This is a genomic window from Amycolatopsis sp. WQ 127309 (assembly GCF_023023025.1).
Lineage (GTDB): Bacteria > Actinomycetota > Actinomycetes > Mycobacteriales > Pseudonocardiaceae > Amycolatopsis.
Genome location: NZ_CP095481.1, coordinates 3,160,127 through 3,271,285, shown reverse-complemented (window position 1 = coordinate 3,271,285; position 111,159 = coordinate 3,160,127). Strand labels below are relative to the sequence as shown.

Annotated in this window: 120 protein-coding genes (2 of these 120 only partly in view); 35 read left to right on the top strand and 85 right to left on the bottom strand. The window is 70.8% G+C overall.

From position 1 onward, the window contains the following. From MUY22_RS15280 to ddaH, 6 genes are all read right to left on the bottom strand, one after another. Positions 1-1,064, bottom strand: partial view of a glycosyltransferase family 4 protein gene (locus tag MUY22_RS15280; RefSeq protein ID WP_247060385.1) — the 5' portion only. The gene continues 79 nt to the left of window position 1, outside the view; the window shows 1,064 of its 1,143 coding nt (coding positions 1-1,064); it begins with the start codon at positions 1,062-1,064; the stop codon falls past the left edge of the window. A 43-nt stretch (positions 1,065-1,107) separates the two neighbouring features. Beyond that, positions 1,108-2,424, bottom strand: coding sequence for a nucleotide sugar dehydrogenase (locus tag MUY22_RS15275; RefSeq protein WP_247060383.1), 1,317 nt, complete (start codon positions 2,422-2,424; stop codon positions 1,108-1,110). A gap of 197 nt (positions 2,425-2,621) precedes the next feature. Then, on the bottom strand, positions 2,622-2,894 hold the full coding sequence (locus tag MUY22_RS15270; RefSeq protein ID WP_247060382.1) for a helix-hairpin-helix domain-containing protein: 273 nt from the start codon (positions 2,892-2,894) through the stop codon (positions 2,622-2,624). Positions 2,895-2,969: 75 nt separating this feature from the next. Next, positions 2,970-3,689 carry a glycoside hydrolase family 75 protein gene (locus tag MUY22_RS15265; RefSeq protein WP_247060381.1) on the bottom strand — a complete coding sequence of 240 codons (720 nt, stop codon included), beginning with the start codon at positions 3,687-3,689 and terminating at the stop codon, positions 2,970-2,972. A 243-nt stretch (positions 3,690-3,932) separates the two neighbouring features. Next, the gene (locus MUY22_RS15260; protein ID WP_247063904.1) at positions 3,933-4,562 is read right to left on the bottom strand and encodes a polysaccharide deacetylase family protein; all 630 of its coding nucleotides are present in this window, start codon (positions 4,560-4,562) and stop codon (positions 3,933-3,935) included. A gap of 108 nt (positions 4,563-4,670) precedes the next feature. Continuing rightward, positions 4,671-5,522, bottom strand: a complete 852-nt coding sequence (ddaH, locus tag MUY22_RS15255) for a dimethylargininase (RefSeq protein WP_247060380.1) — start codon at positions 5,520-5,522, stop codon at positions 4,671-4,673. A gap of 74 nt (positions 5,523-5,596) precedes the next feature. Here ddaH and MUY22_RS15250 point away from each other — a divergent pair, with 74 nt between their 5' ends. Then, the gene (locus tag MUY22_RS15250; protein WP_026468878.1) at positions 5,597-6,043 is read left to right on the top strand and encodes an Lrp/AsnC family transcriptional regulator; all 447 of its coding nucleotides are present in this window, start codon (positions 5,597-5,599) and stop codon (positions 6,041-6,043) included. 203 nt (positions 6,044-6,246) lie between these two features. On the opposite strand, the gene MUY22_RS15245 is transcribed toward MUY22_RS15250, so the two are convergent. Continuing rightward, on the bottom strand, positions 6,247-6,630 hold the full coding sequence (locus tag MUY22_RS15245; protein WP_247060379.1) for a hypothetical protein: 384 nt from the start codon (positions 6,628-6,630) through the stop codon (positions 6,247-6,249). 54 nt (positions 6,631-6,684) lie between these two features. On the opposite strand from MUY22_RS15245, the gene MUY22_RS15240 reads away from it, so the two are divergent. From MUY22_RS15240 to MUY22_RS15225, 4 genes are all read left to right on the top strand, one after another. Beyond that, a complete protein-coding gene (locus tag MUY22_RS15240; protein ID WP_247060378.1) occupies positions 6,685-7,449 on the top strand; it encodes an enoyl-CoA hydratase in 765 nt (254 codons plus the stop codon). Between the two features lie 264 nt (positions 7,450-7,713). Further along, positions 7,714-9,636 (top strand): 2-oxoacid:acceptor oxidoreductase subunit alpha, encoded by a 1,923-nt coding sequence (locus MUY22_RS15235; RefSeq protein WP_247060377.1) that lies wholly within the window; start codon positions 7,714-7,716, stop codon positions 9,634-9,636. Then, on the top strand, positions 9,633-10,697 hold the full coding sequence (locus tag MUY22_RS15230; protein WP_247060376.1) for a 2-oxoacid:ferredoxin oxidoreductase subunit beta: 1,065 nt from the start codon (positions 9,633-9,635) through the stop codon (positions 10,695-10,697). The genes MUY22_RS15235 and MUY22_RS15230 overlap by 4 nt, the downstream gene beginning before the upstream one ends. Before the next feature lie 114 nt (positions 10,698-10,811). Further along, entirely contained in the window at positions 10,812-11,141 is a 330-nt protein-coding gene (locus MUY22_RS15225) for a VOC family protein (RefSeq protein ID WP_247060375.1), read from the top strand. A 55-nt stretch (positions 11,142-11,196) separates the two neighbouring features. On the opposite strand, the gene MUY22_RS15220 is transcribed toward MUY22_RS15225, so the two are convergent. The 3 genes from MUY22_RS15220 to MUY22_RS15210 form a co-directional block, all read right to left on the bottom strand. Next, complete coding sequence (locus tag MUY22_RS15220; RefSeq protein ID WP_247060373.1) at positions 11,197-12,522, bottom strand: hypothetical protein; 1,326 nt, start codon at positions 12,520-12,522, stop codon at positions 11,197-11,199. Between the two features lie 17 nt (positions 12,523-12,539). After that, on the bottom strand, positions 12,540-13,592 hold the full coding sequence (locus MUY22_RS15215; RefSeq protein WP_305879382.1) for a polyprenyl synthetase family protein: 1,053 nt from the start codon (positions 13,590-13,592) through the stop codon (positions 12,540-12,542). Between the two features lie 116 nt (positions 13,593-13,708). After that, positions 13,709-13,894 carry a hypothetical protein gene (locus tag MUY22_RS15210; protein WP_247060372.1) on the bottom strand — a complete coding sequence of 62 codons (186 nt, stop codon included), beginning with the start codon at positions 13,892-13,894 and terminating at the stop codon, positions 13,709-13,711. 35 nt (positions 13,895-13,929) lie between these two features. On the opposite strand from MUY22_RS15210, the gene MUY22_RS15205 reads away from it, so the two are divergent. Beyond that, entirely contained in the window at positions 13,930-14,274 is a 345-nt protein-coding gene (locus tag MUY22_RS15205; protein ID WP_247060370.1) for a hypothetical protein, read from the top strand. 294 nt (positions 14,275-14,568) lie between these two features. Here MUY22_RS15205 and MUY22_RS15200 read toward each other — a convergent pair whose 3' ends face one another. After that, positions 14,569-14,814: a DUF6204 family protein gene (locus MUY22_RS15200; protein WP_247063900.1), complete on the bottom strand. Its 246-nt coding sequence runs from the start codon at positions 14,812-14,814 to the stop codon at positions 14,569-14,571. 245 nt (positions 14,815-15,059) lie between these two features. On the opposite strand from MUY22_RS15200, the gene MUY22_RS15195 reads away from it, so the two are divergent. The 5 genes from MUY22_RS15195 to MUY22_RS15175 all read left to right on the top strand — a co-directional run bounded on the left by MUY22_RS15195 (position 15,060) and on the right by MUY22_RS15175 (position 19,001). Further along, positions 15,060-15,713, top strand: coding sequence for a hypothetical protein (locus tag MUY22_RS15195; RefSeq protein WP_247060368.1), 654 nt, complete (start codon positions 15,060-15,062; stop codon positions 15,711-15,713). Between the two features lie 143 nt (positions 15,714-15,856). After that, complete coding sequence (locus tag MUY22_RS15190) at positions 15,857-16,297, top strand: hypothetical protein (protein ID WP_247060367.1); 441 nt, start codon at positions 15,857-15,859, stop codon at positions 16,295-16,297. Next, a complete protein-coding gene (locus MUY22_RS15185; RefSeq protein ID WP_247060365.1) occupies positions 16,297-16,917 on the top strand; it encodes a DUF3558 domain-containing protein in 621 nt (206 codons plus the stop codon). The genes MUY22_RS15190 and MUY22_RS15185 overlap by 1 nt, the downstream gene beginning before the upstream one ends. Then, positions 16,917-18,254, top strand: a complete 1,338-nt coding sequence (locus MUY22_RS15180; protein WP_247060363.1) for a PPE domain-containing protein — start codon at positions 16,917-16,919, stop codon at positions 18,252-18,254. The genes MUY22_RS15185 and MUY22_RS15180 overlap by 1 nt, the downstream gene beginning before the upstream one ends. A gap of 21 nt (positions 18,255-18,275) precedes the next feature. Beyond that, positions 18,276-19,001, top strand: a complete 726-nt coding sequence (locus MUY22_RS15175) for an ESX secretion-associated protein EspG (protein WP_247060361.1) — start codon at positions 18,276-18,278, stop codon at positions 18,999-19,001. A 60-nt stretch (positions 19,002-19,061) separates the two neighbouring features. On the opposite strand, the gene nuoN is transcribed toward MUY22_RS15175, so the two are convergent. The 16 genes from nuoN to MUY22_RS15095 all read right to left on the bottom strand — a co-directional run bounded on the left by nuoN (position 19,062) and on the right by MUY22_RS15095 (position 37,368). Further along, positions 19,062-20,633 (bottom strand): NADH-quinone oxidoreductase subunit NuoN, encoded by a 1,572-nt coding sequence (gene nuoN, locus MUY22_RS15170; protein WP_247060359.1) that lies wholly within the window; start codon positions 20,631-20,633, stop codon positions 19,062-19,064. A gap of 3 nt (positions 20,634-20,636) precedes the next feature. Further along, the gene (locus MUY22_RS15165) at positions 20,637-22,226 is read right to left on the bottom strand and encodes an NADH-quinone oxidoreductase subunit M (protein WP_247060357.1); all 1,590 of its coding nucleotides are present in this window, start codon (positions 22,224-22,226) and stop codon (positions 20,637-20,639) included. Next, entirely contained in the window at positions 22,226-24,127 is a 1,902-nt protein-coding gene (gene nuoL, locus MUY22_RS15160) for an NADH-quinone oxidoreductase subunit L (protein ID WP_247060355.1), read from the bottom strand. The genes MUY22_RS15165 and nuoL overlap by 1 nt, the downstream gene beginning before the upstream one ends. Before the next feature lie 10 nt (positions 24,128-24,137). Then, the gene (gene nuoK, locus MUY22_RS15155) at positions 24,138-24,437 is read right to left on the bottom strand and encodes an NADH-quinone oxidoreductase subunit NuoK (protein WP_247060354.1); all 300 of its coding nucleotides are present in this window, start codon (positions 24,435-24,437) and stop codon (positions 24,138-24,140) included. Beyond that, positions 24,434-25,294, bottom strand: coding sequence for an NADH-quinone oxidoreductase subunit J (locus tag MUY22_RS15150; RefSeq protein ID WP_247060353.1), 861 nt, complete (start codon positions 25,292-25,294; stop codon positions 24,434-24,436). Before MUY22_RS15150 ends, nuoK begins: the two co-directional genes overlap by 4 nt. Beyond that, positions 25,291-25,815, bottom strand: coding sequence for an NADH-quinone oxidoreductase subunit NuoI (gene nuoI, locus MUY22_RS15145; protein WP_247060352.1), 525 nt, complete (start codon positions 25,813-25,815; stop codon positions 25,291-25,293). Before nuoI ends, MUY22_RS15150 begins: the two co-directional genes overlap by 4 nt. Next, positions 25,802-27,151: an NADH-quinone oxidoreductase subunit NuoH gene (nuoH, locus tag MUY22_RS15140; RefSeq protein WP_247060351.1), complete on the bottom strand. Its 1,350-nt coding sequence runs from the start codon at positions 27,149-27,151 to the stop codon at positions 25,802-25,804. The genes nuoI and nuoH overlap by 14 nt, the downstream gene beginning before the upstream one ends. Further along, the gene (locus MUY22_RS15135) at positions 27,148-29,625 is read right to left on the bottom strand and encodes an NADH-quinone oxidoreductase subunit G (RefSeq protein WP_247060350.1); all 2,478 of its coding nucleotides are present in this window, start codon (positions 29,623-29,625) and stop codon (positions 27,148-27,150) included. The genes nuoH and MUY22_RS15135 overlap by 4 nt, the downstream gene beginning before the upstream one ends. Next, a complete protein-coding gene (gene nuoF, locus MUY22_RS15130) occupies positions 29,622-30,920 on the bottom strand; it encodes an NADH-quinone oxidoreductase subunit NuoF (protein WP_247060348.1) in 1,299 nt (432 codons plus the stop codon). The genes MUY22_RS15135 and nuoF overlap by 4 nt, the downstream gene beginning before the upstream one ends. Beyond that, the gene (nuoE, locus tag MUY22_RS15125) at positions 30,920-31,783 is read right to left on the bottom strand and encodes an NADH-quinone oxidoreductase subunit NuoE (RefSeq protein ID WP_247060346.1); all 864 of its coding nucleotides are present in this window, start codon (positions 31,781-31,783) and stop codon (positions 30,920-30,922) included. The genes nuoF and nuoE overlap by 1 nt, the downstream gene beginning before the upstream one ends. Then, positions 31,780-33,111, bottom strand: a complete 1,332-nt coding sequence (locus MUY22_RS15120) for an NADH-quinone oxidoreductase subunit D (RefSeq protein WP_247060344.1) — start codon at positions 33,109-33,111, stop codon at positions 31,780-31,782. The genes nuoE and MUY22_RS15120 overlap by 4 nt, the downstream gene beginning before the upstream one ends. Beyond that, complete coding sequence (locus tag MUY22_RS15115; RefSeq protein ID WP_247060342.1) at positions 33,108-33,860, bottom strand: NADH-quinone oxidoreductase subunit C; 753 nt, start codon at positions 33,858-33,860, stop codon at positions 33,108-33,110. Before MUY22_RS15115 ends, MUY22_RS15120 begins: the two co-directional genes overlap by 4 nt. Before the next feature lie 4 nt (positions 33,861-33,864). After that, entirely contained in the window at positions 33,865-34,413 is a 549-nt protein-coding gene (locus MUY22_RS15110; protein WP_086863694.1) for an NADH-quinone oxidoreductase subunit B family protein, read from the bottom strand. A gap of 4 nt (positions 34,414-34,417) precedes the next feature. After that, the gene (locus MUY22_RS15105; RefSeq protein ID WP_247063898.1) at positions 34,418-34,837 is read right to left on the bottom strand and encodes an NADH-quinone oxidoreductase subunit A; all 420 of its coding nucleotides are present in this window, start codon (positions 34,835-34,837) and stop codon (positions 34,418-34,420) included. A 545-nt stretch (positions 34,838-35,382) separates the two neighbouring features. Beyond that, positions 35,383-36,669 carry a geranylgeranyl reductase family protein gene (locus MUY22_RS15100; RefSeq protein ID WP_247060340.1) on the bottom strand — a complete coding sequence of 429 codons (1,287 nt, stop codon included), beginning with the start codon at positions 36,667-36,669 and terminating at the stop codon, positions 35,383-35,385. Positions 36,670-36,678: 9 nt separating this feature from the next. Further along, the gene (locus tag MUY22_RS15095; protein ID WP_247060336.1) at positions 36,679-37,368 is read right to left on the bottom strand and encodes a demethylmenaquinone methyltransferase; all 690 of its coding nucleotides are present in this window, start codon (positions 37,366-37,368) and stop codon (positions 36,679-36,681) included. A 70-nt stretch (positions 37,369-37,438) separates the two neighbouring features. On the opposite strand from MUY22_RS15095, the gene MUY22_RS15090 reads away from it, so the two are divergent. Then, positions 37,439-37,909 carry a MarR family winged helix-turn-helix transcriptional regulator gene (locus tag MUY22_RS15090; RefSeq protein ID WP_247060335.1) on the top strand — a complete coding sequence of 157 codons (471 nt, stop codon included), beginning with the start codon at positions 37,439-37,441 and terminating at the stop codon, positions 37,907-37,909. On the opposite strand, the gene MUY22_RS15085 is transcribed toward MUY22_RS15090, so the two are convergent. Together MUY22_RS15085 and MUY22_RS15080 are read right to left on the bottom strand one after the other, a co-directional pair. Then, entirely contained in the window at positions 37,906-39,009 is a 1,104-nt protein-coding gene (locus MUY22_RS15085) for a glycosyltransferase family 1 protein (protein WP_247060333.1), read from the bottom strand. The genes MUY22_RS15090 and MUY22_RS15085 overlap by 4 nt on opposite strands. A 3-nt stretch (positions 39,010-39,012) precedes the next feature. Beyond that, complete coding sequence (locus MUY22_RS15080) at positions 39,013-40,083, bottom strand: glycosyltransferase family 1 protein (RefSeq protein ID WP_305879368.1); 1,071 nt, start codon at positions 40,081-40,083, stop codon at positions 39,013-39,015. A 177-nt stretch (positions 40,084-40,260) separates the two neighbouring features. Here MUY22_RS15080 and MUY22_RS15075 point away from each other — a divergent pair, with 177 nt between their 5' ends. Then, complete coding sequence (locus MUY22_RS15075) at positions 40,261-41,097, top strand: inositol monophosphatase (protein WP_247060331.1); 837 nt, start codon at positions 40,261-40,263, stop codon at positions 41,095-41,097. 31 nt (positions 41,098-41,128) lie between these two features. Further along, positions 41,129-41,686 (top strand): GNAT family N-acetyltransferase, encoded by a 558-nt coding sequence (locus MUY22_RS15070; protein WP_247060330.1) that lies wholly within the window; start codon positions 41,129-41,131, stop codon positions 41,684-41,686. On the opposite strand, the gene MUY22_RS15065 is transcribed toward MUY22_RS15070, so the two are convergent. From MUY22_RS15065 to menD, 4 genes are all read right to left on the bottom strand, one after another. Continuing rightward, positions 41,652-41,966 carry a hypothetical protein gene (locus MUY22_RS15065; RefSeq protein ID WP_247060329.1) on the bottom strand — a complete coding sequence of 105 codons (315 nt, stop codon included), beginning with the start codon at positions 41,964-41,966 and terminating at the stop codon, positions 41,652-41,654. The genes MUY22_RS15070 and MUY22_RS15065 overlap by 35 nt on opposite strands. A gap of 163 nt (positions 41,967-42,129) precedes the next feature. Then, on the bottom strand, positions 42,130-42,579 hold the full coding sequence (locus MUY22_RS15060; RefSeq protein ID WP_247060328.1) for a DUF3592 domain-containing protein: 450 nt from the start codon (positions 42,577-42,579) through the stop codon (positions 42,130-42,132). A 22-nt stretch (positions 42,580-42,601) separates the two neighbouring features. After that, positions 42,602-44,119 carry a M1 family metallopeptidase gene (locus MUY22_RS15055; RefSeq protein ID WP_247060327.1) on the bottom strand — a complete coding sequence of 506 codons (1,518 nt, stop codon included), beginning with the start codon at positions 44,117-44,119 and terminating at the stop codon, positions 42,602-42,604. Between the two features lie 125 nt (positions 44,120-44,244). Continuing rightward, positions 44,245-45,921: a 2-succinyl-5-enolpyruvyl-6-hydroxy-3-cyclohexene-1-carboxylic-acid synthase gene (gene menD / locus MUY22_RS15050; RefSeq protein ID WP_247060325.1), complete on the bottom strand. Its 1,677-nt coding sequence runs from the start codon at positions 45,919-45,921 to the stop codon at positions 44,245-44,247. Positions 45,922-45,972: 51 nt separating this feature from the next. On the opposite strand from menD, the gene MUY22_RS15045 reads away from it, so the two are divergent. From MUY22_RS15045 to MUY22_RS15030, 4 genes are read left to right on the top strand one after another with little or no spacing between them, the layout of a single operon-like run. After that, on the top strand, positions 45,973-46,896 hold the full coding sequence (locus MUY22_RS15045) for a 1,4-dihydroxy-2-naphthoyl-CoA synthase (RefSeq protein ID WP_247060324.1): 924 nt from the start codon (positions 45,973-45,975) through the stop codon (positions 46,894-46,896). Between the two features lies 1 nt (position 46,897). Further along, positions 46,898-48,031, top strand: coding sequence for an o-succinylbenzoate--CoA ligase (gene menE, locus MUY22_RS15040; protein ID WP_247063896.1), 1,134 nt, complete (start codon positions 46,898-46,900; stop codon positions 48,029-48,031). 51 nt (positions 48,032-48,082) lie between these two features. Then, entirely contained in the window at positions 48,083-48,229 is a 147-nt protein-coding gene (locus tag MUY22_RS15035; RefSeq protein ID WP_247060322.1) for a hypothetical protein, read from the top strand. 50 nt (positions 48,230-48,279) lie between these two features. Next, positions 48,280-49,152 (top strand): 1,4-dihydroxy-2-naphthoate polyprenyltransferase, encoded by an 873-nt coding sequence (locus MUY22_RS15030; protein WP_247060320.1) that lies wholly within the window; start codon positions 48,280-48,282, stop codon positions 49,150-49,152. Here the strand turns inward: MUY22_RS15030 and MUY22_RS15025 are convergent. From MUY22_RS15025 to MUY22_RS15015, 3 genes are read right to left on the bottom strand one after another with little or no spacing between them, the layout of a single operon-like run. Beyond that, the gene (locus MUY22_RS15025; protein ID WP_247060319.1) at positions 49,149-50,240 is read right to left on the bottom strand and encodes a PLP-dependent cysteine synthase family protein; all 1,092 of its coding nucleotides are present in this window, start codon (positions 50,238-50,240) and stop codon (positions 49,149-49,151) included. The genes MUY22_RS15030 and MUY22_RS15025 overlap by 4 nt on opposite strands. Next, on the bottom strand, positions 50,237-50,524 hold the full coding sequence (locus MUY22_RS15020) for a DUF4229 domain-containing protein (RefSeq protein ID WP_247060318.1): 288 nt from the start codon (positions 50,522-50,524) through the stop codon (positions 50,237-50,239). The genes MUY22_RS15025 and MUY22_RS15020 overlap by 4 nt, the downstream gene beginning before the upstream one ends. Positions 50,525-50,535: 11 nt before the next feature. Then, positions 50,536-51,018, bottom strand: a complete 483-nt coding sequence (locus MUY22_RS15015; protein ID WP_247060317.1) for an Lrp/AsnC family transcriptional regulator — start codon at positions 51,016-51,018, stop codon at positions 50,536-50,538. A gap of 282 nt (positions 51,019-51,300) precedes the next feature. On the opposite strand from MUY22_RS15015, the gene MUY22_RS15010 reads away from it, so the two are divergent. Continuing rightward, complete coding sequence (locus MUY22_RS15010) at positions 51,301-51,513, top strand: BldC family transcriptional regulator (RefSeq protein ID WP_072474890.1); 213 nt, start codon at positions 51,301-51,303, stop codon at positions 51,511-51,513. A gap of 161 nt (positions 51,514-51,674) precedes the next feature. Continuing rightward, entirely contained in the window at positions 51,675-51,860 is a 186-nt protein-coding gene (locus MUY22_RS15005) for a hypothetical protein (RefSeq protein ID WP_247060316.1), read from the top strand. A gap of 587 nt (positions 51,861-52,447) precedes the next feature. Here the strand turns inward: MUY22_RS15005 and MUY22_RS15000 are convergent. The 5 genes from MUY22_RS15000 to MUY22_RS14980 form a co-directional block, all read right to left on the bottom strand. Beyond that, positions 52,448-53,806, bottom strand: a complete 1,359-nt coding sequence (locus MUY22_RS15000) for a MinD/ParA family protein (RefSeq protein ID WP_247060315.1) — start codon at positions 53,804-53,806, stop codon at positions 52,448-52,450. Positions 53,807-53,894: 88 nt separating this feature from the next. Then, positions 53,895-54,863, bottom strand: a complete 969-nt coding sequence (gene ccsB / locus MUY22_RS14995) for a c-type cytochrome biogenesis protein CcsB (RefSeq protein WP_247060314.1) — start codon at positions 54,861-54,863, stop codon at positions 53,895-53,897. Between the two features lie 3 nt (positions 54,864-54,866). Continuing rightward, a complete protein-coding gene (locus MUY22_RS14990) occupies positions 54,867-56,462 on the bottom strand; it encodes a cytochrome c biogenesis protein ResB (RefSeq protein WP_247060313.1) in 1,596 nt (531 codons plus the stop codon). Then, the gene (locus MUY22_RS14985) at positions 56,459-57,232 is read right to left on the bottom strand and encodes a cytochrome c biogenesis CcdA family protein (RefSeq protein WP_247060311.1); all 774 of its coding nucleotides are present in this window, start codon (positions 57,230-57,232) and stop codon (positions 56,459-56,461) included. Before MUY22_RS14985 ends, MUY22_RS14990 begins: the two co-directional genes overlap by 4 nt. Positions 57,233-57,304: 72 nt before the next feature. Further along, entirely contained in the window at positions 57,305-58,366 is a 1,062-nt protein-coding gene (locus MUY22_RS14980; RefSeq protein WP_247060309.1) for an NAD(P)/FAD-dependent oxidoreductase, read from the bottom strand. Positions 58,367-58,446: 80 nt separating this feature from the next. Here MUY22_RS14980 and MUY22_RS14975 point away from each other — a divergent pair, with 80 nt between their 5' ends. Continuing rightward, positions 58,447-58,998: a TetR/AcrR family transcriptional regulator C-terminal domain-containing protein gene (locus MUY22_RS14975; RefSeq protein ID WP_247060308.1), complete on the top strand. Its 552-nt coding sequence runs from the start codon at positions 58,447-58,449 to the stop codon at positions 58,996-58,998. Between the two features lie 100 nt (positions 58,999-59,098). On the opposite strand, the gene MUY22_RS14970 is transcribed toward MUY22_RS14975, so the two are convergent. The 4 genes from MUY22_RS14970 to hemL form a co-directional block, all read right to left on the bottom strand. Further along, positions 59,099-59,488 carry a hypothetical protein gene (locus tag MUY22_RS14970; RefSeq protein WP_247060307.1) on the bottom strand — a complete coding sequence of 130 codons (390 nt, stop codon included), beginning with the start codon at positions 59,486-59,488 and terminating at the stop codon, positions 59,099-59,101. 88 nt (positions 59,489-59,576) lie between these two features. Further along, on the bottom strand, positions 59,577-60,149 hold the full coding sequence (locus MUY22_RS14965; RefSeq protein WP_247060306.1) for a TlpA disulfide reductase family protein: 573 nt from the start codon (positions 60,147-60,149) through the stop codon (positions 59,577-59,579). Further along, positions 60,146-60,772: a histidine phosphatase family protein gene (locus MUY22_RS14960; protein ID WP_247060305.1), complete on the bottom strand. Its 627-nt coding sequence runs from the start codon at positions 60,770-60,772 to the stop codon at positions 60,146-60,148. The genes MUY22_RS14965 and MUY22_RS14960 overlap by 4 nt, the downstream gene beginning before the upstream one ends. Then, positions 60,769-62,070 carry a glutamate-1-semialdehyde 2,1-aminomutase gene (gene hemL / locus MUY22_RS14955; RefSeq protein WP_247060304.1) on the bottom strand — a complete coding sequence of 434 codons (1,302 nt, stop codon included), beginning with the start codon at positions 62,068-62,070 and terminating at the stop codon, positions 60,769-60,771. The genes MUY22_RS14960 and hemL overlap by 4 nt, the downstream gene beginning before the upstream one ends. 118 nt (positions 62,071-62,188) lie before the next feature. Here hemL and MUY22_RS14950 point away from each other — a divergent pair, with 118 nt between their 5' ends. Next, on the top strand, positions 62,189-62,665 hold the full coding sequence (locus MUY22_RS14950) for a TspO/MBR family protein (RefSeq protein ID WP_247060303.1): 477 nt from the start codon (positions 62,189-62,191) through the stop codon (positions 62,663-62,665). Here the strand turns inward: MUY22_RS14950 and MUY22_RS14945 are convergent. The 15 genes from MUY22_RS14945 to MUY22_RS14875 all read right to left on the bottom strand — a co-directional run bounded on the left by MUY22_RS14945 (position 62,662) and on the right by MUY22_RS14875 (position 77,642). Continuing rightward, positions 62,662-63,294: a hypothetical protein gene (locus MUY22_RS14945; protein ID WP_247060302.1), complete on the bottom strand. Its 633-nt coding sequence runs from the start codon at positions 63,292-63,294 to the stop codon at positions 62,662-62,664. The genes MUY22_RS14950 and MUY22_RS14945 overlap by 4 nt on opposite strands. Positions 63,295-63,304: 10 nt before the next feature. Next, entirely contained in the window at positions 63,305-64,510 is a 1,206-nt protein-coding gene (locus MUY22_RS14940) for an ABC transporter permease (protein ID WP_247060301.1), read from the bottom strand. After that, positions 64,507-65,220, bottom strand: coding sequence for an ABC transporter ATP-binding protein (locus MUY22_RS14935; RefSeq protein ID WP_247060300.1), 714 nt, complete (start codon positions 65,218-65,220; stop codon positions 64,507-64,509). The genes MUY22_RS14940 and MUY22_RS14935 overlap by 4 nt, the downstream gene beginning before the upstream one ends. Beyond that, positions 65,217-66,506, bottom strand: coding sequence for an efflux RND transporter periplasmic adaptor subunit (locus MUY22_RS14930; RefSeq protein WP_247060298.1), 1,290 nt, complete (start codon positions 66,504-66,506; stop codon positions 65,217-65,219). Before MUY22_RS14930 ends, MUY22_RS14935 begins: the two co-directional genes overlap by 4 nt. 62 nt (positions 66,507-66,568) lie before the next feature. Beyond that, a complete protein-coding gene (locus tag MUY22_RS14925; RefSeq protein ID WP_247060296.1) occupies positions 66,569-66,907 on the bottom strand; it encodes a hypothetical protein in 339 nt (112 codons plus the stop codon). Positions 66,908-66,920: 13 nt separating this feature from the next. After that, positions 66,921-67,367 (bottom strand): hypothetical protein, encoded by a 447-nt coding sequence (locus tag MUY22_RS14920; RefSeq protein WP_247060294.1) that lies wholly within the window; start codon positions 67,365-67,367, stop codon positions 66,921-66,923. Next, on the bottom strand, positions 67,364-67,906 hold the full coding sequence (locus MUY22_RS14915; protein WP_247060292.1) for a hypothetical protein: 543 nt from the start codon (positions 67,904-67,906) through the stop codon (positions 67,364-67,366). The genes MUY22_RS14920 and MUY22_RS14915 overlap by 4 nt, the downstream gene beginning before the upstream one ends. A gap of 17 nt (positions 67,907-67,923) precedes the next feature. Further along, entirely contained in the window at positions 67,924-68,895 is a 972-nt protein-coding gene (gene hemB / locus MUY22_RS14910) for a porphobilinogen synthase (protein WP_247060290.1), read from the bottom strand. 148 nt (positions 68,896-69,043) lie between these two features. Beyond that, positions 69,044-70,576 (bottom strand): bifunctional uroporphyrinogen-III C-methyltransferase/uroporphyrinogen-III synthase, encoded by a 1,533-nt coding sequence (locus MUY22_RS14905; protein WP_247060288.1) that lies wholly within the window; start codon positions 70,574-70,576, stop codon positions 69,044-69,046. Between the two features lie 84 nt (positions 70,577-70,660). Next, positions 70,661-71,590 carry a hydroxymethylbilane synthase gene (gene hemC / locus MUY22_RS14900; RefSeq protein WP_247060286.1) on the bottom strand — a complete coding sequence of 310 codons (930 nt, stop codon included), beginning with the start codon at positions 71,588-71,590 and terminating at the stop codon, positions 70,661-70,663. A gap of 21 nt (positions 71,591-71,611) precedes the next feature. Further along, entirely contained in the window at positions 71,612-72,919 is a 1,308-nt protein-coding gene (locus tag MUY22_RS14895) for a glutamyl-tRNA reductase (protein WP_247060284.1), read from the bottom strand. A gap of 73 nt (positions 72,920-72,992) precedes the next feature. Then, entirely contained in the window at positions 72,993-73,922 is a 930-nt protein-coding gene (locus MUY22_RS14890; protein ID WP_247060282.1) for a redox-sensing transcriptional repressor Rex, read from the bottom strand. A gap of 262 nt (positions 73,923-74,184) precedes the next feature. After that, the gene (locus tag MUY22_RS14885) at positions 74,185-75,750 is read right to left on the bottom strand and encodes a molybdopterin-dependent oxidoreductase (protein WP_247060280.1); all 1,566 of its coding nucleotides are present in this window, start codon (positions 75,748-75,750) and stop codon (positions 74,185-74,187) included. Positions 75,751-75,832: 82 nt separating this feature from the next. Beyond that, a complete protein-coding gene (locus MUY22_RS14880; protein ID WP_247060279.1) occupies positions 75,833-76,072 on the bottom strand; it encodes a glutaredoxin family protein in 240 nt (79 codons plus the stop codon). A 10-nt stretch (positions 76,073-76,082) separates the two neighbouring features. Continuing rightward, positions 76,083-77,642 carry an AMP-binding protein gene (locus MUY22_RS14875; protein WP_371827672.1) on the bottom strand — a complete coding sequence of 520 codons (1,560 nt, stop codon included), beginning with the start codon at positions 77,640-77,642 and terminating at the stop codon, positions 76,083-76,085. A 266-nt stretch (positions 77,643-77,908) separates the two neighbouring features. Between MUY22_RS14875 and MUY22_RS14870 the strand changes: the two genes are divergently transcribed. The 3 genes from MUY22_RS14870 to MUY22_RS14860 all read left to right on the top strand — a co-directional run bounded on the left by MUY22_RS14870 (position 77,909) and on the right by MUY22_RS14860 (position 80,819). Further along, positions 77,909-78,616, top strand: a complete 708-nt coding sequence (locus MUY22_RS14870) for a sigma-70 family RNA polymerase sigma factor (protein ID WP_247060275.1) — start codon at positions 77,909-77,911, stop codon at positions 78,614-78,616. Between the two features lie 114 nt (positions 78,617-78,730). After that, a complete protein-coding gene (locus tag MUY22_RS14865; RefSeq protein ID WP_247060272.1) occupies positions 78,731-79,807 on the top strand; it encodes a DUF5667 domain-containing protein in 1,077 nt (358 codons plus the stop codon). Positions 79,808-79,916: 109 nt separating this feature from the next. Next, positions 79,917-80,819 carry an HAD family hydrolase gene (locus MUY22_RS14860; protein ID WP_371827617.1) on the top strand — a complete coding sequence of 301 codons (903 nt, stop codon included), beginning with the start codon at positions 79,917-79,919 and terminating at the stop codon, positions 80,817-80,819. Positions 80,820-80,899: 80 nt separating this feature from the next. Here MUY22_RS14860 and MUY22_RS14855 read toward each other — a convergent pair whose 3' ends face one another. From MUY22_RS14855 to MUY22_RS14800, 12 genes are all read right to left on the bottom strand, one after another. After that, positions 80,900-81,940 (bottom strand): lysophospholipid acyltransferase family protein, encoded by a 1,041-nt coding sequence (locus tag MUY22_RS14855; RefSeq protein ID WP_247060269.1) that lies wholly within the window; start codon positions 81,938-81,940, stop codon positions 80,900-80,902. A 23-nt stretch (positions 81,941-81,963) separates the two neighbouring features. Continuing rightward, positions 81,964-83,010, bottom strand: a complete 1,047-nt coding sequence (locus MUY22_RS14850) for an NAD-dependent epimerase/dehydratase family protein (protein ID WP_247060268.1) — start codon at positions 83,008-83,010, stop codon at positions 81,964-81,966. Positions 83,011-83,272: 262 nt separating this feature from the next. Beyond that, positions 83,273-83,374 (bottom strand): 30S ribosomal protein bS22, encoded by a 102-nt coding sequence (locus MUY22_RS14845; protein WP_007030867.1) that lies wholly within the window; start codon positions 83,372-83,374, stop codon positions 83,273-83,275. A gap of 166 nt (positions 83,375-83,540) precedes the next feature. Then, a complete protein-coding gene (locus MUY22_RS14840) occupies positions 83,541-83,756 on the bottom strand; it encodes a helix-turn-helix domain-containing protein (protein ID WP_247063893.1) in 216 nt (71 codons plus the stop codon). Positions 83,757-84,064: 308 nt separating this feature from the next. Beyond that, positions 84,065-84,874 (bottom strand): pyrroline-5-carboxylate reductase, encoded by an 810-nt coding sequence (gene proC, locus MUY22_RS14835; RefSeq protein WP_247060267.1) that lies wholly within the window; start codon positions 84,872-84,874, stop codon positions 84,065-84,067. 25 nt (positions 84,875-84,899) lie between these two features. Next, positions 84,900-85,670, bottom strand: a complete 771-nt coding sequence (locus MUY22_RS14830; protein ID WP_247063891.1) for a thioesterase family protein — start codon at positions 85,668-85,670, stop codon at positions 84,900-84,902. A gap of 221 nt (positions 85,671-85,891) precedes the next feature. Next, positions 85,892-86,704 (bottom strand): sugar phosphate isomerase/epimerase, encoded by an 813-nt coding sequence (locus MUY22_RS14825; protein WP_247060266.1) that lies wholly within the window; start codon positions 86,702-86,704, stop codon positions 85,892-85,894. Positions 86,705-86,850: 146 nt separating this feature from the next. Further along, positions 86,851-88,512 (bottom strand): hypothetical protein, encoded by a 1,662-nt coding sequence (locus MUY22_RS14820; RefSeq protein ID WP_247060265.1) that lies wholly within the window; start codon positions 88,510-88,512, stop codon positions 86,851-86,853. A gap of 169 nt (positions 88,513-88,681) precedes the next feature. Beyond that, positions 88,682-89,665 carry a Ppx/GppA phosphatase family protein gene (locus tag MUY22_RS14815; RefSeq protein WP_247060264.1) on the bottom strand — a complete coding sequence of 328 codons (984 nt, stop codon included), beginning with the start codon at positions 89,663-89,665 and terminating at the stop codon, positions 88,682-88,684. Positions 89,666-89,813: 148 nt separating this feature from the next. Then, complete coding sequence (locus tag MUY22_RS14810) at positions 89,814-90,503, bottom strand: response regulator transcription factor (RefSeq protein WP_247060263.1); 690 nt, start codon at positions 90,501-90,503, stop codon at positions 89,814-89,816. Then, complete coding sequence (locus MUY22_RS14805; protein WP_247060261.1) at positions 90,500-91,741, bottom strand: cell wall metabolism sensor histidine kinase WalK; 1,242 nt, start codon at positions 91,739-91,741, stop codon at positions 90,500-90,502. Before MUY22_RS14805 ends, MUY22_RS14810 begins: the two co-directional genes overlap by 4 nt. A 145-nt stretch (positions 91,742-91,886) precedes the next feature. Further along, a complete protein-coding gene (locus tag MUY22_RS14800) occupies positions 91,887-92,753 on the bottom strand; it encodes an oxidoreductase (RefSeq protein WP_247060260.1) in 867 nt (288 codons plus the stop codon). Positions 92,754-92,828: 75 nt separating this feature from the next. Here MUY22_RS14800 and MUY22_RS14795 point away from each other — a divergent pair, with 75 nt between their 5' ends. After that, entirely contained in the window at positions 92,829-93,467 is a 639-nt protein-coding gene (locus MUY22_RS14795) for a DNA-binding response regulator (protein WP_247060259.1), read from the top strand. Between the two features lie 91 nt (positions 93,468-93,558). Here the strand turns inward: MUY22_RS14795 and MUY22_RS14790 are convergent, their stop codons facing one another. The 7 genes from MUY22_RS14790 to MUY22_RS14760 form a co-directional block, all read right to left on the bottom strand. Beyond that, positions 93,559-94,308, bottom strand: a complete 750-nt coding sequence (locus MUY22_RS14790; protein ID WP_247060258.1) for a phosphoglyceromutase — start codon at positions 94,306-94,308, stop codon at positions 93,559-93,561. Positions 94,309-94,753: 445 nt separating this feature from the next. Continuing rightward, entirely contained in the window at positions 94,754-95,650 is an 897-nt protein-coding gene (locus tag MUY22_RS14785; protein WP_247060257.1) for a DUF4349 domain-containing protein, read from the bottom strand. A 70-nt stretch (positions 95,651-95,720) separates the two neighbouring features. Then, complete coding sequence (locus MUY22_RS14780) at positions 95,721-96,233, bottom strand: YbjN domain-containing protein (protein WP_247060256.1); 513 nt, start codon at positions 96,231-96,233, stop codon at positions 95,721-95,723. Next, entirely contained in the window at positions 96,230-97,534 is a 1,305-nt protein-coding gene (gene mshA / locus MUY22_RS14775; protein ID WP_247060255.1) for a D-inositol-3-phosphate glycosyltransferase, read from the bottom strand. Before mshA ends, MUY22_RS14780 begins: the two co-directional genes overlap by 4 nt. A 25-nt stretch (positions 97,535-97,559) precedes the next feature. Continuing rightward, complete coding sequence (locus MUY22_RS14770) at positions 97,560-98,375, bottom strand: alpha/beta fold hydrolase (RefSeq protein ID WP_247060254.1); 816 nt, start codon at positions 98,373-98,375, stop codon at positions 97,560-97,562. A 3-nt stretch (positions 98,376-98,378) separates the two neighbouring features. Continuing rightward, complete coding sequence (locus MUY22_RS14765) at positions 98,379-99,560, bottom strand: Ig-like domain-containing protein (protein WP_247060253.1); 1,182 nt, start codon at positions 99,558-99,560, stop codon at positions 98,379-98,381. A 159-nt stretch (positions 99,561-99,719) separates the two neighbouring features. Then, positions 99,720-100,775 carry a UDP-N-acetylmuramate dehydrogenase gene (locus MUY22_RS14760; RefSeq protein WP_247060252.1) on the bottom strand — a complete coding sequence of 352 codons (1,056 nt, stop codon included), beginning with the start codon at positions 100,773-100,775 and terminating at the stop codon, positions 99,720-99,722. A gap of 24 nt (positions 100,776-100,799) precedes the next feature. On the opposite strand from MUY22_RS14760, the gene MUY22_RS14755 reads away from it, so the two are divergent. The 5 genes from MUY22_RS14755 to purU all read left to right on the top strand — a co-directional run bounded on the left by MUY22_RS14755 (position 100,800) and on the right by purU (position 104,261). Beyond that, complete coding sequence (locus MUY22_RS14755) at positions 100,800-101,300, top strand: DUF2505 domain-containing protein (RefSeq protein WP_247060251.1); 501 nt, start codon at positions 100,800-100,802, stop codon at positions 101,298-101,300. Beyond that, positions 101,279-102,085 carry a class I SAM-dependent methyltransferase gene (locus MUY22_RS14750; protein ID WP_247060250.1) on the top strand — a complete coding sequence of 269 codons (807 nt, stop codon included), beginning with the start codon at positions 101,279-101,281 and terminating at the stop codon, positions 102,083-102,085. Before MUY22_RS14755 ends, MUY22_RS14750 begins: the two co-directional genes overlap by 22 nt. 68 nt (positions 102,086-102,153) lie before the next feature. After that, positions 102,154-102,855 carry a DedA family protein gene (locus MUY22_RS14745; protein WP_247060249.1) on the top strand — a complete coding sequence of 234 codons (702 nt, stop codon included), beginning with the start codon at positions 102,154-102,156 and terminating at the stop codon, positions 102,853-102,855. Continuing rightward, entirely contained in the window at positions 102,752-103,369 is a 618-nt protein-coding gene (locus tag MUY22_RS14740) for a maleylpyruvate isomerase family mycothiol-dependent enzyme (protein WP_247060248.1), read from the top strand. Before MUY22_RS14745 ends, MUY22_RS14740 begins: the two co-directional genes overlap by 104 nt. A 25-nt stretch (positions 103,370-103,394) precedes the next feature. Next, complete coding sequence (gene purU, locus MUY22_RS14735) at positions 103,395-104,261, top strand: formyltetrahydrofolate deformylase (protein WP_247060247.1); 867 nt, start codon at positions 103,395-103,397, stop codon at positions 104,259-104,261. A 21-nt stretch (positions 104,262-104,282) separates the two neighbouring features. On the opposite strand, the gene MUY22_RS14730 is transcribed toward purU, so the two are convergent. Continuing rightward, on the bottom strand, positions 104,283-105,332 hold the full coding sequence (locus MUY22_RS14730) for an NAD(P)-dependent alcohol dehydrogenase (protein WP_247060246.1): 1,050 nt from the start codon (positions 105,330-105,332) through the stop codon (positions 104,283-104,285). Between the two features lie 100 nt (positions 105,333-105,432). Between MUY22_RS14730 and MUY22_RS14725 the strand changes: the two genes are divergently transcribed. Genes MUY22_RS14725 through MUY22_RS14715 form a run of 3 tightly spaced genes read left to right on the top strand, consistent with a single transcriptional unit; the run spans position 105,433 to position 107,320 of the window. Continuing rightward, positions 105,433-106,035, top strand: coding sequence for a TetR/AcrR family transcriptional regulator (locus MUY22_RS14725; protein WP_247060244.1), 603 nt, complete (start codon positions 105,433-105,435; stop codon positions 106,033-106,035). A 9-nt stretch (positions 106,036-106,044) separates the two neighbouring features. Beyond that, complete coding sequence (locus MUY22_RS14720; RefSeq protein WP_247060242.1) at positions 106,045-106,674, top strand: pyridoxamine 5'-phosphate oxidase family protein; 630 nt, start codon at positions 106,045-106,047, stop codon at positions 106,672-106,674. A 4-nt stretch (positions 106,675-106,678) separates the two neighbouring features. Further along, the gene (locus tag MUY22_RS14715) at positions 106,679-107,320 is read left to right on the top strand and encodes a haloacid dehalogenase type II (protein WP_247060240.1); all 642 of its coding nucleotides are present in this window, start codon (positions 106,679-106,681) and stop codon (positions 107,318-107,320) included. A gap of 45 nt (positions 107,321-107,365) precedes the next feature. On the opposite strand, the gene MUY22_RS14710 is transcribed toward MUY22_RS14715, so the two are convergent. The 5 genes from MUY22_RS14710 to MUY22_RS14690 form a co-directional block, all read right to left on the bottom strand. Continuing rightward, positions 107,366-108,382: an NADP-dependent oxidoreductase gene (locus tag MUY22_RS14710; protein ID WP_247060239.1), complete on the bottom strand. Its 1,017-nt coding sequence runs from the start codon at positions 108,380-108,382 to the stop codon at positions 107,366-107,368. A 114-nt stretch (positions 108,383-108,496) separates the two neighbouring features. Beyond that, positions 108,497-108,931, bottom strand: coding sequence for an SRPBCC family protein (locus MUY22_RS14705; protein WP_247060238.1), 435 nt, complete (start codon positions 108,929-108,931; stop codon positions 108,497-108,499). Between the two features lie 51 nt (positions 108,932-108,982). Continuing rightward, a complete protein-coding gene (locus MUY22_RS14700) occupies positions 108,983-109,339 on the bottom strand; it encodes a DoxX family protein (RefSeq protein WP_247060237.1) in 357 nt (118 codons plus the stop codon). 22 nt (positions 109,340-109,361) lie between these two features. Beyond that, a complete protein-coding gene (locus MUY22_RS14695; protein WP_247060236.1) occupies positions 109,362-110,027 on the bottom strand; it encodes an NAD(P)-dependent oxidoreductase in 666 nt (221 codons plus the stop codon). Beyond that, on the bottom strand, positions 110,024-110,881 hold the full coding sequence (locus MUY22_RS14690) for an NAD(P)H-binding protein (protein WP_247060235.1): 858 nt from the start codon (positions 110,879-110,881) through the stop codon (positions 110,024-110,026). Before MUY22_RS14690 ends, MUY22_RS14695 begins: the two co-directional genes overlap by 4 nt. A 64-nt stretch (positions 110,882-110,945) precedes the next feature. On the opposite strand from MUY22_RS14690, the gene MUY22_RS14685 reads away from it, so the two are divergent. Next, on the top strand, positions 110,946-111,159 hold the beginning of the coding sequence (locus MUY22_RS14685; RefSeq protein ID WP_247060234.1) for a MarR family transcriptional regulator. The gene runs 284 nt beyond the window's last position; only the first 214 of its 498 coding nucleotides appear in the window; the start codon lies at positions 110,946-110,948; the stop codon falls past the right edge of the window.

Sequence of the window (111,159 nt, the reverse complement as noted above, 5' to 3'; positions counted from 1 at the left end):
GCCTGGCCGAGCTTACCCATCCTGACCCGCTCCTCGGGGTCGTCGAGCAGCCGCGAAACCAGGACCGCGAACTCCGCTTCGTCGTTCGCCGGGGCGTACACCGCGGCGTCGCCGGCCGATACGCGCGCTTCGCGCAGTTCGAACGAAACGATCGGCTTGCTCATCGCCATGTACTCCATGACCTTGTTCATCGTGGAGACGTCGTTGAGCGGGTTGAGCGGGTCCGGCGACAGGCAGACGTCGGCGGTGGACAGGTACCGGACCAGGTCCTCGTCCGAGATCCGGCCGGTGAACTCGACCTGGTTGGCCAGCCCGAGCTTCGCCGAGAGCGCGACCATGTCGTCGAAGGCGTCGCCAGAGCCGACGAACACCGCGTGCCAGTCGGTGCGGCCGACGTCGTCACGCAGCTTCGCGAGCGCACGCAGGGCGTAGTCGACCCCGTCCTGCGGGCCCATCACGCCGAGGTAGGCCAGCAGGTACGGCTTGCCCTGCTTGAGCTCGGGCTCGACGGGGACCTCGTGGAACCGCTCGACGACCGGGGCGCTGCGCACGACGTAGACGTCCTCGGGCCGCTTGCCGCCGCGGATCCGGGCGACCTGCTTGTAGCTCTCGTTCGTCGAGATGACGACGTCGGCGGCCCGGTAGGTGGCGCGTTCCAGCGCGCAGACCCCGCGGTAGAGGAGGTCCTGCCCGCGGTCGAAGCGCGACAGGTACAGCTCGGGGCACAGGTCGTGCTGGTCGAAGATGAACTTCGCGCCCTGCCGCTTGAGCACCTTCGCGACCAGGTACAGCAGGTCCGGCGGGTTGCAGGCGTGCACGACGTCGACCGGCCCGATCTTGCGGGCCAGCCGCAGCGTGTGCCACAGCGCGCTGCCGTACTCCTGCAGGTACCCGGCCGGGCCGCCGGTCGCGGCCTTCAGCGGGTAGCGGTGGATGTGGACGCCGTCGATGACGGCTTCGGCCTCGGTGTCGCGTTTCGTGCCCTGCGGGCAGATCACGTGCACCTCCCAGCCGGCGTCGCGCAGGGTCGTGGACTCCTGCCAGACGCGCCGGTCGAAGGGCACGGAAAGGTTTTCGACCAAGATGAGCGCTTTACCAGACTGTGTTTTACCAGGCAAGGCCGGCGTATCCCTCTTCAAGGCGACGCTTCTCGGCGTCGGGCAGGCGGACGAGGTCGATCAGCACCCGGTCGCCGCCGTGCGGCAGGGCCGCCAGCACGTCCGGGTCCTTGCAGCCGACGATCACGACGTCGGCGTGGTCCATGACTTCTTCGACGGACCCGGCGAGCAGCGACCCGAGGTGCGGCAGCCGGCCCTCGATGTACTCACGGTTGGCGCCCATCAGCCGCGAGAGGCTGACGTTCGCGTCGTAGATCTTCAGGTCGTAACCCTTGCCGAGCAGCTTCTCGGCCAGCTCGACCAGCGGCGACTCGCGCAGGTCGTCGGTGCCCGGCTTGAACGACAGCCCGTACAGCCCGACCTTGCGCTTGCCGGTGCGCGCGACCAGGTCGAACGCCCGCTGCAGGTGCTCTTCGTTGGAGCTGAGCACGTGCGACAGGATCGGCACCTTCACGTCGGCGCGGTGCGCGGCGTAGACCAGCCCGCGCAGGTCCTTCGGCAGGCACGAGCCGCCGAACGCGAAACCGGGCTTGAGGTAGGCCGGGCTGATGTTGAGCTTGGTGTCGGCCAGGAAGACGTCGATCACCTGGTGCGAGTCGAGGCCGAGCGCGCGGCAGATCGAGCCGAGCTCGTTCGCGAACCCGATCTTGAGTCCGTGGAAGGAGTTGTCGGCGTACTTCGTCATCTCCGCGACCGGGATCGGCACGCGGAAGACGGCGCCGGGCAGGCCTTCGTAGAGCGCCGCGACGGCGTCACCGCTGAGCGCGTCGAACTCGCCGATCACCGTCTTCGGCGGGTCGAAGAAGTCGCGGACGCTGCTGCCCTCGCGCAGGAACTCGGGGTTCACCGCGACACCGAAGTCGACGCCGGCCGTGCGGCCCGAGGCCTTCTCCAAGATCGGGACCAGCAGGTCCAGGCAGGTGCCGGGCAGCATCGTGCTGCGGAAGACGACCGTGTGCCGCTCGGTCTTCTTCGCGAGCGCCTCGCCGATCTCCTCGGCGACGCGCTCGAGGTAGACCGTCGAGAGGCTGCCGTTCGGCGCCGACGGCGTACCCACGCAGACCAGCGAAATCTCGCTGTCGGCGACAGCTTCCGCGACGTCGGTCGTGGCTCTCAGCGCCCCGCTCGCGACGACTTCGGCGGTCAGCTCGCCGATCCGCTCCTCGACCACCGGGGCGTTGCCCGCGGTGATGAGGTCGATCTTGACCGGGTTGACGTCCACGCCGACCACCCGGTGCCCCTGCCCCGCCAAGCACGCGGCGGAGACACACCCGACATAACCAAGCCCGAAGACACTGATCTTCACGCCAAAACCTCCGCTTTTCCCACGCGACCCATGAGTTGGTCGGCGAGCCCCCCTGGATCGTTACCGCGAGGGCCGCGAACGGGGTAATGCGTGAGACGGCCGTGAGGCGCAACAGTTTTCCGGTAAGAATCGCGTCTCGATTCGCCCCGGAATTGCATCTTGCAGGTGGACGGGCAACGCGTTCGGCGCAGTTCTCGTCAGCGGCCCCCGGACAGATCCCCGAGAAGCCGTTTCCGTTCCGGGGTGTACGTCCACCACGGCCGGGGCGGCGCGCCGTCGGCTTGGTCGACCGCCGACATGAAGGTGTCGAGCACGCAGGGGTCGTGCCGGCGGCCGTCGGTGGCGCAGAGGCGTTCGTACAGTTCAACCGGGTCGCGCCCGGCGAGCTGGGCGGGTTCGGTGATGCCGAGCCGGCTCAGGTCGCGGACCATCGCCGGGCCGATGTTGGCCAGCTTCAGCAGTTCGCTCATGGGCCCAGCACAGCAGCCGGGGCCGGCCCGCGTCTTGTACGGATCGGCCCCGGCTGTGTCGTGCGGTGCCGTGCGTCAGTTGTTGTTCACGAAAGTCGTGGCGAGGCTTTCGCCCTTGCTGATCGCATTGGCGTGGTTCTCGATCGGGGAGACGGTCGAGTTCTTGAAGCAGATGTACGTCACACCGGAGTCGGTGCCACCGTTGGACGGGTCCGGGTTGATGCCGAGATCCTTCGCCGTCGCGTAGGAGGCTTCGCCGATGATCTGGGTCGGGCCGGTGTCGCCGATGACCGCGTACTCGATCTTGCCGTTGTAGATCACCGCGCAGGACCCGCCGCCCTTCAGCTGCGACGAGGTGTACTTCCAGATGCTGCTCGAGCTCGGCACGACGATGTAGGGCAGCTTCGCGGCACTGAGCGGCTTGCCGTCGGACTGGTGGAACGCCGTGTCGTCCTGGTAGCAGCAGTCGGTGTCCTCGTTGCACTGCGTCGTGCGCTGGCCGTCGCAGTCGATGTCCATGTCGGCCTTCCAGAAGACCGCACCGTTGGCGTCACAGACGGCGACCGTCTTGGCCGAGACGTCCTCGTCCGTCTTGTACTTGCCGCTGGAGACCTGGGTGCAGCTGTTCGTCTTGGCCAGCAGCTGCGCCGCGGTCGGACCGGCTTCGACGGAGGCCGGCGCCGCGGCGGTCTGCGCCGAGGTGGCCGGAGCCGGAGCCGGGGCAGCCGACGCGAGAGCCGAGGGCATCACGGCCGCGGCCAGCGCCATGGTCGCGAGCAGGATCAGTTTCCGCATACCTGGTGCTCCCTTTAGTTAGGAAACTTTCCTTACGGCGGCGAGCACACAGGATGCACCCCGGACGGTGACGGGTTCAAGACCCAGAGGTACGAGAATTTCCCAGCATCCGGCGGGACTTGACGAAAACGCTGCTCACCGGACGCGGCCTCGTCGAACCGGCTCGGGACGTGTTCCGACCACCGGGAAGACGGACTGACCGGCAGACCGGCAGACCGGCAGACCGGCAGACGGTTATACCGACTAACTGTCAGCTCGTCGAAACAGCCGTCGCATCCACTGCCCTCGCCGGCGGCCGCCGGACAGCACGCCGTCCAGCCACTCCTGGTCGAGGTCGTGTCGCAGCTCCGTCCGCGGCTGCAGCCAGCCGTCGCGGCTGGTCTCGCCGCTGTCGCTCGCGTACACCCGTGTCGCGCCCGCCTCACGCAGCCGGTCCAGCACCCGGCGGTCGTAAGCGCCGAACGGCAGCGAGTACCGCCGCACCGGCCGGCCGCACAGGTCGCCCAGCAGCTTCGGGGCGTCCGTCAGCTCCCGGCGCGCGTGGCGGTCGTCGAGGCGGCGCCAGTCGCGCGGCTCCCAGCCGTGCGAGCCGATCTCCATGCCGGCGCGGGCCAGGTCGCGCAGGGCGTCGCGGTCCAGGTAGCCGCGCTGCCCGAGACGGCCGGCGAGCGGGAAGAACTCCGCCGTCAGCCCGCGCTCCACGAGCCGGGGCAGCGCGATCTCGACGTCGGACTCGTTGCCGTCGTCGAAGGTCAGGTGGACGTCCGCGCGTTCCTCGACCGCGTCGAGGATGCGGTCGAACTGCTCGACCGTCACCCAGCGTTCGTTCTCCCCCGGCTCGAGCTGGCGAGCCGGCCGGCCGATCCCGTGCATGGCGAAGTTCACCGCCACCGCTTCCACCCCCTGCCACCGCGAGTAGTCGAGCTGTTACCCCGATTAATCGCGGAAGCAAACGGGTGAGTTACACCCTTTTTCCGGCAATCAGCCTTTCCTGATTTCCAGGGTGCAGCACTTCGGCCCGCCGCCGGCTTTCCGCAGCTCAGAGATGTCGACGTAGACCGGCTCGTACCCACGCTCGGCGAGCAGTTCACCCAGTCGAGTGGCCTCGACGGGGAGGACGACGTTCCGGCCGTCGGACACCCCGTTCAACCCGAAGCACTCGGCGTCGGCGGCGGTCGCGAGGACGGCGTCCGGGAACAGCCGCTCGAGCACGCGGCGTGATCCCGCGGAGAACGCCGCCGGGTAGTAGACGATCTGCGCGCGCGTCGTGTCGGTCGCCTCGGCGAGCACGAACAACGCCGTGTCGAGGTGGTAGTAGCGCGGGTCGACCAGGTTCAGCGAGACGACCGGGACGCCGAGGACCTCCTGCGCCTCGGCGTGCGCGGCCGGGTCGGTGCGGAAACCGGTGCCGGCCAGCAGCAGGCCGCCGGTCCAGGCGAAGTCGCCCTCGGCCTCGTTGATCTTCTCCGGCATGGTGATGTCGCGGTAGCCGTGTTCGACGAACCAGCGGCGGAAGTGCTCGGCCTCCGCAGTGCGCTGCGGCGCGCGGAACCGCGAGCCGAGGACGCGGCCGTCGACGACCGTGCCGGAGTTCGCGGCGAAGACCATGTCGGGCAGCCCCGGCTGCGGGTCGATCTCCTCGACGGTGTGGCCGAGACGGCGGTAGGTGTCACGCAGCTCGGTCCACTGCGCGACGGCGACGTCGGCGCTGACCGGCTGGGTCGGGTCCATCCAGGGGTTGATCACGTAGTCCACCGCGAAGAACCGCGGCGGGCACATCAGGTATCGGCGGGTGGTCGGTACGCGAGCGGCCAAGGGCTGTGATCCCTGCATGAAAGCAGGGTAAGCGAGGCCGAAACTCGCAATCAATCGCTGTTCGCTGCGCGTATCTGTGCTAAGTGTTGCGTGTGAACACCATCGACCAGCGAATCGTTTCGTGCCTCGTGGCGAACGCCCGATCGAGCTACGCCGAGATCGGCAAGGTCGTCGGGCTGTCCGCGCCGGCGGTCAAACGACGGGTCGACCGGCTGCTCGAAACCGGCATCCTGCGCGGCTTCACGGCGGTCGTCGACCCGGAGGCGCTGGGCTGGGGCACGGAGGCGTTCGTCGAGGTCACGTGCCAGGGCAACATCACCCCGGCCCGCATCCGCGCGCGGCTGGAACCGCTGCCCGAGGTGGTCGCGGCGTACACGGTCTCGGGTGCGGCGGACGCGATCGTCCACCTGCGGGCCGCCGACATCCACCACCTGGAGACGGCGCTGGAGCGGCTGCGCGGGCTGGAGATCGTGGACCGGACGGTGTCGACGGTCGTGCTGTCCCGGCTGCTCGAACGCCCGCCGACGCCGGAGGAGTGACACGGCCGGTCGCCAGTGGCGCGAAGATCGCGGAAGCGTCTGCTGACCGGAATCCGCCGTTCGCCGGGCCCGGGATCCGGCGCTGGTCGCGCCTCCCGGCTGCGCGATGGCTGGTCGCGCGAAATTGCGCGGGGCGGCGCCCCCCGTCTTCCAGCGTAGCGGCGGGTACCGACAGTTTTGGCAGCTCAGCCGCCCAAGGCGTCTCAGCCGCCCAGGGCTCGGAGTACCGCCGGGGCTTCGTCCGGGTGCAGGCGCAGCTCTGTGCGGCCCGCGGTGAACGTGATCGCCTGCTCGTCCACCGCCTGCATCGTCAGCTCTCCCGGCTCGAACGGCGCCGGTGGCCGTCCCGGGGCCAGCCACTGGACGTGGCCCGACCCGACGAGGAGCCTGCCCTGCTGTTCTCGGCCGTCCGTCAGGGTCGGGTCCCGTAGGACGCACGGGATCTTCGCCTGCTCGCCTCGGCTCAACGCCTTCCGGCGCGCCGATCGGCGGCGGGCTCCGAAGAGCTCGGCCGTGTCGATCATCGTCAGGACGTTTCCCGCCAGCACGATGAACCCCCGGACCAGGGCTCCGACCAGTTCCCCCATCCCTCCAGTCATACCCGAGCAAGGCGACGACCGCCTCGTGCCACCCTTACTCCCATGACCGACAGCATCGTCAGCGAGCACGCGGGCGGCGTCGCCCTGCTGACCGTCGACGCGCCCGGCAGCCGCAACGCGCTGACGCTCACGCTGTCTTCGCAGCTCGCGGACGCCGTCGCGGCCGCGGAGCGGGACGAGTCGGTGCACGCCGTCGTGGTCACCGGGACCCCGCCGGCGTTCTGCGCCGGGGCCGACCTCTCCGCGCTGGGCGCGGCCGACGAGGCCGGCCTGCGCGCCATCTACGAAGGCTTCCTCTCCGTCGCGCGCTGCACGCTGCCGACGATCGCGGCGGTCGGCGGCGCGGCCGTCGGCGCCGGGCTGAACCTCGCCCTCGCCGCGGACGTCCGGCTGGCCGGGCCGCGCGCGAAGTTCGTCGCGCGGTTCCTGGAGCTGGGCCTGCACCCCGGTGGCGGGATGACGTGGATGACGCAGCGGCTGGCCGGCCCGCAGCAGGCCGCCGCCATGACGTTGTTCGGGCAGCCCCTGGACGCCGAGGCGGCGGTGCGCGCCGGGCTGGCGCTGCGCGTGGTCGACGGCGGGCACGACGACCTGCTCGCCGCCGCGCGGGAGCTCGCGGCTCCGTCCGTCGCCGCGCCGCGCGAGGCCCTGCTGGCCACCAAGCGCAGCCTGCGGGCGACCGCCTCGCTGGCCGCGCACGCCGACGCCGTGGACGTCGAGATCGAGCCGCAGCTGGCGTCGCTGGCGTCCCCGGAGTTCGCCGAGCGGCTGGCGGCGATGCGGGCCCGGATCCGGTCCGGCCCGTGAGTTCTCACCACGTGGACGTGACGCGGGAGATGCGCGTCACAACGCCTCGTGACAGTTAACCGTTACCATCGGTTACAGGTATTTGCCGGACCAGCAGAGAAGAACCACTAGCGCAGCGAAGAGGTCGTCCGGGACTCGGGACACTGGGAACATCGTGGTCAAGGGCGAGCTAACCTCGTGATAGGGCCTGGTGTCCCGACTGTCATGACACCGGGCAGAGGCGACCGAAGGCCGCAACGTCGGGAGAGAGGGAATCCCTGACCCATGAGCACGAGTGCGAACGGCAACGGCGCTGGTCACGGCTCGCTCGCCGCGACCAGGCCCACCGAGATCAGCAAGCTGGACCGGGTGGTCATCCGGTTCGCGGGCGACTCGGGTGACGGGATGCAGCTGACCGGCGACCGCTTCACGTCCGAAGCCGCCGCGTTCGGCAACGACCTGTCGACGATGCCGAACTTCCCCGCCGAGATCCGCGCCCCGCAGGGCACGATCCCCGGCGTCTCCTCGTTCCAGGTCCACTTCGCCGACTACGACATCCTCACGCCCGGCGACCGGCCGGACGTGCTGGTGGCGATGAACCCCGCCGCGCTCAAGGCGAACCTGGCCGACGTGCCGCGCGGCGGCACGATCATCCTCAACACCGACGACTTCATCAAGCGGAACCTGACGAAGGTCGGCTACGCCACCGACCCGCTGGACGACGACACGCTCGAGCCCTACCAGGTGCACCGGGTCGCCATGTCGACGCTGACCCAGGGCGCGCTCGCCGACACCGGCCTCGGCAAGAAGGACGCCGAGCGCTGCAAGAACATGTTCGCCCTCGGCCTGCTGTCGTGGATGTACCACCGGCCGACCGAAGGCACCGAGCGGTTCCTGCGCGAGAAGTTCGCCAAGAAGCCGGACATCGCCGAGGCCAACATCCTGGCCTTCCGCGCGGGCTGGAACTACGGCGAGACGACCGAGTCGTTCGCGACGACCTTCCAGGTTGCCCCGGCGAAGCTGGCGCTGGGCACCTACCGGCAGATCACCGGGAACACGGCGCTGGCGTACGGGCTCGTGGCCGCCGGACAGCAGTCCGGCCTGCCGATCCTGCTCGGCACCTACCCGATCACCCCGGCGTCGGACATCCTCCACGAGCTGTCCAAGCACAAGAACTTCGGCATCCTCACCTTCCAGGCCGAGGACGAGATCGCCGGCATCGGCGCCGCGCTCGGCGCGTCCTACGGCGGCGCGCTCGGCGTCACCTCGACGTCCGGCCCGGGTGTCGCGCTGAAGTCCGAGACCATCGGCCTCGGCGTGATGATGGAGCTGCCGCTGGTCGTCATCGACGTCCAGCGCGGTGGCCCGTCGACCGGGCTGCCGACCAAGACCGAGCAGGCCGACCTGCTGCAGGCGATGTTCGGCCGCAACGGCGAGTCGCCGGTGCCGATCGTCGCGCCGCTGTCGCCGGCGGACTGCTTCGACGCGGCCGTCGAGGCCACCCGGATCGCGCTGAAGTACCGCACGCCGGTGCTGCTGCTCTCGGACGGCGCGATCGCGAACGGCTCCGAGCCGTGGCTGATCCCGGACGTCGAGACGCTGCCCGACCTGCGTGTCGAGTTCGCGACCGAACCCAACTCGGACAACGACTCCGGCGAGTTCTGGCCCTACGTCCGCGACCCCGAGACGCTCGCCCGCGCGTGGGCGATCCCGGGCACGCCCGGCCTGCAGCACCGCATCGGCGGGCTGGAGAAGGCCGACCGGACCGGGCACATCTCCTACGACCCGGACAACCACGACAAGATGGTCCGGCTGCGGCAGGCGAAGATCGACGGCATCGACGTCCCCGACGTCGTGGTCGACGACCCGAGCGGCGGCAAGGCCCGGGTGCTCGCGCTCGGCTGGGGCTCCAGCTTCGGCCCGATCGGCGCCGCGTGCCGCCGGGTGCGCAAGCTCGGCATGCCGATCGCCCAGGCCCACCTGCGGCACCTGAACCCGCTGCCGGCCAACCTCGGCGACGTCCTGCGCGCCTACGACAAGGTCGTGGTGCCGGAGATGAACCTCGGTCAGCTCTCCCTGCTGCTGCGCGCGAAGTACCTGGTGGACGTCCATTCGCACACCAAGGTCGCCGGGATGGCGTTCAAGGCCGAAGAGCTGCAGAACCTGTTCTCGGAGATCATCACCGGCGTTACGGAGGCCGTGAAGTGACCGCGATAGACCTGGGACTGCCCACCACCGGCGGGCTGGATCTCGTCCCCACCACCGACGAACCGCAGAAGGCCAAGGACTACAAGTCGGACCAGGAGGTCCGCTGGTGCCCCGGCTGCGGCGACTACGTCGTGCTCAACGCGGTCCAGTCCTTCCTGCCGACGCTCGGCCTCAAGCGCGAGAACATCGTGTTCGTCTCGGGGATCGGCTGCTCGTCGCGGTTCCCGTACTACCTGAACACCTACGGCATGCACTCGATCCACGGCCGCGCGCCGGCGATCGCGACGGGCCTGGCCACCACGCGGCCGGACCTGTCCGTGTGGGTCGTCACCGGTGACGGCGACGCGCTGTCCATCGGCGGCAACCACCTGATCCACGCGCTGCGCCGCAACGTGAACATCAAGATCCTGCTGTTCAACAACCGGATCTACGGGCTGACCAAGGGCCAGTACTCCCCGACGTCGGGGCCGGGCATGGTCACCAAGTCGTCCCCGATGGGCTCGGTGGACACGCCGTTCAACCCGCTGTCGCTGGCGATCGGCGCCGAGGCGTCGTTCGTGGGCCGCGCGATGGACTCGGACCGCAAGGGCCTCACCGAGGTCCTGCAGGCCGCGGCGGAGCACCGCGGGTCGGCGCTGGTGGAGATCTACCAGAACTGCCCGATCTTCAACGACGGCGCGTTCGACGTCCTCAAGGACGCCGACGAGGCCGCCGCCCGGCTGATCCCGCTGCGCGCCGGCGAGCCGATCCGCTTCGGGCCGAACCAGGAGTTCGGCGTCAAGCGCAGCGACTGGGGCGGCTTGGACGTCGCGAAGGTCGCCGACATCGGCGAGGACGACATCGTCGTGCACGACCCGGCGATCACCGACACGTCGTACGCGTTCGCGCTCTCGCGGCTCGGTGACCAGAACCTGAACCACGTCCCGACGGGCATCCTCCGCCAGGTCGAACGCCCGACCTACGACGACGGCGCCCGCGCCCAGGTCGAGGAAGCTCGTGCGGCCCGCAAGCCGGACCTGCGGGGCCTGCTCCACGGCAAGGACACCTGGACGGTCGCGTAACCCGCTGCTGCAAGCTCCGTGAAGGCCCCCTTACCGGCTCAAGATGCCGGGAAGGGGGCCTTCACGGCTTTCCGGGGTTGCGCAAGTTAGGACATGTGTCCTAAGTTTTGGGTCATGCGACCTTTCGTGTTCTTCGACGTCCGGACGTCCGACGTGGACGGCACCAAGAAGTTCTTCGCCGACCTGCTGGGCTGGGAGTCCGGCGGACCGTTGTTCACCGCGGACGGAGTTCCGTGGGGCGGCCTCACCGAACTCGCGCCGGACGACGACCGCGCGCCGCAGTGGCTGCCCTACGCGCCGGTGTCCGATGTGGACGACGCCACGGCGAAGGCCGTGACGCTGGGCGGCCGGGTCGTGCGCGAGCGCACGGATCTGCCGTTCGGCTCGCTGGTCGTCGTCACCGATCCCGGCGGCGCCGCACTGGTCCTGTTCCAGGCGGCCTGAAACGCCGTGAAGGCCGCCTCACGGGTTCGCGAGACGGCCTTCACTGATCAGGAACTCAGGTGAGCGGGCGGAACCCGACGCGCTCGGCGTCCTCGGCGGTGCGGAACCAGACCTCGGCCACCATCCGCGGGAACTGCTCGGACTCGTCGGTGCAGTACCGCAAAGCCGTGACGCTCGCCTTCACCTCGAAGCCGTCGCTGGGCCGGCCGCCGCCGGGCCGCGGCATCGCCGAACCGGGGCCGAACGGGCCGGGCGGAACGGAGTCCTCGGCCGACTCGCGGGCGGGCGGGGGCGGCGGCGCGTCCGGCGCGACGCCGACGGCCGTCTGGTTCGGCTGCACCGACGGCTCGAACAGCGAGCCGCTGTGCGCGCCGGTCAGCTCGGGTTCGCGGCGCTCGACCGTGCGCATCGACGGCTGGATCGGCTGCGGCGAGTCGAACCCGCCCCGCACCGCGCCGCGCGGCTGGCGCTTCGGCAGCACCTGCGTCGCCTCGGCCGGCGTCTCCGGCGGCACGTCCAGGTCGCCACCGGCCGCTTCTTCGCCGGCGAAGGCGTACTGCGGCGTCTCGTCGTCCTGGAACTCGTCCTCGAAGTCGTCCGAGAGGTCGTCCTGGAGCTCTTCCTGCGGCTCGTGCCGGGGCTCTTCCTTGCGGACCGATCCCGGGTGCTCGCCGATGTAGCGGGTGCGCTCCATCGGCTCTTCGAACGCCGAGCGCTGCGACTGCGGCTCGCGGTCGAACCAGTCCGGGTCCGCCGCGTGCGCGGCAGGCGGCGGCTGGAACAGCGACCCACCGGTGTCCGGCTCGAGCTGGTGCTCCAGCTGCGAAAGCGCCGGCGCGGGCTCGTACTGCTCGTCGTCTTCCGGGCTGAGGTACTCCGACGCGGCCGCGCGGTACGGGTCGTCCTGCTCGGGCTCCGCGACCGGCGCCATGACCTGGGTCGCGGACGCCGGGTAGACGTCTTCCGGTTCCGGCTCCGGCCGGTAGTCGTCCACCGGCGGGGTCCGCGGCGGCACCTGCGAGTCCAGCTCCGCGAAGTCCGCGTCGATGTCGTCGTGGACGTCGTCGCGGTTCACCGGCGACGCGGCGACCAGCGTCCCCGGGTACGACGTCTCCTGCGGCCGGGCCTCTTCGTACGGACTCGCGTTGTACCGGCTCTCGTCGTAGGACGGCTCCGGTCGCGTGTAGACCTCAGTACCCGGCGTGGCCGGCCCGGTGGCGTTCGCGGGCGTGCGCGCGGCGTCGGCGTGGGCCTGGGCCAGCGCGCTCTCCAGCTTGCGGACGCTCTTGCGAAGCGGAAGCACCAGCACCAGCCAGGTGAGCAGTGCCCCGACGAAGAAAGCCGCCAGGCTCCACAGCCAAACCTGTCCGAAAATGGACATCTATCCCTGCCCCTAGTTCAGTGCGTGCGCGCTACCAGGTAAGCGGCAACCGACTCGCACGCGTCACGAGCGGGTGACGCGGGCAGCGCGGTGAGCTCGGCACGCGCGCGCTGAGCGTAGTCGGAAAGGGTGACGCGTGCGCGTTCGAGTCCACTACTGACCCGCAGCAGCGCCAGCGCCTCCTCGACCAGGTCGTCGTCGGCGATCGGGCCGGACAGCAGCTCGACCAGCCGGGGATCGGTCCCGGGGTCGGCCAGCGCGTAGAGCATCGGCAACGTGCGGACGCCTTCGCGCAGGTCCGTGCCCTGTGCCTTGCCGAGCTCGTCGGACGGCGACGCGATGTCGATGATGTCGTCGGAGATCTGGAACGCCGTGCCGATGATGTCGCCGAACCGGCGCAGCGCCTCGATGTACTCGTCCGGGGCGCCGGACATCATCCCGCCGAAGCGGCCGGACGTCGCGATCAGCGAGCCGGTCTTCTGGGCGATCACGGTCAGGTAGTGCGCCACCGCGTCGTCACCCGGTCCGGGGCCGACGGTCTCGCGCATCTGGCCGGTGACCAGCTCGCCGAAGGTCTCGGCGATGATCCGCGCCGCGTCCGTGCCGAGGTCGGCGACCAGCCGCGAGGCGTGGGCGAAGAGGAAGTCGCCGGTCAGGATGGCGATCGTGTTGTCCCAGCGCGCGTTGACGCTCTCGGCGCCGCGGCGCATGTCCGCCTCGTCCATGACGTCGTCGTGGTAGAGCGTGGCCAGGTGCACCAGCTCGACCGCGGCGGCGGCGATCACGACGTGGTCGTCCTGCTTCGGCCCGAACTGCGCGGACAGCAGCGTGAACAGCGGACGGAAGCGTTTGCCCCCGGCCTCGACCAGGTGCAGCGCCGCGTCGTGGACGGCCTGGACGTCACTGCTGACGACGTCGCGGAGCAGCTTCTCGACGTCGGCCAGCCCGGCGGCGATCGCGCGCAGCAGGGCTTCGTCGGCGATCTGCAGGCCGACCGACGCGCGCAGGTCCTCGAGGGCGCCACCCGGCGCAGCGGGGAGGGATCCCGCCCCGGGGGCTGGGGAAGGCACAGACACGTCGGCTCCGCTCTACTCGTGCACCGGTCGGGTTCTCCCCTGAGCGTAGTGGCTACCCCGCGCCACCGTTTACCCGCTGTCCAGCGGAAACGGTGACGAACATGACATCGTCAGCCGGTCGGGGCCGCGTCGCGCACCCGAGCGCGCAACCACCGGTGACCGGGGTCCTTCGCGAAGCGCGGGTGCCACGCCTGCGCCATCGGCCGGAGGGGCAGGTCCGCGGGGGCCGTCGGCGTCGGGACGACGGCCACGACGTCGCTTCGGTGCGGCTGCGCGGCGAGCCGTTCCAGTGTCACTTCGCCGATCGTTTCGCCATTGTGGAGCGGGCTCAGTGGGCCGGCGATCGCGGCTGTCCCCTCGCGCCACAGCGGTGCCGAGCGCGCTGCTGTTCACGGCCGGCGTGGTGGCGCTGCTGCTGGGCATCACGTCGGGGCCGTCGGCGGGCTGGGCGAGCGTGCCGGTGCTGGGCGTGTTCGCCGCGGCCGCGGCACGGCTCGGCGCGTGGTGCGCGGTCGAACTGCGGATCGCGCACCCGATGCTCGACCCGCGGCTGTTCGCGATCCCGGCGTTGCGCGCGCACTGCCTCGCGCTGGTCGCGACGTTCTACCTCAACGGCCAGTACCTGCAGCACAGCAAGAGTTTCTCGCCGTTCCTGGCGAGCCTGGCCCGCGCGTGACGGTGGCCTTGGCCGGCCCCGCCTGCTCACGGCGTCCGACTTGGTGATCGTCGCGCTCGGCCTGGCGGCAATGTCCACAGCGGACGGTGCGACGCCATATCCGTGGTACGCCTTGGCCACGGTGGTCCTCGCGGCGGGCACAGGCCTGATCCTGCCGCTCTCGTCGGCGTCATTGCGGCGCTGCCCCACGAACGCGCCGGCATCGGCTCGGGCCTGCAGGCATGACCCGCGAACTGGGCATCGTCCTGGCCGGCGTGATGGCACTGACCGGGGCCGTCGTGGTGACGACGCGGGTCAGCGGCGCCGGATCTTGACGTCGTCCAGGCAGGTCGAGCTGACGACCAGGTCACGGTACGGGTAGCCCGCGCGCTCAAACAGCTCCATGACCATCAGCTCGGCCTGGTCGTGGGCGTCGTCACCCGATGCGACGTCGACCTGGACGCGGAAGCTGAAGCCGCCGAGATGGTGACTGTAGGTGAGCGAGCCGTCTTCACTAAAAGCCGGCTCGGCGACGTCGTCTGAGGCCGGCCGGGCGAGCAGCTTTCGCGGACGGCCTGCGTCGGCCGGTCGAACTTGCCCCGGACGAGGACGCGGTAGGTCGGCATGGGCGTCAATATACAGAGTCGTATCTGGATACCGATGGGATTATCCACTGGGTGGTTCATGATCCACTAAGGGGTGATCAGCGGTTTCGGGCGCAACGGGCGGGTCTGACAGGCGGATATTCACGACGTGGAAGAGCTGCCGAACCCGACAGCTCTCCCGGTCAGCAAGGAGGCAGCGACATGCGCAGCACAATCGCGAGGCGGGCGGGGCTCGCCGGAACGCTGTTGGTGGCCGGACTCGCCGTGGGCGTCCCGGCGCAGGCCGCGCCGCAACCGGGCGTGGCCCAGATCGGCTCCGCCGAGTTCACGAAGGGTGACGCGACGATCAAGGTGCCGGCGCAGGGCCAGTGTTCGGTGAGCGGCCCGAAGACCACCACGGCCCAGACGGTGTCGAAGAACGGAATCACGTTCGGCGGCGGCACCTCGTCCTGCGCGACGACGGTGACGGACCCGAAGACGTCCGCCACGACAACGACGTCCACGGCGACGGGCAAGAACTTCGAGCTGTCGGCACTGGTGAGCGCGGGCGGCCCGCGGATCAAGCTGTCGACGTTCAAGGTGACCTGCACGGCAACGCACACCCAGACGAACGCCGGCTGGACGTACGGCGGCATGAGCGGCATCACGAACCCGCCGAACCCGGTCCCGGTGGGGTATGTGGTGCCGCTCAAGAAGTCGAACGGAACGGTGCTGGCGAACGCGGTGTTCAACATCCAGAACCTCCCGGGCGACGGCAGCATCGGCTTGACGATGCTGCGCATCAACTTCCTCCCGGCATCGGGCATGACGGGCCAGGTGATCCTGGGCCACACATCCTGCGCGCCGACGCCGTAGCCCCTCTCTGAGCTGGGGTTTCTTGCCTGGCTGTGCTGACGGGGAACCCTGGTAGGGTTCGAGCCGTCGGATACGCAGGGTGCTCGGGGTGAAGCACTGTGCAAGCTAGGGGAGAGCTGACGTGACTGACGTGGTGTTGGGCCGTGGGTGAGATCTACGACCCGAGCAAGGACTGGCAGCTACCGGGACCGAACGGAACCCCCCACGCGGGCTCGTACGGCTCCGGTCCCGGTTCTGGCTCGGGTTCCGGTTCCGGTTCCGGCGGAGGTGGGGCGGGGTTCCAGTACGACGTCGAGACCCTTCGGGAACTCGCGCGCGAGTGGAACGACCTGGCGAACGAGTTCGCAGACGATCGCCAACAGGCACGGACCCTGGCTTCGACTCGTGGTCCCGGACTCGAGTACGCGAGCAGTGGCAACGCGGACCAGATCCGGGCCTCCGGGCAGGCACTCGACACAGCACTTCAGGCTCGGGTTGAGCACTGCCGAGCGATGGCAGCGAAGTTCGTTGCGGCTCTCGGCAAATACGCAACCGCCGAGGACGCTCACACAGCCGAGATCAAGCAGATCGGAGGTACGCTCTGATGCGCCGTGTGCTCGTCGTGTTCAGCGCATCCCTGCTGGTTCTCGCAGCCTGCTCGAGCACGAAGTCGGGCACCGCCGCTCCGGTCGGTACTGCAGTTCAGACTCCGCCGACCTCAGCGGGTTCCGTGCCAGGCCCTGGCGTCCCTTCTGTCGACAGTCCGCTCGATACCGCACGCTTCAAAAAAGCTCCTTGCGAAGTGCTGACCACCGATGAAGTGACCACACTCTTGGGCTCGACGGCCATTCCGAAGGAAGAACCGGATGCGCCAGGAGGTCCGACTTGCAACTGGCACCCGTCCGGAGTGACTCAAGCCTCGGTAGGCGTGATCTTCAACAAAGTCAACGATACCGGCCTAACTGGTATCTACGAGAAAAAGGGCACTACATATTCGTTCTTCGAGCCACAAGATCCCATCGATAGCTACCCAGTTGTGGCATATGGTTTAAAGGACGAACGGTCCTCGAACGGCTTGTGCGCCCTCGCAGTAGGCACCAGCGACCACGAAATGATAGACGTATCGATCGCACAGTCCGAAGCGAATATCGGTAAGAAGGATCCCTGTGCGGCAGCACGTGACGTCGCCCACGACGTTCTGGAACAACTTCGAGGGAACCGATGATGGTTGCTGAGACCCCACTCACCGCCGCTCAGATCTACGATCTGATCACAGGCGGCGAAGGCATACAATCACTCTCCGATGCCCACACCGACGCAAACCACCTCACTAACCGGATGGTTGAGCGGGCTCAGCGGATCAGTGCTCTGCGGGCCAAGACCATGGGTGGGTGGCAAGGCGGCGCTGGGGACTCTGCTGCTGATGCCACGCTTCCCCTTGTTCAGGCTGCCGCTGATGATGCTGTTCATCTTGAGACTGCTCGGACTGCCGTTGGTGCTCAGATGGATGCTTTTGGGACTGCCAAGTATTCCGTCAAGCCCGTTGCGCCTCGGCCGCCTGAGATGACTTCTGGGGATCTCTACAATGTTCTCACTGGGGATGGGCAGTCCTACAATTCCAAGGTTTCCGGGTGGCAGGCTGATAGTCAGGGGAACATCGAAGCCTTTGGGGCCTATCACTCCGCCAGTGCCTCCAATGGTGGGCTGATGCCTTCCCAGTACGCGCAGATCAATGACTCCGGCGCCCCTATTTCCTTGGCTACTCCGGGGCAGAATACTCAGAGTAAGACCACCACCGCTACCGATGCTGGTGAGTGGGCTCGTAACCCTGGGCAGACCGAGGTTTTCGGGCAGGATCGGGACGTCTCGGCCGGGCGGAATCAGGACGTCTACGGCCAGGACGTCCAGTCTGGGCGTGATCAGGGGCAAGGGTCGTATCAGGTTCCGGGGCAGACCCCTCCTGGGAATGGTGCCTTCGACACCACTCATGCCAACAGCTACGTTCCGCCTGCTGCTGCTCAGGGTGGCGGGTACCAGTTCGGGCCTACCGGGCAGTCCCTTGGCAATCTCGGCGGCGGGTCGGGGAACCAGCTTTACGGCGGAGACAGCGGGGCTGGCGGCTTTGGGCCCGGCACCGGCGGGTTCGAGTCAGGGACCGGCACCGGCGCAGGTACCGGATCAAGGACCGGAAGCGGGCCAGGCAACGTCGGCGGATATCGCACCGGGACCGGCAGCGGGCCCGGCACCGGTGGCTACCGGAGCGGCGGCCCGAACACCAGCGGCCCGAACACCGGCGGGGTCACCCAACGTGGCCCTGGCTCCGGCGCCCGGATTCCCGAAGAACGCCTGCCCGGCCAACCCGCCGTCCGCGGTGCCGCCGGGGCTCGCGGTGCCAATGGCTTGCCGATGGGCGCTCCAGCCGGCGGGCGTGGGGCGAAAGATGACGACAAAGAGAAGAAGTCCGCTCCTTACCTCAAGAATCCCGATCCCGACGAGACCTTCGGTGGGTTCACCGAGAAGCCCATGCCGCCCGTGATCGGGGAAAGCCGGCCCAAGTCTTAGGCGCCTGGAGGAACGAAGCACGTGGTGCTCAAGGCCGAACTGTCTCTCGGCAACCTGCTCACGGCCATGCGCACCGCGGGCTGCGGGGATCCGCATCCGGTTTTCGCCGGTGGGTTGCGCTACATTCCGCCGTCCATCAGGGAACACACCGATCGCCGGGCCTTTGAAGAGCTCAGCGAATACGGCTTCACCGAGGGCGACGGCTTCACGCCCGAGTTCGACGATCTTCTGCACCTGCTCGACCGGCCCGCGGTCGAGTTCTTCGCCTACGCGCGGGACCAGAGGGAACAGATCGGGGTCCTTGTCGCCGTGCAAGGGCGGACTGCCGTCACCGCGCTCTGTCAGGGCGAGCGGGTCTGGCTCCGGGGGGTCTCGCCCGATACCCACCCCGTCGACGCGCTCATCGCGAACCTGCCGCCCTGCGCGGCCGCGGACATCAAGCCGTTTTCCCTGTCACAGCAAGACTTTCGAGAAGAACCCGGCAGCGAGGTCTTCGACGACGCCCCGAGCCGCAGCCGGGCCGCGCAGAAGCTCGATGAACTCGTGAAACAGAAGCACAGCGGGATGGGGCAGTTCTACGCCGCCAAGCGGGAAGAGGGGCTTCGCGTCGAAGCCGGCGGCTCTTTCGGCTACCTTGACGTCGATGCCGGGCGGGTCGGGATCGGGGTGGCCGATCAGTTCATCAGCGTCATGCCCGGGGATCCCGTGGTGCTGGGGCGGAAGGTCGCGGCGCTTCTCGGCAACTGAAAGGGCCGCCACCCCCTCAAAGAGAGAGTGACGGCCCTGGCAGAAAGCGGAAGAACAGACTCAGGAAGCGAAGCCGCCCGCGCCCGCCCATGACAAGGCGAATGCCGGGACCAGGCCCAGGACCAGCGTCACCGCCGTGCCCAGGAAGATCGCCGTTCCGGTGCCGAAGCCCGGGATCGTCACCGTGGGGCCGTCCGCGGCCGGCTCGGAGAAGTACATCAGGACGATCACGCGCAGGTAGAAGAACGCCGCCACCGCGCTGAACACCAGGGCGATGACCACCAGCGGGGCCATTCCGTCGGACAGGGCCGCCGAGAACACGACGAACTTGCCCACGAAGCCCGACGTCAACGGGATGCCCGCCAAGGCCAGCAACAGGAACGTGAACACCGCGGCCACCAAGGGCGACCGTTTCGCGAGGCCCGCCCACGCCGAGAGGTGCGTCGCCTCGCCAGAGGAGTCGCGGACCAGGCTGATCACGCCGAACGCCGCCAGCGTCGTGAAGCCGTACGACAGCAGGTAGAACAGCGTGCTCGACAGGCCGTTCTCGGTGATCGAGATCGCGCCGATGAGCAGGAAGCCCGCGTGCGCGATCGACGAGTACGCGATCATGCGCTTGACGTCGGTCTGGGTCAGGCCCAGCACCGCGCCGATCAGCATCGAGATGATCGCGACGCCCCAGAGCACGCCGCGCCACTCCCAGCTCGTGGAGCCGAACGCCACCGACAGCACGCGCAGGATCCCGCCGAACGCGGCGACCTTCGTGCACGCCGCCATGAACGCCGTGACCGGGGTCGGCGCGCCCTGGTAGACGTCCGGGGTCCAGGTGTGGAACGGGCCGACCGAGCCCTTGAACAGCAGGCCGACGACCAGCAGGCCGAGGCCGGCGAACAGCAGCGTGTCCGAGCGGTCCGAACCGGCCGCCGCGGCCGCGATGTCGCCCAGCTTCACGGAGTTCGCGTAGCCGTACAGCAGCGCGAGGCCGTAGAGGAAGAACGCCGAGGAGAACGCGCCGAGCAGGAAGTACTTGACCGCCGACTCCTGCGACAGCAACCGCCGGCGCCGGGCCAGGCCGCACATCAGGTACAGCGGCAGGGACAGCACTTCCAGCGCGATGAACATGGTGAGCAGGTCGTTCGACGCGGTGAACGCCATCATGCCGCCGAGCGCGAACAGCGTCAGCGGGAAGACCTCGGTCTGCATGACGGTCGCCGTCTGCGCGCGGTCCTGGACCGTGCCCGGGCGGATGCCGGCCTGCGCGACCAGCGCGCCGCCCGGCTCGACGACGCGGTCCGAGATCAGCAGCACCGCGCCGACCGCCAGGGCCAGCAGCGTGCCCCAGAGGAACAGCGCCGGCTTGTCGATCGAGATCGCGCCGCTGAACGTCTTCACGCCGCCCGCGGGGGCGTCGTTCAGTGCGTACTTGATCAGCCAGCCACCGGCCGCGAGGATCGCGACCAGGCTCAGCCCGACCTGCACGCCGAACCGCGAGCGCTTCGAGGCGAACGCTTCCACCAGCACGCTGAGGCAGGCCGCGCCGAAGATGATCAGCACCGGCAGCACGGCGTTGTAGTCGACCGACGGCGTCGCGATCGGTGGTTCCGGCGCCTGGGTCAGGAGGATGTCGAGCACGGGTTACTTGCCTCCCTGAACCGCGGACAGCGTCTGCTGCACCGTCGGGGTGACTGTGTCGAGCACCGGCTTCGGGTAGAAGCCGAGGACGATGATCAGCACGACCAGCGGCGCGAGGATCGCGATCTCGCGGCCGCCGAGGTCCTTGATCACCTTGGTCGCGCCCGGCTCGGTCACGGTCGCGGTGGCCACGGCGCCACCCGACTCGACGCCGGCCGGGGTGGCCCCGCCGCCCTTGGCGGGCGGCACCAGGGCCGCTCCGCGGAGCGGACCCTGCATGACGCGCTGGTAGAGCCAGAGGACGTAAGCCGCGGCCAGGACCATGCCGACCGTCGCGAGGATCGTGTACACCGGCTGGTCCACGAAGGCCCCGATGAGCACCAGGAACTCGGAGACGAACGAGTTGGTGCCCGGCAGCGAGAGCGTGGACAGCCCGGCGAGGAGGAACAGGCCCGCGAGCAGCGGGGTCACCTTCGCCATGCCGCCGTAGTCGGAGATCTTCGTCGAGCCGCCGCGTGCGACGACCAGGCCGATCACCACGATCAGCATGCCGGTCGCGAGGCTGTGGTTCAGCATGTACGTCGCCGAGCCGATCATCGCCTGCTCGTTGAACGCGAAGATGCCGAGCGAGATGAAGCCGAAGTGGGCGATCGAGACGTAGGCGATGAACCGCTTCATGTCCCGCTGCCCCGCGGCGAGGATCGAGCCGTACAGCACGCCGATCACCGACAGCACCAGCACCAGCGGCGCCAGGGTCCGGCTCGCGTCCGGGAACATCGGCAGGCAGTAGCGCAGGAAGCCGAACGTGCCGACCTTGTCCAGCACGCCGACCAGCAGGACGGCGACGCCGATCGGCGCCTCCCCCGCCGCGTCCGGCAGCCAGGTGTGGAACGGCACGAGCGGCGCCTTGATCGCGAACGCCAGGAAGAACCCGAGGAACAGCCAGATCTGCGTGCTCAGCGGGGCGTCCCGGACGACCGTGACGAGCGTGGCCCAGTCGAACGTGCCGTGGCCGAGCTTGTCCTCGGCGAGCGAGTACGCCCCGATCGCCGAGGCCAGCATGATCAGGCCGCCGAGGAACGAGTAGAGGAAGAACTTCACCGCCGCGTACTGCCGGTTCGCGCCGCCGTAACCGCCGATGAGGAAGTACATCGGGATCAGCATGATCTCGAACAGCACGTAGAACAGGAAGACGTCCGTCGCGGCGAAGACGCCGATGGTGAGCGCCTCCTGCAGCAGGATCAGCGACAGGAACCCGCCGGCGCTGCGGCCGGGCGGGAGCTTGTCCATCGTGCCGAGCCCGCCGACGACGATCGGCACCAGCAGCGCGATCACCGCGATCATGATCAGCGAGATGCCGTCGGTGCCGAACGCGATGTGCACCCCGAAGCTCGGGATCCAGTCGAAGCTCGACGTCATCTGCAGCCGCGCGCCGGACGGCGAGTAGCTGAGCCAGAACGGGATGATCAGCAGGAACTCGAGGATCGAGAAGGCGAGCGCGGCCAGCACCGCGGCGCGGTCGTTCCCCTTGAGGAACGCCAGCACCAGGGAGCCGACCAGCGGCACCAGGATGAGGATCAGCAACCAGGTCATCAGGAGAACCTCACCAGCAGGAGAGCCGCCAGAAGCAGGAACGTGCCGCCGAGCATCGACAGCGCGTAGGACCGGACGAACCCGGTCTGCAGCCGCCTCAGCCGGCCGGAGCCGCCGCCGAGAGCGGCGGCGAGGCCGTTGACCGCGCCGTCGACGCCGCGGTTGTCGACGAAGACCAGCGCGCGAGAGAGCCAGGTGCCCGGGCGGGCGACCAGCGTCTCGTTGAGGGTGTTGCCGTACAGGTCGTTGCGGGCGGCGCGGGTGACGAAGGAAACCCGCTCCGCCCGCTCGACCGGGACGGGACGGCGGAAGATCAGGTACGCGATCAGGACACCCAGCAGGGAGATCACGACCGCGGCCGTGGAGATCACCCACGCATCGAACGGCGCGTGGTGTGACTCCTCCAAGGGGCCCACGGTCGGCTTCAGCCACTCCACGAAGCGGTCGCCCCCGGCGAAGAACCAACCGGCGCCGACCGAGCCGACCGCCAAGACCGCCATCGGGACCCACATGATCGCCTTCGACTCATGCGGGTGGAAGTCGCGGCCGTCGGTGCTCTTGATGTCCTTCCAGCGTTCCTTGCCAAGGAAGGTCATCACCATCAGGCGGGTCATGTAGAACGCCGTGAGCCCGGCGCCCAGCAGTGCGGCGCCCCCCATCACCCAGCCGCGCCAGCCGCCCTGGCTGAACGCCGCTTCGATGATCGCGTCCTTCGTCCAGAAGCCGGAAAGGCCGGGGAACCCGATGAGGGCCAGGTAGCCGAGACCGAACGTCACGAAGGTGATCGGCATCTTCTTCCACAGGCCGCCGAACTTCCGCATGTCGACCTCGTCGTTCATGCCGTGCATGACCGAACCGGCGCCGAGGAACAGCCCGGCCTTGAAGAAGCCGTGCGCGACCAGGTGCATGATGCCCAGCGCGTACGCGATCGGCCCGAGGCCGACGGCCAGCATCATGTAGCCGATCTGGCTGACCGTCGAGTACGCGAGGACCTTCTTGATGTCGTCGTACGCGCAGCCGATGATGCACCCCAGCAGCAGGGTTACCGTGCCGACCAGCGTGACGATCAAGCGTCCGTCCGGCGTCGCGTTGAAGATGTCGTGCGAGCGGGCCACCAGGTAGACGCCGGCGGTGACCATCGTCGCCGCGTGGATCAGGGCCGAGACCGGGGTCGGGCCCTCCATCGCGTCCGGGAGCCAGGCCTGCAGCGGGAACTGGCCGGACTTACCGCACGCGCCCAGCAGCAGGAAGATCGCCATCGCGGTGATCGCGGCCGGCGGGAACTTGCCCGCGCCCACCGCGTCGAAGACCTGCGCGTAGCCGGTCGAACCGGCGTACTTGAACATGATGAAGATCGCCAGCGCGAGCCCGACGTCACCGACGCGGTTCATCAGGAACGCCTTCTTCGCCGCGGTCGCGGCGGACGGGCGGCCCTGGTACCAGCCGATGAGCAGGTAGGACGCGAGACCCACGCCCTCCCAGCCCAGGTAGAGCGTCACGAAGCTGTTGCCCAGCACCAGGATCAGCATCGAGGCGACGAAGAGGTTCAGATACGCGAAGAAGCGGTACCGGGCCTCGTCGTCGGCCATGTAGCCGATCGAGTAGAAGTGGATCAGCATGCCGACGCCGGTGATGAGCAGCACGAACGTCAGCGACAGGGCGTCGACCCGGAGCCCGAAGTCGATCTGCAGCGCGCCGGCCGGGATCCACGAGTAGAGCTTGGTGTCCGTGGTCTGGCCCGTGTCGGCGGTGAAGAACAGGATCAGGCCCCAGACGAAGGCCAGGGTGACGGTGGCCGTTCCGAGCAGATGCCCCCAGCCCTTCGCGCGCTTGCCCACGAGCAGCAGGACGAGCGCGCCGAAGGCAGGGAGGGCCACCAGCAGCCACGATGATGCGGTCACTCGGTGTCTCCTAGTACTTCAGCAGGTTGGTGTCGTCGACCGAGGCCGAGCGCCGGGTGCGGAAGATCGCCATGATGATCGCCAGCCCGACCACGACCTCGGCGGCGGCCACGACCATCACGAAGAAGGCCATGATCTGGCCGTCGAGGCTGCCGTTGATCCGGGCGAAAGTCACGAGCGAGAGGTTCACCGCGTTCAGCATCAGCTCGATGCACATGAACACGACGATCGCGTTGCGGCGCACCAGCACGCCGACCGCGCCGATCGAGAACAGCAGCGCCGAGAGCAGCAGGTAGTACGTGGGGGTCATTCCTTCTCCCCTTCCGAAGCACCTTCGGAGCCGACCAGCGCGTGCGCGTCCGGGTGCGGGCGGTCGTCCGCGACGAGCTTGCGTTCCTTCGCCAGCTCGATCGCCGAGGTGGACTCGATGATCGCCGACAGCGACTCCGGGGCGACCGAACCGTCCGGCAGCAGCGCCGGGGTGGACACCGAGTTCGCCGTGGCGAAGACACCCGGGCCGGGCAGCGGGGACGGCCGGTCGTGCTCGCCGCGGAAGCGCGCCACGACCAGTTCCTTCTGCGTCTTCTTGCCGTTCTTGGCGTGCCGGTCGGTGAAGGCCAGCACCATCGCGCCGACCGCGGCGGTGATGAGTAGCGCCGACGTCAGCTCGAACGGGAACAGGTAGTCGGTGAAGATCAGCCGGCCCAGGCCCTTTGGCCCGCCGCCGGCGGACGTCGCCGAGTCGAGCGGGACGGCCGGGGTGACGTTGTCCAGCGCCCGGTAGATGCCGGTGGCCAGCAGCGCGGCCAGGCCGATGCCCAGCACGGTCGCCGCGAGCCGCTGACCGCGCAGCACCTCGACGACCGAGTCGGAGCTCTCGCGGCCGACCAGCATCAGCACGAACAGGAACAGCATCATGATCGCGCCGGTGTAGACGATGATCTGCGTGAAGCCGAGGAACGGCGCCGACTGGATCATGTACAGCGCGCCCAGGCTCAGCATGGTCAGCACCAGCCACAGCGCCGAGTGCACGGCGTTGCGGGAGAAGATCATGCCGAGCGCGCCGAGCAGGCAGACCGGGCCGAGGATCCAGAACGCGATGGCCTCACCGGTCGTCACGCCCGCGGCGGCACCGGTGGGCGCCTGGGCCAGCAGTGCGGTGATCACTTCGCACCCTCCCCGCGCGCCAGCTCGGGGCCGTTCACGTAGTAGTCCTGCTCGTTCTCGCCGAGCCGCATCGGGTGCGGCGGCTGCTCCATGCCGGACAGCAGCGGCGCGAGGAGGTCTTCCTTCGTGTAGATCAGCCGCTGGCGGTCGTCGTCGGCCAGCTCGTAGAAGTTGATCATCGTCAGCGACCGCGTCGGGCACGCCTCGATGCAGAGGCCGCAACCGATGCAGCGCAGGTAGTTGATCTGGTAGTCGGCGCCGTACCGCTCGCCCGGGGAGTACCGGGCTTCCTCGGTGTTGTCACCGCCCTCGACGAAGATCGCGTCCGCCGGGCACGCCCACGCGCACAGCTCGCAGCCGACGCACTTCTCGAGGCCGTCCGGGTGGCGGTTCAGCTGGTGCCGGCCGTGGTAGCGCGGGGCGGCCGGCGCGCCGGCCTCCGGGTACTCCTCGGTGGCGACCTTCTTGAACATCATCCCGAAGGTGACGCCGAAGCCCTTGACGGGATCAAGAAACCCCATCTTGCGCTCCTTCCTTTGCGGTACCGACGGCTGCCGGCTTGCGCCGGGCCGCCTTCGCCTCGGCCTTGGCCAAAGCCTTCTGACGCGGAGTGGTCTGCGGGACCTTGAGGTCGAGCGGCGGCACCGGGAACCCGCCACCGGTCACCGGCACGACTTCGCTCTCCTCTTCGCGGCCCGACGCGCGGACGTAGAAGAACAGGGCGACGACGATGAAGATCGCGACCGCGGCGATGATGATCGACGCGGGGTTCCAGCTGATGACCTTCGCGAAGGTCACCATGACGATCCACACCAGGTTCAGCGGGACCAGGACCTTCCAGCCCAGGCGCATGAACTGGTCGTAGCGCAGGCGGGGCAGCGTGCCGCGCAGCCAGATGAACCCGAAGAGCAGGACGAACATCTTCGCGAAGAACCACAGCACCGGCCACCAGCCGGTGTTGAGCACGTTGTTCCCGATCAGCGACAGCGGCCACGGGGCCATCCAGCCGCCGAGGAACAGCGTGGTGGCGAACGCCGAGACGATCACCATGTTGACGTACTCGGCGAGGAAGAACATCGCGAACTTCATCGAGCTGTACTCGGTGTGGAAGCCGCCGACCAGCTCCGACTCGGCCTCCGGGAGGTCGAACGGGGCACGGTTGGTCTCACCGACCATCGAGATCAGGTAGATCACGAAGCTCGGGACCAGGTAGAGGAACCACACCGGCTGCTGCTTGGCGACGATGTCGGCCAGGTCCAGCGAACCGGCCTGCAGGATCACCGCGACGATCGAGAGACCCATCGCGATCTCGTACGAGATCACCTGGGCGGCCGAGCGCATGCCGCCGAGCAGCGGGTACGGCGAACCGGACGCCCAGCCCGCGAGCACGATGCCGTAGACGCCGATCGAGGAGCAGGCCAGCACGACCAGCAGGCTGACCGGCAGGTCGAGCAGCTGCAGGACGGTCCGCTCGCCGAAGATCGAGACCACCGGGCCGAACGGGATGGCCGCCAGCGCGATCAGCGGCGGCACCACGCAGATGACCGGGGCGAGGAAGTACACCTTGCGGTCGGCGGTGTCCGGGATGATCTGTTCCTTGAACGGCAGCTTGAGCGCGTCCGCCAGGGACTGCAGGTAACCGTTCGGGCCGACGCGGTTGGGGCCCGGCCGGTTCTGCATCCGGCCGACGGCCTTGCGCTCCCAGACGATCAGCAGGATCGTGAAGATCGGGCCGATCAGCAGGATGATCACGGACTTCAGCGCGATCATCCAGAACGGGTCGTCCGCCAGCAGCGCCGCGCGCGTCGCCGCGTCGGGCACACTCCCGACGGCGACTTCGGTCAGCAACGGTGTCACTGTTCACCCCCAGCGAGGTTCACCACGGCGCCGTGACCGGCACCGAGCGTCTTGGCCACGGCGGAGCCGTCGGAGTTGCCCGGCAGCCACACCACGCCGTCGGGCAGGTCGGCAACCTCGATCGGCAGCGTGATCGCGCCGCGTTCGGTGCTCACCTTGACGGACGCGCCCAGCCCTTCGGCGGTCGTCGCGGACAACCGCGCGACCGGCTTGCGCTGGGTGCCCTTGAGGTGCGGCTCGCCGTCCTGCAGGGACCCGTTGTCGATCAGCTGGCGCCAGGTCGACAGGACCGCCTGGCCGGCGCCCGGGGCAGCGGTGGCTCCCCCGGTCTCGGCGGCGGCGACGTAACCCCAGCGCAGCGCGGAGGCCGCGCCGAGCTTCTCGTAGTCGCCGCGCGCGGCGGCCGGCGTCTGCGTGAACAGGTCCGTGTCCATCTCGACGGCGAGGGTGTCGAGCACCCGGCAGTCCGGCAGCGAGCCGGTGCCCTCGATGGTGATGTCGAACGGGCGGGTGCGGCCCTCCCAGTTGAGGTAGCTGCCCGCCTTCTCGTCCGACGCGGCCACCGGGAGCACGACGTCCGCGCGCTCGGTCACGGCGCTGTGCCGCAGCTCGAGGCTGACGACGAAACCGGCGTTGTCCAGCGCGCGCAGCGCGAGGTCCGGGTCCGGCAGGTCGTACGGGTCGACGCCGCCGACGACCAGGCCGCCGAGCTCACGGCCCGCGGCGGCCTTCAGGATCTCCGTCGCGTCGCGGCCCGGAGCGGACGGAAGCGGGACGCCCCAGGCGTTTTCGACGGCGACGCGCGCGGCGTCCTCGCCGACGCGGCGGCCGCCCGGCAGCAGGCCCGGCACGCAGCCGGTCTCCAGCGCGCCCCGGTCACCGGCGCGGCGCGGGATCCACGCGAGCCGGACGCCGGTGCGCTCCACCAGGTCGTGCAGCGCCGAGAACAGGCCGGGGACCGAAGCGGCGCGCTCGCCGACGAGGACGACGGCGTTCTCGCCGCTCAGAGCCTCGTCGAGGTCCGGCGCGTGCTTGGCGATGCCTTCGATGGCCGCGGGCTCCTGGCCCGGGACGCAGGCGAGCAGCTCGCCGGACGTCTTGCGCACCGACGACGTCGTCCACTGTCCCAAGTGGACGACCCGGGTGCGGTTCTTGCGGGCCGCCTTGCGCAGCCGCAGGAACACGATCGGCGCCTCGTCCTCGGGCTCGAACGCCACGCACAGCACGGTGCGGGCCCGCTCGATCTCGGCGAAGGTGACGCCGGACTCCGGCGTCACGCCCACGACGTGCGAGGTGAGGAACGCGAGCTCCTCGGCCGAGTGCGCGCGGGCGCGGAAGTCGACGTCGTTGGTCTGCAGGGCGACGCGGGCGAACTTCGAGTACGCGTAGGCGTCCTCGACGGTCAGCCGGCCACCGGGCAGGACGCCGACGCCGCCGTTGCCGCGGGCCTCGGTGAGGCCGGCGGCGGCGATGCGCAGCGCGTCGGTCCAGGACGCCTCTTCCAGCTCACCGGTCTCGCGGTTGCGGACCAGCGGCCGCCGGATGCGGTCCTCGGCGCTGGTGTAGCGGAAGGCGAAGCGGCCCTTGTCGCAGATCCACTCCTCGTTGACCTCGGGGTCGTCGCCGGCCAGCTTGCGCTGGACCTTGCCGCGACGGAAGTCGGTCCGCTCGGCGCAGCCGGACGAGCAGTGCTCGCAGACGCTCGGCGCGGACACCAGGTCGAACGGGCGGGAGCGGAACCGGTAGGCCGCGCTCGTCAGAGCACCGACCGGGCAGATCTGGATTACGTTGCCGGAGAAGTAGCTTTGGAACGGCTGACCGGACGTCGTGCGCGACGCGAGGTCGAGGACGTCCGCTGTCTCCGCGGTGCCGATCTGCTGGTGAGCGCCGCGTTCGAGGAGCTCGATGAACGGGTCGCCGGCGATCTCGCGGGAGAACCGGGTGCAGCGCTGGCAGAGCACGCAGCGTTCCCGGTCCAGCAGCACCTGCGAAGAGATCGGCAGGGGCTTCTGGAACGTCCGCTTGGTGTCCACGAACCGGGACTCCGTGCGGCCGTGGGCCAGCGCCTGGTTCTGCAGCGGGCACTCGCCGCCCTTGTCGCAGATCGGGCAGTCCAGCGGGTGGTTGATGAGCAGCAGCTCCATCACACCCTGCTGGGCCTTGTCGGCGACCGCGGACGTCAGCTGCGTCTTGACGACCATGCCGTCGGCGACGGTCATCGTGCAGGACGCCTGCGGCTTCGGCATCGGCCGGCCGCCCATCTCGACCTCGACCAGGCACTGGCGGCAGGCGCCCGCCGGGTCGAGGAGCGGGTGGTCGCAGAACCGCGGGATGACCGTGCCGAGGCGTTCGGCCGTGCGGATCAGCAGCTCACCCTCGGGGGCGATGACCTCTTCGCCGTCGATGACCAGCTTCACGTGGCCTTCGGGGACCGGCGTCTCGGTCTTTTCGGTCTTGTCGGGGGCGATCGTCATGATGCCTGCGCTCCCACCAGCTCGGGCTTGGTCTCTTCGTGCCGGTTCTTCTCGCACAGAGCCAGGAATTCGTCGCGGAAGTACTTGATGCCGCTGGTGATCGGCGACACCGCGCCGTCACCGAGGGCGCAGAACGACCGGCCGAGGATGTTGTCGCAGACGTCGAGGAGGGTGTCGATGTCCTCTTCGGTGCCGTGGCCCTCGACCATCCGCTCGAGGATCTGCGCCAGCCAGTACGTGCCCTCGCGGCACGGCGTGCACTTGCCGCAGGACTCGTGCTCGTAGAACTGCGTCCACTTCATCACGGCCCAGGGCACCGACACCGTCTCGTTGAAGACCTGCACGGCGGTCGTGCCCAGCATCGACCCGGCTTCCGCCGCGCCTTCGAAGTCCAGGGGAACGTCGAGGTGCTCGGCGGTGAACATCGGGGTGGACGAGCCGCCCGGGGTCCAGAACTTGAGCGGGACGCCGTCCTTCATGCCGCCCGCCATGTCGAGCAGCTCGCGCAGCGTGGTGCCGAGCGGGCACTCGTACTGGCCGGGCTTCTCGACGTGGCCGGAGATCGAGTAGATCTTCGGGCCGGGCGACTTCTCGCGGCCCATCTCGCGGAACCAGCTCGACCCGCCGTTGACGATGAACGGCGCGCTCGCGATGGTCTCGACGTTGTTGACCGTGGTCGGCGCGGCGTACAGACCGGCCGCGGCCGGGAACGGCGGCTTGAGCCGCGGCTGGCCACGACGGCCTTCCAGCGAGTCGAGCAGCGCCGTCTCCTCACCGCAGATGTACGCGCCGGCGCCGGCGTGCACGGTGATCTTGAGGTCGAAGCCCGAGCCGAGGATGTTCTCGCCCAGGTAGCCCGCGGTTTCGGCTTCGCGCACGGCCGCGTTGAGCCGGCGGATGCAGTGCAGCGCCTCGCCGCGGACGTAGATGAAGCAGTGGTTCGAGCGCATCGCGTACGAGGCGATGATGCAGCCCTCGATCAGCGAGTGCGGGTCCGCCATCATCAGCGGAATGTCCTTGCAGGTACCCGGTTCGCCCTCGTCGGCGTTGATCACCAGGTAGTGCGGCTTGTCGAAGTTCGGCGGCATGAACGACCACTTGATGCCGGCCGGGAAGCCCGCGCCGCCGCGGCCGCGCAGGCCCGAGTCCTTGACCAGCTGGACGAGCTGCTCCGGCGTCCCGGCGAGCGCCTTGCGGACGGCGGTGTAGCCCTCCAGCGCCTCGTACGTGCCGATCTGCCAGGAGTTCGGCGACAGCCAGCGCTTCGTGAGGACCGGCGTAATGGGATCTGCCATTACTTCTTCTCCACTTCGGGGAGCGGGACGTCCTGGGCAACCGGGGCGACCCAGCCGCGCTCCTGCGCGATCTGCGCGCCCCGCAGGGTTTCGACGGCCTGTGAAGGACCGTCGACGTCCGTGCGGTACTGGCGCTCGTCCTCCGGGAAGAACCCGGCGAGCTGCAGCTCGGCGCCCTTGAAGCTGCTCAGCGGGGCACCGCGCGTCGGAGCCGGCTTCTTGCCCGCCTGCAGCGCGTCGACCAGCGCGACGGCCTTGTCCTCGGTCTGGTTGTCGAAGTACTCGTAATTGACCTGGATGACCGGCGCGAGGTCGCAGGCCGCGAGGCACTCGGCGTGCTCGAGGGTGATCGAGCCCGGCTCGTTCGGCGTGCCCGCGGTCTCGTTGTGCCCCAGCGGTTCCTGCTCGGAACCGAGGTGCGTCTGGAGCCGCTTGTAGATCGCGTCGCCGCCCATGGCCGCGCACAGCGTGTTCGTGCAGACGCTCACCAGGTGCTCGCCGCACGGCCGGCGCTTGTACATCGTGTAGAACGTCGCGACCGCGCTGACCTCGGCGTCGGACAGGTCGAGCTGCCGCGCGCAGAACGCGATGCCCTCCTGGCTGACGTACCCCTGCACCGACTGCACGAGGTGCAGCAGCGGCAGCAGCGCCGAGCGGGACATCGGGTAGCGCGCGATCAGCTCCTGCGCCCGGGAGTAGACGCCTTCGTCGAAGATGTCTTCGAGCGGCGTCTCGGCCAGGATCCCTTCGGCGACCGCGGGATCCGGCGCGATGGCGATCACGTCGACGTCGCCGCCGGCGGCCGCGTGCGTCCGGTCCGCCGGGTTCGGGCCCGGTTCCGGGACTGCGGTTGAAGAACTCATCGGTCCACTCCCCCCATGACGGGGTCGATCGAGGCGACCGCGGCGATCACGTCCGCCACCAGCCCGCCTTCGGACATCGCGGGCATCGCCTGCAGGTTCACGAAGCTCGGTTCGCGCACGTGGACCCGCAGCGGCCGCGTGCCGCCGTCGGACACCAGGTGCGCGCTCAGCTCGCCGCGCGGCGACTCGACGGAGGTGTACACCTGCCCGGCCGGCACCTTGAAGCCCTCGGTGACCAGCTTGAAGTGGTGGATCAGGGACTCCATCGACTGGCCCATGATCTTCTTGACGTGCTCGAGCGAGTTGCCCATGCCGTCGCTGCCGATGGACAGCTGCGCGGGCCAGGCGACCTTCTTGTCCTCGACCATGACCGGGCCCGGCTCGAGCTTCTCCAGGCACTGCTCGATGATCTTGAGGCTCTCGTGCATCTCGTGCACCCGGATCAGGTACCGCGACCAGCAGTCCGCGCCGTTGTCGACCGGCACGTCGAAGTCGAACTCCTCGTAGCAGGAGTACGGCTCGGTCTTGCGCAGGTCCCACGGCAGGCCGGCAGACCGCAGCACCGGCCCGGTGACGCCGAGCGCGAGGCACGCGTCGACCGGCAGGTACCCGACGCCCTTGAGCCGGTTGCGCCAGATCGGCTGCCCGGTGAAGAGCTTGTCGTACAGCGGAAGGCGTTCCTTCATCGTCTTGACGAATTCGGTGACCTTCTCGCGGTAGTCCGCGGGCATGTCCTGCGCGAGGCCGCCGGGGCGGATGAACGCGTGGTTCATCCGCAGGCCGGTGAGGTGCTCCAGCAGGTGCAGCACGATCTCGCGCTCGCGGAAGCCCAGCGTCATCGCGGTGGTGGCGCCGAGCTCCATGCCGCCGGTGGCGATGTAGACCAGGTGCGAGCCGATGCGGTTGATCTCCAGCAGCATCACGCGCAGCAGCTGCGCGCGGCGCGGGGCCTCGATCTGCAGCAGCTTCTCGACGCCGAGGCAGTACGCCATCTCCGTCGAGAGCGGGGCCAGGTAGTCCATGCGCGTCACGAAGGTGACGCCCTGGGTCCAGGTCCGGTACTCGCAGTTCTTCTCGATGCCGGTGTGGAGGTAGCCGATGACCGACCGCAGCTGCGTGACGGTCTCGCCCTCCATCTCCAGCACGAGCCGGAGCACGCCGTGCGTCGACGGGTGCTGCGGGCCCATGTTGATGACCATGCGCTCGTCGTGCTGGGCGTCGGCGACGACGTCGTCCCAGTCACCGCCGGACACCGAGTAGACGCGGCCCTCGGTGGTGTCGCGAGAATCCGCTTCCGGGACTTCGGTGGTTTCGTCGTTGATGGTCACGAGTACGACCTCCGCTGGTCCGGCGGCGGGATCTCCGCGCCCTTGTATTCGACCGGGATCCCGCCGAGCGGGTAGTCCTTGCGCTGGGGGTGGCCGTCCCAGTCGTCCGGCATGAGGATGCGGGTGAGCGCGGGGTGGCCGTCGTAGACGATGCCGAACATGTCCCAGGCCTCCCGCTCCTGCCAGTCGGCGGTCGGGTAGATCCCGACCAGCGACGGCACGTGCGCGTCGTCGACGTCGAGGGAGACCTCGAGCCGGATGCGGCGGCGGTAGGTCAGGGACGTGAAGTGGTACACCGAGTGCAGCCGCTGCGGGACGTCGACGCCGTAGTCCACGCCGGACACCGAGCTGAGCAGCTCGAAGCGCAGGCCGCCGTCGTCGCGCAGGACCTTCGCGATCGCGGGCAGCTGCTCGCGGGCGACGTAGAAGGTGATCTCGCCGCGGTCGACCGTCGTCTGCAGGATCGCCTCGGCCGGGACCTTGTTGTCCGACAGGGCCGCGTAGAACTCGTCGGCGAACTGGTCGAACCAGCCGCCGTACGGGCGCTCGGCCGGCGCCGGGTTGTAGGCCTGCACCCGGACGCCGCCGTAGCCGGAGGTGTCACCGGTGCCGTGGACGCCGAACATGCCCTGGCGTTCGCGACCGGTGACGACCGGTTCGGCGGGCCGGGTGCCGCGCGGCTCGAGGCCGTCTTCGGTGGGGCGATCGGCGCTGGACTGCTCGTCGCCGGGTCGGGGGTTCTCAGTCATCGCTCTACTTCTTCGCGTACTTGATCGAGGACGCGACGAGCTCGGTGCGGGCGCCGCTGGCGGCGCGGATCGCGGCCCGGCGGGCGTTGATCGGCTCGTCCTGGATCTTGGCGTGCAGCTTGAGGATCGCGTCCAGCAGCATCTCCGGCCGCGGCGGGCAGCCGGGCAGGTACATGTCGACCGGCACGATGTGGTCGACGCCTTGGACCACGGCGTAGTTGTTGAACATGCCGCCGGAGGAGGCGCAGACGCCCATGGCGAGGACCCACTTGGGCTCGGCCATCTGGTCGTAGATCTGGCGCAGGACCGGGGCCATCTTCTGGGTGACGCGGCCGGCGACGATCATCAGGTCGGCCTGGCGCGGCGTCGCGCTGAAGCGCTCCATGCCGAAGCGGGCGATGTCGTAGCGGGAACCGCCGACGGTCATCATCTCGATCGCGCAGCAGGCGAGCCCGAAGGTCGCGGGCCACATCGAGTTCTTCCGCGCCCAGTTGACGAGGCCTTCGAGGCTGGCCAGCAGGATGCCGTTGGGGAGTTTCTCTTCGAGGCCCATGGGTCTAGTTCCAATCCAGGCCGCCGCGCCGCCACACGTAGGCGTACGCGAAGCCGACCGTCGCGATGAACAGCAGGATCTCCACCAGGCCGAAGGTGCCCAGCGCGTCCGCCTGCACGGCGAACGGGTAGAGGAAGACCATCTCGATGTCGAACAGGATGAACAGCATCGCGGTGATGTAGTACGCCACCGGCATCCGGCCGCCGCCGACGAGCGGCTGCGGCGACGGTTCGATGCCGCACTCGTACGCCTCGAGCTTGGCCTTGTTGTAGCGGCTGGGGCCGACCAGCGGGCCCAGCAGCACCGACAGCACGGCGAACGCCAGCGCCAGCACGAACAGAAGGACCAGGGGCAGGTAGGGCTTCAGGCTCGGGGCCTGCTGCGCCAGGTTCACTGCGTCCGTTTGGGTCAGCACGGGCAACATCAGCACGGGGTCTTCGCCATCCTTTCCGCGCCGCTGCGGTTTTGCTTGTGGTGGGAACCGCTCAGCCTCGTCGGCACCCTAAGGGACCTGGGTCACACCGCCGAGGGTCAGGGTCTCCTTACGGCCCGTGGCTGCGCCGGGACCAGCTTGTGAAATAGTTCACAAGCCACTCGTCGTGGATGTGAAGCGATTCACAAAGCATGGGGGGAGTGTAGGACGCGACTCACATTCTTGTCCCTAGGCCCCCGTGTTATCAGGGTGCCCTAACTTCTGCCGCCATCGTTGTCACGGCCGGGCAACGACGCGCGTGCGACCTGCGCGAAGACGTTTCATGATCACGGCACGACCGGACAAACAGGGCGCTGACCTGTGATCTATCCCACTGACCGCACGGCCAACTTGTTACGCCGGTCGAGTGTCCGCGCGCGAACCCATCCGCCCGCCACCGTTCGCACTTGCACAGCAGTGCGTCACTTTCCCTAGGAAAGATGCGTCCAGGAGGCCTTCGGACGCATCTTTCCTAGGGAAAGTGACGCGTTCGGGGCTCAGCGCGGGGAGGGGGTGGCCTTCGCGAGGGCCGAGATGAGACGGTCGACGCCGTCGCCGCCCTTGGCGTCGTAGCAGCCCGACAGGCCCTTGTAGACCAGCGGGAGGATCTTGTCGATCCGCAGGCCGTACTTGGTCGCCGCGTGCATGATCTTCGGCTTGCCGATGATCTTCGCGAAGACGTTGCCCAGCTGGTAGTAGCCACCCATCAGCTCGCGCACCGCGCGCGGGTACGCCTCCAGCGCCCGCTCGCGCGACGGCCCTTCGCGCCGGGCCAGGGCCTGGACGACGACCTCCGCCGCGATCTGCGCGGACTCCATCGCCGCCGAGATGCCCTCGCCGTTGAACGGGCTGACCATGCCGCCCGCGTCGCCGAGCAGCAGCAGGCCGTCGCGGTAGTGCGGGGTGCGGTTGAAGCCCATCGGGAGGCCGGCGCCGCCGACCTTGCCGATCGCGTTCTCCTCGCGGTAGCCCCACTCCTCCGGCGTCCCGTCGAGCCACTGGCGCAGCAGCGCGCGGTAGTCGGTGTTCCGGAACGACGCCGACGTCGAGAGCATGCCGAGGCCGACGTTCACGGTGCCGTCGCCGAGCGGGAACGCCCAGCCGTAGCCCGGCAGCAGCTTCGGGTCGCGCGGGTCGGAGCGGTCCCACAGCTCGAGGTGCCCCTCGATGAACGGGTCGTCGTGGCGCGGGCTCTTGTAGTACTGGCGCACCGCGACGCCCATCGGGCGCTTCTCGTTCTTCTGGATGCCGACGCTCAGCGCGAGCCGCGCGGACACGCCGTCGCAGGCCAGGACCAGCGGCGCGCGGTAGTTCACCGGGGTGCGCTCCGGGCCGACCTTCGCCTCGACGCCGACCACGCGGCCGGTCGCGTCGGTGATGGCGCTGGTGACGGTGGTGCGCTCGTACAGCCGCGCGCCCGCCTTCACCGCGAGCTTCGCGAGGAGGTCGTCGAAGTCGTGGCGGGTGCGGGAAACGCCGTACGGCGGGTAGCTCGTGAGGTCCGGCCAGTCCAGCTCCAGCGTCAAGTCACCGGTGAGGATCCGCAGCCCGCGGCTCTGCACCCAGCCGGCCTCCTCGCTGGTGTCGATGCCGAGGTCGATGAGCTGCTTGACGCCGCGCGGGGTGAGGCCGTCGCCGCAGACCTTCTCGCGCGGGAACTCGGTCTTCTCCAGCAGCAGCACGTCGACGCCCGACCGGGCGAGGTAGGTCGCGACGGTGGACCCGGCCGGTCCGGCGCCGACGACGATGACTTCGGCGTCCTGGTCAGGGTTACGACGGCTCATACCGCGAGTTTAGGCAGGCTTTCGCGCGCGGTGGATCGCGACGACACCGAATGTGAGGTTCAACCACTCGACGTCGGCCCAGCCCGCGCTCTCGATGATCTCGCCGAGGGTGCGCTGATCCGGCCAGGCCAGCATCGATTCGGCCAGGTAGGAGTAGGCCTCCGGGTTGGACGACGTCCGCTTGCCGACCCACGTGAGCAGCTTCAGCATGAACCGCCGGTGGATGAACCTGATCGGGGGGAACGGCGGCGTCGAGACCTCGCAGATCACCAGCCGGCCGCCCGGCTTGACCACACGGGCGATCTCGGTGAGCGCGGCCTTCGTGTCGACGAAGTTGCGCAGCGCCAGCGAGATCGTCACCGCGTCGAAGCTCTCGTCGGCGAACGGGAGGTTCAGCGCGTCCGCCGCCACCATCGGGACCTTGCGGTGCAGCCCGGCCCGCAGCATGCCGAACGAGAAGTCCGCGGCCAGGCACCAGGCACCACCGCGGGCGTACTCGACGGTGGACACCCCGGTGCCGGCGGCGAGGTCCAGGACCTTCTCGCCGCGGCGGGCGTCGAGCACGCGGGCGGTGGTGGTGCGCCAGCGCCGGTCGAAGCCGAAGGTCATGAACGAGTTCGCCCGGTCGTACCCGTCCGCGACACCGTCGAACATGGCGGCGACTTCGTGCGGGTTCTTGTCCAGGCTGGCGCGTGACATGAGTTGAGGTTAACCGGGGCGAAAATTGATTACGCTGGTGTAATCAATTTCCAGCGGCTACCGTTCCGGCATGGACGCGAAGAGACCGCGGCTGGGCAGCGCCTTCCTGCTCGCCCAAGTCGGCGCGCACGCTGCCCAGCGGTTCACGGAGCAGATCGCGGAACTGGACCTGACGCCGACCCAGGTCGCGCTGCTGCGGCTCGTGGCCTCCCGGCCGGGCCAGAGCCAGCAGTCGCTGGCCAAGCAGCTCGGCACCCCCGCGACCCGGCTGGTCCCGCTTGTCGACGGCCTGGAGAAGCGCGGGCTCATCGAGCGCCGCCGCAACGCCGAAGACCGGCGGCTGTACGCCGTGGAGCTGAGCGAGGACGGCCGCATGATGATGGGGCGCGTCGCGCAAACCGGCGCGGCGCACGAGCAAGCCGTCACCGCGGCCCTGACCGACGCCGAACGCGAAGTCCTGCACGGCTTGCTGGTGAAGATCGCGGACGAGCAGGGCCTCACGCCGAACGTCCAGCCGGCCTACGGGCGCCAGCGCCCCTAGCCGAAGGTCGCCAGCATCCCGGCCACCGCGGCGGGCCAGGTGAACTCCTCGGCCCGCGCCCGGGCCGCCGCGCGGCGCAGGTCCTCCGGGCGGTCTAGGAGGTCCGTGACGGCCGAGGCGAACGCGGGCGCGTGGTCGTCGACCGCCGCGCCGCAGCCCGGCCGGACGATCTCCCGCAGCGCCGAGGACGCCGAGACCACCACCGGCGTCCCGGACGCGAGGGCTTCCAGCGCGGCCAGGCCGAACGTCTCGTGCGGGCCCGGCGCGAGGGAGACGTCGGCGCTGGCCAGCAGGCGCGCGACGTCGCCGCGGCCGGACAGGAACCCCAGGAACGTCACCGGCAGGCCGCGCGCCCGGCGTTCCAGCGCCCGCCGCCGCGGGCCGTCACCGGCCACGACCAGCCGGACCCGCGCGCCCGCCTCCGTCAGCTCGGCGACGGTGTCCACGCTGCGCTCCACGTGTTTCTCCGGCGACAGGCGTCCACAGTGGACGATCAGCGCGTCCGCTCCCCCGGCCAGGTCGGCGCGCCAGCCGTCGTCGCGCATGGCGGGCCGGAACGTCGCGAGGTCGACACCGAGCGGCACGCGGTGGACGTTCGGCGCGGCGATCCGGTCGAACTCCGCCCGCGCGAACGCCGTGGTGCAGACGACCGTGTCGTAGCTCGCGGCCATCCGGCGGTTGGCGACGTCGGCGACGCGGCGCGCCACCGGCTCGGGCAGCAGGAACTGCTCCAGCAGCCGGTCGAGGCGCTCGTGGGAGATCACCGTGCTGGGCACGCCGTGCCGCCGCGCCCAGCCGCCCATCCCCCGCAGCGTCAGCCGGTCCGACACCTCCAGCCGATCCGGTTCGAGCTTCCGCAGCACCGCGCGGACCCGGTGCGGATCGACGGCGCGGTAGCCGCCGGTGCCCGGGATCTTGGGCGCGGGCAAGGAAAACCGGCGGACGCCGGTGGGCAGCACCTCGTCGGCGTAGCGGGTGCCGGGCACCACCAGCGTCACGACGTGCCCGCTCGCGACGTAGCCGGCGCCGAGGTGGTGCAACGCCGTGCGCAGCCCGCCCGAGCGCGGGCCGTAGAAGTTCGCGAGCTGGACGATGTGCACGGCTCAAGCCGCGCGCGCGGCTCGGCCCTGCACCGCTTCGTAGTGCCCCACGAGCTCGTGGCAGACGGCCGGCCAGGTCCGGCCGAGCACGACCTTGCGCGCCTTCTCGCCGAGCCGCGCCCGCAGCGCGGCGTCCCGCAGGGCGTCGACCTTCTCGAGCAGCGCCGGGCCGAACCGCTCGCGGTCCGCGGGCAGCAGGTAGCCGGTGCGGCCGGGCAGCACGAGGTCCTTCGGGCCGCCCGCGTCGGGCGCGAGCACGGGCAGGCCGGACGCCATCGCCTCCTGCACCGCCTGGCAGAACGTCTCGTGCGGTCCGGTGTGGACGAAGACGTCGAAGCTCGCGTACGCGGCCGACAGCTCGTCGCCGTACTTCGCGCCGAGGAAGGCCGCGTCCGGGAGCTGCTCCTTCAGCGCGGGCAGGTCGGGGCCGTCTCCGACGACGACCACGCGGATGCCGGGGACGCCGGCCAGCGCGGCCAGCCGGTCGACCTCCTTCTCGGGCGCCAGCCGGCCGACGAACCCGACCAGCAGCTCGCCGTTGGGTGCCAGCTCGGCTCGCAGCGCGGCATCGGCGTGCGCCGGGGAGAACCGGTCGATGTCGACCCCTCGCGCCCAGCGGTGCACCCGGGGCACGCCGTGCTGCCGCAGCTGCTCGACGGAGTCCGTCGACGGCGCCAGCGTCCGGTCGGCCCGGGAGTGCAGCCGCCGCACCCAGCGCCAGGCGGCGCGCGCGGCGAGGCCGAAGCCGTACGCGGCGGCGAACCCGGCGATGTCGGTCTGGTAGACGGCGATCGAGGGCACCCGCAGCCGGCGCGCGGCGGCGAGCCCGCGGGCGCCGACCACGAACGGCGACGCCAGGTGCACGACGTCCGGGCCGAACGCGGCCAGCGCCGTCAGCACGGTGCGCGTCGGCACGCCGATCGGCAGCGAGTGCACGCCGGGGAAGTCGAGCGCCGGGATCCGGACCACCGGGGCGCCGCGGTAGGAGTCCGGGCCGGGGCCGGGCGCGATGATCAGCACGTCGTGCCGGCGTTCGCGCAGGTGCTCGACCACCCGCAGGACGGAGTTGGTCACGCCGTTCACCTGGGGCAGGAAACTTTCGGTGACTATCGCGACTCGCACGTTCCCGACGATCGCACCCGATCCTGGCGACCGCGTGACACCGCGGCCAACGCTGCCGGAACAGATCGGCCACGACATGTCATCTCAAGGTCGTGTCCCGGAAACCAGCGGGGCCCAGACTAAGCAGGCATGACCCTCTTGTCCTCCAGGCCGCCGCGGCCCGTGGAGCCCGGCCTGCTGTCGAGGGCCCTCGAAGTGGCCGGGCGCCTGGCCAACGACGCCACCGACGTGATCACCGCGACCGCCGGCCGGGGTGCGCACCCGGCCACGCTCGACTCGCCGTTCGACTGGGTCACCGACACCGACCGGATCCTCGAGCGGCACACGCGGCGCGTGCTGACCGCCGAGTTCCCGGGCATCCCGGTGGTGGGCCACGAGTTCGGCGCCGACCACGGCGCGGACGTCGCGGAGTACCGCTGGGTCGTCGACTCGGTGGACGGCACCGCGAACTACGTCGCCGGGGTGCCGTGGTGCGCCTACAGCCTGGCGCTGGTCGACGCGGCCGGCCCGGTGGTCGGGGTGGTGGCGGACCCGTACCGGGCCCAGATCTACGCCGCGGCGCGCGGCCGGGGGGCCCGCGCGAACGGCACCCCGGTCCGGCTGACGGACCGCTGCGTCACGGCGGGCGCGCTGGTGTTCACGGAGTTCGCCCGGCGCGGGCCGTGGCCGGGGATGGGCGAGTTCATCGAGCGCGCGGCGGCGGCCCACGCGGGCGTCCGGGTGCTGGGCTCGGCGGCGCTGTCGATCGCCCAGGTGGCGCTGGGCCACGCGGCGGCGGCGGTGCTGCACAGCTACCACGAGTGGGACGTCGCGGGCTCGGTGGCGATGGCCATCGAGGCGGGCGCGGTGGTGCTGGACCGGCACGGCGAAGACACGGCGCTGCCGACGGACGGCCTGCTGGTGGCGGCCCCGGGAGTGGCGGACGAGGTGCTGGGCTGGTGGCAGGAGACGGCCCACGCGGGCTGAAACGGGTTGCGCGCGCTGTGAAGATCGGGACATGCCCACCCTCCACACCGCGCGCCTGACGCTCGTACCCCTGGCCGACGAGCACCTCGAGCTGGAGATCGAGCTGGACTCCGACCCGGAGGTGATGCGGTACCTGACGGGCCGGGCGGCGACCCGGGCCGAAGTCGAGGCCGCACACCGGCGCCGGATGGCCGTCTCACCCGGTTTCGGCTTCTGGATGGGCTTCGCCGGCGAGGACTTCGTCGGCTGGTGGATCCTGCGGCCACCGCACGGACCGGACCAGCCTTCGGTCGAGGGCGAGGCCGAGCTGGGATACCGGCTGCTGCGCCGGCACTGGCGTTGCGGATACGCGCGGGAAGGTTCACGCGAGCTGCTCCGGTACGGCTTCGCGGAGCTGGGACTGGACCGGATCTTCGCCCAGACGATGGCGGTCAACACGCCCTCACGGGCGACGATGGCGTCGGCCGGGCTGACGTTCGCCCGCGCGTTCACCTCGGCGGAGGACTTCGCCGAGGTGCTTCCGGGCACCGAACAGGGTGAGGTCGAGTACGAGATCACGCGGAGCCGGTGGCTGCGGGAGACGAGTTGAGCTTGGTCTTGGTCTGGGTCATCGCCGCATCGCCGCATCGCCGCATCGCCGCATCGCCGCATCGCCGCATCGCCGCATCGCCGCATCGCCGCATCGCCGCATCGCCGCATCGCCGCATCGCCGCATCGCCGCATCGCCGCATCGCCGCATCGCCGCATCGCCGCATCGCCGCATCGCCGCGGAGATTGTTGAACGACTCGACTCGGTCCGCAGCCTCCTGCGGACAGGAATCGAGCGCGAAGTCACCCGCCCAACGATCCTGGCGGCGAGTTATCCACATCGCGTGCAGTTATCCACAGATTTGCCGGAGCACCCCTTTGCCGGTGCGGCGCCGATAGACTGGGACTGGGCACGCCCCCCTGGGTGCGGTGGGGACTCTTTGCTGGTCAGACGAGGATCAGGCGCGCCGATGCCGTGGCCCACGATGGGAGCGCGGCGGCTGGTCAGACGGCGGCGGGGGCCTCGGCGTCAGCCCGCTTGTTCTGGCGCCGGATCCACCACAGCAGCGGGCCCGCCACCAGCCACGTGAAGAACACGAAACTGCCCAGCGGCAGCAGTGTCAGCGTCGCCGAGCGGCCCGCTACCCGGGCCAGTTCCGGGTCCGTCGCGTCGTACTCGATGCGGACCAGCTGGCCCGCGGCCAGGCCGTCCGGGTACAGGACTCCGTTGGCCGGGCTGTGGACGATGCCGTCCGGGGTCTCGAAGTGGATGATCGTGCGGTCGAACGCCACCGAGTCCACCGTGGCCGTCGCCGTGCCGAGCTGGCCGGAGATCGAGCGGTCGTTGCGGATCGCCGCGAACAGCAGGCAGATGCACATCACGGTGAGGAGCGAGGCGACGGCGAGGGTTATCCACCACCCGACGCGCCTCGCCCGCTCACCTCTCGTGCTCACGCCGCGAGCGTAGCGGTACTGCTCAGTGCTTGTGCTCCGCGGCGAGATTCCGGTGGTTGGCCTGGATCTGGTCGAAGGACTTCGGCTTGACCGACGCCGTCCGGGCCGTGAAAGCCGCAGGCGAGGCGCCGTTCGGGCCGACCGCCGGCTTGCCCGACGTGTACAGCCACGTCTGGAACAGGTCGTACAGCGGCTTGCCCGAGACCTTCTCGGCCAGCGCGATGAACTCCTGGATCCGGCCGTTCGACCCGCCCTTCTGGGCCTGCCACGCCTGCAGGATCTTGAAGAACGACTCGTCGCCGACGGCGGTGCGCAGCGCCTGCAGCGTCAGCGCGCCGCGGTCGTACACCGCGTTGTCGAACTGGTTGTCCGCGCCCGGGTCGGCCGGGATGAGCTTCCACAGGGCACCGTCGGCCGGGTTCGAGTCGTAGGTGTACTGCGCCAGCTCGGCGACCGTGCCCTCGCCCTCGTGCTCCGACCACAGCCACTCGGCGTAGGACGCGAAGCCCTCGTTCAGCCAGATGTCGCTCCAGCGGCCGAGCGAGACGTTGTCGCCGAACCACTGGTGGGCGTTCTCGTGCGCGATCAGCGTCGTGTTGGAGCCCGCGAGGAAGTTGCGCGTGCCGTAGGTCGGCCGGGTCTGGTTCTCCAGCGAGAAACCGATGCCGCTGGTGACGACGCCGCCCTCGGCCTCGAACGGGTACGGCCCGAACTTCGTCGCCAGGAACGCGTCGATCTCCGGCGTCCGCTCGACGCTGGCCTTCGCCGCGTACAGCGAGTCGCCGAGGTCGGAGCCGTACGCCGTGATGAACGGCTTGCCGTCCGGCGTCGTCGACTGGTTCAGCTCGTACTTGCCGACGATGAACGACGTCAGGTACGTGGCCTGCTGCTTCGTGCTGCGCCACTGCCAGCGCGTCCAGCCGGCGCGGCTCTTCGTCTTGCGGACGAGCGTGCCGTTGGTGACGGCAACGTTGTCATCCGGCGCCTCGATGGAGACGTCGTAGGTCGCCTTGTCGGTCGGGTGGTCGTTGGCCGGGAACCACCACGCGGAGCTCTGCGGCTCGTCGACGCCGAGCGCGCCGAAGGGGCCCTTCTTCCAGCCGTTGAGCCCGTCGACCTGCTCGGTGGACGGCGTGTCCGAGTACGCGACGACGACCGTGGCGGTCTGGCCCTTGAGCAGCGGCTGCGCCGGCGTGATGACGAGCTCGCCGTTGCCGGTCTGGTTCGTGAACTGGGCGGGGCGGTTGTTCACCAGCACGCTCGACGCCTTCAGCGCGAAGTCGAGGTCGAACCGCGAGAGGTCCTGGGTCGCGGTGAGCAGCAGCGTCGTCGTGCCGGCCAGCACGTCGGTCGCGGGCTGGTAGGTCAGGCGGATGTCGTAGTGCAGCACGTCCGTCCCGCCGTTGCCGGCGTTCGGGTAGTACGAGTCACCGACGCCGGGCGCACCGGGCGTCGGGGCCGCACTGGCGGTACCGGCGAGCAGCACCGAGGCGACCCCGGCCGCGAGCACACCGAGGCCGGTGCGAGTTCTTGCACGCATTCGAATCCCTCCAACGGGTGAGGATCAGCGCGCTCGAACGTAGCCAGCCAGGAAGACACCAGGAACAGCCGAAGGGAGGATCTTGCCTGCTGAGATCACACCCGGAAAGCGGTTGACCGGTTGGTTCAGACCGCGGAGACGGCCGCGCTGACCGCGGAGCGCAACCTCGCGTGCAGGTCACGGTGCCGAGAACGGTCCACGCGGACCTCCACCACCCGCAGCCCCGGTGCGGGGCGGAGCGCGGCCTGGAACTCCGTCAGCGTCTCCGCCACCACGTGCGGCACCCGGTAGCCCGCGCACAGCGCGCCCAGGTCGGCGCCGTGCGGGGTGCCGAACACCCGCTCGAAGCTCGCCGAGTGCTCCGGGGCGCCCTGCTCCAGCAGGGAAAATATCCCGCCGCCGTCGTCGTTGCAGACCACGATCGTCAGGTCCGGGCGCTGCTCCGCCGGGCCCGTCAGCAGCCCCGACGCGTCGTGCAGGAACGTCAGGTCGCCCAGCAGGGCGTACGACGGGCCGCGGTGGACCGTCGCCGCGCCGATCGCCGTCGAGACCGTGCCGTCGATGCCCGCGACGCCGCGATTGCGGTGGACCAGGACGTCCGGGCGCAGCCGGCCCGCCAGCGCCACGTCGCGGGTCGGGTTGGACGAGCCCACCACCAGCAGCGAGTCCGGCGGCAGCGCGTCCACCAGCTCCGACGCCAGGCGCAACCCCGAGGGCCACGGCTCCGACGCCAGCACCGCCGTGACCGCCGCGGACGCCGCTTCGTCGGCCCGGCGCCAGCTGGCCAGCCACTCCGGGTCGGCGGGCTTGGTCGGCTCGTCGAACCACTGCCCGACCTGCCGGACGTTGTGCGCGGGCGCCGGCCAGTCCGAGTCCGGCCGGACCAGCAGCACCTCGACGGAGGCGTCCGAGAGGACGTTCTGGATCTGCCGGAACACCGTCGGCCGGCCCAGGCAGAGCACCTGCTCCGGCTTGTGCCGCGTGATGAACTCCGTGACGCCCAGCAGCCACGCGCCGGACGAGATCGCCGTGCCGCCGGACAGCCCGAGGCCGCCGGTCTCCGAGATCACCGGCCAGCCGTGCTGCTCGGCCCACTCGCTCGCCGCCTGGACGCCGGTGTCGCACGCGATGACCAGGCCGTGGCGCGCCGAAGGCACCACGAACGACGGCAGCGCGCCGAAGTCGGGCAGCTCGGTCCAGCGAGAGCCGTCGGGACGGCCGTCCAGGGACTCGTACCACTCGCCGTCGTCGTCCGGATCCGGCACGAGCGGCTCGCGGAACGGGATGTTCAGGTGCACCGGGCCGCAGCGCCACTCGCCGTACGCGGCGTTCCAGGCCCGGCAGATCTGGCTGCGCCAGTACGAGTTCTGCCCGGCGCGGCGCTCGGCGACGGCCAGCTCGTCGAAGTAGCGGGCGGCGTTGCCGAACAGCCGGTGCTGGTCGATGACCTGCGACGCCCCCGCGGCCCGCAGCTCGGGCGGCCGGTCGGCGGTCATCACGATCAGCGGGACGCCGGCGCGGTCGGCCTCCAGCACGGCGGGGTGGAAGTTCGCGGCCGCGGTCCCGGACGTGCAGAGCACGGCCACCGGACGGCCGGTGCGCGCGGCGATGCCGAGCGCGAGGAACCCGGCGCCGCGCTCGTCGATCCGGACGTGCAGCCGGAGCTTGCCCGACGCCGCGGCGTCGTACAGCGCGATCGACAGCGGCGCGTTGCGGGAGCCCGGGCACAGCACGACGTGCGAGACGGTGTTGCGGACGAGTTCGTCGACGATGACCCTGGCCTGCGCGGTGGAAGGGTTCACCGGCAGGCTCCCGACAGATCAAAGGTGTCCACAGGTCCTATTCTCCCAAACGTGGATGACGCCCGAGTTTCCGAGCTGTTCGATCCGGCCGCGTGGACCGAGGTCGAAGGTTTCGCCTTCACCGACATCACCTACCACCGCTCCGCTGAGAGCCGTGGCGGCAAACGCGTGGTGCGCGTCGCGTTCGACCGCCCTGAGGTCCGCAACGCCTTCCGCCCGCACACCGTCGACGAGCTCTACCGGGCCCTCGACCACGCCCGGCTGAGCTCCGACGTCGGCTGTGTCCTGCTCACCGGCAACGGCCCGTCGCCCAAGGACGGCGGGTGGGCGTTCTGCTCCGGTGGTGACCAGCGTATTCGCGGACGCTCCGGGTATCAGTACGCGAGCGGCGAGACCTCCGACACGGTGGACCCCGCGCGGGCCGGCCGGCTGCACATCCTCGAGGTCCAGCGGCTGATCCGGTTCCTGCCGAAACCGGTCATCGCGGTCGTTCCGGGCTGGGCCGCGGGCGGCGGGCACTCCCTGCACGTGGTGTGCGATCTCACGCTCGCTTCCGAAGAGCACGCGAAGTTCAAGCAGACCGACGCCGACGTCGGCTCGTTCGACGGCGGTTACGGCTCGGCCTACCTCGCGAAGATGGTCGGCCAGAAGTTCGCCCGCGAGATCTTCTTCCTCGGCCGCGAGTACTCCGCCGAGCAGATGCACCGGATGGGCGCGGTCAACGCCGTCGTCCCGCACGCCGACCTCGAAAAAGAGGCCCTGGACTGGGCGTGGACGATCGCCGCCAAGTCGCCGACGGCCCAGCGGATGCTGAAGTACGCGTTCAACCTCACCGACGACGGCCTGGTCGGCCAGCAGCTGTTCGCCGGCGAGACCACCCGGCTGGCGTACATGCAGGACGAGGCCGTCGAAGGCCGCGACGCGTTCCTGCAGAAGCGCGACCCCGACTTCAAGGACGTCCCCTATTACTACTGAGCTGCGACCGCTCCACCTCGACGGCTCCCCCGCGGCGCTCGACGTGCTGAAGGGAGCCCTCGCGGACGCGCTGGGCGGCGGTCCGGCCGTGCTGCCCTTCACCGACCCCGCGCTGCGGGACGCGATGGCGCCCGGCGAGCCCGCCGAACCGGACACCGCCGTGGTCATCGCCACGTCGGGGTCGACCGGCGCGCCCAAGGGCGTGCTGCTGTCGGCCCGCGCGCTGACGGCGTCCGCCGAGGCCACCCACCGCCGCCTCGGCGGGCCGGGGCACTGGCTGCTGGCCACGCCGGCGCACTACATCGGCGGCCTGCAGGTGCTCCTCCGGTCGCTGCTGGCCGGGACGACGCCGGTGTACCTGACCGGTGACGGCTTCCGCGCGGACGCGTTCGCCGCCGCAGCAGCCGCCTTGAAGGGCGGCCCGCGGTACACGGCGCTGGTGCCGACGCAGCTGGTCCGCCTGCTCGACGACGGCGGCGCCGGGCTGGCCGCGGCCAAGGCGTTCGACGGGATCGTGGTCGGCGCGGCGGCGACCTCGGCCGCGCTGCGCGAGCGCGCCGCCGAGGCCGGCGTGCGGATCGTGCCCGCGTACGGGATGAGCGAGACGGCCAGCGGCTGCGTCTACGACGGCTTCCCGCTCGACGGCGTCCGCGTCGACGTCTCCGGAGACCGAATCCGGATCGCCGGCGACGTCCTCGCGCACGGCTACCGCTCGCGACCGGACCTGACCGCGGAGTCGTTCGCGGGCGGCTGGTTCACGACGTCCGACCGCGGGATCCGGCACGCCGACGGCCGGATCGAGGTGCTCGGCCGGGCCGACGACATGATCAACACCGGCGGCGTGAAGGTGTCGGCGAACGCGATCGAGCGGTGCCTGACCGCGCAACCGGGCGTGCGCGACGCGTGCGTCGTCGGCCTGCCGGACGCGGAGTGGGGCGAGGCCGTGGTGGCGCTGGTCGTCCCAGCCGGTGAACCACGCGAAGCGGCCGAGCTGCGGGCCGCCGTGCGAGCCGAGCTGGGCGCGGCGGCCACGCCCAAACGGCTCGAGTACGCCGCCGAGCTGCCCCTTCGCGGGCCGGGAAAGATCGACCGGGCGGCCGTGCGGGTCCGACTTCTGGCGGGTTTCGGCGGCTGATCGGCCGCACTTCGTTGACACGCACAGGGTGCACCCGCTTGGCTACTCACCATGACGCGCTGGATTCGCACGGCCCTGATCAGCACCGTCGTCGCACTGGGTGTCCTGATTCCGGTGGGCACAGCGCTGGCCGCCGAGGGCCCGACGGTCGACCCCAACAGCGGCTCCCTCGTCTGGCAGCTGCCGACCTCCGACTGACCTCCCGGGCTCCCGCTCGGGCGTGATCGTCATGGCGTTGAATGACGTCCATGGCGAGCTTGAGCGAGTGGATCGAGGGGGCCCGGCCGCGGACGTTGCCGAACGCGGTGGCTCCGGTGGTGGCGGGGGTCGGCGCGGCGATCGCGCTGGACGCGTTCTCCTGGTGGCGTTCGGTGCTGGCGCTGCTGGTCTCGCTCTCGCTGATCGTCGGCGTCAACTACGCGAACGACTACTCCGACGGCATCCGCGGCACGGACGAGAACCGCGTCGGGCCGCTGCGGCTGGTCGGTTCCGGCGTCGCCGCCCCGAAAGCCGTCCTCACCGCGGCGCTGATCGCGCTGGGTCTGGCCGGGGTGCTGGGTTTGCTGCTCGTCGCGCTCACCGGGTACTGGTGGCTGCTGGCCATGGGCGGCCTCTGCATCCTCGGCGCCTGGTTCTACACCGGCGGCAAGAAGCCTTACGGTTACTACGGTTTCGGCGAGATCGCGGTGTTCGTCTTCTTCGGCCTGGCCGGGGTGCTGGGCACGGTCTACGTCCAGGCCGGCCGGATCAGCTGGGCCGCGCTGGCGTGCGCGGTCGCCGTCGGCTGCTTCTCGACGGCGGTCCTGACGGCCAACAACCTGCGTGACATCCCGACCGACGTCGAGTCGGGCAAGCTCACCCTGGCCACCCGCCTCGGCGACCGCGGCACGCGACGGCTCTACCTGGTGCTGATCGCGGTGCCGTACGTGCTCGCGCTGGTCTTGGCGTTCACCGGCCACCCGTTCGCCGGGATCCCCGTGCTCAGCGTGGCGCTGCTCTTCCAGTCCGTCAGCGCGATCCGGCACGACGCGACCGGCCGCGACCTCATCCCGGCGCTGCGCGACACCGGCCTGGCGATGCTCGCCTGGGCCGTCCTGGCCGCGGTCGGCCTGAACCTCTAGTCGTCGATGTCCTCGACCGGGAACTTCCCGGTGGCCAGGAACTCCTCGAACAACGCGGTGTGCGGCGCGAGGTCCAGACCTTGCTGGGTGACCCACTCGTCGTCGTAGTAGGTGTGCGCGTAGCGCTCGCCGCCGTCGCACAGAAGCGTGACGACGCTGCCCGCCTGGCCGTCCTCGACCATCCGGGCGATGAGCCGGAACGCGCCGTAGAGGTTGGTGCCGGTGGAGCCGCCCGCCCAGTGCCCGGTGTGCTCGCGCAGCAGCCGGACCGCCGCCAGCGAACCGGCGTCGGGGATCCGGAACATCTCGTCGATCACGCCGGGCACGAACGACGGCTCGCACCGCGGCCGGCCGATGCCCTCGATCCGCGACGGCATCCCGGTCGCGTAGTCCAGGGCGCCGGTCTGCCAGGCGCCGTAGAACGACGAGTTCTCCGGGTCGACGACGCAGACCTTCGTGGTGTGCCGCTTGTAGCGCACGTACCGGCCGAACGTCGCGCTCGTGCCGCCGGTACCCGCGCCGACGACGATCCAGGACGGCACCGGGTGCCGCTCGGAGCGCATCTGCGCGAACACGGACTCGGCGATGTTGTTGTTGCCACGCCAGTCCGTCGCGCGCTCGGCGTAGGTGAACTGGTCGAGGTAGTGGCCGCCGCACTCGGCCGCGAGCCGCTCGGCCTCGGGGTACATCGCCGGCGCCTGGTCGACGTAGTGGCACTCACCGCCGTAGAACTCGATGAGCGCGATCTTCTCCTTGCTCGTCCGCCGCGGCACCACGGTGATGAAGCGCAGGCCGAGCATCCGGGCGAAGTACGCCTCGGAGACCGCCGTCGAGCCGCTGGAGGCCTCGACGAGCACCGTGCCGGGCCCGATCTGGCCGTTGACGAGCCCGTAGAGGAACAGCGACCGGGCGAGCCGGTGCTTCAGCGAGCCGGTCGGGTGGACGGACTCGTCCTTGAGGTACAGGTCGATGCCCCACTCCGGGGGCAGCGGGAAGACGTGCAGGTGGGTGTCGGCGCTGCGGTTGGCGTCGGCCTCGATGATCCGGACGGCCTCGCGCACCCAGCTGCGGCTGTGCAGGCGGCTCATTCCGGCTGACCGGCGGCGTCGCCACGCAGCTGCGCGCGCAGCTGGGCCCGGGCCCGCGCGCGGTTCTCGTTGCGCTTGGCCAGGCCGGCCGTGACGCGGGCGTTGAGCGGGCGGAACAGCAGCAGCCCGAGCGGCAGGCCGACGACCAGGCCGATGAGCAGCGCGACCAGCAGGGGCACGCCCACCAGGCTCAGGGCCCACCCGATCACCCCGACCAGCACGAACCGGGCCAGGAGGTACAGCGTCAGGTCACGGGGCAGGGTGCCGGCCTTCTCGTCGCTCACACCAACGCAGGTTACGCCCCGCCCGGCCGGTCCTTTTCCACGCCCGCGCCGGCCGCGTTGTTCGGGCGGCCCTCGAAGCGCGTCGAGAGCACGACGGTGGTGTTCGTCCGCCCGACGCCGGGGATGCGCCGGAGCCGGCTGAGGGTCCGCTCCAGCTCATCGACGGTCGGCACGCGCACCTTGACGACGAAGGCTTCGTCACCCGCGACCGCGTAGCAGCTCTCGACCTCGTCGAGCTCGCCGAGCGCGTCGGCGACGTCTTCGTCCGTCGCCGTGTCCGTCGGATGGATGCCGACGAGGGCGGTGACGCCGAGCCCGACCGAGCTCGGATCGACGACCGCGTGGTAGCCGGTGATCACGCCGGCGGCCTCCAGCTTGCCCACGCGCTCGTGCACCGACGAGGCGGACAGCCCGACGGCCCGCCCCAGATCGGCATAGGTGGCCCGTCCGTTGATGCGCAACGCCGCGATGATCTTCCGGTCCAACTGATCCACGGCATCACTCTATGCGGTTGGACAATCCCCCATTGGCACCACGCCTAGCACCCACTGGACAGGGGATGTCTCGTCTTCGCACGTCAAGTAACCGGATCTGATAGTTGCACACCGTAAGCAACCTGTCCGTTTTGACCTTTAAGGGCTCTTTACTCTTTGACAACCGTTCGAGTACCTGACGGGTGAAGTGCAACGATTGCCGTGTTGGCTACCCCGGCGCGACGGGCCAAAATGGCCCGGATTGCCTCCGGTATAGCAGTGAGGGCGTTAAGGAGGCGGAAAATGACCGCGACGATGGGCGGACGACTGCTCACCCCAGGCGAGGTGGCAGCACTGTTCCGGGTGGACCCGAAGACGGTCACCCGGTGGGCGACGGCAGGTCGCATCGGCTCGATCCGGACCCCCGGCGGGCACCGCCGGTTCCGCGAGTCCGAGGTCAACGAGCTCTTGGCCGAGCTGACCACGGACGCGAGCGAACCGGCTCGCAAGGCCTGAACCATCCAGCAGCCTGGGCCGTGTCGGGTACGGGGTACTCCCCCGCCCCCGCACACGGCCCGGTTTGTTTCCGGGTGCCACACCGCAACGCGGCGTGCCGCCCGCAGCCCGCGCGGACGGGTAACCTCGGGGGACTGGCAAGCCAAGCGGAAGGATCCGGCATGCTCGCTCTGCTCGCGGCCGTCGGCGCGCTGGTCGTCGCCCTGCTCCTGTGGCGGTCGTTCGCCGGCCAGCGGATCGGAGTGCCCTCGACCCCGCGGCGCGCCCCGATCGCTCCGGACGACGACCCCGACTTCCTGCGCCAGCTGTCCGAACAGCAGCGAAAACGCCGGGACGAAGACCTCTAGGCCGCCCTCGACGTTCGGCTGACCCGAGACCCGCAAGCCCGGGCCCGGTCTTTACGCGACCCCACACGGATCCCGCGCGCACCGGCCGGAATTCGTGCGCTCCGGCCCAGACCCCGCGTGACTCAGCCCGGACCCCGCGTGATCCGGGCCGTGACTCGCGTGATTCAGCCCGTATCTCACGTGGTCCAGGCCGGAACTCGCCAGTTACGGGCCCAATCACGCGAGTCACGGCTCTGATCACGCCAGTTACGGGCCCGATCACGCGAGTTGCGGGTCTGGTCACGAGACCTGCGGCTCTGCATCGGCCGAGCCCGCCGCCAACCAGGGCCTCGGCAGGCCGCACTTACGGACGGCAAAACCGTGCCCCGCGAACCGACGCCAAGACCTCAGGTGACCCAGCCGGAACTCGCGTGATCCAGCCCGTAACTCGCGTGATTCAGCCCGGATCCCGCGTGATTCGGGCCGTGACTCGCGTGATTCGGGCCGTGACTCGCGAGTTACGGCCTCAATCACGGCAGTTACGGGCCTGGTCACGCGAGTTGCGGGTCTGGTCACGCCGGTTACGGCGGTGGTCACGCGAGTTGCAGCTAGCGGTACTGCTGTGAAAGCGGGGTTGCGAAGCCGTCGGCGACTGTGGCCGCCAGGTCCAGCAGGGCCAGCCGGGTGTCGCCGCCCAGGCGGTCCAGCTCGATCTCCGCGCCCTCCTCGAGGTGCGGGTCGAACGGGACCTGGCAGACCGCGCGGACCTTGGCGCCGAAGTGGGCCGACAGCTTGTCGAGGTCGACCGAGCCGCCCTTGGGACGCACCGAGTTGATCACCGCGACCGAGCGTTTCACCAGCTCGCCGTAGCCGTGGGCCTCGAGCCAGTCCAACGTCGCCGAGGCGCTGCGGGCGCCGTCGACCGAGCCCGACGAGACGACGACCAGCGCGTCCGCGACGTCCAGGACGCCCTTCATCGCCGAGTGCATCAAGCCGGTGCCGCAGTCGGTGAGCACGATGTTGTAGAAGTGCTCCAGCAGGTTGACCGTGCGCCGGTAGTCGTCCTCGGAGAACGCCTCGGAGACGGCCGGGTCCTGCTCGCTGGCGAGGATCTCCAGCCGGCTGGCGCCCTGGGACGTGTAGGACCGGACGTCGCTGTAGCGCGTGATGCGGGCCGCGTCGCGCAGCAGGTGGCGGACCGTCGCCGTGGTCTCCAGCGGGATCTTCTGCGAGAGCGTGCCGCGGTCCGGGTTGGCGTCCACCGCGACCACGCGGTCGCCGCGCAGCGAAGCGAACGTCGCGCCCAGCGTCGTCGTGACCGTGGTCTTGCCGACGCCGCCCTTCAGCGACAGCATCGCGATCTTGTAGCACCCGCGCAGCGGCTGGTTGACCCGCGCGATGAGGTCACGGCGCTGGGTGTCGGCCGGGCTCTCCCCCGGGTTGACGAGCTTCCCGGTGCCGACGTAAACGGCCTTGCGCCAGCCCGACTGCGGCGGCCGCTTGACCTGCTTGACCAGGTGCGCCGTGGACAGGTCGTGGCCGTGGCCGCCCTGCGGCTGCGGCGCGGCGTGCCGCCCGCCCTGGGGCTGCGGCAGGCCGGACGGCTGCTGCTGGGGCTGCTGCTGCGGGTACTGGGCCTGCGCCTGGTACTGCTGCGCGGGGTCGCCGTACTGCGGCTGCAGCGGCGGGAGGTTCTGGTCGTAGCCGTACTGCGTCGGCGGGCTCTGGGGCACCTGGTGCGGGCCCGAGACGGCCGGGTTCGGCACCTGGTGCGGCCCGGACGCGGCCGGGTTCGGCGGCGGCGCGACGGCCTGCGTCGGCTGCACGTCGAACGCGCCTGACGTCTCCGGGTGCGGATGCGAGTCCGTCCGGTCGTCGGCGAACAGGCTTCCCGGCGCCTCCGGCTGCTGCGGGGCAGCGGCCGGTTCGGCGTGGCCAGGAGCCGATTCTTCGCTGGGTCCGGTCACCGGTGTAAACCTCCGCGCACTCCGCCCGACATCACTACCCCTGAAGCTCTCCCCGATGACGACGGTAGTCGGCGTACCCGCAGGTTGCTCAGCCCACCCCGGCGTAGGAGTGCAAGCCCGCGGTGACGAGGTTCACGAAGAACAGGTTGAAGATGATCGCGGCGAACCCGACGATGTTGATGGCCGCCGCCCGGGCGCCGCGCCAGCCGGCCGTCGCGCGTGAGTGCAGGTAGGCCGCGTAGACGACCCACGCGATGAACGCGACGGTCTCCTTGGGGTCCCAGCCCCAGAACCGGCCCCAGGCCGACTCGGCCCAGACGGCGCCGCAGAGCACGCCGAAGGTGAAGACCGGGAACGCGAAGATCGTCGTCCGGTAGGCGATCCGGTCGAGGACGTCGGCCGCGGGCAGCTTCGAAGCGAAGCGCGCGAACTTGGTGTTGTCCTTGTCGTAGGCCGCGCGGAACAGGAACAGCACGCTCGCCACGCCCGGCACCAGGAACACGCCGGAGCCGATGATGGCCGCCGAGACGTGGATGGCCAGCCAGTACGACTGCAGCGCGGGCTGCACCGGCGCCGCGATCGTGTACAGCAGCGTGCCGTTGATGAACATCAGGATCACGACGGGCAGCAGCAGGAAGCCGGTGAGGTGCCGGACCGGGAACTTCCACATCACGATCAGCCAGGTGACCACCGTGATGAAGGTGACCGCCATGCCGTACTCGTACATGTTGCCCCACGGCGCGCGGTGCACGGCGAGCCCGCGCAGCACGATCGCCGACAGCTGCAGCAGCGCGCCGAGCACCAGCAGCGCCGCGCCCATCCGGCCGATCCGCTCGGGTCGCCCGACCGGGCGCTGCTCGGCCTGGATCTGCTCGATCGGCGGTCCGCCGGCCCCGACGAGCTCACGCGCCCGCAGCTTGGCCCGCTCGGTGGCGAGCCGGCCCTTGGCGCCGAAGCCCTGCTCGATCAGGGAGAACATCAGCGCGACGACGTAGATCGCCGCGGCGGTGGTGTACAGCCAGTCGCTGTACTGCGACAGCGTCTCGTTGATCGGCATGCCTCAGCCCTTCTGACCACTGATCAGGCGTTCGCTGATCCGGTGGAACTCTTCGCCGTACCCGGCCTGATCCGTGCGGGCCAGCCCGGCGACCTCGATCACCGTACTCGGCTCGCTCTCGGTCCCCGGCTTCACCCGGACCCACAGCCGACGCCGCTTGACCAGCAAGGACGCGCCGAGGCCGAGGAACATCGAGATGGCGAACCCGAGCACGAAACCCTGCGTCGGGTCGTGGGAGACCTGGAGCGAGACCCAGCGGCCGACGCCGTCGAAGCGGACCTTCGTGCCGTCGTCGAGCTTGATCTCCTGGCCGACCTTCATGTTCTCGCGGGCGATCTTCTTCAGCCGCCCGTCGTCGACCATCGACTGGTCGACCTCGAACACCGACTGGCCGCGCCCGGCGTCCAGCCCGAGGTCGCCGCGCAGGATGTCGACGGCGACGGCGGGGTCGGTCAGCTGCGGCGCCGACGACGTCAGGACGTTGCCGTGCAGGAACGACGTCGGCGCGAACAGGCCGGTGATGGCCAGCTGGCGGGTCCGCCGCTGCACCTCGTCGGTGACGCCGGGCTGGTCGAACTTCGTCGCGCCCTCGGCGAGCATCGTGGTCGGGTCGACCGTGCGCCACTGCGTGTTCTGGGTGCGCTGGGTGCCGTCCGGGAAGGTCACCGTGAACTTCGGCGAGTAGCCCTGGCCGAGCAGGTAGACGCGGTCGCCGACGGTGCGCAGCGGCGAGTTGACCTCGAGGCCGTACGGGCGCCAGGTGTTCGTGTCGAGGTCGGCGCCGGACTGGTACTCGATGTTCGAGTGGTAGTACTCCGGCTCGCCGGCGTCGGTGTAGCGCGCGGTGAAGTCGTCGATCTTCACGCAGAACGGGTCGAGGTCGGTGCCGTCGACGCGCAGGCCCGCGTTGAAGGAGTCGTAGTTGTAGATGCCGGAGTTGCAGAACGTGCTGCCGTCGGCCTGGACGATGACCTGGCCTTCGTAGCCGTACAGCTTGCCCAGCGCGAAGAACACGATCAGGCCCAGCATGCTGAAGTGGAAGACCAGGTTGCCGGTCTCGCGCAGGAACCCGCGTTCGGCGGAGATCGTGCGGACGCCGCCGGCCTCTTCGCGCTCGACGCGCCGCCAGCCGGACAGCTGCTTGTGGACGGCGGCCAGCTCGGCGGCGACGTCCTGCTTGCCGCGGCCGAGCCGGTAGTGCGGCATCCGCGCCAGGTTGCGCGGGGTCAGCACCGGCTTGGCGCGCATCGCCTTGACGTACTCGAAGCTGCGCGGCGTCAGGCAGCCGATCAGCGAGATCATCAGCAGCAGGTAGATCGCCGAGAACCAGATGCTGGAGTAGACGTCGTAGAACTCGAGCTTGTCGAGCAGCGTGCCCCACCAGCCGTGCGCGCTGATGTACTCGTCGACCTTGGGCGCGTTGAGCTTCCGCTGCGGCAGGAGCGCGCCGGGCAGCGCGGCCAGCGCCAGCAGGAACAGCAGGACGAGCGCGGTGCGCATCGACGTCAGGCCGCGCCAGGTGTTGCGCACGAAGGCGAAGGTGCGCTTGGCGGGCGTGGGCCCTCGCGGGGCCGCGGGCGGCGCTTCCGTGGTCGTCACAGCGGCAGCCTCAAGTCGCCGGCCAGTTCGTTGCGGAGGAAGCCCATCAGATCTCCCCAGACGCCGGTGACCAGCAGGATGCCGACGATCATCAGCAGCGCGCCGCCGAAAACCTGCACCTGACGGCCGTGGCGGCGCAGCCAGTCGGTGGCGCGCACGGCCCAGCGGGCGCCGAGCGCGATGAGCAGGAACGGCAGCCCGAGGCCGAGGCAGTAGACGGCGATCAGCAGGTAGCCGCGGGCCTCGGCGCCGCCGGTCGCGCTGGCCAGCGTCGTGACGGCGGACAGCGTCGGGCCGATGCACGGCGTCCAGCCGAGGCCGAAGACGGCGCCGAGCACCGGCGCGCCCCAGATGCCGCCGCCGGGCACGCGGTGCGAGCGGAACTCGCGCTGCAGGCCGGGGATCCAGCCGAGGAACACCAGCGCCATCGCGATGGTGAGGACGCCGCCGATGCGCTGCAGCAGGTCCTGGTTGAGGGTGAGCGTGTCGGCCAGCCAGACCAGCGTGCCCAGGGTGGCGACGAACACGACGGTGAACCCGAGCACGAACAGCAGCGCGGCGCCCAGGACGGCCCAGCGGCCCTGCTTGCGCTCCTCGCCGGCGCGGACCGCGGGCGCGTCCGCGCCGACGAGCGCGGCGAGGTACGCGAGGTACCCCGGCACCAGCGGCACCACGCACGGCGAGGCGAAGGAGATCGTTCCGGCCAGCAGCGCGACGCCCGCGGCGAGCAGCAGCGGTCCGGAGATCGCCAGCTCGGTAACGGAGTTCACGGGATTGAGGGTAGGCAGTGAGGTCCCGGTGAGAACTCCGGGGCCGGTTCACAGGACCTACCTCACAGCAGTTCAGGACCTTGGTCCCGCCCGTTCCGGGAGAAACTGGTCAAGCACGGCGACACTGTGCTCGACGGCCTGGGCGCCGTAGGCGAGCATCTGCGTCTCGTACTCCTCGACGGCTTCGGGGACCGCCTTCTCGACGAGCAGGTCCCGCAGCAGCCGCGCGTCGTACAGCGCCGTGTTGGCGCCGTTGCCACCGCTGGGCGACGTCGCGTGGATCGCGTCGCCGAGGAGCGTGACGCGGCCGGGCGCCCACCGCCGTTCCGGCCGGACGACCCGGATCGACAGCGCCGCCGAGTGGGCCGGGTCGGCCGCCTCGACCAGCGCGCGGACCCGCGGGTGCCAGCCCTCGACGGCCTTCGCCGGGACGTCCGGCGCCGGCAGCAGCACCCAGCGGACGTAGTCGGGTGTGCCGGGCAGCTCGACGCCGAACTCGAGGCCGGCTTCGCGCGGCGGACGGCGGAAGCGCATCAAGCCGAGCATGAGCTGCACCGCGCCGTCGCTGACGCCGGTGCCGAAGCCGGGGACGAGCGACGCGAACTCCGACGTCAGCGTGGTGCGGCCGACGACGCACCGGACGCCGGTGTCGCTCGGCCGGAGGTCCGGCGCGAGCTGGGCGCGGACCGCGGAGGTGATGCCGTCGGCCCCGACGATCAGGTCGGCGTCGACGTGGGTGCCGTCCGCGAACCCGGCCCGGGTGCCCCGGTAGCCGGTGAACCGCTTGCCGAAGCGGACGTCGAGGCCGTCGAGCAGGAGGTGGCGCAGCACGTGCCGGTCGACGGCGATCGCGGTCATCGGCTCGAGCTCGCGCAGCTGCCGGAGCCGGCTGTCGTGGAAGACGCGGCGGCCGTGAAGGTCGCCCGTGACGGCGTCCAGCAGCGGGTGCAGCCGGTCGGGCAGGCAGGCGAGCAGGGCTTCGCGGCCGGCGTCGGCTAGGCCGATCCGGTAGCCCTGGAAGCGGGCGCGGACCCCCGGGTCACGTTCGAACACCTCGACGTCGATCCCGGCTTTCCGCAGGCCCTGGGCCAGGCACAGGCCCCCGAGCCCGGCTCCGATCACGGCGACTCTCATGGTTCCTCCCCGGTTTATTGAACACTGCTCAAGTTACCTGAACAACGCTCAAGTGCGCCAGGCGTGGTGAACTTGTCCCGATGCCTCTGAACCAGGCGGTGGTGCTGGACGCCGCGATCGAATTGCTCGACGAGACCGGGCTGGACGAGCTGACCACCCGCAAGCTCGCCGACCGCCTCGGCGTGCGCGTCGGCGCGCTCTATTGGCACTACGCGAACAAGCAGGCGCTGCTGGACGCGGTCGCGGAGCACATGCTGGCGGTGGCGTCCCGCGGGCTGAGCGCGTCGGGAACGTGGCGGGAGCGCGTGACGGCGTTCGCGAACGCCCACCGCGAGACGATGCTCGCCCACCCGGACGGCGCCCGGGTCATCGCGACGATGAGCGTCCCCGGGCCGGCCGCGCGGGAGTTCCTGGGGCACCTGCTGACCACGCTCGCCGCCGCCGGGATGGCTTCACCGGAGCGCGAGGCGTGCGCGGACGTCGTGACGAGCTACGTGAACGGCTTCACGGTCGAAGAACAGGCCCGCCGCACGGCCGTGCCCCGCTCGCTGCGGGACACGGCCTTCGCGACGGGCCTGTCCGTGGTCATCGACGGCCTGGCCGCCCGGGTCGGCCGCGCCGAAAAGCCGTGAAGGCCTCCTTCGCGGCTCTTACGGCCGGTAAGGAGGCCTTCACGGCTTTCACGGGTCTCGCGGGTCTCGCGGGTCTCGCGGGTCTCGCGGGTCTCGCGGGTCAGAGGTAGAGCTGGCCGCCGTCGGCGAGGACGCCGCCGATGCGGGGGCCGTAGTTGCCGTACTCCTGGGTGTTCAGCTCGTACTGGCCGGTGCTGGTCACCGTCTCGTACGTGACGTACGGGTAGCAGCAGTTGCCGATGTACAGCTGGTCGCCGTACTGGGCGCCCGACAGGTTGCCGTGCACCAGGCCGTTGCCGGTGTTCTGCCACAGGCGGAGCGTCCGGCCGTTGCCGCTCGTCTGCTTGAGCAGCGTGAATCCCTGGACCGTGACCGGTGCCGCCGAAACGGCCGGTGCCGTCGCAGCAGCGGGTGCCGCCGAGGCGGGCGCCGACACGGTCGTGGTCACGGCGAAGGCGAGGAACGCCACGGCCGCCAACTTCTTCATCATGAGAAACCCCCCTGGGTTCGGACAAAACGATCACCGGGAACGTACCGGGAACCGCGCCGTCGGTGGAGGGGTTTCAGCCTGGGCTGAATCAGGTGTGTTCCGCCGCCAGCCGCTGGGTGACCGGTAGCAGGTCCTGGGCCAGCACCGGGCGCAGGAACACCGCCGCCACGCGGTGCTGCTCGTCCAGCACGATCGTCGACGGGATGATGTTGCGCGGGTAGCCGCTCAGCTTGAGCAGCACCCGGCCGTCCGGGTCGTAGATCGACGGGTACGTCAGCCCGCGGTCGCGGACGAAGTCCTGTGCGGCGTCACGCGCCGGGTCGCGGACGTCGATGCCGACGACCTGCACCTCCGGCGCCTGCTTCGCGAGGCTCTCCATCTCGGGCGCCTCCGTGCGGCACGGCCCGCACCACTGGCCCCAGAGGTTGAGCACGACGACCTTGCCGGGGAAGTCCGCCAGCGACAGCTGCTTGCCCTCGTTCATCAGGTCGTCGCCGGAAAGGACGGGCGCGGTCTGGCGCCGGTCGACGTCGTAGGTGATGTCGACCTGGCCGCCCGGGGAGACGAACGTGAAGCTGCTCCCCTGGACGACCGCGTCCTTGCCCGCGCTGCACCCCGCGATCAGGCCCAGCGCGGCCAGCGTGACGAGGAGCCGTTTCATGCCCCGGTCACCTTCGGGTCGGTGGATCCCGCAGGCTCGCTGTAGACGATCTCGCGCAGCTCGTCGCCGTCGAAGACCAGGCTGGTCAGCGAGGCCAGCGAGCACTGGCGACGGCGCGGGTCGTGCCACAGCTTCTTGCCCTCGAGGAACCGCCGGAGCGTCCAGATCGGCAGCTGGTGCGAGACACACAGCGCCTCGTGGCCCTCCGCCGCGTCGCGCGCGCGGTGGACGGCGCCGAGCATCCGGTGCGCGATCTCCAGGTACGGCTCGCCCCACGACGGCTTGAACGGGTTGGTCAGCTTCGACCAGTGCTTCGGTTCCCGCAGCGCGCCGTCACCGACCGCGACGTGCAGGCCCTCGAACTGGTTGCCGGCCTCGATCAGCTCCGCGTCGGTCGCGATGTCGAGGCGGTGCGCGGCCGCGATCGGCGCCGCCGTTTCCTGCGCCCGCTGCAGCGGCGACGCGACGACGTGCACGAGGTCGTGGCCCGCGACGGCCTCGGCGACGGTCAGCGCCTGACGCTGGCCGCGCTCGGAGAGCCGGTAGCCGGGCAGCCGGCCGTAGAGGATCTTCTCGGGGTTGTGGACTTCGCCGTGGCGGAGCATGTGGACGACGGTGGTCACCGGACCGCTCCGGCCGCCGCCTGCGCCGCCGCGGGCAGCGCCGCTTCGATCACCGAGAACGCTTCGTCGTCCATGGCCGCGTTGACGAACCAGGCCTCGTACGCGCTCGGGGGCGCGTACACGCCGCCGTCGAGCAGCGCGTGGAAGAACGGCGGGAAGCGCCAGGTCTCGGACGCCTGCGCGCCCGCGTAGTCGCGGACCGCCGGCTCGCCGAAGAACACGCTCACCAGGTTGCCTGCGTACTGGACGCTGTTCGCGACGCCGGCTTCGCTCAGCGCGAGGCGGAAGAGGTTGCCGAGGCGCTTCGCGTTGGCGTCGAGCGCCGCGTACACGGCCTGGTCGGCCGCGCGCAGCGTCGCGAGGCCGGTGGCCACCGCGACGGGGTTCCCGGACAGCGTCCCGGCCTGGTAGACCGGCCCGCCCGGGGCGAGCTTGGCCATGATGTCGGCGCGGCCGCCGAACGCCGCCGCCGGCAGGCCGCCGGACATCACCTTGCCGAACGTGTACAGGTCGCCGGCCACGCCTTCGAGGCCGAACCAGCCCGCGCGCGAGACGCGGAACCCGGTCATCACCTCGTCCATGACCAGCAGCGCGCCGTGCTCGTGGGCGATCTCCAGCAGGCCCGCGTTGAAGCCCTCGTCCGGCGCGACGGCGCCCATGTTGCCCGCCGCGGCCTCGGTGATCACCGCGGCGATCGTGTCCGGATTGTCCACAAAGGACTGCCGGACGGCGTCGAGGTCGTTGTAGGGCAGCACGATCGTGTCAGCGGCCTGGGCGCCGGTGACGCCCGGCGACGTCGGCAGCCCGAGCGTCGCGACGCCGGAGCCCGCCTGGGCGAGCAGCGCGTCGACGTGGCCGTGGTAACAGCCGGCGAACTTGACGATCTTCGCGCGGCCGGTGAACCCGCGGGCCAGCCGGATCGCGCTCATCGTGGCCTCGGTGCCCGAGTTGACCAGCCGGACCCGCTCGACGGGCTCGACCCGGCCGATGATCTCCTCGGCCAGCTCCACCTCGCCGATGGTCGGCGTGCCGAACGACAGCCCGGACGTCGCCGCCTCGCGCGCCGCCTCGACGACCGCCGGGTGCGCGTGCCCCAGGATCATCGGGCCCCAGGACGACACCAAGTCGACATAGCGGTTCCCGTCGGCGTCCCACAGGTGCGGGCCCTCGCCGCGGACCATGAACCGCGGGGTGCCGCCGACCGAGTTGAACGCCCGGACCGGCGAGTTCACCCCGCCCGGGATGGCCGCCTTCGCGCGGTCGAACCATGCCTTGGACTGCTCGGTTCCAGTGCTCACCTCCCCAGTCTCGCAAACCCGGGCTCCGGGCCGCCGACCCCCGTCACCTGCAACTCGGGGTGCGCGCGAGCGTCACGGCCCTAAGATGGCCGCACGCCGCCCGGGAGGGGAACAACCGGTGACCGAACGTGCGCCCCAGCGCAACCCGTGGCTGGTGCTGGCCTGCTTCCTCGGCGTCGTCGCCGTGGTCGCGGCGGTCGGCGCCCTGGCCGCGACGTCGTCGAAGGAGATCTACGAGCGCTTCGACCTGCCGTCGTGGGCGCCGCCGGTGTCGCTGTTCGGTCCGGTGTGGACGGTGCTGTACGTCACGATCGCGCTGTCCGGCTGGTGCTACTGGCGCACCGACGGCGAGAACCGCGGGTTCGCCGCGTACGGCATCGGCCTGCTGGTCAACCTGCTCTGGCCGCCGCTGTTCTTCGAGGGCGGCGCCGCGGTGCTCGCCCTGCTCGACATCCTGGTGCTGGACGTCGTCGTGCTCGTGACGATCGTCCTGTTCGCCCGCCGGTCGAAGCTCGCGGCCGCGTTGCAGGTGCCCTACCTCGCCTGGATCCTCTTCGCGACCGCGCTCAACACCGCCATCGTGGCGCTCAACTAGCGTGCGGCCTGCTGGGTGATCGCCTGCGCGGCGACCGTGCCGTCGTCGCCGGCCTGGCCCTGGACGGTCACCGTCGAGCCCGGCTTGAGGTCGGCGAGCTTGCCCGGCTGGGTCACGCCGACCGTCGTCGAGTCCGATGTGGACACCTTGACGTCGGTGCCCTGCGCGGTCTTCACGTAGACGGTGGTGCCGTCGACGTGGTCGACCGTGCCCGTGGTGCCGCGCCCGCCGGCGCCGCGGAAGCCGCCGCCCTGCTGGCCCGTGCCGGTCCCCGCCTGGGTGCCGCCTTGAGTACCACCCTGCGTGCCGCCCGCCTGCGTACCGCCGAAGCCGCCGCCCTGACGCCCGGCCGGCGCGCCCGACGAGCCCGAGCCCGAGCCGAACGCGGCGTGCGTCCAGGCGCCGCCGGCGAACACGGCCGCGAGCACCACCAGCCCGGCCAGCACCATCGTGGCGCGGGAGAACGGCTTGGCCGCGCGGCGCATCTCGGCGTTCAGGTCACCCTCGACCGCCGGGCTGGCGACGATCTGCTCCGCCGTCGGCTCGGCGGGTGCCGCCGGTTCGACGGCCGGGAGCACCGCCGTCGGCTCGTCCCCCGGGCCGGGCGGCGGGGTCGTCGTGGAAGACATCGGTGACTCCTTATTCGTGACGCAGGGCGTCGATCGGCCGCAGCTTGGCGGCCCGGTTCGCCGGGAAACTGCCGAAGAACAGCCCGATCAGGGCGGATACCGCGAAGGCGAGCAGGATCGACGAGGGCACCACGACCGGCTTGATCCCGGAGATGGTGAACCGGCTGCCGATCAGCCCGATCGCGACGCCGAGCAGCCCGCCGAACAGGCTGAGCATGGTCGCTTCGGCGAGGAACTGGCCGAGGATGGCCGCGCGCGGGGCGCCGATGGCCTTGCGGATGCCGATCTCGCGGATCCGCTCGGTGACCGTGACGAGCATGATGTTCGTGACGCCGATGCCGCCGACGAGCAGCGAGATCGCCGCGACGGCCGCCAGCAGCACGGTGAACGTCTCGGTCGCCGACGTCCGCGTCGCGAGCAGCTGCTCGGAGTTCTGGATCTGGTAGTCGGCGGTGCCGCCGAGCCGGATGCCGTGGCGCGCGTTGAGGATCGCGGTGATCTCGGACTGCGCCAGCGTGACGGAGTCCGCGCTGGTGGCCTGGACGGCGATCTGGCTGAGGCTGCCGTACCCGGCCAGCGAGTTCTGCACGGCCGAGATCGGCGCGATCGCGACGTCGTCGGCGTTCTGCAGCCCCGTGCTGCCCTTGGCCTGCAGCACCCCGACCACGGTGAACTGGATGCTGTTGAGCAGCACGTTCTGGCCGACCGCGTCGGTACCGCTGCCGAAGATCGACTCCGCCGTTGTCGGGCCGAGCACGACGACCTTGCGCGCGGCCGTGACGTCCTCGCTGGTGAACAGCGCGCCGTCGGCGATGTCGCGGTTGGTGGTGGTGAAGTACGCGGGCTCGGTGCCCGCGACGGTCGAGATGTCGTACGACGTCTGCCCGTAGGTCGCGGTGGCCGTCGTGTTCACGACCGGCGACGCGGCCTTGACGTCGGGCGCGCCGATCGGGTCGACCAGCGCGTGCGCGTCCTGCACGGTCAGCGGCCGGGCCGAGGCGCCCTGCCCGCCGCCGCGCGCCGGGGAGACGTTGACGACGTTGGTGCCGAGGCCCTGGATGCTCGCCGCGATGGCCGCCGAGGCGCCGTTGCCGACCGCGACGAGCAGGATCACCGCGGCGACGCCGATGGTGATGCCGAGCGTGGTGAGCGAGGAGCGCAGCTTGTTCGCCGTGAGCCCGCGCACGGCGAAGCGCAGGACTTCGAAGAGGTTCACGACGCGGCCCCCACGACACCGGAAGCGCGGGTGACGTCATCCGCGACGATCAACCCGTCGTCGACCCGGACGACCCGGCGCGCGTGCGCGGCGACCTCGTCCTCGTGCGTGATCACGACGATGGTGCGGCCGAGCCGGTTGAGCCGGTCGAACACGCCGAGGACGTCCTCGGTGCTGCGGCGGTCCAGGTTGCCGGTCGGCTCGTCGGCGAGCAGCATCGCCGGCCCGGTGACCAGCGCCCGCGCCACGGCGACGCGCTGGATCTGGCCGCCGGACAGCTCGCTCGGCAGGTGCTTGGCCCGGTCGGACAGCCCGACCATGTCGAGCGCCGCGAGCGCGCGGCGTCGGCGTTCCGACCGGCGAAGTCCACTGTAGACAAGTGGAAGCTCCACATTGGACAAAGCCGACGTCCGGGGCACGAGGTTGAACGACTGGAAGATGAAACCGATCTTCCGGTTGCGCAGCAAGGCGAGCTGGCGTTCGTTGAGCTTGCCGACGCCGAAGCCGTCCAGCAGGTACTGGCCGGACGTCGGGACGTCGAGGCAGCCCAGCATGTTCAGCAGCGTCGACTTGCCCGAGCCGGACGCGCCCATGATCGCGACGTACTCGCCGGGCCACACGGTGAGCTCGACGCCGCGCAGGGCGTGCACCGCGGTGTCCCCCGCGCCGTAGGTCTTGCGCAGTCCGGAGACCGCGATCACCGGGTTCATCCGCGTCCGCCGAAGCCGCCGCCGGCGCCCGTGCCGCGCTGGCCCCCGCCGGGCACGCCGCCCGTCCCGCCGCCCGGGAACCCGCCGGTGCCACCCGTTCCCCCGGTGCGGCCGGTGCCACCGGCGCCGGTCGCGGCCGTCGCGGTGAGCACGACGTTCTCGCCCTCGGTCAGCCCGGACGTGATCTGCACGGTCGACTCGCCGCGGATGCCGATCTGCACCTGGCGCGCGACGTTCCGGCCGTTCTCCTGCACGGTGACGATGTTGGTGTTGCCGGCGGTCGTCACGGCCGCGGCCGGCACGCTCAGCGCGTTCTGCGCCTCGGCGACGGTGATCACGACGCTGGCCGACTGCCCGGGCCGCAGCCCGTCCGGCGGGCTGGTGAGCGCGAGCTGCGCGCCGTAGGAGACCACGCTGCCGCTGGTCGTCGGGGTCAGGTTGATGCTGGAGACGGTGGCCTGGATCGGCTTGTCCGGCAGCGCGTTGAGCGTCACCGTGGCCTTCTGGCCCGCCTTCACCTTGCTGACGTCGATCTCGGCGACCGAGGTGGTCACGACCAGGCCGCTCATGTTCGTGATGGTGATGAACCCGGTGCTGCTGGAGCTGCTGGACGACGCCGCCGAGCTGGAGTTCGACGAGCCCTGGCCGCCTTGACCGCTGGTCGAGGTCTGCGAGCTGCTCGCCGAGCCGCCGCTCGAGGACTGCTGCCCGACCGTGCCGTTGACGGCGGTGACGGTGCCCGCGCCGGGCGCGTAGAGCGAGGTGTTGTCCAGCGCGGTCTGCGCGGTCTGGACGTCCAGCTCGGCCTGGTCGAGCTTCGCCTGCGCCGAGGTGACGCTGTTCGCGGCGGCCTGGGCGCTGTTCTGGCTGTTCTGGCTGTTCTGGCTCGTCGCCGGGGTGTCCTCGGCGGTTTCGGCGCTGTCGAGACTGTCTTGCGCCACCGAGCGATTCGCCTTCGCGACCTGAAGCTGCTTCGCCGCCTGCGTGCTGTCGACGGTCGCGAGCTTCTGGCCGGCGCTCACGACGTCGCCGACCTTGACGTCGATCGACGTCACCTTGCCGGCCGTCGTGAAGTTCGCCGCGCCCGTGTAGCTGCTGGCGAGCGTCCCGGCGGCGGAAATCGTCTCGGAGACCGTCGCCCGGCGCACCTGCGTGCTGCGGGTCTGGGCCTGAGCCGTGTTCGAAGCCGGGGTAAAGGCTTGGTATATCCCGAATCCCGCCCCGGCCAGTAGCACGATCAGAGCACCGTTGATCACCCATGCCCTGGAGGCACGCACCCGCGTCATGCGGCAACAGTGCTGCCGCCGCTTAGCAATTGACTGTTCGTTCCCTGTGGAGGAGCTGTGTATCAGTCCGGCTGCTTTTGGGGGCGCGCACGCAGCGCGAGAGAGAGCTGACGGACCGCGTCCACCAGCAGGATCGCGGCCACGACGCCGAGCCCGATGGCCGCGGCGAGGTGCCCGCCGAAGTACCGGTGCGACTCGAGGACGGCGCCGTCGTCGGTGCGCGTCACCACGGTGGCCATGCCGCTGTGCCAGAAGGCGTAAACGCCCCAGCCGGCCGCCACGGCGAGCACGACCTCCAGAACGGCGACCAGGATCCGCCACGGCTTGTGCAGCCGCGCGGCGGACCCGGATTCATCCGGCGGCCAGAGCTCGGCCCCGGTGGGCTGCGGAAGGTCGATCACGGAGAGGATTTTCTCACGTCTCGCGCGGCGTCGCCCGGACGAGGCGGTCCAGCGCGTCCTGCAGGGCCTCGACGTCCTTCGCCCACGCCAGCACCACCGTGCCGTCCGCCAGCTTCAGCGGGAGCGAATCGTACTTGCGCGGGACCGACCAGCCGCCGCCGAGCACGCGGGCGCCGACCGGTGTGCCGACGTCCGTCACCGACTCGAGCTCGGCCGCCTGGACCTTCTCGCGGCCCTGGCGCAGCTGCTTCGTCGTGACTTCCAGCGAGAGGAACCGGCGCCGCGCGTAAACCCACGGGATCGTGATGACGCACAGGCCGAACGCGACCAGCAGCCAGCCCACGAGGTGCACCGGGCCACCCGTCACCAGCTCCGCCAGCGCCCCGACCACGGCGAACACCGGGCCCCACACGATGGCGACCCAGCTCACGCCGGACTCGGCGTAGAGCCGGTCGCTCACGGGCGCTTGCCGGCCTTCGGGAAGTAGCCCGCCACCGACGGCAGGTACAGCAGCACCAGCGCGACGACGAACACCAGCACCGCGGCCAGCGTCAGGAAGTTGATGATCGGCGCGATCACCATGATCAGCACCAGCATCACGATCGGCAGGATGGTGAGCACCGTCCGGGCCGAGCGGGTGCCTTCGCGCGCCTTGTACGCGAACAGCAGGAACAGCAGCACGAACACGACCGAGCCGCCGAGCAGGTACCACAGCAGCGTCGTGACGCCGTCCGCGATCATCTGCGGCGAGTACTTCGAGTCCTTGGTGCCCTCGACGAACTGCGCGATGACCGCGGACTTGCTGCTGAGCAGCTGGACGTAGCTCAGGATCAGCAGCACGCCACCGCCGAGCCACAACCAGAACGACCACCACACCGGCCGCGGCGGGGCGGCCTTCGGCGCGGCCTGTCCCGGCATGACCGGATCCGGCGCGCGGCCCAGTTTGCGGCGTTCGTCGTCGGTGAGACCGCTGAGGTCGTCAGTGTCTTTATCGGTCACGCGAGGACTCTAACCGGTCAGTCCAGCCACGCAGCGGCTTCGGCTGCCCAATACGTCAGGATCATGTCGGCGCCGGCCCGGCGGATCGACGTCAGCACCTCGAGGACGGTCCGCTCGCGGTCCAGCCAGCCGTTCGCCGCGGCGGCTTCGACCATCGCGTACTCGCCGGAGATGTTGTAGGCCGCCACCGGCACCGGGGAGATGTCCGCGGCCGCCTTGAGGACGTCCAAATAGGACAGCGCGGGCTTGACCATGATCATGTCCGCGCCCTCGGCGAGGTCCAGCTCGATCTCGCGCAGCGCCTCGCGGGCGTTGCCCGGGTCCTGCTGGTAGGTCTTGCGGTCGCCCTTGAGCTGCGAGTCGACGGCCTCGCGGAACGGGCCGTAGAACGCGCTGGCGTACTTCGCGGCGTACGCGAGGATGGCCTTGTCGCTGTGGCCGACCTCGTCGAGCGCGCGGCGGATGACGCCGATCTGACCGTCCATCATCCCGGACGGCCCGAGCACGTGCGCCCCGGCTTCGGCCTGCGCGACGGCCATCTCGGCGTAGACGCGCAGCGTGGCGTCGTTGTCGACCCCGCCGTCGGCGTCGAGGACGCCGCAGTGGCCGTGGTCGGTGAACTCGTCGAGGCAGGTGTCGGCCATCAGCACGGTGGCGTCACCGAGTTCGGCCCGCAGGTCGCGCAGGGCGACGTTGAGGATGCCGCGCTCGTCGACGGCGCCCGAGCCCTCGGCGTCACGGGTCTCGGGAATGCCGAACAGCATCAGCCCGCCGACCCCGGCGTTGACCGCGTCGACGGCGGCCTTGCGCAGGGTGTCCCGGGTGTGCTGCACAACGCCCGGCATGCTCGAAATCGGCCGCGGCTGATCAAGCCCTTCGGCGACGAACATCGGGAGGATCAGCTGGCGTGGCCGCAGCGTCGTTTCACCGACCAGCCGGCGCATAGCGGGCGTGGTCCGAAGCCTGCGGGGACGATGCTCGGGGAACACCCCTCCAAGCTACTCCGCGCCCCCTCGCCGAAGACCCGCAAGGGTGCTCAGCGGCCACTTTCGTCGGTGACCGGCGGCCCGGAAAGCCGTGAAGGCCCCCTTCCCGGCGGTAAGAGCCGGTAAGGAGGCCTTCACGGACCAACGAACCTCAGGACCTGCGGGCCCGCTTCGCCTTGCGGGGCGGCGGGAGGGCGCCCTCCGCGCGGAGGCGCGCGGCGTGCTCGGCCAGGGCGTCCACCAAGTGGGGGACGTCGGCCTTCTCCGGCTGGACGTCGACGCGGAGGCCGAACTCCACTGCCGTCTCGGCCGTCTTCGGGCCGATGCACGCGACCAGCGTGCGGGTGTGCGGCTTGCCGGCGATGCCGACCAGGTTGCGCACGGTCGAGGACGAGGTAAAGCAGACCGCGTCGAAACCGCCGGTCTTGATCATCTCGCGGGTGTCGGCCGGCGGCGGCGCCGCCCGGACGGTCCGGTAGGCCGTGACGTCGTCGATCTCCCAGCCGCGTTCGCGCAGGCCGGCCGACAGGGTCTCGGTGGCGATGTCCGCGCGGGGCAGCAGGACGCGGTCGACCGGGTCGAGCACGTCGTCGTACGGCGGGAACTCGGCCAGCAGGCCTTCGCTGGACTGCTCACCCTCGGGCACCAGCTCGGGGATGATGCCGAACGAGCGCACCTTCTCCGCGGTGGCCGCGCCGACGCAGGCGATCTTGACGCCGGAGAACGCGCGGGCGTCCAGGCCGAACTCCTCGAACTTCTCCCACACCGCGCGGACCGCGTTGGTGGAGGTGAAGACGATCCACTGGTAACGGCCGTCGACCAGGCCCTTGACCGAGCGCTCCATCTGCGCCGGGCTGCGGGGCGGCTCGACCGAGATGGTGGGCACCTCGTGCGACGTCGCGCCGTGGCCGCGCAGACGCTCGGCCATCTCGCCGGCCTGCTCCTTGGTGCGCGGCACCAGGACCTTCCAGCCGTAGAGCGCCCGCGACTCCCACCACGACAGCTTCGAGCGCTGCCCGGCGGCCTGGCCGATCGTGACGATCAGCGGCCCGACGAGCTCGCCGGCGTCGTTGGCGACCTTCTCGAGCGTGGTGTCAAGGGTGCGCTGGGTGTTGATGGTGCCGTTCGCCGTCACCGCGACCGGCGTCGACGCGGGCAGGCCGTGCCCGGTCAGCGCCGAAGCGGCCTCGGCGAGGTGCGCCGACGACGCGTGCAGCACCAGCGGGCCCGGAGCCGCGGCCAGGGCCGCCCAGTCGACGTCACCGCGGACGTCGACCTCGGTGTGCGTGCCGCCGAGCGCGACGCCGGCGTACGCCGGGACGGCCGCGCCCGGGGACACACCCGGGATGACGTCGAACACGGCGCTCGTGCGGGCGACCGCCTGCACCTCGGCCACGACGGCCGGGGTGGTCAGCGGGTCGCCGGCGATCAGGCGGAGCACCAGCCGGCCGGCCTTGGCCTCGTTGGTCAGGTCCTTGGCGACCTCGGTGGCCTCGCCGACGGCGGGGCGGACCTCGGCGCCTTCGGCGGTCATCGCCAGGACGGCCTGGGGCACGTCCGGGTCGGTCACCACGACCTCGGCCTTGGCCAGCAGTTCCTGGGCACGGACCGTGAGCAGGCCGGCGTCGCCGGGCCCGGAGCCCACGAACGCTACGCGCCCGGTGGTCTTTCGCGCGGGGGTCATCTGTGCGTTTTCTCCTCTTGCGGCGGCCGTGCGTGATGGCACGGGCGCAGGTCTCCTACATCTTGAGAAGCGCTCGTGAAAGCGCTACTGCGCGGGTCCGGAGAGGGCTCCGGCTCCGAGGTCCAGCAGCTCTGCGGCCAGGTCCTTGCCCAGCTGGGCGGCCTGGTGCTTGTCGGCCAGCGCGATGGCCCGGACCATGTCCACCACGCCTTCCTCGCCCTCGATCGCGGCGGTGCCGCGCAGCGAGATCCGTTCCACGACCTTGCCCTCGGCGTCGAGATCTTCGACGATCTCGGCGAGCGCGCCCACGGGCGAGCTGCACCCCGCCTCGAGCGCGGCCAGCAAAGCACGCTCGGCCGTCACCGCGGCCCGCGTGCCCTCGTCGTCCAGCGTGGATGCGAGCAGGTGCTCGAGGTCCACGTCGGCGGTCCGGCACTCCACCGCCAGCGCGCCCTGTGCGGGCGCGGGCAGCATCTGGATCGGGTCGAGGGTCTCGGTGATGACCTCGACCATGCCGACCCTGGCCAGTCCGGCACGTGCGAGCACCACGGCATCCAGCTCGCCGTCGGTGACCTTGCGCATGCGGGTGTCGATATTGCCGCGAATCGGCACGATTTCCAAACCGAGACCCAGCGCGCGCAGCTGCGCGGTGCGCCGCAGCGAGCCGGTGCCCACCGTCGCGCCCGGCGGCAGCTCGCCGAGAGTCAGCCCGTCACGCGCGATCAGCGCGTCCCGCGGGTCCGCGCGCGGCGGCACGGCGGCGAGCGAGATGCCCGGCTCCGGCGCGGTCGGCAGATCCTTGTACGAGTGGACGATGACGTCGACCTCGTTGCGCAGCAACGCTTCCCGCAGCGCGGAGGTGAACACGCCGACGCCGATCGTCGGGATCGGCGCCATCGACTTGTCCCCGGGCGTGGTCACCGTGACGATCTCGACCTCGGCGCCGGTGGCGCGCAGGGCGTCGGCGACGTGCCCGGTCTGGGCGAGCGCGAGCTTCGATCCGCGCGTACCCATGCGAATGACTCTGGTCACTTACTACTTCTTCTCTGGTGGGGGCGTCGGGCTCGCCACCGCGGCGGGTGCCTGCGGGTCGAGGCAGAACAGTTCGCGCAACGCGTTCGCGTAGTCGGTGTCGGCCGTCTCGGCGGCCAGCTGCTTGACCCGCACCGTCGGCGCGTGCAGCAGCTTGTCGACCACCCGGCGGACCGTGCGGCCGACCTCTTCGCGGACGCCCGGTTCGAGATCGGGCAGCCGGTGGTCCAGCCGCAGCAGCTCGGCGTCGACGACCTCGGCCGCGCGCTTGCGCAACGCGGTCACCGTCGGGGTGACCTCGGCGCTGCGCTGGCCGGCGAGGTACTCGCGCACCTCGTCGAGCACGATGCCGGTGGCCTTCGCCGTCTGCCGGTCAGTGGTCGGGGTGCCGGCTTCACGCATCCGGCGCTGGACGGTCGCCAGGTCGACGACGCGCACGCCGTCGAGCTCGCCGACCGCCGGGTCGACGTCGCGGGGCAGACCGAGGTCGCAGACGACCAGGGCGCGGCCCCCGCGGGGCAGGACCTGCTCGGGGCCGAACACGGCGTCCTGCGCGCCGGTGCAGCAGATCACGACGTCGGCGTCACGCACCGCGTCGGCGACCTGGGACAGCGCGATCGCACGGGCGGGCACGCCCTGCTCGGACACGTTCGCGGCGAGCCGGCGCGCGCGGGCGTCGGTGCGGTTGGCGACGGTGATCTCGCCGATGCCGGCCTTGCGCAGCTGCGACGCGCTCAGCGCGCCCATCGAGCCGGCGCCGACGATGACGGCGTGCTTGCCGGTGACGTCCCCGGCCGCGGCGAGCGCTTCGGACACGACCGACGCGCCCAGCTGGTCGAGGCCGGTTTCGGTGTGCACGCGCTTGCCGACGCGCAGCGTGGTCTGGATCAGCTCGTGCAGCGTGCGGCCGACCGTGCCGGCCTCGCGCGCGGTGGCGTAGGAGGAGCGGATCTGGCCGAGGATCTGCGTCTCGCCGACGACCATCGAGTCCAGGCCGGAGGTGACCGAGAACAGGTGCTCGACCGCGGCGCCGGCGTAGTGCACGTACAGGCTGTCGTACAGGTCGGCGGGCGTCATCCCGGCCTGGCGGGCGAGGACTTCCGAGACGTCGTTCAGGCCGCCGTGGAAGGTCTCGACCACCGCGTAGACCTCGATGCGGTTGCACGTCGAGACGAGCATGACCTCGCTGATGTGCTCGGCCTGCTGCAGCTCGTCGAGCACCTTGCCGATCTCGGGCGCCGGTACCGCGACGCGTTCCAACGTGCTCAGCTCGGCGCTGCGATGGGACAAGCCCACTGCCAAGACGCTCATGCCGTCACCTCGCTGACGCTCGGTGAGCGCCTAAGCGGCTGCGCTGTGTTGAATGATTCACTCGCAGGCTCGCTCATGAGCGCACCACCACTTCCCGTCCGCCGTCCGGACCCGCGCCGTTCCGTCCGCTGCTCTTGCCATTGTCGGACGGCAGACCCGCTGCGGGTAATCCGGAATTGCCCTGGTTGCTCGCAGCATCATCCGCCCGACGGGCTACGTGAAATGACAGTATCTGCAGCTCGACGGCCAAATCCACCTTGCGGACCTCGATGTGAGCAGGAACTTGCAGCACGACGGGAGCAAAGTTGAGGATGCACTGGACGCCGCCGGCGACCAGGCGGTCGCACACCGACTGCGCCGCGGTGGGCGGGGTGGCGATCACGCCGATGGAGATCCCGCGCTCGGCGCAGACCCGCGGGATGTCGTCCATGTGGGAGACCGGCAGGCCGCCGACCGGCACGCCGATCAGGTCCGAGTCCAGGTCGAACAGGGCCTCCACCGGGAACCCGCGCCCCGGGAAGCCGCCGTAGTTGGCCAGCGCGTGACCGAGGTTGCCGATCCCGACCACGGCCACTTTGTGCTGCCGGGTCAGGCCGAGGATCCGCTCGATCTGGCTGACCAGGACGCTGACCTCGTAGCCGACGCCGCGGGTGCCGTAGGAGCCCAGGTACGAGAGGTCTTTGCGCAGCTTCGCGGAGTTGACGCCGGCGGCCTGCGAAAGCTCTTCGCTCGAAACGGTCGTCGCGCCCTGTTCCGACATCGCGGACAGCACGCGGAGGTAGACGGCCAACCGGGCGACGGCCGCTTCGGGGATCTGCTTCGCCCGGACGGCCTCGGGGGCATCCCCGTTGCCGTTGGCGCGGCCGTTCACGGCGGCCGCGGGCACGGCGGGCATCTCGGCCGTCGGCGCGTTGTCGGCGTCCGGCGTGTCCGGCCGGCGGGACCGCCGTGGCGGCCGGCCGGCGGAGTCCGCTCCGTCACGCCCCCCGCGCTGTGTCACCACGCCGTGTCTCCTGCCCGCTGCGCACCTGCCGGCCATCGCCGCGACCGTTCGGAACTGTGTCTTGACCCAGGGCCCGGCGTCCGGTTCGATGCCGGACCACCGGGAGGCGATGGTCCTACGGTAGTCCACTTGTGAACGCACGCACAAAGTCACTGGTCGGAGGCGGTTCGGCACCCCCCGAGTGTGCGCGCGGGCGGCCGCGGCGGCCTCAAGCGCGGGTCGATCGGGCCGGATCACCGGCCGCACAAGGGTTTCCGGGTCGTCAGTGCGCGTCGAGGGTGACGGAGTGCCAGCCGGTGGCGCCGTCGGGCACCGGGTCGGCGGTGTTCTCCGTCTGGGTGTAGCCGTCCTGGTCGGTGGCCCGGACGAACGCCTGGTGCGTGCCGCCGGGGACGTCGAGCTCGAGCCACCAGAGGCGCCAGGTGTCCTTGCTCACCTCCGCCGAAAGGGTGGCTTCGCGCCACTCGCCCTGGTCGAGCCGGACCTCGACCTTCGCGATGCCGGTGTGCTGCGCCCACGCCGTGCCGGCCAGCCGGACCTTGCCCGCGGTGACCTTCGCGAACCCGGTCGGGGTGTCGATCCGGGACTCGGTCTTGATCGGCGCCTGCTCGGCCCAGCCGCGGTTGAGCCAGTACGACTGCCGCGCGTCCCACTTGGTGAACTCGAGGTCCTTGACCCACTTGGTCGCGGACACGTAGCCGTAGAGGCCGGGGATGACGATCCGCGCCGGGAAGCCGTGCTCGACCGGCAGCGGCTCGCCGTTCATCCCGATCGCGAGCATCGCGCCGCGCGCCGGGTCGAGCGCGACGTTCGCCGGGGTGCCGCAGGTCCAGCCGTCGACGCTGGTCGCGAACATCTGCTCGGCGCCGGTCTGCACGCCGGCTTCGTCGAGCAGGTCGACGAGGTCGACGCCGATGAACGACGCGTTCGAGATCAGGTTCCCGCCCACCTCGTTGGACACGCAGGTCAGCGTCACCCGGCGCTCGACGAGCGGCCGGTCGCGGATGTCCTTGTAGGTGAAGTTCACCTCCTGGTCGACCATCCCGTGGATCTTCAGGCCCCAGTCCTCGGTGCGGATCTGCGGCACGACCAGTGCGGTGTCGATCCGGTAGAAGTCCGCGTTGGGCGTGATGAACGGCGGTGAGCCGAGCTTGACGAAGTCGGCGTCGGCGGGCAGCGGCGGCGCGGTGCGCGCGGGCACGAGCGGCCCGACGGCGGCCCGCGAGTCCTCGGCGTTCGTGCTGGTCCCGGCCACTTCGCCGACCACGGCGGCGACGCCGGCCCCGGCCGCGATGCCGACGCCGGTGCGGATGAACTTCCGCCGGTCGAAGCCCCGGTCGTAGCGGGCGAGCTCGGGCGGCAGCACGAGGCGGTGCAGCATTGTGAACACGGTCAGCCCGGCGACGAGCGCGGCGACCGGCGCGAGCAGCGAGACCTGTCCGAGGTCGGTGCGCACGAACACGGCGGCGATCCCGGCGGCGCCGAGCAGCCCGACGAGCACCTGCCCGGCCAGCGGCTTGCGCCGGGACAGCTGCCCGGCGGCCACCGCGAACAGCACCAGCACGACGGCGAGGCCGAGCTTGAGGATCGGCTTGTCCCAGGTGCCCAGCGTCCGCTCGGCCCACTTCACGATGCCGGTCGGGCTGTGGTCGACGACGTAGTTCGCGACCGCGATGAACGGCGAGGCCGTGTAACCGACGAAGCCCGCGACCAGGTGCCCGACGCCGAGGGCGGCGGCCAGGGCGAGAAGGCCGATCAGCGTCGCGACCGGCAGCGAAAGCCGCCTGGGCGCCTCGGGCGGGGCAGGCGCGTCCTGCAAGGTGCTCACCCCTCCATCTTCGGAGCGGTAGGCCGTTCGGGTGGGGCTTCAGTGCTTACGGACGTGTTACGGCTTCACCAAGCCGGGACGTTCAGGACGAAAGCGCCTTGCGCAGCCGGTCCTCTTCGACGCGCCAGTAGCCGTGCTCGGCGCCGTCGACCAGGATCACCGGGACGCGGTCGCCGTACTCCGCGCGCCACTCCGGGTCCGTGTCGACGTCCTCGGACTTCCACGCGACACCCAGCTCGCCGCAGATGCGGGCGACGTCGGCCTCCGCCACCTCGCAGAGGTGGCAGCCGACCCGGCCCATGACCGTCACTTCCTGTGCCATGCCGCCATTACTACCGCAGCCGCATCCGGCGCAGCTTCCCGGTGGCCGAGTGCGGCAGCGACTCGGCGAACTCCACCGCGTGCGGCACCTTGTACCCGGCCAGGTGGGCGGTGCACTGGTCGACGACCTGCTGCTCGGACAGCGACGCGCCCGGGACCGGCACCACGAACGCCTTCACGGCCTCGCCGCTGCGCTCGTCGACGACCCCCACGACCGCGGCTTCGGCCACCTCAGGCAGCTGCGCGATGACCGCCTCGACCTCGTTCGGGAAGACGTTGAAGCCGTTGACGATGATCAGGTCGTTGGCCCGGTCGACCAGGTGCAGGTCGCCGTCGACGTCGAGGTAGCCGACGTCGCCGGTGCGGAACCAGCCCTCGTCGTCCGGCCCGTGGGCGCCGTCGGGCCAGTAACCGGAGAACAGGTTCGCGCCGCGGATCGACACCAGCCCGGTCTCGCCCTCGGCCTCGAAGACGTCGTCGACGTCGTCCGGGTCGAGCGGCACGGCCTGGTCGGTGCCGTCGCTGTCGACGAGCCGCAGCTCGACGCCGGGCAGCGGGCTGCCGACCGAACCGGGCTTCGGGTAGCCGGTGACCAGCGTCGACGTCACCACCGGCGCGCACTCGGTGAGGCCGTAGCCCTCGAAGACGTCGAGACCCGTGGCCTCCCGGATCGCGCCGAGCACCTTCGGGTGCAGCGGTGCCGCGCCCGACGTCATCCGCCGGACCGTGGCCAGTCCCCGGCCGAGCTCCTCGGCGCCCAGCGCGGCGAACTCGGCGTACATCGTCGGGACGCCGGTGATCGTGGTGACGCCGTGTTCGGCGCAGTCCGCCAGCGTGCGCTGGGCTTCGAAGCGCTCCGACAGGACCGCGGTCGCGCCGACGGCGACGGCCTGCAGCAGGCCGGGCCCGAGGCCGTAGACGTGGAAGAGCGGGATGGTGATCAGCACGCGGTCGTCGTGTTCGAGGACGCCGTCGACGCCGCTCAGCTGGGCCAGGTTCGCCAGCAGCGCGCGGTGCGAAAGCATCACGCCGCGCGGCGGCCCGGTGGTGCCGGAGGTGTACGAGATGACCGCGGTTTCCTCGCCGGTTCCCCCGGCGTCCGCGAACCCGGTTGCTCCATCCGGGTCAGCTTCGGGAGTGAGACCGATCACCCCGGCCGGCAGCGCCGTATCCGTGTCGCGATGGATGACAACCTTAGCGCCACTGTGCTCGACCAGCTGCTCGAGCTCGGGTCCCGGCGACTGCGGCGACACCGGGACGGCGATCGCGCCGGCCCGCAGCGCGCCGAAGAACGCGACGGCGAAATCGGCCGACGTCGGCAGCCGCAGCGCGACCCGGTCGCCGGGTGTGACACCCGCACCCGTAAGTGTCTTGGCCTGGGCTTCGACCGCGGCCGTGAGCTGACGGTAGGTCAGCGTCCGGCCGCCACCGGTCTCCCGCACGGCCGGGTGCTCCGGCCACGTCGCGGCGGCCCGGCCGAGCAGCTCGCCGACCCCGGACAACGTCTCTGCACCGGCACTCACCCGTGGCCCGCCTTCCCGTCGTCCCGCGAAGCGTTGCAAGTCTGTCATCTCGCGCGACGTCATGGGGGAACACCGCGAGCGTCGCCCCTTCACAAGACCCGAGCCACTACCTACTTCGCGGTAACTACACGTATGCTGCACTGCGTCGCGGGGGGTGGTGATGATCACCGCCGCGATCGGAGAGAGGGAGTCGCCGTGACGAACTTGCCTGCCCACGACGTCGTGGGGCACGCGAGCCGGCAGGCCCCTGCTCGCCCGCTCATCGGGGGTACCGTGGCCCACTGGGTCCGAGCCGCCGCCGGAGGTGCCGCCCGATGACAGTGCCGACCGCCGTGAGCCGCGGGCCCGTTTTCATGGTCGCCGATCGCGTCTTCGGACGATCTTCGGCCGTGCCGCTGAGCCGCCAGGCGCCGGGAGCCTCCGCCTCCGACGAAGAGCGCGCCGAAGCCCTCAAGGCCGAGGCGTGGGACCTGGTGCGCGCCGCGCAGGACGGCGACTCGTCCGCCTTCGGCCGCCTCTACGACCGCTACGTCGACGTCGTCTACCGCTACGTGCTCTTCCGGCTGGGCGACCGCGACCTCGCCGAGGACGTCACCAGCGAGACGTTCCTGCGCGCGCTGCGCCGGATCACGTCGGTGAGCTACCAGGGACGTGACGTCGGGGCCTGGTTCGTCACCATCGCCCGCAACCTCGTGCTCGACCACGTGAAGTCGAGCCGGTACCGCCTCGAAGTCGTCACCGACGAGGTGACCGAACCCGGTTCGGCGCCGTTCAGCGTCGGCGCGACCGCGCAGGCCGGCCCCGAGCAGGAGGCCATCAGCCGCGCGACCCGCACCGAGTTGTTGCGCTGCGTCGCGGAACTGGGCGACGACCAGCGGGAATGCATCATCCTGCGGTTCCTGCAGGGACTCTCCGTGGCCGAGACGGCCCAGATCATGAACCGCAACGAGGGCGCCATCAAGGCGCTGCAGCACCGGGCGGTGCGCAGGCTGGCACAACTCCTGCCCACCGGATTGCGCTGAACCCGCGAACTTTTCGGTTCATCGACCGAATCCGGTAACCATCGCGCCTTCTGGATCGTTACTCCTGCCAGACCGGTGTCAGGACCGGCCACGGCCCGAGATGGAGCTGGCGCAGTGAGGTTTGCGCGTGAGCGAACCGACGCGGATCGGTTCGCGCGTGCTTTGGAGCCGTCCCCGGTACGCCGGGACGGCGAGTTCGCCGACGAGCTGGCCGTCGTCGGCGCCCTGCGCGAACTCGGCGCGGCCGGGGCGCCGGACCTGGAAACGCGGCAGCGGATCCGCGCGGAGATCGCGGGCCGCCTCGAGACGGCGGCGGCCACCCCGGTACGGCGGTGGCGGCCGCGGACCGCCGACCTGGTGGCCGCCGCGCTCTTCCTCGTCCTCGTGCTCTCCGGACTGACGCTGGTGCTCTCCCGCGGCGCGTTGCCGGGTGACGCGCTGTACGCCGTGAAGCGCGCCGGCGAGACGACGTCGCTGAACCTCACCTTCGGTGACCAGCAGAAGGCCCAGAAGCACCTCGAATTCGCCACCAACCGCGTCACCGAGCTGGGCGAGCTGGCCGCCGAAGGCGCGAGCCCGGCCGACTACCAGACGGCGTACGACGACTTCGCCACCGACCTGCGCGCCGGCGTCACCCAGCTGACCGCGGTCGCGACCAGCGACGGCAGTGGCGCGCAGCAGCTCTCCGACGTCCGGCTGTGGGCCCGGAACCAAGCGGCCCGGCTCGCGGCGCAGCAGGCCGCGTTGCCGGCCGGCGCCGCCTCGGTGTTCGGCGACGTGCGGACCCTGCTCGGCAAGGTCCAGGAGCGCACGAGCGGCCTGGTGGCGCGGCTGAACTGCTACCAGATCACCACCGGCACCGCCGACGACCTGGGCCTGATCCCGGCGACCGGCGAGTGCACGCAGCGCCCAGCGCCGTCCTCGGGCGGCGAGGTGTCCTCGGCGCCGACGTCGTCGTCCTCCTCGACCGCCGAGAGCACCGCGCCGGCCCCGACCGGCACCCAGCTCCCGCCGTCGGACGCGACGGCGACGGCGGAGACGCCCGCGCCGACCGGCGGGATCACGCCGCCGCCGGTGTTCGGCCAGCCGTCGTCGACCTCCCGGCCGCCGGTGACCTCGACGTCGAGGCCGCCGCCGATCGTGTCGATCCCGCCGCTGCTGCCGGGCCTGCCGCCGATCGTCATCGGCTGAGGTCCGGGCCACACCTGCGACGCCGCGGTGGGCGGCTCGCTACGCTGTGCGAAGGACCGGACGTCCGCAGGGACGTGGTCAGACGTGGGCAGACGTGGAGGCGGTGTGCGTGTCAGCTTGGCGTGGCAGGGACAAGAGTCAGGAGCTCGAACGGCTCGCCACGCTCGCGGGCGAAGCGTCGGCCGAGGCCGCCCACGCCCGCGTGGTTTCCGAAGCCGCTGAGCCCCCCGCCCCGCCCGCGCCGCCCGACCTCACCGCGGCCGCCTTCTTCGACGTCGACAACACGATGATGATGGGCGCGTCGATCTTCTACTTCGCCCGCGGGCTCGCGGCGCGCAAGTTCTTCACGTCGTCCGACCTCGCCGGTTTCGTCTGGGGCCAGATCAAGTTCCGCCTCGGCGGCCGCGAGAACAAGGAAGACATCAAGACCCACCGCGAGCGCGCACTGTCCTTTGTGGCCGGCCGCACGGTGGCCGAGCTGACGTCGATCAGCGAAGAGATCTACGACGAGCTGATGGCGGACAAGATCTGGTCCGGCACCCGCGCGCTCGCCCAGATGCACCTCGACGCCGGCCAGCGCGTCTGGCTGGTCACGGCGACCCCGATCGAGCTGGCGGCGATCATCTCGCGCCGCCTGGGCCTGACGGGCGCGCTGGGCACGGTCGCGGAGACGCGCGAGGGCGTCTACACCGGCCGGCTGGTCGGCGACCTGCTGCACGGCCGCGCGAAGGCCCACGCGGTCCGCGCGCTGGCGTCGCGTGAGGGCCTGAACCTCAAGCGCTGCACGGCTTATTCGGACTCGGCCAACGACATCCCGATGCTGTCGGCGGTGGGCACAGCGGTCGCGGTCAACCCGGACGGCGGGCTGCGGGACGTCGCCCGCGCGCGCGGCTGGGAGATCCGCGACTTCCGCACCGGCCGTAAAGCGGCGAAGATCGGGGTACCTTCGGTACTGGGGGCCGGGGCGCTGGCGGGGGCGGTGGCCGCGGGGATGGCTTACCGCCGCCGCTGACGCGCCCGGCCCAAGGCGTCACTTTCGCTAGGAAAGATGCGTGACCTCACGCGGATTTTACGCTCGGTGGACGGCTGCGTTCAGCGGCGGAAGACGGACTTGCGCTGCGAAAGGCGCTGGTAGAGCGTCTGCTGGATCGACTCGCGCACCTGGTCCGTCAGCTGGAAGACCAGCATCGGGTCGTCCACGGCGTCCGGCCCGAACGAGTCGGTCGGGATCGGCTCGCCGAACTCGATGCTCCACTTCGTCGGGAGCGGGATCGCGCCCAGCGGGCCGAGCAGCGGGAAGAACGGCGTCACCGGGAAGTACGGCAGGCCCAGCATCCGGGCCAGCACCTTGATGTCACCTAGCTTCGGGTAGATCTCCTCGGCGCCGATCACCGACACCGGGATGATCGGGACGCCCGCGCGCAGCGCCGCCGACACGAACCCGCCGCGGCCGAAGCGCTGCAGCTTGTAGCGCGACGAGAACGGCTTGCCGACGCCCTTGAAGCCCTCCGGCCACACGCCGACCAGCTCACCCTTGCGCAGCAGGCGTTCCGCGTCCGCGTTGCAGGCCAGCGTCTGGCCGGACTTGCGGGCGAACGAACCCACCAGCGGCACCTGGAACACCAGGTCGGCGCCGAGGCCGCGCAGGTGCCGGCCGCCGGTCTCGTCGTGGACCGCGACCGCCGTCATCAGGGAGTCCAGCGGCAACGTGCCCGAGTGGTTGGACACCAGCAGCGCGCCGCCCTCGGCCGGGAGGTTCTCGACGCCGAACGTGTCGACGCGGAACCAGTTCCGGTACAGCGCGCGCAGCGGCGGGAGGAACACGGCGTCGGTCAGCTCGGCGTCGAAGCCGAACTCGTCGACGGTGTAGTCGCCGGTCAGCCGGTCGCGGATGAAGCCGAGCGCGGAGCGCGCCGCGTCCGAGAGCACCTCGGGCGCCGGGGCCGGGGCCTCGGCGCCGGGGAACGCGACGACCGGGGCGTCTTCGCGCGCGGCATCGGCCTCCCGCAGGTCCGCCGCGGCCGCGGAGGCGGCGGGCGAGGCCGCCGGCTTCTCGCGGCCCGGTCCGTGCAGGGGGATGACCTGCGCCTCGGCACCGCCCACCGTCTCCGCCTCGCCTTCCACGTCGTTCAAGTCGTGCGGCCTGCTCGACCTGCTCACCGGCTCGCCTGTCCGGTCGCCGCGGCGACCAGCACCTTGCCGGCCAGGCCCGCGAGCCGACCGCCGTCGAGCACCGGACGCAGGCCGCGGCCGACGACGTAGTCGTCGAACGCCTCCCGCGTGGTCCACCGCGGGGTGTAGCCGAACTCCTGCTTCAGCTTGGTGATGTCCACCACCCGGCCGAAGTTCAGCAGCCGCACCTGGTCGGCGGAGAAGTCGACGACGCGCGCGCCGCGCAGCACCTTGCCGACCGACGGAACCACGCTCCGCGGCATCGGCAGCTCGACCCGGCCCGCTCGCCGGATCGCCTGTGAGAGCGTGAGTACCCCTTCGGAGCTCACGTTGAACACGCCGGGCTTGTCCTCGATCGTCGCCCGCTCCAAAACGGACAGCGCGTCCGAGGAGTGCAGCAGCTGGATCCGCGCGTCGTAACCGAAAACGGTCGGCACCACCGGCAGCGCGAAGTAGCGGGACAGGACCGTGTCGGTCGACGGCCCGATGATGTTGGCGAAGCGGCACAGCGTCACGGTGATGTCGGGACGGCGCCGCGTCAGGCCGCGCACGTACCCCTCCATCTCGACGGCGTCCTTCGCGTACCCGCTGGTCGACGTCGGGATGAGCTCGGAGTCCTCGGTGAACACCGCCTGCGAGCGCGCGCCCGCGCCGTAGACCGCCGCGGTCGACTTGACGACCAGCTTGCGCACCAACGGGGAACGCTGGCAGGCCGCGAGCAGCCGCATGGTGCCGATGACGTTGACTTCCTTGATGGCCGTGCGCCGGCCCGGGCCGGCGGGGTGCGCGGTGCACGACGCGTGCACCACGGTGTCCACTTCGGCCGTGCTGATCACCTTGGCGATCAACGGGTTCCGGATGTCCGCGCGCACGAACTCGGCGTTTCCCATGCGCTGCAGCACGGTCTTGTCCGGCGGTACCGTGTCGACGCCGATGACCCGCTCGAAGTCGGGGTTGTTGCCGAGCCGGGCGAGCAGTTTCCCACCCAGCTCCCCGGCGACCCCGGTGACGAGCACGACGTTCGACGGCATACGGCTCCCTGCGGCGTAGGGCGTGTGGGGGGTGGACGATCACCCAAGGTGCGCGAACCTGCACTCACTGGAAGCATCGCGCGGACACCCTTGAGATGTTACCGCTCATCAGTGGTAGCTCCCGGGTGTCTTACATGCTATTAACCGCTAGGGGCCCAAAAGCGACGGACGCCTCACTCGAACAGGGGAGGCGGCCCACCACATGGACGTGGCCCGTCCAGAGACTGGACGGGCCACGGTCACGCTCGGCTGAGCCGGGTTGCTACTTACCGGCCTTCCGACGCTGCACTCGCGTGCGGCGAAGCAGCTTGCGGTGCTTCTTCTTGGACATGCGCTTACGGCGCTTCTTGATCACAGAGCCCATGGGCGCTCCTTAGTTCGTCGTCGGTCACGCTGCCCGGCGCAGCGTCCAACGGGTGGAGCGCACAGGCACGAGCGGTTTTCCAGGTTACCCGCCACGTTGCGCGGGCCGGTCGGCGGGCACGTCCAAGCCCCGCGCGCCGCTGGCGGCGGCGTGCCTGCCGACTGGTTCAACCCACGTCGTAATAAGCACCCTGGAGGTACTCGTGCACTGCCTTTTCCGGCACCCGGAAGGACTTCCCCACCCTGACGGCGGGTAGCTCACCCGAGTGCACGAGACGGTAGACGGTCATCTTGGAGACCCGCATCAGCGTGGCCACTTCGGCGACCGTCAGAAACTGGACCTGCCCGACTGCGGGCAACTCTTCCCTCTTGTTCGGCGACATGTTTACCGCGTCCTTCGACACGTGTCGCGCCACGAGGCTTCCCCACCTGTGGTATCGACACGCACGTGCTCTATCGAGAGTAGCGGGACTGGTGGGACTAATGCGACGCCTGTCACCGAGATGGGCTCCTACCAGCGCTAACGCACACCCACTCGCGCGTGCAAGACCTCGGTAATCGCCCATTACGGCGAATCCGGGCACCATCGAGGCCGAGAGAGGCCTCGTTCGAGCGATGAGAGCCCACGCACCGGCCACCGGCGATGAGGCCCTGGCCGGGCCCCACCCGCGGAACAGCCCCGATGGGCGGCTCAGCTCTCGTGGGCCTTGCCCAGCGCCTCCGAGCGGTCCCTGGCCGCCTCGATGGCGTCGAGCAGGGCCGCGCGGACGCCGTGCTTCTCCAGCTCGCGGATGGCGTTGATGGTCGTCCCGGCGGGCGACGTCACGGCCTCGCGCAGCAGCACCGGGTGCTCCTCCGACTCGGCGAGCATCTTCGCCGCGCCGACCGCCGACTGGATGATCAGCTGGCCGGCCAGCGCACGCGGGAGACCGAGCAGGATGCCGGCGTCGATCATGGCCTCGACCAGGTAGAAGAAGTACGCCGGGCCGGAGCCCGACAGCGCCGTGACGGCGTCCTGCTGGCCCTCCGGCACCTCGACGACCTGGCCGACGTGCGAGAGCAGGTCGCGCACCACCGCGAGGTGCTCGGCCGTGGCCCAGCGACCGGCCGAAATCGCGCTCATGGCCTCGCCGACCAGCATCGGGGTGTTCGGCATCACCCGCACCACCGGCACACCCTCGGCCAGCCGGCGCTCGTACAGCGACGTCGGCAGCCCGGCGCAGAGCGACACCACGAGCGACGACGAGCCGAGCAGCGGCGCCAGCTCGGTCAGCACCGGGTCGATGTCCTGCGGCTTGACGGCCACGACGAGCACGTCGGCCTGCTTGGCGGCATCTTCGACCTCGACGCCGCGAACGCCGTAGCGGGCCGTCAGCTCCTCGACGCGCGCCGGGTACCGCTCGGTGAAGAGCAGGTCGCCCGGCGCGTGACCGCCGTTCAGCAGCCCCGAGAGCAACGCCTCGCCGATCTTTCCCGCACCCAGCACCGCGATGACCGTCATGCCGCCAAGCGTGCCAGATCCGCGCTCAGCCGCCCGGGGCCGGGGCGAGGCCCAGCTGCCGGGCCTGGCACACCAGCCGGCCCTGCGCGTCGATCACCGTGGCGTCCGAGTCGAACCAGGACTCGTGCACCGACCTCGACTCGACGATGACCCGCAGCCAGCCCGGGGCCGGGCGGGTGCGCAGCAGTGCCGTCAGCTGGACCGTCGGGGCCCAGCCGATGCGGCCCAGGTTCATCACCACCGGCGGGTTGACGTCGGACGCCAGCAACGTGAAGAACGGGTCGACCAGGCTGTGGCGCGGGCGGACCCACAGGCGCATCCGCGGCGGCTCCCCCGTGCGGCCGGCCAGGTAGCCCGCGGTCGCCGGGTCGAGCCGCACGTCGCAGCCCTTGGCCAGGTTGAACGGGCCCTCGGGGCTCTCCGGCATGGTCAGCGCGCCCGGCGACGGCTCGGCGGGCATCGACGGCACGTCGGTCCACTCCGGGCGCCGCATCGGCAGCCGGCCGGTGGTCACCCGGGCCTCGACGCAGCTGCGGCCGCGCTGCTCCAGCCGGACCTCGACCACCGTCGCGCGGCGGCCGACCTTGCGGACGTCGGTGCGCAGCAGCACCGGGCCGAGCGCGGGCGCGTGCAGGAACTCCGCGCTGACGACCAGCGGCTCGGCGTGCGGCTCCCCGCGCTCGTTCAGCGCGGCGATCGCCGCCTTGGCCAGCAGGGCCAGCAGGAAACCCCCGTGCGGGTGGGACCCGATGGCCCATTCCGCGCGCAGCACCGCGGTGAAGGTGCCGTCGCCCATCGACCGCGTCGCCGTCGCCGTGTCGAAGGACGCGGCGGTGCCGTCCGTTGCGCTCACGAACGTGCGGGCCCGTCCGTACCCACCGTCCCGGGCGGGGAAAAGGGGTCCTGACCGGGGATGGCGGAGATCAACGAGCGCAACGGGTTCACAGTCGGAACTTTACGTGTTCACGTGCTCGATCCGGCGGCGGGAGTAGTCGTGTCCTGTCGGAACGTGCTCACTTACTGCCCCAGGTGGAAGCGTGCGAACAACAGCGCCTCGGCGAGGTCGCGGACGCGCTGGGCCTGGGTGAGGGCGTGCCGGGTGTTGATCTCCAGCACGATCTGCCCGGCGAAACCGTTGCTGACCAGCTTCTCCAGCAGCGACGCGCACGGCTGGCCGCCGCGGCCGGGGACCATGTGCTCGTCCTTCGGGATGCCGGTGCCGTCGGCGAGGTGGACGTGCGTGAGGCCCTCCCCCATCCGCTGCGCCAGCGCCAGCGCGTCCATCCGCGCCGCCGCCGTGTGCGACAGGTCGAGCGTGTAGTGCCGGAACCCGACGTCCGTGGGGTCGATCGACGGCCGGAACGCCGACACGCGCGAGTTCTTCGACCCACCCGGCGGCCGGACCTTGAACATGTTCTCGACGGCGATCTCGACGCCGCTGGACTCCTCCAGCTCGTCGACGAGGTCGCCGAACGCGTCGCCGTAGCGGCGCTGCCAGCGGAACGGCGGGTGCACGACGACGGTCCGCGCGCCGAGCTCCACCGCGGCGTCGACGGACATCCGCAGCCGCACCACCGGGTCCGGCGACCAGATCCGCTGGGTGATCAGCAACGACGGCGAGTGGATCGACAGCACGGGCATCCCGGTGCGGCGCGACCAGCGGCGCAACGCCGTGACGTCCTGGCTGACCGCATCGGCCCAGACCATCACCTCGACGCCGTCGTAGCCGAGCTCGGCGGCCAGCTCGAACGCCGAGCCGGCCTTGAGCGGCCACACCGACGCCGAACTGAGCCCGACGGGCACCGGCTTCTCGTCTGTCACGCCGGACATCCTGCCTCGTCACCGAGGGTGGGCCGCACCGCCGGGCCGGGAAGGGGACCCGGGTCTCGACTGTGCCCATCCTCACGGACGCATCACTCAATCTTCGCAACGCGCTGCGCGCTGCGAAGATCCGTGGCCCTGACCGTACCCGGCGATCAGCGTCCGACCAGCAGCAACGCCGCCGGTGAGACCGTCACCACCAAGCCGACCAACACGGCGAGCACGGTGGTCTGCAGGTCCTCGGCGCGGCGGATCTTCCGCACGATCCAGACCAGCGCGACGACCACCAGCAGCGCCGCGATCAGCGCGGCGGCCGGGATGTTCACCCACAGCCAGTTGAAGCCCAGCCAGACGGCGGCACCGCCGACGACGCCGAGGGCGAGCTGGCCGGCCAGGCCCAGCCACTGCTTGCCCGGCGAGCCCGCGGGCACCGGCTCGGCGGCCGGTTCGGGGACGTCGTCGTCGTACTCGTCGTCTTCGTAGCCGTCGCCCTGCTCGTAGCCGTACTCGTCCTGCTCGAAGTCCGGGCCGCCGGCCGGGTAGCCGGGCTCGGCGAATTCGCGCTCGTAGGGCTCCAGGTCATCCGGGATGGGCGTCCGCGCGGCGCGGTCACCGGGCGCGAACGGCATCGGCGGCGGGTAGGTGCCCGTCGGCGGGCCCGCGTCGTAGGCGGCCTGGTAGCCGCTGCCCTCGGGGGCGAAGCCGTCGTCGGGCTCGAAGTCGTCGTCCGGGTAGCCGTCGTCCGGAGCGCCGGTGGGGATCACCGGCATGACACCGATCTCGGTGTCCTCCATCTGCTCCTTCTGGCGGCGCTTGCGCCAGTTCGCGAGCCCCGCGGGCGTGGAGATGTCCGGGGTCTCGGGCTGCGGCGGCTTGCCCTTCGCCTGCCGGGGCGGCGGCGGCGGTTCTTCGTCGGGGACGGCGGAGAACTGCTCGGTGTAGGCCTCCTGCTTCGGCTGCGGACGCCGCGACGGCGGCCGGCGCGGCGGGCCGGGCGGCGTGGCGAACGTGCCGCTGGGCATCGGCCCGGGCGGGCCGACGGAGCTGTCGACATCGGCGTCCGGCGTGCCGTTGAGCCCGTCGAGCCGCGCCGACAGCGGGCTGCCGGGCGGCGGCGGGGTCGGCAGCTGCTGCGAGGGCTGCGGGGGCGGTCGGCGCCGGACCGGCGGCACGGCGGCCCGCGTCTCCTCGGCCGCCGGCGGTGGCGGCGTGGGGAGCTGCTGCGACGGCTGGGGCAGCTGCTGGGACGGCTGCTGCGGGGGCGGCGGCTGACGGCGCGGCGCCCGCGGCGGCACGGGCAGCTGGGCCGACTCCTGCGGCCGCGGCGGCTGGGCGGGCTCCGGCGGCGCCGGGCGGCCGAACTGCCCGGACTCCTGCGGCGGGGCGGGCCGGGTGAACTGACCGGACTCCTGCGGAACCGGGCGCCCGTACTGGCCGGACTCGGCGCCGCCGGGAGCGGGCCGGGCCGGGGGCTGCGGCGGCCGCGCGTCCTGGGGGACGGCGCGGGGGGCGGGCGGCGGCGGGGGTGGCGGCTCGGAACGCCGCCGGCCACCGGCCGGGCGGGCGGGCGGCGCCGGGGGCGGCGGAACCGTGCCCTCGGAGTGGACGCGGTCGATGATCGCCTGCGGGCCGGTGTCGCCGATGCCCGGGCGCCGGTGCGTGCCGGTCGGGCCGGGCGGTTCCGGGGTGGCCGGTTCGTCGTCGTCATCGACGGCGCGACGCCGGCGGCGGCGTCCGCCCTCGGCCTGCGCACCGTGCTGTGCGAGCAGCTCAGCCACGGTCTTCTGCGGCTGGTCGCCTCCGGTCTGGTCCGTCATACCTGGTAATCCCTCGCGCGCTCCGGGGAATCGGCACCTCGGGAAGGCCCCGACGGCACGCCGGCGGCGCAGCGCGCGCTGTACGTCGTCCTCTGCATGTCCGTCACCTCTCCATCGTGCCCGTGCTTCAAGCAAAACACCGTCGTGGGCGAAGTCCAGTCGTCTGCTTTCACCGGTCCTCCTGTGCGCCGAAGCGCGCCACGAGTGCGGCTCCAGTTTCATCCGCGCCGGTGGAATGGTCCAGCCGCCGCAGGATGACACCTTCTCGCAGAGCCCACGGGCAGATCTCGAGTTCCGGCAATCCGAGCGCCCGCATCGTGGCCTGCGCGACGAGCGCGCCCGCCACCAGCTGGTGCGATCGGCTCGAACTGACCCCCTCGAGCTGAGCCAGATCGGCCGAGGGCATCCGCGAGATGAAGGCCAGGAGCTGGCGCAACGCGGTGTCCGAGAGCGTACGTCGCACGCGCGGGCCCGCGGCCGAGGGGGCGGCGCCGGTCAGCCGGGCGAGTGACCGGAACGTCTTCGACGTCGCGACGACACGATCCGGTTCACCCCATTTGGTGACCTTGCGCGTGAGCTCGGTGAGCTGGTCGTCGAGCCACGCCGACGTCGCGACGAGCTCCGAGCGCGTCGGCGGGTCGTGCCGGAAGCGGGTGCGCGTGGTGCGGCCGGCACCCAGCGGCAGGGACTCGGCCAGCACGGGCTCTTCGTCGCGGCCCATCGCGACCTCCAGCGAGCCGCCGCCGATGTCGAGCACCAGCAGCTGCCCGGCCGACCAGCCGTACCAGCGGCGGACGGCGAGGAACGTCAGCCGGGCTTCGTCGGTGCCGGAGAGGACCTGCAGCTCGACGCCGGTTTCGTCGGCCACGCGGGCCAGCACCTTCGCCGAGTTCTTGGCTTCGCGGACCGCGGAGGTGGCGAACGCCATGACCTCTTCGCAGCCGAGCCGGACGGCCGCCGCCTTGGCGGATTCGACCGCGGTCACGAGCTCGTCCGCGCCGGTCCTGCTGAGGTCGCCGCTGCGGGTGATCTGCTCGGCCAGCCGGAGCACGGACTTCTCGGAATGCATCGGGGTCGGGTGGGCGCCACGGTGGGCGTCGACCACGAGCAGGTGGACGGTGTTGGAACCGACGTCGAGTACCCCTAGGCGCACGGGGGTCCAGCGTACCGGCCCGAGCGTCAGGTCTCGAACATGTAACCAACAACACTCCTCGCGACCAAGACCGCACTTTCGCCGTGAAAGTGTTCCGGAGCTACCCCCTCCGGTACACTTTCACGGCGAAAGTGCGGTCTACGGAGCGTTACGTCTCGAACTTGTAGCCCAGGCCGCGCACCGTCACCAGGTGGCGCGGCGAGCCCGGGTCCGGCTCGATCTTCGACCGCAGGCGCTTCACGTGGACGTCGAGGGTCTTGGTGTCGCCGACGTAGTCCGCGCCCCACACCCGGTCGATGAGCTGGCCGCGGGTGAGCACCCGGCCGACGTTGCGCAGCAGGTACTCGAGCAGGTCGAACTCCTTGAGCGGGAGCGAGACCTCCTCACCGTCCACGGTCACCACGTGCCGCTCGACGTCCATCCGCACCGGGCCCGCCGACAGCACCAGCGGGGCCAGCTCGCCCTCGGCGCCGGGCTCGCCGCCGCGGCGCAGCACCGCGCGGACCCGCGCGATCAGCTCACGCGCCGAATACGGCTTGGTGACGTAGTCGTCCGCGCCCAGCTCCAGGCCGACGACCTTGTCGATCTCGCTGTCCCGCGCGGTCACCATGATCACCGGCACGGCGGAGCGCTGGCGCAGCTGCTTGCAGACGTCGGTGCCGCTCATGCCCGGCAGCATCAGGTCCAGCAGGACGATGTCGGCGCCGTTGCGGTCGAACTCCTCCAGCGCGGCCTGGCCGGTGCCCGCCACCGCCGCGGTGAACCCTTCCTTCCGCAGCAGGAAGGCGAGCGGGTCGGCGAACGACTCCTCGTCTTCGACGATGAGAACCCTGGTCACAGGTTTCCTCCATGATCTGGGCTTTCCTGCCCGGTAACCACGAGCCTCTGGGTGCGCTCGGGGGTCTTCTCCTGCCGTGGTGCCGGCGAGGTCTTGGCCGCCCGCGCCGGCTCGGGGGCCGGTTCGGGGCTGACGTGCGCGGGGATGCGGAGGGTGAACGTCGAGCCGGTGCCGGGCCGGCTCCACAGGCCCACCGAGCCGCCGTGGTTGGCCGCGACGTGCTTGACGATGGCCAGGCCGAGCCCGGTGCCGCCGGTGGCGCGCGAACGGGCCTTGTCGGCGCGGTAGAACCGCTCGAACACGCGGGTCTGCTCGTCCTCGGGGATGCCGATGCCGCGGTCGGTGACGGCGATCTCGACCATGCCGTCGGCCAGCCGTCGCGAGATCGACACCGGGCTGCCGGCCGGCGAGTACGCGACGGCGTTCTCCAGCAGGTTCGACAGCGCGGTGACCAGCAGCGTGCGGTCGCCCTCGATGAGCAGGCCGCTGGCCGGGTCGGTGGTGATGGTGATCTCGGCCGACTCCGCCGAGAGTGTCGTGCGGCCGAGTGCTTCGCGCACGACCGCGTCGACCTCGACGACGTTGAGGTCCGGCAGCCGTTCGGCGCCCTGCAGCCGCGACAGCGCGATCAGCTCGGTGACGAGCTGGCCGAGCCGGGTCGACTCGCGCAGGATCTTGCTCCCGAAGCGGCGGACCTCCTCGACGTCCTCGGCGGCGTCGAGGACGGCCTCGGTGAGCAGCGCGATCGCGCCGACCGGGGTCTTGAGCTCGTGGCTGACGTTGGCGACGAAGTCGCGGCGCACGGCCTCCAGCCGGATGGCCTCGGAGTGGTCGACCGCCTCGACGACGGTGAAGCCGTCGCCGAGGGGCCGGACCTGGCCGAGCACCGCCTCCGGCTGGCGGCCGCGCGCTTCCAGCGGCGAGAGGTCGATCTCCATCGGCTCGTCGGTTTCGACGACCTGTTCGGCGGCCTTGCGGGCCCGCGGGTCGGCCTGGTTGACCCGGACCAGGCCGAGCTCGTAAGCGCGCGGGTTGTGCAGCACCATGTCGCCGAACTTGTTGAGCACGACGACGCCGTTGTGGGAGGACCGGACCAATCGCTCGAGCAGCTCCGCGACGGTCGGGCCCGGTGGGCGGGCCTCTTCGCGCCGGGTGCGCGCCCGCGCGACGAGGTAGCCGACCACCGCACCGGCCACCAGGGCGCCGATGGCCAGTGCGAGTGAAACAGGCGTGGTCACGGGCCGATCGTAAGCGCTGATGTGGCCCTTCGGCCTAGCGTTGTCCGCCTTGTCGTGAGCACCGCGACACCTGAGGGCGACTTGTTCGCCGGGGTGTCAGCCCACGTTCACCCGGCCGATTCCCGACCGAGACATTCCGGGTGAATCAGTTGTCTCGTTCGAGTGTCTTCAGGTCGTCGTCGGTGAGCTCCAGCGCGGCCGCGGCGACGTTCTGCTCGAGGTGCGCGAGATCACCGGTGCCCGGGATCGCGAGCACGTGCGGGCCCTGGTGCAACGTCCACGCGAGCCGGATCTGCGCCGGCGTGGCGTCGTGGCGCTTCGCGACCTCCGCGACCCGCGCGTCCTCCCCCGTACCGCTGGCGACGGCGAAGAACGGCACGAAGGCGACGCCGTGGTCGGCGCACAGCCGGACGATCTCGTCGTCCTCGCGGCGCGCGGTGAGGCCGTACTGGTTCTGCACGCAGACGACCGGCGCGATCGCCAGCGCCTCCGTCAGGTGCTCCGGGCCGACGTTGGAGATGCCCAGCTCGCGGATCAGCCCCTTCTCCCGGAGGTCGGCGAGCGCGCCGAAGCCGTCGGCGAGGGAGCCGGTGCCGCGGTCCAGACCTTCGCCGATCCGGTAGTTGGCGACGTCGAGGTGGTCCAGACCCAGTTCGCGCAGGTTCTGCTCGACCTGGGCGCGCAGCTGCTCGGGTCGGGCGGTGTAGAAGGTGCCTTCGAAGTCGCGGCCGGGACCGACCTTCGTGGTGAGCACCAGGTTGTCGTACGGCGCGAGGGCGCTGTTGATGAGCTCGTTCGCCGCGCGCGGGCCGGCGAAGTAGAAGGAAGCGGTGTCGATGTGGTTCACGCCGAGCTCGACGGCGCGGCGGAGCACGGCGATGGACGTCTCGCGGTCGCGGACGCCGCCGTCCGAAGTGGACATCAGGCGCATCGCGCCGAAACCGAGCCGGTTGACTTCGAAGGAGCCGAGCTTCCAGGTGCCCGCCGCGGCGGCGGGGTGTGTCGTGGTCATGCCTCCAGCTTCGCCACGCGGGGAGATCCGGGCCGGGTTTGGCAGTTTGCTGCCAGGCAGCGGACACTCGATGGTGTGGAAAAGGTGACGGACGTCGTCGTGGTGCGCGGTGAGGCCGAGCTGTTCGAGCGGACGAAGCACTTGTTCGCGGCGGCGACGGAGGTTTCGTGCGCGGCCCGCGACCTGCACACGTGGTCGGTGGCGCACCCGACCGCGCCCGAGCGGGAGCAGGCGGTGCGCGCGACGGCCGTGCGCAAGGTCTACCAGCCCGGCGTGCTGCTCGACCCCGCGCTGGCCGGGCACCTGCGGTTCATGGCCGACCACGGCGCCCGGATCCGGATCACCGAACGCGACATCAACGAGACGATCCTGCTGGACCGCCGGATCGCGATCGTGGCGGGCGACCGCGTCGGCGGCGTCCGCAGCTACACCGTCGTCAGCAGCCCCGAGCTGATCCAGGGCATCCAGTCGCTGTACGAGGCGGTCTGGGCGAGCGCGACCGACCTGGAGTCCTACCAGGCCCGGTTCACCGAGCTCGGCGCGCGGGAGATCCTCGAGCAGCTCGCGGCCGGCTGCAAGGACGAGACGGCGGCCCGCGCGCTCGGCGTCAGCCTGCGCACCTACCGGCGCCGCGTGGCCGAGCTGATGGAGATCCTCGGCGCGTCCTCGCGGTTCCAGGCCGGTGCCCGGGCCCGCGAAGCCGGCCTCCTTTAGGCCTCACACCCCGGCTTGAAAGCCGTGAAGGCCTCCTTACCGGCTCTTATGGCCGGTAAGGAGGCCTTCACGGCTTTGGACTGGAGAGGTGTCAGCGGCCCTGGTTCGCGACCGCGGCGGCGGCTTCCTTGGCGGCGTCCGGGTCGAGGTACTCGCCGCCCGGCTTCACCGGCTTCAGGTCGTCGGTGAGGTCGTAGCGCAGCGGGATGCCGGTCGGGATGTTCAGGCCCGCGATGTCCGCGTCCGAGATCCCGTCGAGGTGCTTGACGAGCGCGCGCAGCGAGTTGCCGTGCGCGGCGACCAGCACGGTCTTGCCCGCGCGCAGGTCCGGCACGATCGCGGACTCCCAGTACGGCAGCAGCCGCGCGACGACGTCCTTCAGGCACTCGGTCAGCGGCGCGCTGTCGCCGAGGTCCGCGTACCGCGCGTCGCCCGCCTGGCTCCACTGGTCCTTCGGGTCGATCGCCGGCGGCGGGGTGTCGTACGAGCGGCGCCAGAGCATGAACTGCTCCTCGCCGAACTCGGCCAGCGTCTGCTTCTTGTCCTTGCCCTGCAGCGCGCCGTAGTGGCGCTCGTTGAGCCGCCAGTCGCGCTTCACCGGGATCCAGTGGCGGTCCGCGGCGTCGAGGGCGATGTTCGCGGTCGAGATCGCGCGCCGCAGCAGCGAGGTGTGCACCACGTCCGGCAGCAGCGCGGCTTCGGCCAGGAGCCGGCCACCCTTGCGGGCTTCGCCTTCACCCTGCTCCGAAAGGGGTACGTCCACCCAGCCGGTGAACAGGTTTTCCGCGTTCCACGTGCTCTGCCCGTGACGGAGCAGCACCAACGTCCCAAGTTCGGCCATGGGGTCCAGCCTGCCAGAACGGACCACGGCGCCCGCTGGTGACCTCCCAGGTCTGGGGTTTTCCCCAGCCGACCTACACAGAGTGTGTTACCCGAAAGTAACACCTTCACCCGATGACAAGTCAGCCTGCCAACAAGGCGCAAATCCAGTGCAACATGCTGCACTGCGTTATCGGTCTGCGCAAAGTTCACTCGAACGGACTAGTGTGTAGTCTTGTGATTACAGGTCGAGTTCTGACAGGTTGACTAAGTCCCGAGCGGCCGGATTCCACGCACTCCCCGGCCGGTTTCGGGCTTTGACCGCGGCTCGTCTCCCCCCTGCCGAGCCGCGGCCCGCCGGCCCCGTTGGCACCCCCCTCGTCACCGGGTCCTGATCGGCGGGAACTTCAGCGGGGCGGCTCGAGATCGCGACTCCCCCCTCCCTCGAGCCGTCCCGCCTGCCCGCTTCACACCTCGGGCGTCACGGGTTCCGGCCGCGCCGCCCGGCGACGCCGGTGCAGCCACCAGCCCGCCCAGGCGAGCGGGCCGAGGATCAGCAGGAACGGCGCGATCGCGCCCAGCACCGTCAGCAGGCCGCCGCCGAAGACGAGGAACGCGTCCCAGCCGCCGGCCAGGCCACCGAGGAACCCGCTGTGGTCCTCTTCGGCGGGCGGCGGCGCGGCCACGTTCCGGATGGTCATCGCGACGGTCGACATCGCGACACTGCCCGCGAGCGAATTCCGTTGCTGTTCAAGGGATTCGAGAGTGGCTTCGCGGCTCGTGAGCTCACTTTCCACCGAAGCGATCTCCGACACCGAGGTCGCCTTCGCGAGCAACGCGCGGATCCGCTCCACCGACGCCCGCTGCGTCGCCAGCCGCGCTTCGACGTCGATGGTCTGCTCGGTGACGTCCTGGGTGTTCAGCTCCCGCTTCACCAGGCTGGTGCCCAGGTGCGAGAGCTGGTCGAGCACGCCGTCCAGCTTCTCGGCGGGCACGGCGAGGCTGAGCGTCGCCAACCGGTCGCCGGTGCTCTCCTGCCCGGTGTACCCCCCGGCGCCCTGCGCGATCCCCCGCGCCTCCGCGACGACGTCGGTGACCTTCGTGGCGGTCAGCTCGAGCCGCGCGCTGCGCGAAAGCTTGCGATCGGCCGCCCCGGCCTGCGGCGCGGGGACCGGCTGCCCCTTGTTCGGCTCGGCTTTCCCGTTGCCCGCGGTCCCCTGCTGCGGCTGCTGCGGCACCGCCGGAGCCGGGCCGATCCCGGCACTGTCCGCCGAGGACGACGTGCCGTTCTCGTTCGCCGAGCAGCCGGCCAGCACGAACGCCACGCCCGCGACCGCGAACAGGGTTCTCCATCGAGTCCGCATCCTGCGTCTCCCTCCAGTTTCGACTGGCGGTGAGACGGATGTCCGGTTCAGCCCCGTTGCACGGGCCGGGTCACGACTCGGTCAAGCCTGGTTCGTGCGGCTTCGCGGGCTCGACGAGGTGCTTGAACGCCTCGAGGTTGGCCAAGGACTCGCCGCGGGAGACGCGCCAGTCCCACTCGCGCTTGATCGACGTCGCGAAGCCGATCTCCAGCAGGGTGTTGAAGTCGCCGTCGGCGGCTTCGAGTACCTGGCCGAGCACCTTGTCGAGCTCTTCGGCGCTCAGCGTCTCCTTGCCGAACCGGCCGACCAGGTAGATGTCACCGAGACTGTCCACTGTGTAATGGACGCCGTAGAGCTTCGCGTTGCGCTGCAACAGGAATCGGTAAACGTCCTCATGGGACTCGTCGGGCCGCCGGCAGACGAACGCCTCCACGGAGAACGCGTGGTCGCCGTCGACGAGCCACGCGTTCGTCTGCAGCTTCTTGGTTCCCGGCAACGTGACGAAGTACTTTCCCGGGCCCCGCCGGTCGTACTTCAGGTCCGCGTCGTCCAAAGTGGACTTGATCAGCTCGTCGAGACTCACACCGCCACCTCCGCGCGCAGCTCCAGGGCGTGGGAGAACGCGCTGGTGGCCTGAGCATAGATGTCGAGCAGCGCGTCCGTCGTACGACGCCAGGAGAAGTGCCGCGCGTGCAGGACGGCGTTGGCACCGAGCTCGGCGCACCGGTCCGGGCGCAGCGCGACCGCGGCCAGCGCGTCCGCCCACTCCTCGGCGCCGTGCCCCGGCACCAGCAGCCCGGAGACGCCGTGCGGCACCGCCATCGGCAGCCCGCCGACGTCGGCGGCGACCACCGGCGTCCCGCAGGCCTGCGCCTCCAGCGCGACCAGCCCGAACGACTCGTTGTAGCTGGGCACCGCGACGACGTCGGCGGCGCGGAACACCCGGGCGAGCGCCGGGCCGGGCTGCGGCGGCAGGAAGCGGACCTGCGCCTCGATGCCGAGGGAGACGGCGAGCTCGCGCAGCGCCTGCGGCTGCTCCAGCCCGGTGCCGGACGGCCCGCCGACGATCAGCACGATCAGCTTCGACGCCAGTTCCGGCCGCCGGCGCAGCAGCGCCTCGGCGGCGTGCAGCAACACGTCCGGCGCCTTCAGCGGCTGGATCCGGCCGGCGAACGCCAGCACGACGGCGTCGCCGGGCAGGCCGAGCTCGGCGCGCGCGACGTTCTTCGGGCCCGGGGTGAAGCGCTCGAGGTCGACACCCGGCGGCACGGCGTGCACCGCGTGCGGCTCGGCGCCGTAGAGGTCGATGAGCTGCCGCGCCTCGACCGGGGTGTTGGCGACCAGCCTGTCCGCCTCGGCGACGACCTGCTCCTCGCCGATCACACGCAGCCGCGGCTCGGGCTTGTCGCCCTCGGCGAGCGCGGCGTTCTTCACCTTCGCCAGGGTGTGCGCGGTGTGCACCAGCGGCACGGACCAGCGGTCGCGGGCGAGCCAGCCGACCTGGCCCGAAAGCCAGTAGTGCGAGTGGATGAGGTCGTAGTACCCGGGCTCGTGGAAGGCCTCGGTGCGCAGCACGCCGGAGGTGAACGCGCACAGCTGCGCGGGCAGCTCGTCGCGGCTCAGCGGCTCGAAGGGGCCGGCCTGCACGTGCCGGACGGTCACACCCGGCGCCAGCTCGGCCACCGGCGGCTGGTCCGACGCCGTCGCGCGGGTGAACACCTCGACCTCGACGCCGCGGCGGGCCATCTCGGTCGCCGTCTGGCTGACGTAGACGTTCATCCCGCCCGCGTCGCCGGTCCCCGGCTGCTCGAGCGGCGAAGTGTGTACGGACAACACCGCTACCCGTCGCGGCGCAGCACGGAACCCCCGGATGGAGCTGGTCACCTGGTCTCGTCTCCCGCGTTCTACGTCAGCATTCCTCGGCGAACTGCCGGAGCACCGCGTCGAACTCGTCCGCGGCCTCGGCGAAGGGCGCATGACCCCCGCCAAGGAACCAACGTCCGGTGGCCCCCGGAATCTTCCCGATCGTGTGCTTCGCCGCCGCGGAGTCGATCACGCGGTCTTGGGAACCGTGCACGACCAGGGCGGGTTTGTCGATCGCGGCCAGGACGTCGTCGCTGCCGACGTCGCGGCGGAACAACGCCGCCCGCACCGCGGGCGGCACGCCGAGAGACGCGCCGAGCAGGGCCTGGGCCTGCGTGCCGGGGATCGGGCGGGTCACCATGTCGCGGCTGAACGCCGTGAGCGCCGGGACCGCGATGTCCGGATCGTCCGAAAGCATCGCGCGCATGTGCTCGCGCATCAGCGAGCCGACGCGCCCGCCCGGCCGATCGCGGCCGATCTCGGTGATCGCGCCGACGAGCACGATCCCGCGCAGCCGTGCGGTGCCGTGCACCCGGATGTGGTCGGTCAGCACCAGGCCGCCGTACGACCAGGCGACGACGATCGCGTCAGGCCCGGCGAAGTCGAGCACCGCGGCGAGGTCGTCGGCCCAGACCACCGGGTCGTCGTACCCGGAGGCCGGGACGTCGGACGCGCCGTGCCCGCGCAGGTCCATCGCGACCAGGCGGAACCGCTCGGTCAGCGCCGGGTCGGCCAGCTGCGCGGCCCAGGCGCCGGACGACTGCGCCCAGCCGTGCACGAACACGATCGGCCTGCTGTTGCCGGCCCCCTCGACCCGCAGGCCGAGCCGCGTCCCGCCGTGTCCGACGACCTCGGTGCGCACGGGTTACTTCGCGCCCAGCGCCTGCCAGGCCGACCAGGAGTAGTTCCAGTCCTTGACGTCCGAGGCCATCGGCGCGCCGAGCTTGGAGCCGGTGATCTCGACCGGGTCGCCGACCAGCGCGGAGTCGAAGTAGTCCTTGGCGTCGGCCTCGAGCAGGTTGACGCAGCCGTGGGAGTTGTTGGTCTTCCCGATGTTGGCCGCGTTGTCCTGGTTCTCGTGGATGTACTCGCCGTGGTTGGAGAACCGGCAGGCCCACTTCTTGTTGACGTTCGTGTAGCCGTAGCGGGCGTTGTCGAAGACCGCCGTCGGCTCCTTGCTCATCACGATGTAGGTGCCGTTCGGGGTGTTGCGGTCGACCTCGGCGTCCAGCCCGTTCGCGCACGGGTAGCTCTTGACCTGCGAGCCGCCGCGGTAGACGTGCATCTGGTGCTCCGGGGTGTTGACCTTGACCACCTGGTTGCGGCCGATCTTGAACTTCGTGGTGACGTCGGCCTTGCCGTACGCGCCGCCGCCCAGCTCGACGCCGTACAGCTTCGCCTCGACGTTCACCGTGATGTTCTGCGGCCAGTACTCCTTCGGCCGGAAGTCGACCTGGCTGTCGGACAGCCAGCCCCAGGCGCCCTCGACGTTCTTGTCCGTCTTCACGGACAGGGCCTTCTCGACGGCCGCGCGGTCCTTGACCGGCGACGCGAACTTGACGCTGATCGGCATGGCCACGCCGACCTGGGCGTTGTCGGCCGGGTTGAGCGTGGCGCGGACCTGCTTGGCCGGGCTGACCGTGGTGAAGGTGCCGGTGAACTCGACCGGCTTGCCGTCGCTGCCGGTGGCCTTGGCCGCGTAGGTGTACTTCTTGCCGTAGCCGAGCGGTTCGGAGCTGGTCCAGGTGAGCCCGTCGGGCGAGGTGTCGCCCTTGACGTCCTTGCCGCCGTCGGCGGTGACCTTGCACTCGGTGAGCTTGCCGTCGGCGACCTTGATCACGACGGGCTTGAGGACCGGGGCGTCCTTGACGTTCGCGGCCGGCTCGGCCGTGATCTTCGCCACGGGCTGCGCGCCGCCGCCCTCGCCGTCGGCGTTCGCGGCCCCGGTGGGCAGCGCGGTGCCGTCGTTCGTGCCCGAACACGCCGCGACGACCACAGCGGCCCCCGCCGCGAGAGCCGCCTTGAAGACCAAGCGCCGTTCGATCACGAATTCCTCCCGAGTTCCCCCGCCGACCAGCGGTTCCACGCCCTTAGCGCTGGTGACCCGCCTGACGTTACCTGCCGAAAGGTAAAGACCATCCGTTCAGGTGGACGTCACCGTTGTCGACAAAGACGTCTGATACACGTCCAGGTTGCCCGTTTCGGCTCAAATGACGCAGTTGATCAAGAGCGGTTCGGGCCGCAGGCGGACGCCGAAGCGCTCGTGGACGCCGTCGCGGACCTCGCGGGCCAGCGTGAGCAGGTCCTCCGTCGTCGCGTCGCCGCGGTTGGTCAGCGCGAGCGTGTGCTTGGTCGACAGCGAGACGCGGTTCCCCGGCCCGGGGTACCCCTTGCCGAAGCCGGCGCGCTCGATCAGCCAGGCCGCGGACAGCTTGACGCCACCGTCGGCCGGGTACTGCGGCGCGGAGCCCTCGACGCTGGCCGCGATGCGGGCCAGCACCGCCTCGGCGTCGGCCGCCGGGACGATCGGGTTGGTGAAGAACGAGCCCGCGCTCCACGTGTCGTGGTCGGCCGGGTCGAGCACCATGCCCTTGCCGCGACGCAGCCCGAGGACGGCTTCGCGCGCGTCGGCGGCCGGCACGCGCGAGCCGATCTCGACGCCGAGCGTGCGCGCGAGCTCGGCGTAGCGGACCGGCGCGGAGAGGCCGTCTTCGCGGACCTCGAAGCGGACCGAGAGGACGACGCCGGTGTCGGTGCCCTTGAGGATGCTGGTGCGGTAGGCGAAGCCGAGCTCGTCGGCCTTGAGCGTGCGCACTTCGCGCGTCACGCGGTCGTACAGCTCCAGCGAGACGATCGACTCGGCGACCTCGCAGCCGTACGCGCCGACGTTCTGGATCGGCGTCGCGCCGACGCTGCCCGGGATGCCGGAGAGGCACTCGAGCCCGCCCAGGCCCGCCTCGACCAGGCCGGCGACGAAGGCGTCCCAGTTCTGCCCGGCTTCGACCTCGACGATCGCGCCGTCACGCCGCCAGCCGGTGTTGGCCACCTCGACGACCGCGCCGTCGAACCCCGCGTCGCCGACCACCAGGTTGGAGCCGCCGCCGAGCAGCAGCACCGGCTCGCCCGCCGCGTCGGCCTCGCGGACCGCCGCGACGAGATCTTCGCTGGTCACGGCACTGACGAACCGGCGGGCCGGGCCGCCGAGGCGCAGCGTGGTGTACGCCGAGAGCTTCGGGAGTGCGGGAGTACGGGCGGTGTTCACGCGTCTGACGGTACTGTCCGGCCCATGGGATCCCGGATCGAGCACCGTGCTGACTTCGCCGCCGATGTCGCCGCCGTGTACCCCGCGGTGGCCGGGGAAGAAGCACTGCGGGCGCGCCTGGACGAGCTCGGCGGCCACGGCGCGGCGCTGCTCGCGTACGAGGTCTCCGAGAAGGGCCTGCGCTACCAGCTGCGGCAGGGCATCAGCGCCGACAAGCTGCCGCAGGCCGTCCGGACGCTCCACAAGGGCGACCTGATCGTGACCCGCACACAGATCTGGCAGCCGTCCGGCGCGGAGTACCAGGGCAAGGCGTCGGTCGAGGTCGGCGGCGTCCCGGGTGAGATCAAGGCGCGGACGGCGCTGCTGGCCGACGGCGGCAAGACGGCGCTGCGGACGAGCGGCGAGGTGGTCGTGCGGATCCCGCTGTTCGGCGCGAAGCTGGAGAGCGTGATCGCCGAACAAGTCACCAAACTGCTGGACCGCGAAGCCGAATTCTCCGCGAAGTGGCTGGCCGACGCCGCCTGAGCCCGGTCGGCGCGCCGACCAGAGGAACGACCAACCCCAACCGCCTGCGCCGGGTCGACCGGTGGATCGCCACCGCGCCGCCGACGACCCGCTTGCTGCGCGCGGCCGGCTCACCCCTGGTCGTCGACCTCGGGTACGGCGCGTCCCCGGTGACCACCGTGGAGCTGGCCCGCTGGCTGCGCCGGGTCCGCCCCGACGTCCGGGTGCTGGGCCTGGAGCTGGACGCCGCGCGGGTGGCCTTCGCGCAGTCCGCGGCGTCGCCGCCCTGGCTTTCGTTCCGGCGCGGCGGGTTCGAGCTGGCCGGCACGCGCCCGGTGCTCGTCCGGGCGTTCAACGTGCTGCGCCAGTACGCGGAGCACGAGGTCGCGGGCGCGTGGCAGCTGATGCTGGAGTCGATGCCCCCTGAAGGGCTCCTGGTCGAAGGCACGTGCGACGAGATCGGCCGCCTGTCGACGTGGGTCCTGGTGTCCCGCGACGGCCCGGTCTCGCTGACGCTGTCGGTCCGGCTCGCGGGCCTGGACCGGCCGTCGACGGTGGCCGAGCGGCTGCCGAAGGCGCTGATCCACCGGAACGTCCCCGGCGAGCGCGTCCACGAGCTGCTGGCCACACTGGACGCTTGCTGGGCGGCCGCGGCCCCGCACCAGGCGTTCGGCGCCCGCTCCCGCTGGCTGGAGACGGTGCGGCTGCTGGGTTCCCGCGGCTGGCCGGTGCTGGGCCCGCCGGGGCGCATCCGGCTCGGCGAGCTGACCGTGCCGTGGGCCGCCGTCGCCCCGGTCGCCCCGTAGATCCGCTGTTCACCGGCCGCACCCCGCTGCGTCACCCGTAGGTGACCTGCGGTGATCACCATGAAGCCGTGGAACTCCTGGGGCACGTCACCGAGCTGCTGCGCGGCGCGCTGGGCTCGCCGTGGCTGTGGGTGCTCGTCTTCGCCGTGTCCGGGTTGGACGCGCTGCTGCCGTTCATGCCGAGCGAGACGACCGTCGTCACCGTCGCCGTCCTGTTCGGGCCGGATCCGGCGCAGCTGGCGCTGCTCGCCGCCGTCGCCGCCGGCGGCGCGTGGACCGGCGACTGCCTCGGGTACGCCGTCGGGCGCACCGCCGGGCCGCGGGCGCTCGCGCTGCTGCGGCGCGGGCCGGCCGGGCCGCGCCGGTACGAGTGGGCGCGGGACCAGGTGCGCCACCACGGCGGCCTGCTGATCATCGCCGCCCGCTACCTGCCCGGCGGCCGCGTCGCCAGCGCGCTCGCGAACGGCAGCCTCGGCTACCCGCTCCCCCGGTTCGTGCTGGTGGACGCGGCGGGCGCGGCGATCTGGGCGGTCTACAGCGTCCTGATCGGCCTGGCCGGCGGGGCCGCGTTCGCCGGCGAACCGGTGAAGGGCCTGTTGCTGTCCTTCGGCCTCGGGCTCGCGCTGGTGCTCGCGATCGAAGGCGGGCGGCGGCTACGGTCGGCGCATGCGGGAAGCGATCGACATCCACGCGGACGCGCTGAAACGAGCGGCGCTGGCAGCCGGGCCGACGGCGCCGGTCCGGAACTGTCCGAAGTGGACTGTTCATGACCTGGTGGCGCACATCGGGTTCGTGCACGGCCTCGCCGTCAGCCTGGCGGTGAACCGGCCGGTGCGGCCGGTGCCACCTTCAGGCTGGGACGACCTCCTGGGGTGGTGGGACGGCCACCGCCTGGCGCTGCGCGAAGCCTTCGGCCAGGATCCGGAAACCCCGGCGTTCTCGCCGTACCCGGGCTTCGACGTGACGGTCGGCGACTGGACGCGGCGGATGGCCCACGAGACGGCGATCCACCGCCTCGACGCCGAATCCGCCCTGGCCGACGTCCCACCGACGCGCTTCTCACCGGAGTTCGCGAACGACGGCATCGACGAGTACCTGACGTTCCTCACGCCGCGCCGCGGCATCACGCCCGACGTGCGCGTCGCGACGCCGGAGCGCACGTGGACGTTCGGGGCACCGAACGCCGAGGTCTCCGGCGCCGCCGACGACGTCTACCGCGCGCTGTGGGGGCGCCCGCACCAGGCGTCCGTCACCGGTGACCTCGCACCACTGGCGGCCCCCTGAACGGCGGCGGGGGACACTGTCCGGCGTGACCGCTCCCGAACGCCGCTACGTCATCACCTTCGGCTGCCCCGACCGCACCGGCATCATCGCCCGGATCTCCGGGTTCCTCGCCGAGCACGGCGGCTGGATCGTCGAAGCGGCCTACCACACCGATCCGGACACCGGCTGGTTCTTCACCCGCCAGGTCGTCCGCGCGGACTCGCTGCCGTTCGACGCGACCGGGCTGCGGGCCCGGTTCGCCGAGGTGGCCGCGGACCTGTCCGCGGAGTCGAGCTGGCAGGTCAGCGACACCGGCGAACGGCGCCGCGCGGTCGTGCTGGTGTCGAAGGCCGGGCACTGCCTCTACGACCTGCTCGGCCGCGTCGCGTCCGGCGAGCTCGACGTCGACGTCGCCGCGGTGATCGGCAACCACGAGTCGCTCGCCGGCATCACCCGCGCGCACGGGATCCCGTTCCACCACGTGCCGTTCCCAGCCGGCGGCAAGGCCGAGGCGTTCGAAGAGGTCCGCAAGCTCGTCGACGAGCACGACCCGCACGCGGTGGTGCTGGCCCGGTTCATGCAGATCCTGCCCGCCGGCCTGTGCCGCGCGTGGGCCGGCCGGGCGATCAACATCCACCACAGCTTCCTGCCGTCGTTCGTCGGCGCGAAGCCGTACCACCAGGCGCACACGCGCGGGGTGAAGCTGGTCGGCGCGACCTGCCACTACGTCACCGCGGACCTCGACGCGGGCCCGATCATCGACCAGGACGTGATCCGCGTCGACCACGGCGACTCGGTCGAGGACATGGTCCGCAAGGGCCGCGACATCGAGAAGGTCACCCTCGCCCGCGGCCTGCGCTGGCACCTGGAGAACCGGGTCCTGGTGCACGGCAACCGCACCGTGGTGTTCTGACGCGGTTGCCGTGCAGCATCCTCACGCCTCGATGGTCGAGGTGTCGATGACGAACCGGTAGCGCACGTCGGAGTTCTCGACGCGCTCGTAGGCCTCGTTGACCTTGCCGGCCGGGATGACCTCGATCTCGGCGCCGATGTGGTGCTCGGCGCAGAAGTCGAGCATCTCCTGGGTCTCGGCGATGCCGCCGATCATCGAGCCGGCCAGCACCTTGTTGCCGCCCAGCAGCGAGAAGGCGTTGTAGTTCAGCGGCTCGCCGGGCGCGCCGACGTTGACCATCGCGCCGCCGACCTTGAGCAGGCCGAGGTAGGCGTCGATCGGCAGCTTGGCCGACACGGTGTTGAGGATGACGTCGAACTTGCCCTTGAGGACGTCGAACGTCGCCTCGTCACTGGTCGCGTAGTAGTCGGTCGCGCCGAGCTTGAGCCCGTCCTCCTGCTTCTTGAGGCTCTGGCTCAGCACGGTCACCTCGGCGCCCATCGCGGCGGCGATCTTGACACCCATGTGCCCGAGCCCGCCGAGGCCGATCACGGCGACCTTCTTGCCGGGGCCGGCGCCCCAGTGGCGCAGCGGCGAGTAGGTGGTGATGCCCGCGCACAGCAGCGGCGCGGCCACGTCGAGGTCGATGCCTTCCGGGATGCCGCAGACGAAGGCGTCCTTCACGACGATCTGCTGGCTGTAGCCGCCGTAGGTGTTCTCGCCGTCGAAGCCGACGCCGTTGTACGTCTGGACGTTGCCCTTGACGCAGAACTGCTCGGTCCCGGCCTGGCAGTACTCGCACTCGCCGCAGGAGTCGACCATGCAGCCGACGCCGACGCGGTCGCCGACCTGGTACTTGGTGACGTCCGGGCCGACCGCGGCGACCACGCCGGCGATCTCGTGGCCCGGGACCATCGGGAAGATCGCCTGCCCCCAGTCTTCCTTCGCCTGGTGGAGGTCGCTGTGGCAGATGCCGGCGAAGGCGATGTCGATCAGCACGTCGTTCGGACGCAGGTCACGGCGTTCGATCGTGGTCGGCGCGAGCGGCGCGCCCGGCGCCGGTGCGGCGATCGCGTGCGTGGTCGTGCTCATGAAACCCTCCAAAAGAAGTACCGTGTGAACGAGAGCCTCCGTAAGAGGCCTCTTACATGGACCTACGTAAGAGGGCTCTTACATATTCCGAACGGAAGATGTGAGCCACGTCATGGGCGGCAAGTACCACCACGGTGACCTGCGAGGCGAGCTCGTGCGCGTCTCCCTGGACCTGATCGCCGAGCAGGGCCTCGCCGGGTTCTCGGTGGCCCAGGTGGCGAAGCGGGCGCAGGTCAGCCCCGGCGCGCCGTACCGCCACTTCGCGACGCGGGAGAGCCTGCTGGCCGAGGTCGCGTGCCACGTCGCCTGCCAGCTCGCCGAGCGCGTCACCGCGGCGGCCGCCGCCCACGACGACCCGGTGGCCGCCCTGGCCGCGGCGGCCGGCGCCTACACGCGCTACCTGATCGAGCGGCGAGCCGGGATGAACGTCATCTACGCCGACGGCCTCCAGGGCCCGGACCACGCGGAGCTGCACGAGCAGACCCGGCGGCTGACCGACCAGTTCCTGATGCTGTGCCTGACGGTCGCCCCCGACCCGGGCACGGCGCTGGAGCTGATGGAGCAGCTGTTCACCCAGGCCCACGGCTACGGCACGTTCCAGCTCGACGGCATCTTCGTGAAGCACGGGTACTCGGTGGACCAGGTCGTGGCGAAGTCCACGGAAGCGGCTCGGATCGCGATCACCGGCCGGACTCTCGGCTAGCTTGGGGTGATGGGGAGCATCATCGGCAGCCACATCGACAGCCACGAGGCGTTGCGGGAGCTGGTCGGCGAGTCGTCGCCGACGACCCGGCAGAAGGTCCTCGACCACATCGACGACCACGCGCGCACCCTGATCGCGCATTCGCCGTTCGTCCTGCTGGCGACGTCGGCACCGGACGGCAGCTGCGACGTCTCACCCCGCGGCGACCCGGCGGGTTCGGTGCTGGTGCTCGACGACCGGACGCTGGTGCTCGCGGACCGGCCCGGCAACAAGCTCGTCGACAGCTTCCGCAACATCGTCGACAACCCGCACGCGGGCCTGTTGTTCCTGGTACCGGGCATGAACGAGACGCTGCGCGTCAACGGCCGGGCGACCCTGGTGTCGGACGCGCCGTACTTCGACGACCTGGTGGTCAAGGGCAAGCGCCCGCGGCTCGCGGTGGTCGTCGAGGTCGAAGAGCTGTTCATGCACTGCGCGAAGGCGTTCCTGCGGTCTTCGCTGTGGAAGCCGGAGACCTGGCCGGAACGCTCGACGCTGCCGTCCCTGGGCACGATCCTGCGCGACCAGCTGTCCTTGCCGGTTTCGGTGGAAGAGCTGGACGCGAGACTCAACGAAGGGTCCCGGACCAAGCAATACTGACCCCATGCTGTGCGTCTTCGACGTCAACGAGACCCTGCTCGACCTCGCCGCGCTCGACGAGACCATCGGGAGCCCCGAACTCCGGCGCGAGTGGTTCGGGCTGGCCATTCACACCGTGCTGACCGTGACGGCCTCGGGTGGCTACCGCGACTTCGCGGGCATCGCCGGCCAGGCCGCCGTCGAGGTCGCCGCCCGCCACGGCCGCGAGCTGACGCCCGGCCAGCTCACCGCGATCGGCGACGGCCTGCGTTCGCTCCCGGCCCACCCGGACGTCGCCGAGGGCCTGACGAAGCTGCGCGAAGCGGGCCACGACGTCGTCGCGCTGACGAACTCCCCGCTCGCCACGGCCGAGGCGCAGCTGCAGAACTCCGGGCTGGCGCCGCTGCTCGACCGGATCTTCTCGGCCGAGCAGGCGGGCCGCCTCAAGCCGGCACCGGAGCCGTACCGGCAGGTCCTCGACGCGTATTCGCTTCAGCCGCGCGACGCGGTGATGATCGCCGCGCACGACTGGGACATCGCGGGCGCGCAGGCCGCGGGCCTGCGGACGGCATTGCTCACCCGCCCCGGCGTCCGCCCGCTGCCCGGCTCGCCCGCGCCCACCTACACGGCGTCGACCCTGCCGGAACTGGCCGCACTGCTGGGTTAGCTGCACCGACCCCCGGCCGGCCGGGGTCGGGCCCCGCCCCGCCGGTTACTCCGCGATCCGGACCAGCATCTTGCCGGTGTTGGCCCCGGACAGCAGGCCCAGGAACGCCTCCGGCGCGTTGCGGATGCCGTCGACGAAGGTCTCCGAGTACTTGATCTGCCCGGACGTCACCAGCGGCGCGATCTCGCTGACGAACTGCTGCTGCAGGCCCCAGTGGTCGATCACCAGCAGGCCGCGGATGGTGATCCGCTTGGCGATGATCTGCGAGAGGTTGCGCGGTGCCGGCGTCGGCTCGGTGGCGTTGTACTGCGAGATCATCCCGCAGACGGCGATCCGGCCGTGCAGCGTGATCGCGTCGATCGCGGCCTCGAGGTGCTCGCCGCCGACGTTGTCGAAGTAGACGTCGATGCCCTCCGGCGCGGCCTGGTGCAGCTGCTCCGCGACCGGGCCGTCCTTGTAGTTGAAGGCGGCGTCGAACCCGAGGTCGTCGATCAGGTGGCGGACCTTCTCCGCCGACCCGGCCGAGCCGATGACGCGCTTGGCACCCTTGAGCTTCGCGAGCTGGCCGACCAGCGACCCGACGGCGCCGGCCGCGCCGGACACGAACACGGTGTCGCCCGGCTTGAACTCGGCGGACTCCAGCAGGCCCGCGTACGCGGTCAGGCCCGGCATGCCGAGCACGCCGAGGTAGGTCGACAGCGGCGCGGCGGACGCGTCCACCTTCACGAACCGCTTCGCGTCGAGCACGGCGTGGGTGCGCCAGCCGGCCTGGTGCAGCACGTGCTCACCCGGCTTCACGTCGTCGACGTTCGATTCGACGACCTCGCCGACCGCACCGCCGTACATCACCTCGCCGACCGCGAAGGGCGGCGCGTACGACTTCACGTCGCGCATGCGCCCGCGCATCGCCGGGTCGACGCTCATGATCAGGTTGCGCACCAGGATCTGGCCCTCGCCCGGGCTCGGGATCTCGGTGTCCACGATGGCGAAGTTCTCGTCCGTGGGGACACCGTGCGGGCGGGAAGCGAGCCGGATCTCGGTCGCCTGGGCGGGTGCGTTCACCGTCGAACTCCTAAGGTCGAGACGTCAAGCGGGGCAGGCGCCCCGGATTCTCCCGGTACAACCGGCCAAGCGGGGCGAACATTCCGATGGTGACCGGTCACACCCCGCTCACCGTCACACGATTTCGGCGAGCTTGCCGAGGACGCCGTCGTAGATCTTCTTGAGCCCGCCCGGTGCGAACGTCTTCTCGAAGAACCCGCCGACGCCGCCCGCGCCGTCCCAGCTCGTCTCGATCCGGACCAGGCTCTTCTCACCGGCCTCGCTGACGGTCCAGGTGGTGACCATGCTGGAGTTCGCGTCGGTCTCGACCAGGGTGCCGGGCTTCGGCTCGCTGACGGTGGCCTTGACGTCGCGCACGCGCTTGGAGGTCGCCTGCAGCTTCCAGCCGGCCTTGGTCCCGGCGCCGACGCCGCCCTCGGTCACCTCGTAGTCGCGGTAGTGCTCGGTGAGCAGCTTCGGGCGCGTTTCGGCGTAGTCCGCGACGAGCGCGCGCACCTTGTCGGCCGGGGCGTCGATCGTCCGCTCCGCGGTGGCCGTGACCTTTCCCATCTCACTCCTTCTCCGAGGTACCGGCTCCGAGGCACCGGTTTCGCGTCGACCCTAGACCGCGAGCGCGAGCCCCAGGGCGGCGGCGTTCACCGCGAGAAAGCCGTTCGCCAGGCCGAACTGAGCGGAGTAGTCACGCACCCGGACGTGCGTGTAGAGCGCGCAGACGAAGAACAGCACCAGCCCGGCCGCCGCGGCCGCCCCGACAGGCGGCCACACCACCACCCCCGCCAGCAGACCCAGCGCACCGGCCGTTTTGAGCGTGCCGATGGGAAAGGTCAGCCACGACTCCGGCACCCCGGCGACGGCCATGCCCGGCAGGATCGGCTTGAAGTGCACCAGAGCCGCGACGCCGGAGAAGCCGTTGAGCGCCACGGCGACCAGCGAGACGACCAGGAACGCAGTGGTCATCGAACTCCCTTCAGTAGACGACTCAGTAGGCGACCGCGACGGAGTGCCGCACGGTCTCGGGCATCCCGAGCGCACGCAGCGCGAAGTGCGCCGCATCCGCCCGCGCGATCCGGAAGCCACCGCGGACGCTCTGTTCGTACGCGATCCGGTAGTGCCCGGTGGGCGGATTGTCGGTCAGCAGCGGGAGCTGCACCGACGTCCAGTCGAGGCCGCTCACCCGCAGCTCGTGCTCCATCAAGGCGACGTCCTCGTAGTGCTTCCGCAACCGCAGGTTCGCTAGCGGCGAGAGCACGGTCCGCGTGAAGAACCCGATTCCCGGATCCCGCTTCGGCGGGTCCGGCCGGCTCGGCGTCGGGATCGTCGAGATGCCGGCGACGCTCACGACGACCAGGCGCCGCACCCCCGCCACTCCCATCGCCTCGACGATGGCGCGGGTCCCGCTCGACACGACGCCGTACTCATCGTGGTGTCGCGGTCCCAAAGCCGAGACCACGGCGTCACGACCGTCCACTGCGGACTTGAGCACCACCGGATCCGGCGCGGTCAGGTCCGCCTTGACGATGCGGACGGGCGCGGTGACGGCGTCCGGGTTCCGCACCACGGCCGTGACCTCGTGCCCGGCGGCGAGCGCCTGGCCGAGCACGTGCGCACCGGTCCGCCCGGACGCGGCGAAGAGCGTCAGCCTCATCTCGGCGCTCCGAAGTCGGTGGCGTGTTCGGCCGCCCACTCGGCGAAGGTGCGCGCCGGGCGGCCCAGGATCTTCTCGACCTCCGGCGTCGGCGGGAACTGCGGCCGCGCGGCGTGGGCGGCGTAGCGGGCCATCATCGCCGTGACGAACGGCTCTGGCAACCCGTTGGCCAACATGCCTTTCGCCGCGGCGGGAGCCGGAATCTCCTGGAACCGCAACGGTCTTCCGAGCGCCACGCCGATCTGCCGGACCATTTCTTCGTGGGACAGCGATTCCGGGCCGGTGAGGTCGACGCGCCGGCCGAGCAGGTCGTCACCCAGGAACGCTTGGCCGAGGACGTCGACCAGGTCGCGTTCGTGGAGCGGCGATTCCTCGAAGCCGGCGTAGACGTAGCGGACGTCGTCACCGGCGCGGATCTGGCCGCCCCACGCGGTGAGGGCGTTGAGCGCGAAGGAGCTGGGCCGCAGGCTGACCCACTCCAGGCCGCTCGCGGCGGCCGCGTCGTCGACCTCCTTGTTGCGGTCGCCGCGGAACCGCGACGGCTGCGCGTCGGGCCGGTCGTCCACATTGGCCGCGGCGAGCGCGACCACCCGGCGGACACCCAGCTCCCGAGCCAGCGCGACGACGTCGTACGCGGCGTCGCCGACCGCGCGCGAGTGCAGGAAGAGCGCGTCGGCGCCGCGCAGCGCGTTCTCGAGGGTCGCCGGCTGTTGCGGGTCGCCTTCGACGACCTCGACGCCGGGAGGAAATCCCGCGTTGTGCGGCGTGCGCGTGACGACGCGGACGCCGTGGTCCTCGAGTTCGGTGGCGAGCAGGCGGCCGACCAGCCCGGTCGCCCCGGTGAGCACGATCATGGTGAATCCCTTCCCCCGGGTTACGCTTGTGCCTGATATCCAGATGATACGAGGAGCATATCATATGAATTCCGTACCCGGTGACGGGGTCGACGCCGCCCGCCGTCGGCGGCGGTCGACCGCGGCGGTGAAAGAAGCGCTACGCGAGCTGCGCAACCAGCTTTCGTTGCTGAACCACCAGGTCAGCGGCCGTCTGGCGATCAAGGACGTCGATCTGGACTGCCTCGAGCTGATCTCCCGCAACGGCCCGCTGAGCCCGAGCTCGCTCGCCCGCAACG

What these genes read in the sequence shown, in the direction of transcription:
- MUY22_RS15030 (WP_247060320.1), top strand. Translation starts at nt 48,280, where the DNA reads ATGGCGAGCTTGAGCGAGTGGATCGAGGGGGCCCGGCCGCGGACGTTG.
- MUY22_RS15110 (WP_086863694.1), bottom strand. Translation starts at nt 34,413, where the DNA reads ATGGGCCTCGAAGAGAAACTCCCCAACGGCATCCTGCTGGCCAGCCTC.
- MUY22_RS14875 (WP_371827672.1), bottom strand. Translation starts at nt 77,642, where the DNA reads ATGACAGACTTGCAACGCTTCGCGGGACGACGGGAAGGCGGGCCACGG.
- MUY22_RS15090 (WP_247060335.1), top strand. Translation starts at nt 37,439, where the DNA reads ATGGACGCGAAGAGACCGCGGCTGGGCAGCGCCTTCCTGCTCGCCCAA.
- MUY22_RS14800 (WP_247060260.1), bottom strand. Translation starts at nt 92,753, where the DNA reads ATGACCACGACACACCCCGCCGCCGCGGCGGGCACCTGGAAGCTCGGC.
- MUY22_RS15265 (WP_247060381.1), bottom strand. Translation starts at nt 3,689, where the DNA reads ATGCGGAAACTGATCCTGCTCGCGACCATGGCGCTGGCCGCGGCCGTG.
- MUY22_RS15115 (WP_247060342.1), bottom strand. Translation starts at nt 33,860, where the DNA reads ATGACTGAGAACCCCCGACCCGGCGACGAGCAGTCCAGCGCCGATCGC.
- MUY22_RS14730 (WP_247060246.1), bottom strand. Translation starts at nt 105,332, where the DNA reads ATGAGCACGACCACGCACGCGATCGCCGCACCGGCGCCGGGCGCGCCG.
- MUY22_RS14870 (WP_247060275.1), top strand. Translation starts at nt 77,909, where the DNA reads ATGACAGTGCCGACCGCCGTGAGCCGCGGGCCCGTTTTCATGGTCGCC.
- MUY22_RS14905 (WP_247060288.1), bottom strand. Translation starts at nt 70,576, where the DNA reads ATGACCCCCGCGCGAAAGACCACCGGGCGCGTAGCGTTCGTGGGCTCC.
- MUY22_RS15070 (WP_247060330.1), top strand. Translation starts at nt 41,129, where the DNA reads ATGCCCACCCTCCACACCGCGCGCCTGACGCTCGTACCCCTGGCCGAC.
- MUY22_RS15220 (WP_247060373.1), bottom strand. Translation starts at nt 12,522, where the DNA reads ATGTCCATTTTCGGACAGGTTTGGCTGTGGAGCCTGGCGGCTTTCTTC.
- MUY22_RS14700 (WP_247060237.1), bottom strand. Translation starts at nt 109,339, where the DNA reads ATGACCACTGCGTTCCTGGTCGTCTCGCTGGTCGCCGTGGCGCTCAAC.
- MUY22_RS15185 (WP_247060365.1), top strand. Translation starts at nt 16,297, where the DNA reads ATGCGCCGTGTGCTCGTCGTGTTCAGCGCATCCCTGCTGGTTCTCGCA.
- MUY22_RS15005 (WP_247060316.1), top strand. Translation starts at nt 51,675, where the DNA reads ATGCTCGCTCTGCTCGCGGCCGTCGGCGCGCTGGTCGTCGCCCTGCTC.
- MUY22_RS14790 (WP_247060258.1), bottom strand. Translation starts at nt 94,308, where the DNA reads ATGGCCGAACTTGGGACGTTGGTGCTGCTCCGTCACGGGCAGAGCACG.
- MUY22_RS15025 (WP_247060319.1), bottom strand. Translation starts at nt 50,240, where the DNA reads ATGAGCCGCCTGCACAGCCGCAGCTGGGTGCGCGAGGCCGTCCGGATC.
- MUY22_RS14715 (WP_247060240.1), top strand. Translation starts at nt 106,679, where the DNA reads ATGCTGTGCGTCTTCGACGTCAACGAGACCCTGCTCGACCTCGCCGCG.
- MUY22_RS14755 (WP_247060251.1), top strand. Translation starts at nt 100,800, where the DNA reads ATGGGATCCCGGATCGAGCACCGTGCTGACTTCGCCGCCGATGTCGCC.
- MUY22_RS15100 (WP_247060340.1), bottom strand. Translation starts at nt 36,669, where the DNA reads ATGAGCCGTCGTAACCCTGACCAGGACGCCGAAGTCATCGTCGTCGGC.
- MUY22_RS15010 (WP_072474890.1), top strand. Translation starts at nt 51,301, where the DNA reads ATGACCGCGACGATGGGCGGACGACTGCTCACCCCAGGCGAGGTGGCA.
- MUY22_RS15245 (WP_247060379.1), bottom strand. Translation starts at nt 6,630, where the DNA reads ATGGGGGAACTGGTCGGAGCCCTGGTCCGGGGGTTCATCGTGCTGGCG.
- MUY22_RS14935 (WP_247060300.1), bottom strand. Translation starts at nt 65,220, where the DNA reads ATGAACCCGGTGATCGCGGTCTCCGGACTGCGCAAGACCTACGGCGCG.
- MUY22_RS14975 (WP_247060308.1), top strand. Translation starts at nt 58,447, where the DNA reads ATGCCTCTGAACCAGGCGGTGGTGCTGGACGCCGCGATCGAATTGCTC.
- MUY22_RS14695 (WP_247060236.1), bottom strand. Translation starts at nt 110,027, where the DNA reads ATGAGGCTGACGCTCTTCGCCGCGTCCGGGCGGACCGGTGCGCACGTG.
- MUY22_RS14830 (WP_247063891.1), bottom strand. Translation starts at nt 85,670, where the DNA reads ATGGGCGACGGCACCTTCACCGCGGTGCTGCGCGCGGAATGGGCCATC.
- ddaH (WP_247060380.1), bottom strand. Translation starts at nt 5,522, where the DNA reads ATGCAGGGATCACAGCCCTTGGCCGCTCGCGTACCGACCACCCGCCGA.
- MUY22_RS15195 (WP_247060368.1), top strand. Translation starts at nt 15,060, where the DNA reads ATGCGCAGCACAATCGCGAGGCGGGCGGGGCTCGCCGGAACGCTGTTG.
- MUY22_RS14945 (WP_247060302.1), bottom strand. Translation starts at nt 63,294, where the DNA reads ATGTCTTCCACGACGACCCCGCCGCCCGGCCCGGGGGACGAGCCGACG.
- MUY22_RS14980 (WP_247060309.1), bottom strand. Translation starts at nt 58,366, where the DNA reads ATGAGAGTCGCCGTGATCGGAGCCGGGCTCGGGGGCCTGTGCCTGGCC.
- MUY22_RS15240 (WP_247060378.1), top strand. Translation starts at nt 6,685, where the DNA reads ATGACCGACAGCATCGTCAGCGAGCACGCGGGCGGCGTCGCCCTGCTG.
- MUY22_RS15235 (WP_247060377.1), top strand. Translation starts at nt 7,714, where the DNA reads ATGAGCACGAGTGCGAACGGCAACGGCGCTGGTCACGGCTCGCTCGCC.
- MUY22_RS14850 (WP_247060268.1), bottom strand. Translation starts at nt 83,010, where the DNA reads ATGCCGTCGAACGTCGTGCTCGTCACCGGGGTCGCCGGGGAGCTGGGT.
- MUY22_RS14840 (WP_247063893.1), bottom strand. Translation starts at nt 83,756, where the DNA reads ATGTCGCCGAACAAGAGGGAAGAGTTGCCCGCAGTCGGGCAGGTCCAG.
- nuoE (WP_247060346.1), bottom strand. Translation starts at nt 31,783, where the DNA reads ATGAGTTCTTCAACCGCAGTCCCGGAACCGGGCCCGAACCCGGCGGAC.
- MUY22_RS14740 (WP_247060248.1), top strand. Translation starts at nt 102,752, where the DNA reads ATGCGGGAAGCGATCGACATCCACGCGGACGCGCTGAAACGAGCGGCG.
- MUY22_RS15180 (WP_247060363.1), top strand. Translation starts at nt 16,917, where the DNA reads ATGGTTGCTGAGACCCCACTCACCGCCGCTCAGATCTACGATCTGATC.
- hemC (WP_247060286.1), bottom strand. Translation starts at nt 71,590, where the DNA reads ATGGGTACGCGCGGATCGAAGCTCGCGCTCGCCCAGACCGGGCACGTC.
- MUY22_RS14970 (WP_247060307.1), bottom strand. Translation starts at nt 59,488, where the DNA reads ATGATGAAGAAGTTGGCGGCCGTGGCGTTCCTCGCCTTCGCCGTGACC.
- MUY22_RS15105 (WP_247063898.1), bottom strand. Translation starts at nt 34,837, where the DNA reads ATGTTGCCCGTGCTGACCCAAACGGACGCAGTGAACCTGGCGCAGCAG.
- MUY22_RS15260 (WP_247063904.1), bottom strand. Translation starts at nt 4,562, where the DNA reads ATGCACGGGATCGGCCGGCCGGCTCGCCAGCTCGAGCCGGGGGAGAAC.
- MUY22_RS14880 (WP_247060279.1), bottom strand. Translation starts at nt 76,072, where the DNA reads ATGGCACAGGAAGTGACGGTCATGGGCCGGGTCGGCTGCCACCTCTGC.
- nuoF (WP_247060348.1), bottom strand. Translation starts at nt 30,920, where the DNA reads ATGGCAGATCCCATTACGCCGGTCCTCACGAAGCGCTGGCTGTCGCCG.
- MUY22_RS14825 (WP_247060266.1), bottom strand. Translation starts at nt 86,704, where the DNA reads ATGTCCGGCGTGACAGACGAGAAGCCGGTGCCCGTCGGGCTCAGTTCG.
- MUY22_RS14895 (WP_247060284.1), bottom strand. Translation starts at nt 72,919, where the DNA reads ATGAGCGTCTTGGCAGTGGGCTTGTCCCATCGCAGCGCCGAGCTGAGC.
- MUY22_RS14845 (WP_007030867.1), bottom strand. Translation starts at nt 83,374, where the DNA reads ATGGGCTCTGTGATCAAGAAGCGCCGTAAGCGCATGTCCAAGAAGAAG.
- MUY22_RS14965 (WP_247060306.1), bottom strand. Translation starts at nt 60,149, where the DNA reads ATGAAACGGCTCCTCGTCACGCTGGCCGCGCTGGGCCTGATCGCGGGG.
- MUY22_RS14690 (WP_247060235.1), bottom strand. Translation starts at nt 110,881, where the DNA reads ATGATCGTGCTCACCGGGGCGACCGGGCTGGTCGGCCGCCTGCTCGCC.
- MUY22_RS14785 (WP_247060257.1), bottom strand. Translation starts at nt 95,650, where the DNA reads ATGCGGACTCGATGGAGAACCCTGTTCGCGGTCGCGGGCGTGGCGTTC.
- MUY22_RS14820 (WP_247060265.1), bottom strand. Translation starts at nt 88,512, where the DNA reads ATGACGGACCAGACCGGAGGCGACCAGCCGCAGAAGACCGTGGCTGAG.
- MUY22_RS14720 (WP_247060242.1), top strand. Translation starts at nt 106,045, where the DNA reads ATGGGGAGCATCATCGGCAGCCACATCGACAGCCACGAGGCGTTGCGG.
- nuoK (WP_247060354.1), bottom strand. Translation starts at nt 24,437, where the DNA reads ATGACCCCCACGTACTACCTGCTGCTCTCGGCGCTGCTGTTCTCGATC.
- MUY22_RS15165 (WP_247060357.1), bottom strand. Translation starts at nt 22,226, where the DNA reads ATGACCTGGTTGCTGATCCTCATCCTGGTGCCGCTGGTCGGCTCCCTG.
- nuoI (WP_247060352.1), bottom strand. Translation starts at nt 25,815, where the DNA reads ATGGGGTTTCTTGATCCCGTCAAGGGCTTCGGCGTCACCTTCGGGATG.
- MUY22_RS15225 (WP_247060375.1), top strand. Translation starts at nt 10,812, where the DNA reads ATGCGACCTTTCGTGTTCTTCGACGTCCGGACGTCCGACGTGGACGGC.
- MUY22_RS14930 (WP_247060298.1), bottom strand. Translation starts at nt 66,506, where the DNA reads ATGACGCGGGTGCGTGCCTCCAGGGCATGGGTGATCAACGGTGCTCTG.
- MUY22_RS15095 (WP_247060336.1), bottom strand. Translation starts at nt 37,368, where the DNA reads ATGTCACGCGCCAGCCTGGACAAGAACCCGCACGAAGTCGCCGCCATG.
- MUY22_RS15075 (WP_247060331.1), top strand. Translation starts at nt 40,261, where the DNA reads ATGACCCTCTTGTCCTCCAGGCCGCCGCGGCCCGTGGAGCCCGGCCTG.
- proC (WP_247060267.1), bottom strand. Translation starts at nt 84,874, where the DNA reads ATGACGGTCATCGCGGTGCTGGGTGCGGGAAAGATCGGCGAGGCGTTG.
- MUY22_RS15270 (WP_247060382.1), bottom strand. Translation starts at nt 2,894, where the DNA reads ATGAGCGAACTGCTGAAGCTGGCCAACATCGGCCCGGCGATGGTCCGC.
- ccsB (WP_247060314.1), bottom strand. Translation starts at nt 54,863, where the DNA reads ATGCCGATCAACGAGACGCTGTCGCAGTACAGCGACTGGCTGTACACC.
- MUY22_RS15055 (WP_247060327.1), bottom strand. Translation starts at nt 44,119, where the DNA reads ATGCGTGCAAGAACTCGCACCGGCCTCGGTGTGCTCGCGGCCGGGGTC.
- MUY22_RS15065 (WP_247060329.1), bottom strand. Translation starts at nt 41,966, where the DNA reads ATGTGGATAACTCGCCGCCAGGATCGTTGGGCGGGTGACTTCGCGCTC.
- MUY22_RS15135 (WP_247060350.1), bottom strand. Translation starts at nt 29,625, where the DNA reads ATGACGATCGCCCCCGACAAGACCGAAAAGACCGAGACGCCGGTCCCC.
- MUY22_RS15035 (WP_247060322.1), top strand. Translation starts at nt 48,083, where the DNA reads ATGACGCGCTGGATTCGCACGGCCCTGATCAGCACCGTCGTCGCACTG.
- MUY22_RS14705 (WP_247060238.1), bottom strand. Translation starts at nt 108,931, where the DNA reads ATGGGAAAGGTCACGGCCACCGCGGAGCGGACGATCGACGCCCCGGCC.